This window comes from Lacunisphaera limnophila (genome assembly GCF_001746835.1).
GTDB classification, from domain to species: domain Bacteria; phylum Verrucomicrobiota; class Verrucomicrobiia; order Opitutales; family Opitutaceae; genus Lacunisphaera; species Lacunisphaera limnophila.
Genome location: NZ_CP016094.1, coordinates 1,775,374 through 1,890,080 on the forward strand (window position 1 = coordinate 1,775,374; position 114,707 = coordinate 1,890,080).

The window sequence follows — 114,707 nt, forward strand, 5'->3', positions numbered from 1 at the left end:
TCGAAACTCTTCATGGATTCCGCCGGGTTCGGTGGCACGGTGGAGCTGCATTACACTGGTCTGGCGATGCTGCCGGTGGCGTCCATCGACACGGGCTGGCTGCTGAGTCTGCTGATGGTGCCGCTGTCGGTGGCGGTTTTCGCCGTAGTGTGGCTGACCGCGCATGCGATCAACGTGTTGATCCTGCTCAGCCCCTGGGGCGCGATCGATGCGGCGCTCAAAGGCGTGCGCACGGGCGTGCTCGGGCTGGTGACCGCCACGGCTTGGATCGACCCGGTGGTCGGCGCGACGCTGTCGGTGGTGATCATCATATTCGCCTATTTCACGGCGGGCTGGGCGTTCCGGCTAATGACCTTCGGCTCGGTGTTCTGCTGGGATTTCTTCACGGTGCGGCGCAAGCGGTTCAAGCTGCTGGCGGACGGCAACAAACTGTTTACCGGCGCGGAATTTGAAGGCGTGCCCCCGCGCACCTACGGCCGGCTGCATCAGGCGGCGGATGGCGGCCTGACGCTGAAGTTCCGGCCGTGGCTCGTGTTCCCGGCGCGCGAGGTGCCGGTGCCGCGGGCGGGTCTCGTGGTTGGGCGCGGGGTGTTTTTTTCCGAGGTGCTCGGGCACGACGCGAAGCGGGACCAGAACCGCACGCTGCTGCTGCTGCCGCCGCGTTACCTGGGACACGAGGAACTCTTCGCCCGCACCTACCATATCTCCGGCACCTGCGAGGTCGGGTTGCGCAAGGCCTGGAGTTGGATCAAGGAAGCGGTGGGCTTGGGCACAAAAAAGACCGCCACCACGGCGGTCTGAGGGGCCGGCCGGGTGGCGTCAGTCGGCGGATTTCGAACCGCGCAGCAGGCCGCCGGCGCCGATGGCGGTGACGACGATGCCGCCGAGGAGCAGCCAGATGCTCTCGTCGGTGGGCTTGCCGGTGAAGAGGCGGGAGAACTCGGAGCCGAGGGACTCGGAGGCGCTGAGGCCGTAGATCAGGAGCAGGATGCCGATGACGAGCACGGCGAGGGAAAGGGTCTTATTCATGGGAATTGCGGTTGGAGGAGGAGGGGGGGAAGGGAGGCAGGAGTGAAGCGACCGGGTGCCGGGCGGGGCGCGCCGTCGTGCGGAGCACGGATTTTCCGGCAGCGACCAGGGCCTTGCGGCCGAGGGGACGGCCAGGTGTGACAGGCGGCTTTGATGGCGATTGGTCCGGAGGGGGCATCAGGAGGAGGCGGGCATGAAATGCGGCCAACCGGTAAGTTGGCCGCAGAGGGAGGCAGGAGGCGAAGCGGATCGATCAGGCCTTCGCGACCGTCATGTTGTTGGTCACGGAGAGGACGCCGCGGACATCCTGGGCAAGCTTGGTGACGAGGGACTTCTCGGCATCGGAGGCCGCTTCGCCGGAGATGACGGTGGCGCCATCGTTGGTGGTGACCTTGGTCTTCAGCATACTGGTGGACTTGTGGCTGAGGAGGGCGAACTTCACCTGACTGGTGATCGAGGCGTCATCCATCTTCTCGCCCATGGTCTGCTTGGCGCCGGGGGACGGGATGGACGGATCCTTGATGGTGATCTCGTTCTTCACGGACTTCACGCCGTCGATCTCCTGGGCGTAGATCCCGGTGAGTTCCTTCTGGGCCAGGTTGTCGGCCGTGCCGCCGAGGGTGGCGACGCCGTCCTTGACGTCGACCGTGGTGGTGGCGGCGCTGACGTTGCCCTTCACGAGCAGACGGCCGCGGATCTTGAGGGCCATCCAGCCGTCGGACTTCTCGGGGTAGGTGGACTTGACGGTGATCTCGTTGCGGACGCTGGTGACGCCGGGGAGGTTTTCCACGGTATCGACGGCGAGGGCGCGGTCGTCCTTGTCCTGGACGGTGCCGGTGAGGGTGACGATGCCGTCCTTGGCCTTCACCTTGACGTGGTCCTCAAGGACGGTGCGGTAGTTGTAGGAAGCCTCGGCGGCCTCCTCGATCTTGCGGTCGGTGGCGGCGGAAGCGAACATCACGGCGGGAGCGGTGACGAGGGCGAGGAGAACGGACAGATGTTTGTGTTTCATAAGCGAGCCGGGACAATACGCGTTCCACGACGGGGCGGGTATGGGGCGTTGCCCTACTCGCCAGCGGCCATAAAAACCCCCGGCCCGGGCGGGGCGGGTCGGGCCATGAGGCTCAGATGATGGTGAGCTGCACGCTGCTCTCGATGATGCCGTTGGCGATGGCGTAGCGGGTGAGGCCGGCGGTCTCGTGGATGTTGAGCTTGTCCATGAGGTGCTGGCGGTGCTTTTCGACGGTCTTGATGCTGATGCCGAGCGCGGCGGCGACCTGCTTGTTGGCCGAGCCCTCGGCCACGAGTTGCAGGACCTCGGTTTCACGGGAGGTGAGACGATTGCCGTGCGCCTTGGGGCGGCCTTCACGATCGCGGGGCCGGGCTTGGCTGTCGCGGAGCCGTTTCGCGATGGAAGGACTGAAAAAAGTGCGACCGAGGGCGACCTCGCGGATGCCCTTGGTGAGGATCTCGGCGGAGGTTTGCTTCTCGATGAAGCCGGCCACACCAGCTTCGGTCATGCGCTCGACGTAGACGTCGTCGCTGTGGGCCGAGAGGATGACGACCCGAGCGGTGGGGTTGGCGGCGAGGATCTGGCGGGTGGCCTCGAGGCCGTTAAGCACGGGCATGGCGATATCCATCAGGATGACGTCGGGTCGGAGGGTCCGCGCCAGCTCGACCGCTTCGCGGCCGGTGCGGGCCTCGCCGACGATGTGAAAGTGGCCGTCCATCTTGAGCAGGCCGCAGAGGCCCTGCCGGACGATGGCGTGGTCCTCGGCCAGGAGGATGGTAATTTTCTGATCGGTGATCATGGGGAGGGGATTTCCGCGGGGAAAGGGAGCTCGGCGCGCACAGTGGTGCCCTGGCCAAGGGCGGATTCGATCGTGAGGCTGCCGCCGACCATCTCGACGCGCTCACGCATGCCGACCAGGCCGAGGCGCTTGTGGCCCTTGGCGCCGAAGACCTGCTGAACCGGGAAGGATTTCCCGTTGTCCGCGATTTCCATCCGGATCGCGGCGGGCAGGCGGCTGATGGTCAGCCGGACGTGGGTGGCGCGGGCATGGCGGGCGACGTTGGTGAGCGCCTCCTGGGCCACGCGGAAGAGCACGGTGCGTTTGTCGCCGGCGAGGGTCTCGACGCCGCCGAAGGCGGTCAGGTGGATCCGGAATTTCTTCCGCTCCGCAAGGCTCTCGCAGTAGGTGCGCAGCGCCGGGATCAGACCGAGGTCGTCCAGCACGGCGGGGCGGAGCTCGCGGGCGAAGCGGTGTACCGCCTCGACCGAGTGCTCCACGAGCCGCTGGGTGCGGGTGATCTTGTCCTTGAGGTGGGGCAGGTCCGGGGAGTTGCCGTAAGTCAGGGTGGAGAGCTCGACATTGATGCCGACGAGAATCTGCACGACCTCGTCGTGCAGCTCGCGGCTGATTTTTTTGCGCTCCTCCTCCTGGGCGGTGAGAATCTGGCGGGTGAGCTGACGCAGGCGCTTCTGCATGATCTGGGACCCGAGGAAGAGGGTTTGGTAGTGGGCGCGACCCTGGCGCACGGCAGTCTCGCTGGTCTCGCGGCGCGCGACCTCGCGCTCGAGACGGCGGTTGGCCTGGGCGAGGGCGGTGGTGTGGGCGTGGAGGGTGGCGTTACGCTGCTGTAGCTGGGTGTTGATCTCGCGGCGGGAGCGTTGGGACACCTCGAGCGGGATGAGGGCCTCGGTGAAAAACGCGCCTGCCTGGAAAAGGGCGCCGTTGCGGATGCGGGCGAAATCAAAGGATGGGGCGAGGGCGACGACCGCCTGCTGGTGCATGATGGCCAGGTCGAGGGTGACCATGCCCTTGCCGAGGGCGGCGTGCCCGAGGTTCCGGGCCGCGGCAGCCGGTTCCGGGCCGGGATTGGCGAGGTGGGTACGGAGGGCGGTAAGGTAGCGTGCGGACAGGCGCGCGCGGCCCGCCTTCATGGCCCGGGCATCCCGTTCGAACTTCCTGAGTGGGGTGTTCACATTCCCTCCGTTGGCTTGAGGATGGCACGGGCAGGGAATCGCCGGGGTGGCGAGGCCTCCGTCAGTGACATTAAACGCGCGGGCCTGATGGATAGCGATAAGGGATTCGCCGGCCCGCCGGCGGGCCGGGGCGGGTCAGTTGGTTGTACTGGCCTTGACCTTGCCGCAGGCGTCTTGCGTCCGGACCCAGGCGAGGCCGACCTGGTCCTTCAGTTGGTCCCAGTTTTCGCGGTCGGCGTTGATGAGGTCGTCGCTGCTGGACATGAGGTGGATCCGCGACCGGGCCAGTTCCTGCATCGCGAAATCCCAGGCCTGGGTGCTGATGTTCTTGGCACCCATGGTTGTGCGTTTGGCATTCAGGGCGGCGATCTGGGCATCCACGTGGTCCGCGAGGCCGGGCAGGCCGGCGTAGAGCACGGCGCGGTTGTCGTAGGTGCAAACCTTGAGGGCGGTCCAGAGGTCGGCCGGAGCGGCGGCGGGTGCGGGAGGTTTATCCGCGCCGGGGACCAGGACCGGAGTGAGGAGGGAGAGAAGGCAGACGAGCAGGGCGGAAGGCGTCGGTTTCATGAAATCAGGCGGTTGGGGGTGGAGTGTGGCGAGGCGGGGGCGCGGGCTCAGTCCCCAACGCGCTGGAGCAAGCCGGCGGGGCGGGTGGATTCAAACCAGGACGGGGTCGGCGAGCTGCCGGTTCCGGCCTGGTTGGCGTAAAACGGGACCACGAGCAGGCGGAGATTTTCGCGGGCGCGGGCAACGCGGCTTTTGACGGTGCCGATGGTGATGCCGAGCAAGCCGGCGATTTCGCGGTAGGAGAGCTGGCGCACGTTGCGCAGCTGGAGGATTTCCCGCTGGGCGGGTTGCAGCCGGGCCATGCAGCCGGCCACGATCACGGCAAACTCGTTGGTCGCGGCCGCGTGGGCCGGGCCGGGCTCGTCGCAGGCGACGAGATCGGCGAAGCTGGCGCGACTGGTGTCGCTGAAGGAGGCGTCGAGCGGCAGGGTGGCGTGCCGCTGGCGGCGCGAGAAATACCAGTAGCGGTTGCGGGAGAGATTCAGCGCGATGCGGTGCAGCCAGGCGGCGAGGGAGGCGTCGCCGCGGAACTTCGCGAGGGCGCGGTGGGCGCGGATGAAGGTGTCCTGCGCGATCTCCTCCGCGTCGGCGTGGTTGCGCAGGACGAGCACGGCGACCCGATGCATCTTGGCGTGGTAGCGCCCGACGATCTCCACAAAGGCGGTCTCGTCGCCGGAGTTGAAGCGGTGCACGAGACCGGCGTCATGCTCCGCCTCCGTGCGGGCCCGGGCGGCGTCGGCGGCGCGTTGCAGGCTGGGGGCGGAGGGGACTAGAGTGGAATAGAGGGCAACCATGGGCGGAGACTACCGGCAAAGTCCGGCGGGCAAAATGGGGTCTAGTGCTACTCGCGCCGGGCGGCAGTGAGGCCGCGGACCGCGCCGAGAACGACGGGGGCCCAGCGCAGGAGCGTGCCCAGCAGGCGCGGGCGCGGGGCGGGGGAGCGCTTGAGCAGCAAGCCGAGCGGGATCGCGGCGAGACCGGCGAAGGGAGCCACGCCGCGCCACAGGTCCCGCAGCCGATCCAGCCAGGCCACGGGCCGGAGCGCGCGGGTGGCGAGCGCGGCCGCGAGGGTGCGCCGGCCAGCGATGCGCCCGCGCAGCGCGGCCTTGTGGGCCGACAGCCGGCTCAGTTCCCGGTGCGAATACATGCGCGATCCTCCTTCAGCTCCTGCAGGGTGGCGGCGAAGGGCTGCGGCTGGCGGGCCAGGAAGCGGCGGAATGCGATCACGATGACCGCGAGTGCGCCGGCGTAGAGCAGGGTCAAGCCGCCGAGGGCGGCGAGCCGGGCGCTCTCCCAGAAAAGATACACCACGGTGAGGCTGGCGAAGGCCAGCGTCATCATGGCGGTGAACACGGCCGCGCTGATCCAGAGGAAGATCAGGATCAGGCGGAATTTTTCCTCCTGCAACTCGACCGAGAGCAGCTCGAGCCGATCCTGGAGACCGGCGACGAGGGTGTCGCCGAGCAGGCGGAGCGAGTCGAGCAGGCCCGGCGGGGAGGGGGGAGGGGTCGGGTCCATGGGGACGGGGAAGGGCAACGGCAGGCGCCGTCGCCCGCGGGGGTTACTGGCTGCGGCGGCCGAGGAGGACGCCGACCAGAAGGCCCACGCCAGCTGCGACCGCGAGGGATTGGTAAGGATGGGCGCGGATCGTCTCGTCGGTGTATTTCGCCCCGGCGACGACGTTCTTCTTGGCGCCGGCGTAGAGGACGCCGAGTCGTTCCTGGGCGGCCTCGTAACGGGTACGGAGGGCTTGCAGGGCCTCGCCGGAGTGCTCGGTGACGGAGGACTCGAGCATCTGCTCGGCCTCGACGACGAGGGTGCGGAGATCGTTGAGCAAGTCGGTGGGGGTGGCGGATTCGGCGGTGTGGCGGTTTTTCATGGGAGGGGAGGTTGGATTAATAGTCGGACCTGGTTGCCGGCTGGCGAAGTTGCCGCGGCGTAGAGGTCCCACGCCCGCAGCATACCGGCGGGCCGGGGTGGCGGCTATGGGGTGTTCAGGGCACAGGCGACGGGCGCGGGCCGGATGCGGGCGAAAAAAAGGCCGTCCCATCGGACGGCCTCGTTGATCCGAGCGCAGGCAACCGGCTCAGGTCTTCATTATGTTGCGGCCGGCGGGGCGGTTTTTGACCGGGCCTTTGCCGCCTTTGGTTTTGGCGGCGCGATTCTTGGCGGCGGTCATGCGACCGCCTCGGGATTTTTTGGACATGGGATGGGGGTGGGTTGGTTGACGGCTGAGGGAATGCCGCAGCATGCCTGAAGCACCGGCCGCGGGACATACCGGGAAACCCTACCCGGACAAAGGCGCAGGGGCCGGTAGGCTTTGACCCCATGGTTCGGATGGCGGGGTTCGGGCACACTCATCGCTTCACCCCCTGCCAGTTCAACCCTCCGACATCCGGTCCTGCCTTATGAAATCCCTCCTGTCCTCCTCCCTCCCGACGTGGATCCGCTCCACGGCCGCACTGCTCGCGCTCTCCTTTGGTCTGCACGCCATCGCTCCGTCCGCGCTGGCCGGCCCGATCTCCTCTGTCGAAATGCTGGCCGGATCCACCCGCACGGCCGACCTCGCCAAAATACAGCAGGCCCTGGAGCACAAGGTGGTCAACCAGCGCCTGGGTGAGCTCGGCTTCACCTCGGCGGAAATCCAGCTGCGCCTGGCCCAGGCCAGCGACGCGGAGCTGCACCAGCTCGCCACCGAATCCGAAAAGGTGATGGCGGGTGGCGTGACCGGCCTGTTGATCTCGCTGCTCGTGATCATCCTGCTGGTGTTTTTGATCCTGCGGGTCAGCGAGAACGGGACCCTGCCCGCTGCGCACGGTCTGCGTGCGGACCAGATGATGGCCTGAGTCGTGCGATCGCGCCTCTGCATCACCGTCGGGTTTTTTCTCGGCGGCCTCGGGCCGGCCGGTTGGTCCGCGCCCGCGGAGCAGCCGGCCCACCTGCGGGTGGCGCCGCAATCCACCGCGTTGTACCAATGCGGGCCGACCACGCTGGCGGCCGTGCTGGCGTTTCACGGGACGGTCGTGCCGGAGGAGACGATCTCCACGGCGATCTACAGTCCCACCGCCCGGGGCGTGTTGTTGATGGACCTCGCCTGGTATGCTCGCAGCCGGGGATTCAAGACCGAGCTGCGCACCGGCACGCCCGCGGACCTGCAGCAAGCGGTCGCCGCCGGGCAGCCGCCCATCGTGTTGCTGGATTTGGGCCTCGCCTCGATCCGACAGCCGCATTTCACCGCCGTCACGGGGTGGGATGAGCGCGGGGTGCGGTATCAAGGCCGCAAACCGGCCGGTGTTCTGCTCACCCACAAAAAATTCATCCGCCAATGGCAACGCGCCGGAAACCAATTTCTCCTTATCACGCCGGGTTCCTGATCCTGCTGCTGGCGGGCGGCGGGCTGACCGGCTGCGCGCTGCTGCCGGGTGGGCGGCCGGCGGCCGATGCGCTGACCCCGGCGGAGCACCTGCAGCTGGGGATGACGTATGAGCAGGACGGCAAGCCCGACCTGGCTTTGCGCGAGTACGGCCGGGCGGCAGTCGGACCGGAGCGGAGCGTGGCGTTGACCTGTCAGGGCAACGTGCAGGCCGCGCAGGGGCGCCCGCTGGAGGCGGAGGCAAGTTACCGCGCCGCCCTCGGGGCGAAGCCCGACAATGCGATGGCCCTGAACAACCTGGCTTGGTTGCTGGCGCAGGAAAATCGGGACCTGGACGAGGCGGAGCGGTTGATCCGGCAGGCGCTGGCGCTCGGGGCGGAGCCGCGGGCGACCTACGAAGACACCCTCGCATTCATCCTTCGCCGGCGGTGAGCCACGGGTGGGACGGCCCGGTGCCGCCGCTGGTCCGGGGAATCCGGCTTTGACTGTCGGACGTAGCAGTCTAGGTGAATCGACCTTCCCCCATGCTTCCTGAAAACGTCCAAGACCGGGCCGCCCTGTATGTGGCTGGCGAGCTGACCCCGGCGGAGCGCGAGAGCCTGGAGGTGGTACTGGAATTTCATGAGGAACTGCGGGCCCTCGTGGCCGGGTTGCAGGAGACGGTGGCCGCGGTGGCTCTGGCCCCGATCCCCTCCGCCGCCCTGGCCCCGGCGGGGCTGAAGGCCCGGCTGTTGCAGGCGCTCGACGCCCTGCCGCCGGAGCCGGAACCGGAAGCCTTGGTGGTGACCGATCCCGCCGGCCGGATCGAATGGGTGAACCCGGTTTTCACGGCGATGTGCGGCTACTCGATCGAGGAGCTGCGCGGGCGCAAGCCAGGCGAGCTGTTGCAGGGACCAGACACCGAAGCGGCCGCCGTGGCCCGGATCCGGGCGGCCGTTGCCAGTCGGCGCAGCTGCCGGGAGACTCTGGTCAATTATCACAAGGACGGCTCACCCTACCGCGCGGATGTGCGGATTTCCCCGGTACTGGATGAGGGGGGCCACCCCCTCTGGTTTGTGGCGCGCGAGCGGAAGCTGGCGGCGGCTGGTTGCGCCGGGTAAAGCCGGTCTGCGGGACGGGAGATGCGGTCTGTTATGCCCCGGTGGGGTGTTTTTACGGCTGCGTAATTGGCAACTGGTCAACGGCTTCAACCGATCTGCGTCTGGGTGCAAGACCGGACCTCAGGTTTGTCCGCGGGGAGTCGATGCTCAGGGGTCGCATGAGCTCCATCCACGTCCAAACCCCGCGGGGGCAGACCGCCCTTGAGGCAGACACCAACCTCAGTTGGGTCCGGCAGGGCGTGATCCTCGCCGGCGCCGCCTATGGCCTGGTGGCGCTCTTCCTGATTTTCATGGGTTACGCCTACCGCGATGTGGTTGAACAGGTCTTGGTCGCCCTGGTCTGCCTGGTTTCGCTGCGGTGGGTCCGGGCCTGGCCCCGGCGGGTGGGCGTGGTGGTGATGGTGGTGATCTGGTGCGAGGTGATGTACATTCTCTTCAGTACCGCGGCGCTGGAACCCTCCTCGCTGCTGGTGCTGCCCGTGCTGGTGGTGGTGGGCGGGCTGCTGCTGGACAAGAACTGGTCGATTGCCTGGGCCGTGCTGACCGGCGTGGCCATTCCGGTCGCCCAGTACGCCGGTCGCCAGCTGGCGCCGGCGCTTCCGCCGACCCCGGCCAACCCCGTCGTCGCAACCATTGTCGTCGAGATCACGCTGGTGGCGTCCCTGGTTTTTGCGCGCACCCTCATCGGCCACTACCGGCAACGCCACGTGGAAACGGAACGACAGCGGCAGCGGTTCACGCAGCTTTTTGACCAGGTACCGGATTGTTTGGTGGAGCTCGACGAGCAGCAGGTCCTGCGTGAGATCAACGCCGCGGGCGAGCAGCTGCTCGGGGCCCCGCGGGCCGAGCTCATCGGGCGGTCCTTTCCGGCCTTGCTGCAGGCGCGCGGCTTTGTGGTGCCGGAGACGATCGGGGCGACCACGCCGGGACAGCCGCTGGCGTTGACCGCCGCCGCGGGGCCCGCGGGGGTGCGGCATCTGGAACTGGCCGGGCGCGCGGGCGCCGCGGGACCCGGATCGACTTTGCTGGTGGTGCGTGACGTGACCAGCCAGCGGCTGCTGGCGGAACGGCAGGCCGACATCCAGCGCCTGGAAACGGTCGGCCGCCTGGCCGCGGGCATCGCCCATGATTTCAACAACGTGTTCACGGCCATCCAGGGCCATGCCAGCCTGCTGCGCGACCACGCGGATCCGGAGGTGCGGGATTTCTCCGGGCACATCATCACGGCCCAGCAGCGGGGCGCCCGCCTCACGCGGCAGATGCTGTCGTTTGCCCGGCACGACTACCGGCAGCCCGAGGTGATCCTGCTTGCGCAGGAGATGCTGGACTGGTCGGAGATATTCCGCCGCATGCTGGGGACGGATTGCACGCTCGAGTTGAAAGGCGAGGGCGGTTGCCTGATCGAGGCGGACAAGGTGCAGATCGAACAGATCCTGCTGAACCTGTTGGCGAATGCCCGCGATGCGAGCCCGGCGGGCGGCACGGTGGTGTTGGAGGTCGTGCGCTTGCGGCAGGCCGAGGCCACGCGTCTGGGCTCCCAACTCGAAGCCGCGCGCCAGGTCATGTTTGTGGTGGCGGATCGCGGGTCGGGCATGGGCCCCGAGGTGAAGCGCCACCTCTTTGAACCGTTCTTCACCACCAAGCCTCCGGGCAAGGGCACGGGCATGGGTCTGGCCGCCACCTACGGCTTGGTCACCCAGAATCGCGGGTCGATCACGATCGAGAGCGAGCCGGGCCAGGGCACGACCGTGCGGGTTTTCTTCAGCGAGAGCCCGGCCCCGCCCCGGGACGGATCGCGGCACCCCGCCTCGACCCGCTCACGGGACCAGAATCCGGGTTGAACCGGGTGATGCGGCGGAGTCTGGCGCGTCGGGGCCCCGCACCGGTGGGCGCCCGGACGGTGTTTTCCTCGGTCCGGGATGATTTCCGGCGGAGATGACGACGCTTTTTGATTCCGCTCGCCCCTGAAATTGGTACGGTCTCGGGCATGAGCGACGATAACGCGCCCAAGCTCCGCCTGAAGCCCAAGCTGAACACGGATCCCGCCGTCGCTCCCCAAGCCCCGGCCGAGCCGGCCGCCGTCGCCCCGGAGGCCGCGGCCCCCGCCACTGCGGAGGCGCCGAAGCTGGTGCGTCTCAAGCCGAAGCTGACCCCCGCACCTGCGGCTGCGGCCGAAGCGGCCCAACCGGACGCGGCGGTGAGCATGCCCGAAGCGCCAGTCCCGCCGTCGGAGCCGGTGGTGGAGGCGCGGCCCAAGCCCCGTTTGTCCGCCCCGCCGATGGAAGTACCGGCCCCGGCCCCCGCTCCGGTTGAAGCGGGTCCGGTCATGCCCCCGCCGATGCCGGCGGCCCTGGCGCCCGAGGTGCCGCCCGCCGCCGTGACGGACGCGGCCAAGCCGACGGCGAAGTTCAGTTTGAAACCCAAGGCGGCTGGAGCGGCGATGCCCGCGCCGGCGGCCCCGGCGGTGGTGGCCGAACCGGCCCCGGCGGGAGCCGAGCCACCGGTGCTGGATGCACCCCCGCCGGTTCCCACGGAGACCGACCGCGGTGAGCAGGGTGAACCAGGGGAAATCACGGCGATGCGCAAGGCCTCGGCCGCCCCCTTCCCTCCGCCCGGGGGTAATTTCCCTCCGCCGCCCGGCCTGAAGCAGGCGCTGGCCGAGGCGAGCCAGGAAGTAGCGGCGAAGGGTAAATCCAAATCCAAACCCGCCACCAAAAAACAGAAACTGATGCTGCTGGGAGGCGGTTTGGCGGCCTTGTTGGTGCTGGGCGGAGGTGGGTTCGTCTACCTTTCCCTGTCCGAGGAACCGCCGCCGCCGCCGCCCGAGCGGCCGGCGCCGGCCGCCGTGGTCCCGGTGACGCCGGTGGTGACAGCCGAGGTCAAGCCCGAGGCCGAGCCTGCGGCGCCCGCGGCGGAGGCTGCGGTGGTTGAGACGGCCCCAGCCCCGGTTGTGCCCGAGGCCCCGCCGCCACCCCCGCCGCCCAGCGTGGCGTTCCGGGCGTGGGTGGAGAATCTCAAGATCAGCGGCCTGCGCGGCGGGGCCAACCCCCGCATCTTTGTTGGCGGCACGGCCTACCAGAAGGGCGACCTGGTCAACCCGCAGCTGGGCATCGTGCTCGAGGGCTACAACGACACCACGCGCACCCTGCTTTTCCGGGACAAGACGGGGGCAACGGTCGAGCGCCGCCAGTAAGGCGTCGGTGGTGTAATGCCTGGCGCCCCGGCGACTGCGCCGGGGTGCGGGGAACATTCACGGCGTGATTGCCGTGAATCCAAGGAGACCGTTCGCCGATTAGAGTCCGGCCAGGCCGTCCTTGATGCTGCGCAGCAGGACGGGATCGGTGGCGATGCCCACGATGCCGTTCACGACGAACTGCACGCCGATGCTCATGATCATGAAACCCATGATCTTCGTCATGGCATTGACGCCGACGGGACCGATGAACCGGACCAGGCTGCCGGACATCCGGAGCACGGAGTAGGTCAGCAGCGCGACCGTGATGATGCCGGCGATGATTGCGGCGTAGTCGATCCAGCTGGTGGCAAGGGAGGTGAAGCCGAGCGTCACGGCGATCGAGCCAGGGCCGCTGAGCATCGGCATGGCGAGGGGGGAAAAGGAGATGTCCACCTTGCGGCGCGCCGCTTCCTGCTGAGCAGCCTCGCTGGCGGCGTCGGCGCGGGGGGCGAGCAGCATGTTCATGCCGATGCCGGTGACGAGGATGCCGCCGGCGATACGCAGACCGGGGATCGAGATGCCGAAGAAAGTCATGATGAACGTGCCGCCGATGAGGAAGCTCACGAGGATCGCCACCATATAGACACAACCCTTCAAGGCCTGCTCGCGGCGGCGCTCGTCGCTGTCACCTTCCGTGATCGCGAGAAAAGTGGGTCCAGCGGACAGCGGATTGATGATCGGCAGGAGGCCGATCAACGTGCCGAGGTAGATGCCCCAAAGATGGAGGAGGTCTGACATCGGGCGTACGTTAGGGGTCGAGCCGGGTTTGGCGAGCCTCGCTTATGACACGGAGGCGGCGGCGCAACGGGACCGTTCGGTGACCGGTCCTACCACGTGTCCACTGGGCCCTTGGGCACGGGGATGGCGTCGCGGCGCAGGGCGGCGGGATCGTTGGGATCCAGCATGAAGGACGCCACCATGGGATCAGGCCGGTATTGGGCGCGGAGCTCGCCGTGTTCATCGAGGAACTGGGCGCGCCATTTTTCGTAGTGCGCGAGGAGCGTCTCGAACTCGGCGCGGGTGCGGAAGGCGGTGACGCCCTGTTTGAACTCACGGGCGGGGCCGAAGCGCTTCGCGTACCACGAGGCGGGCTTGCGGAAAAGGCGGCAGCCGTGGTCCTCGCCGAAGACCTCGATCATCAGGTCGAGGTGGCGGCGCATGACCTGGGCGCGCTCGGGGTAGCCGGCCTCGGGGCGCAGCTCGCCCGTCGCGAGGTAGTGCCGGGTGTCGCGGAAGATCCACGGGTTGTAGAAGGCGCCGCGGCCGATGCTCACACCGGCGCATCCGGTCTCGTCGAGCATCATCTTCGCGGCGGCGGACGTGGTGACGTCGCCGTTGCCGATGACGGGGATATTCTTGACCGCCTGCACGACGGCGCGGATCCCGGCGAGGTTGACGGTGCCACTGAAGCCCTGGGCGCGGGTGCGGCCGTGGACGAAGATGGCCGCGACGCCGGCGTCCTCGAGCACGCGGGCTAGGTCGGGGGCGGTGAGGTTGTTCTCGTCCCAGCCGAGGCGCATCTTCGCGGTGACGGGAATCTTCACGGCGGCGACCATGCCGCGGACGAGGGCGGCGGTCTTGGCGAGCTCGGTCATCATGGCCGAGCCGCCGCCGACGTTGACCACCTTCTTCACGGGGCAGCCCATGTTGATGTCGACGGAAGCGATGCCGAGGGACTCGACGACGAGGGCGGCGTCGCGCATTTCTTCCGGCACGGAACCAAAGAGCTGGACCGCGAGGAGTTTCTCCGCCGGGCAGGTGCGGATCAGGGAGAGGCCGCGCGGGTTCTTCTCGAGGAGCGAGCGGGCGTTGACGAGGTCGGTCGTGGTCCAGTCGAGGCCGCCGATCTCGCGCACGACGAGCCGGAAGGGCAGGTTGGTGTAGCCTGCCAGCGGGGAGAGGAAGAGATTGGACTGCAGCTCGTAGGGCCCGATGCGCACCCCGCCATGGTTCCGCCAGATGGGCGTGTGGCAACCGGTTTCAGCAGCGGGGGGCCGGGGCGGGGACGGACTGGGCGGTCGGGCCGGCGCCGACGTTCGTCAGCGGGCGGCCACGGCGCGTTGCATGCGTTGGAGCGCGGTGGTGAGCGTGGCGCGGGTGCAGCCGAAGTTGAGGCGGACGAAGTGGCCGGCGGGGGCACCGTACTGCGCGCCGTCGGCGAGGCCGACGCCGTGCTGCTCGAAGAATGCCCCGGCGTCCGTCAGCTTGAGCGCGGAGACGTCGAGCCAGGCGAGGTAGGTGGCCTGACACGGCGTCATGGTGATCATGGGCAGGTGCTCGCGGAGGAAGGCCGCGAGGAAGTCGCGGTTGCCCCGCAGGTAAGCCAGGAGGGCCTGGCGCCAGGGTTCGCCTTCGCGGAACGCGGCCTCGCAGGCGGCGTAACCGAGCGGGCTCATCTCCGGCACGATCCCGGCCATGGCCGACACGAACTGCTGGCGGCGGCGGCTGTCGGGAATGATGGCCAGCGAGCAGGCGAGGCCGGCGATGTTGTAGGTCTTGCTCGGGGCGAGGAGCGTGATGGAGCGGGCGGCGGTCTCCGCCGAGAGCGTGGCGATGGGGAGGTGCGGCAGATCGTCGAGGATGAGGTCGCAATGGATGTCATCGGAGACGAGCACGAGGTCGTGCTTGGCGCAGAAGGCGGCGACCTGTTCCAATTCGGGACGGGTGAAGACGCGGCCGACGGGGTTGTGCGGGCTGCAGAGGAAGAAAACTTTCGTGCGCGGGGTGACGGCGCGTTCCATGGCGGGCCAGTCGAACTCGTGGCGGCCGTCGGCACGCACGGCGAGGGGGACCATGATCGTCTCAAGGCCCTGATTCCGCGGCGCGCTCATGAAGGGCGGGTAGATCGGCGTAGCGGTGAGCACGGCATCACCCGCGGCGCCCATGGAGCGGGCGGCCAGGTTAAGGGCGGTGACGAGGCCCGGCAGCCACACGATCCAGGACGGCTCGATCTTCCAGCCGTAGCGGGCCGCACAGTAGGCGACGGTCGCCTCGGTGAGGGAAGGCAGGGGGCCGGCGTAGCCGAAGACCCCGTGGTCCACGCGACGGTGCAGGGCCGCGAGCACGGCCGGCGGGGCGGCGAAGTCCATGTCGGCCACCCAGAGGGGAAGGATGTCACGGCCGGCATATTTGCGCCACTTGCGGCTGTCGCTCGGGGCGCGGTCGATCACGGTGTCGAAGTCAAAAGTCATGGGCAGGGGCTGATTCAAACCACCCCGTCAGGGCTGGCCACGGTAAAAGTGTCAACCTGTCGGACTTTCCCGGCCGGTTTGGCGCACAGCGGGGCGAAATTTCCCACCCGGTTTGTGCGACGCCGTCGGCAAGTCGCGGACTTTTCGCGGGTTGCGCGCCAAAACCGGCCGGGCACGAGCTGTGCAGTGGGGTCGCGTACGTTTCATTTTAACCACCAACCCATCGAAATACCATGAACCGCATTATCCGTTACACCTATCCCCGCAGCGCGAACCTGTTCGCCAACCGCAATCCCTGGGCCGGCCTCGAGTCCGAGGTCGACCGTCTGTTCGAATCCGCCCTCGCGGACCTAGCCGCCCCGGCCCGGGCCCCGCGCTTCCCGGTCGATCTCTACGAGGACAAGGACAACACCTATGTCCGCGCCGAGCTCCCGGGCGTGAGTCGCGAGGCCATCGCCGTCGAGATGGTGGATGGTTACCTGACCATCGCCGCCACGCGCAAGCAGGGGGAGGAGACCTTCAGCCTCAACCGCTCCGTGGCGATTCCCGAGGCGGTGCAGGCCGACAAGGTCACCGCCGCCTACGAAAACGGCGTACTCACCGTCACCCTGCCCAAGCAGGAGCAGGTGAAGCCGCGCAAGATCAACGTCTCGGTCAACTGAACCGGCCGGACTCCATCCCACCCACCTACCTTCAACCACAGGAGAATATCACCATGAGCATCCTCAACCAGATCGTTCCCCGTCTGTCCCGCACGCTGTCCGGCCGTTCGGATAGCACCGCATCGGCGGCGGCCAGCCAGCCCGAGTTCACCCTCAAGCCCGCCTATGAGATCACCGAGAACACCGAAGCCTGGGGCCTGATCGCCCAGTTGCCGGGCGTGACGAAGGAAGGTCTCGAGCTGACGGCCGAGGAGGGCCGCGTCACGGTGCGCGGCCGCCGGGCCTGGCAGAAGCCGGAGGCGTGGACCGCGGTCTACCGCGAATCCGTCGACGCGCCTTACGAACTCACCCTGGAGCACGACAACACCGTGGATGCCGACAAGATCCATGCCGAGCTCAAGGACGGGGTTTTGCGGGTCTCCCTACCCAAGGCGGAGGCCCTGAAGCCCCGTAAGATCGCTGTAAATTGAGCTTTTTCGTGCCAAAGCACAAAACCGTCAGGTTTTCGGCACGGAACCAGCTTTTAGGGATCTCAATCAATCCGGTGGCTTAGGGGTAGGTCACCGGGTTAATGACCGCCTCGTGCGGCAAATCGCCGGGAGCTCGTTCACGGGCCCCGGCGATTTTATTTTTTGGGGTCGGGAGGGCGGTTGCCGGGCTCCCCCGGCCCGACCCAAACCAGCGGGGTTCAGCCGTCGCCAAGGCTATGGCTGAGGCAGTCGGCAACCCCGCCCTACAACGGGCTTACTTCTTCGCCTTCTCGGGGATGAGGATGGAGGCGAGGATGGAGGCGGTGAGGACGGTGCCGATGATGCTGAGCGACCAGCCGATCGGGACGTGGAAGTGGAAGTAGGTGGCGAGCATCTTGCTGCCGACAAAGATGAGGATGACCGACAGCCCGATGTTGATGAAGCGGAAGAGCTTCATCACGCCCGACACGGCGAAGTACAGCGACCGCAGGCCGAGGATCGCAAAGATGTTCGAGGTGAAGATGATGAATTCGTTGCGGGTGATCGCGATGACGGCGGGGATGGAGTCGAGGGCGAACATGACGTCGGTGGTCTCGACGATCAGCAGGACCAGGAACATCGGGGTGGCGTGGATCTTGCCGTGGATGCGGGTGAAGAAAGCGCCGCCGTGGAAGTGCGGGGAGACCGGCATGATGCGGCGGGCCAGTTTGACCGCGGGGTTCTTCTCGGGCTGGAAGCCGTCCTCCTTCTTCGGCTGGGCCAGCTTGATGCCCGTGTAGATGAGGAAGGCGCCGAAGATATAGATGATCCAGTGGAAGCGGTTGATCAGTGAGACGCCGGCAAAGATGAAGAGGGCGCGCATCACCACCGCACCGATGATGCCCCAGAAGAGCACGCGGTGCTGGTAGCGCGGCTCGACCCGGAAGTACTGGAAGATGACGATGAAGACGAAGACGTTGTCCACGCTCAGGCAGAGCTCGATCAGGTAGCCGGTGAAGAACTCGAGCGCCGGCCGGCTGGTCGCGGTGGCCGGCATCTGGAACGCGATGAGGAGGTTGAAGGCCATCGCCAGGCTGAACCAGACCGCGCACCAACCCAGGGCCTCCTTGAGGGAGACCTCGTGGGCCTTGCGGTTGAACACGCCGAGGTCGAGGGCCAGCATGGCGGCGACAAAGGCGATGAAACCGGCCCAGGCCCACCAGGGCATGGCACTGAACATGGCGGCAAGCGGGAGAAGCATGAGCGGCGGAGTGTGGGCGGGCCCTTCGCGGGGGCAAGGAGGGAGTGATTGGTGGGTGCCGGGTTCACCCCCATCGCCCGGGGAAGTGAAGGTTTTGACAAGCCGGGGTGGGGCGGTTGAGTGGCCGACGCATGAAGCTGATCGTTCACCTGCTTTTCCTCGCCAGTCTCGCCATCACGGCCGCCGCCCAGGCCCCCGCCCCCGCGGGCGCGCCCGAAGCCGCCGCCGGGCCGGACGTGACCACGCAGGCCGCCGCGGCCGTCGCCGCGGGCCAGTCGCCGGCGCCGCAGACCCCGGATTTTCTCGAGCACCTCGTCGACCTGATCCTCCAGGCCTTCGACATCCGCAGCAGCGAGAACACGGTGACGCACTACGCCATCGCGCTCCTGATCACCCTGATCGCCTACGTGCTCCGGAAGGTGGTCACGACCTTCATCTTCGGCTTCTTCAAGCGCCTGGCCTCGCGCACCACGACGACACTGGACGACAAGCTGTTCCCCGCCCTCGAGGGTCCGGTGAAGGCGAGTATCGTCGTGGTGGGCACGATGCTCTCGCTCAAGGTGCTGAAGCTGTCGCCCACGGCGGACCAGACGCTGGGTTACACCTACACCGCCGCGTTCTCCCTGGTGCTGTTCTGGGGATTCCTGCGCGCCTTCGATACGGTGCTCGACCACCTGCAGGAGGTCGCGCACGAGAAGCACCTCGGCCTGGCCCCGTTCATGCCGTGGATCAAGAAGTCGCTGCTCACGATCGTCTTTGTGTTCGGCGTGCTGATGATCGCGCAGAGCCTTGGCGCCGACGTGAAGGCCTTCCTCGCCGGCCTCGGCATCGGCGGCCTGGCCTTCGCCCTCGCGGCGCAGGACACGATCGCCAATCTCTTCGGCTCGGTGGTCGTGGCGATCGACCAGCCATTCAAGATCGGCGAGACGATCCGGATCGCCGGCAGCATCGGCACGGTGGAGGACATCGGCCTTCGCTCCACCAAGCTGCGGCTGGTGGACCGGTCGCTGATGATCATCCCGAACAAGACGGTCGCGGCCGAGGCCATCACCAATCTCTCGCGCTTCACCGCGCGGCGGGTCGAGCAGGTCTTCGGCCTGACCTATGACGCGACGCCCGCCCAGCTGGAGGCCATCACCGCGGAGATCCGCCGGATGATCGAGGCGGAGCCGGAGGTCAACGCCCCCGACACTCACGTCTATTTCCGCGATTTCAGCGCCTCGTCGCTCGACCTCTGGGTCGTGTACGTGACGAAGGATCCGGATTTCGCGAAGCACATGGCGCTGCGCCAGCGGCTCAATCTGGCGATCATGCGCGCCATCCAAGCCCGCGGGCTGGCCTTTGCGTACCCGACGCAGACGGTTTACTCGGTCGCGGCGCCGGAGAAGAAAGGGTAGGGCGGACTTCTGCAGGGCGGAGACCCCGCCCTGCATCCTCAGTCCAGCGTCTGCCGGTAGCGTTTCACGCCGATGGTCATGGCCACGGTGAGGAAGAGAAGCAGGGGCCAGAGGTGGGGCAGGATTTCGTCGACGCCATTGCCCTTGAGCAGAATGCCGCGGGCGATGCGGAGGAAGTGGGTGTTGGGCAAACAGGAGCCGATCCATTGGGCCCATTCCGGCATGCCGCGGAAGGGAAACATGAAGCCGGAGAGCAGGATCGAGGGCAGGAAGAAGAAGAACGCCATCTGCACGGCCTGGAGCTGGTTTTTGGCCAGCGTCGAGAAGGTGATGCCCATCGCCAGGTTGGCGGCGATGAAGAAGAACGCCACGAGGTAGAGCAGCGGCAGGCTGCCGGTCATCGGGACGTGGAAGACGAAGCGGGCGGCCAGAAGGATCAGCGTGACCTGGATGTAGCCGACCACGATGTAGGGCAGGATCTTGCCGAGCATGACCTCGAAGGGGCGCACGGGCGTGGCGAGGAGGTTCTCCATCGTGCCCCGCTCGCGTTCGCGCGTGATGGCGAGGGCGGTGATGACGACCATCGTCATGGTCAGTACTACGCCCATGAGGCCGGGGACGATGTTGTACTGCGTGATGTTCTCCGGGTTGTAGTGCGCGTGGACCTGGAAGGCGACGGGCCCGGGGGTGCCGCGTAGCCGCGCGAGCGGGCCGGTCAGGTCGCGGTTGAACACGCTGTCGGCCAGCGCGCGCGTGGCCGAGACGGCCGGACCCACGGCGGCGGGGTCGGTGGCGTCGGCCTCGATCAGCACGGTCGGCCGCTCGCCGCGGAGCAGGGTGCGGGTGAAATCCTCGGGGATGTTGATGACGAACTGCACCTCGCCGAGCTGGAGCATCTGGTGCGCTTCCGCCTCGGTGGCGGCCTCGCGCACGAGGGTGAAGTAGCCGCTGTTTTTCAGGGCGGCGACGAGGGTGCGCGCGTAGGGTCCCTGGTCGGCGGCGCGCAGGGCGGCGGGCAGGTGCTTCGGGTCGGAGTTGATGGCGAAGCCGAAGACGATGAGCTGCATCAGCGGGATGCCGACCATCATGCCGAAGGTCACGCGGTCGCGCTTCATCTGGATGAACTCCTTGAGCACGATGGCCCAGAGGCGGTGGAAGGTGAAGCGGCTCATGGGCGGGTGCCGCGCAGGGAGGGCCGGCGGATCGGGGGCTCGGGAAAGCGCGTTGGGGGCAACGCGCTCCACCGCGATGAGGGAGCGGCGGTCATTTGAAATTGTCCTCCGCGCGGTCCATCAGGCTGATGAAGACATCCTCGAGGCCGGCGTTGATCCGGCGCCATTCGTGCCGCGGGTCGTGCAGGCTGGTGATCGTGGCGTCGAGGGCGGTGGCGTCATGGCCGCTGACATGCAGCAGGCTGCCGAAGGGCACGACCTGCTCAATGCCGGGCCGGCCGCGCAGGGCGGCGGCCAGTTCGCGCAGATCCGGTCCGCGCACGCTCCAGGTGATGAGCTGCGCGGCGGCGACCACGTCGGCCACGGTGCCGCGCGCGAGCAGGTTACCGTAGGCGAGGTAGGCGAGGCGGTGGCAGCGTTCGGCCTCGTCCATGTAGTGGGTGGTGATGAGCACGGTCAGCCCGTCGGCGGCGAGTTGGTGGATCTCGTCCCAGAATTCACGCCGGGCCTTCGGGTCCACGCCGGCGGTGGGTTCGTCGAGGAGGAGCAACTGCGGCGAGTGGATGAGCGACGCCGCGAGGGCGAGGCGTTGCTTCCAGCCGCCGGAGAGCTGGCCGGCAAGCTGGTGGCTGCGGTTGGCCAGACCGAGGCGCTCGAGGCTACGTTGGACGGCGGCGGCGCGGTCGGGCACGTCGTAGACGCGGGCGATGAAATCCAGGTTTTCGCGGAGCGTGAGGTCCTCGTAATAGCTGAACTTCTGCGTCATGTAGCCGACGTGCCGCTTGATGTCGGGTTGTTGCGTGCGCAGGTCGTAGCCGAGGCAGGTGCCGGTCCCCGCGTCCGGCGTGAGCAGGCCGCAGAGCATGCGGATGAAGGTGGTTTTGCCGGAGCCATTGGGGCCGAGGAAGCCGTAGATCTCCCCGCGGGCGACCTGCAGGTCGATGGCGTTCACGACGGTCTTCGTGCCGAAGCGCTTGGTGACGCCGGTGACGTCGATCGCGAGGGGGGCGGGCGGGGCGGACATGGCGGGAGAGTGGGCGGTGAGCTACCTCACGCCACGGGGCGGCCGACGCCGGAGATGGAGGCGGCCGATTTCATGGCAGCGTCACATCCACGGGCTGGCCGGGGTGGAGGTCGCGGGCGACCTCGTCGGCCAGGGTGGCTTCGACCAGGAAGACGAGTTTACTGCGGTTCTCGCGGTTATAGAGTACGGGCGGCGTGTATTCCGGCTGCGGTGAAAGGTAGCTGACGCGGGCCTCGAGTGGGGTGGGGCGGCCGCTGAGGGTGACAAGGACGGTGGCGCCGGCCTTGATGGCGACGAACTCCGCCTCGGGCACGAAGAAGCGGACCTTGAGGTTCTCCGGGGGCAGGAGCAGCACGACCGGGGCGCCGGCGGCGACGAATTCGCCGGCACGGTAGAGGGTGTCGGCGATGAGGCCGGCGCGCGGGGCCGACTGGCTTTTCTGGGCCACGGCCCAGCCGGCGCGGTCGAGGGCGGCCTGGGCGGCGGCGGCCTCGGCCTCGGCGGCGGCGACGACATCCGGGCGGGCGCCGAGCTGCGCGGTGACGAGTTGCGCGGCAATTTCCGTGATCAGGGTGGTGTTGGTCACGTGGTTCAGGCGCACGCGGTCGTAGTCGTCGTCGGAGAGCACGGCGGTCTCGCGGAGCTTGGTGGCGCGGGCGAGTTCGAGGCCGGAGAGCTCGGCGGCGGTCCGGACCTGGGTCAGGCGGGCTTCGAGGGCTGCGAGTTCGGACGGGCGCTGGCCCTTGCGCAGGTCGGTGAGGCGGGCCTGGGCGGAGCGGAGGCGCTCGGCGGCCTCGCGGAGGGCGGCGAGCTCGGCGCCCTGTTCCAGCCGGAAGAGTTCCGTGCCGGCGGTGACGCGGGTGCCCTTCGGGGCGGCGAGTTGCTCAAGGCGCCCGGCGAGGGGGGCGGCGATGGCGACGAACTCGCCCTCGAGGTAGCCTTGGTACGCGGCGGTCCGGTGCGGTTGACAGCCGGCGAGGGCCAGGGCGGCGAGGAGGAGGGAGAGGGCGTTAGCGGGGAAAAAGCTTTTCATGTTCTTTGCGTCCGGCGGGGGTGAGGAGGCCGCCAAAGAAGAGTTCGATGGCGCGGGGCAGGAGTTCGGGCGGGGTCAGGTTCAGGCGGTCGAGGGTGGCGGGTTGCAGGAGGCCCTGCATGGCTTGGAGGAAGAATTCCGTGGCGAAGACGGGGCTCACGTCGGTGCGCACCTTGCCCGTCAGCTGGCCCTCCTCGATGAAACGACCGAAGATGTAAGGGATGTTTTTCTGCCGCATCTCGACGGTGAGCTGGTAGAGTTCGGGGGCGAAACGCTGGAGGTCGCGCAGCGTGCGGGGATTGAGGAGGGCGAGGCGCTGCACCATGCCCTCGGCGAAACCGCGGAGCTTTTCGGCGAAGCCGAGGTGGCGGTTGGCCAGCAGGGCCTCGGCGTCGGCGCGGACCTCGCGGCCGAGCTGGTCGAGGACGGCGCGCATGATCTCCTCCTTGCCGGAGAAATGCACATAGAGCGTCTTCTTGCTCATGCCGAGCTCGGCGGCGAGGTCGTCCATGGTGCAGGCGGAGTACCCGTGGGCGAAGAAGTGCTCGCGCGCGAGGCGCAGGATGCGTTCGACGGCGGGATCGCGGGTGACGGAGGAGGGGGCGGGGGCGGCAGACATGGAAGGCTTAGGAAACCCAAATGGTTTCTGCAGTTTCCAGCGTCAAGCCGGAAGTTTCCATGGGGGGGCGGCGAGGGGAAAGACCAGAGCGAACCGGCCCGGAGATCAGGTTCCACCTTGGTTGGCGGCGGGCGGGATTGCCAAGGGTGGGTTGGGTTCTAGGGTGGCGTGATGTCCTCCCGCGTACCCATGCCGGTCCTGTTGTTCGATGGCGAATGCGGGCTGTGCAACCACATCGTGCGGCTGATGCTGCGGGCGGATCGGGCCGGGCGGTTGCGGTATGCGCCGTTGCAGGGAGCGGAGGCACAGGCGTATTTGCGGGCGCAGGGGCTGCCGACGGCGGATTTCGACTCGCTGGTGTTTGTGGCGGATTGGACGGATCCGGTACCGGGCGGGTATGCGTTGCGCACCGACGGGGCCCTGGCGGCGGCCGCGGTGGTCGGTGGGGCCTGGCGACCGGTCACGTGGCTGCGGGTGTTGCCGCGGGGCCTGCGGGATTTCGGCTACAAGCTGGTGGCGCGTTCGCGGTATGCGCTGTTCGGCGAGTACCGGCCGACGCCGTTGCCGAAACCGGCGTGGGCGGAGCGGTTTCTCTAGGACCGATACGGCCTATTGGCCTTAGGGGATAAAATAAAAAAGGCCGGACGAATCGTCCGGCCTGGGAAATGACAACTGGGGCGAAGGCTTATTCGCGGCCGTAGCCGCCGCCGCCGTCGCCGCCGCGATCGCCACGGTAACCGCCGCCGCCACCGCGATCCCCGCGATAGCCGCCACCGCCGCCGCGACCACCGCGGAAGCCGCCGCGACCACCGCGACCGCCACCGCCGAAGCCGCCGCGACCGCCGCCGCCGCCATAACCACCGCCGCCGCCGGGAGGACGTTCCTCACGCGGACGGGCGATGTTCACCGCGAGGGCCCGGCCCTCGATCTGGTGGCCGTGGAACTTCTCCACGGCCTGTTGGGCCTCTTCGCCGCTGCCCATGGTGACGAAGGCAAAACCACGCGAACGGCCGGTGAACTTGTCGAAGATGATCTCGACGACGCTGACGGTGCCGACCTCGCCGAACAGGGCCTCGAGGTCCTGCGCGGTGCTGGCGAAGGGGAGGTTCCCCACGTAGAGCTTGGAGTTTTCTGACATGTAATGATGCGAGCGGATGCTGCTGCCTGGCCGCCCGTCCCCGGCTGTCGGATTTCAAATCATCACTGAACAGGGCGCTCACCTGACAATTTTCCGTGGCGGCAGGATACTGACAAACAACCAACCCAACGGCGCGAGGCTGGCCGCGCCGAGGTTGTTAGCAAGCGATTATTGACCGGCCCGCCGGGGTGGGCGGAGGCGCCGCCGGCCGGATTCTCCCTCTGAGAAAATGAATTCTCCCTCTAGAAAATCGTTGCATTGGGGTAAGCGGCATCTATGACGAATGCCACTATGGCTAAAAAAACCACCCGTAAACCCAACGCCGCTTTCATGAAGCCGGTCACTCCCGATGCCGCCCTCGCTCCGATCGTCGGCTCGAACCCACTGCCCCGCACTGAGCTCACCAAGAAGCTCTGGGCCTACATCAAGAAGCACGGCCTGCAGGACAAGAAGAACAAGCGCAACATCAACGCCGACGCCGCCCTCAAGGTTGTGTTCGGTGGCAAGGCGCAGGTCAGCATGTTCGACATGACCAAGCTGGTCAGCAAGCACGTCAAGTAAGCTTCGCTTCAGCGAATCCCTTTGAAACCGCCGTGGAGCAATCCACGGCGGTTTTTTTTGCGCACGGAGGGGCGCGAGCTTGCCCGCGCTCCGGCGGTTCGCTGGCATGACGGGCCATCCCACTCCGGCGCGAGCGAGTTCGCTGGCCCACCCTGACCCATGAAGCCCGACTCCTCCCTCCACCGCCGCGCCCTGCTCGGGCTGCTGCTGGCGAATCTCCTGTGGGGGCTGAGCTTTCCCGTGGTGAAGGCGATGGTGCACACGCAGGAGCAGTTGCTGCCGGGCAGCGGCAACTGGTTCATCACCGCGATGACGGTGGGGCCGCGCTTCCTGCTCGCCACCGTGGTGCTCGCGCTCGTGGCGGGCGCCAAGCTCCGCGGGCTCACGCGCGGGGAACTGCGCCAGGGCGCGTGGCTCGGCCTCGCCAATGCGCTGGGGTTGCTGCTGCAGGTGGACGGGTTGCAGTTCACCTCGGCCTCGGTGTCGTCATTCCTCACGCAGTTCTACGCGGTGTTGATCCCGGTGGTGGTGGCGCTGAAGGTGCGCCGCGCGCCGGCGCCGGTGGTGGGGGCGTGCGTGCTGCTGGTGCTGGCGGGAGTGGCGATCCTCGGGCGGTTTGATTTCCACGCGCTCAGTTTCGGGCGCGGCGAGCTCTCCACGCTGGCCGGATCGGTGTTTTTCATGGGGCAGATCTTCGTGCTCGCCGATCCGCGGTACGCGGGGAACCGCGCGCTGCCGGTGAGCGCGGTCATGTTCGCCACCGTCGGCCTGCTGTTCACGATACTGGCGCTGGCGACGGCGCCGGCGGCCGCGGACGTGCTCGTGCCCTGGACCTCGGGCCCGTGGCTGGTGTTCACCGGGCTGCTCACGGTGTTCTGCACGCTGGGGGCGTTCATGCTGATGATCCGGTGGCAGCCGGTGATCACGGCGACCGAGGCGGGCCTGATCTATTGCTTTGAGCCCCTCTTCGCGTCGGTCATGGCGCTCTTCCTGCCGGGGCTGTTCTCGCGCTGGGTGGGCTTCGACTATCCGAATGAGACGCTGACCTGGCAGCTGCTCGTGGGCGGGGGCTTGATCACCGTGGCAAACGGGCTGCTGCAGCTGAAGGGGTCCACGGGGTCGGAAAAGGAAGAATCAGGAATCAAGAATTAAGAAACGGGAAGCGACCAAGGCCGGGTTTATCCGTGGTTAAGGAGGTGTGGCTGGCTTTGGGTGGGTGAACCGGCCGTCGCGGAGGTAGGTCCTGGTCTGGTCGATGACCTCGGTGCGCCAGAGCATCAGGGTGTGGGAGTAGGGGACGACGAGGAAGTCATGCATGCCGTCGAGGCGGGCGGACTCGACGGTGACGGCGCCGTCGTTCCGGCCGCCGAGCACGCGGCCGAACACGGGGTTCACGGGCACCGTACCGGCGATGATACCGAGGTCGAAATCGGCGGGTCCGAGGGTGCGCGCGATGGCGTCGTCCCCGGTGCCGAGGCGCAGGAGGTTGCCGCCGAGGAAGTGGCGCAGCAGGGTGTTCTCCTTCGCCACGTCGGCGGCGGTGCTGCCGTGGTTGGGCGGCCCGATCATGACAACGCGGCCGAGGTTGGCCGGGCGGGCGTCCTGGAGGAACTTGCGGAGCACGAGGCTGCCAAGGGAGTGCGTCACGAAATGCAGCTGCGGGGCGCGGCCGGTGTCGTGCTTGGCCAGCTGGGCGGGCAGGTAGGCGCCGGCGAGTTCCTCAAAGGGCATCCGACGGGACGGGTAGGAGAGGTTGACCACACGGTAGCCATCGGCGCGCAGGGCGGTCTCGAGGCGCTTCATCACGTAGGCGCGCATGCCGATGCCGTGCAGGAGGACGACGCAGGCGGGCTCGGGAGCGGGTGCGGCGGTCATGAGGGGAATCATGAAGAGTGCGACCAGAAATTTGAACCACGGAGAAACAGAGGGCAGGGAGAAAGGCAGAGGGATTGGCTCGGTGTCCTCTGCGTCTCTGTGGTTCAAAGGTCTGAGCTGAATCAGGCGGCGGGTCGGGGCGCGCGGAGGCCGGAGACAGCGCGGAGGGTCACGGCGCCGAGCACGATGGCGCCGCCGAGGAGGGCGAACCGGCCGGGGCGCTCGTGGAAGGCGAGCAGCACCCAGAGCGGATTCAGGAGGGGTTCCATCACCGGGATCAGCACGGCCTCGAGGGCGGTCACGTGCTTGATGGCCTTCGCATAGAATAGGTAGGCGAGGCCGAGTTGCACGAGGCCGAGAAGGAGGAGTGCGATCCAGCCGGTGGCGGGCAGCGCGGGGGCGGTCCAGAGCGCGGGGAGGCCGATGACGAAGCCGAGGAGGTTGCCGAGGATGATGGACTCCAGGGCTGAGGTATCCTTCTGCTTGCGCATGAGGAGGGTCATGACGGCGAAGGCGACGCCGCTGGCGACGGCGACGAGGAGGCCGGCGACATTATTCAGCTGCAGGCCCTCGTAGAAAAAGAGCGCGAGGCCGCCGAAGACGGCGGCGATGGTGAGCCAGTCGGCGCGGGTGGCGCGTTCGCCGAGGAACCACGCGCCGAGCAGCGCGATCCAGACGGGGGCGGTGTACTGGAGGAGGATGGCGTTGGCCGCCGTGGTCATCTTGTTGGCGAGCGTGAACAGGACGGTGCACGCGGCGTAGGCGACGGCGGCGGCGAGCTGGAGGGGAGACCAGGTGAAGCGCAGGGAGCGGAAGGTCACGGCCAGGAGGAACAGGGCGGCGATGAGTCCGCGTCCGCCGGCGGCCGCGAGGCCGGGCCACTCCACGTATTTGAAGAGGACGCCTGCGAGGCTCCAGCAGACGGCGCCGGCGAGGAGCAGGCCGACGGACTTGGTGTGGGCGGGGTCGCGCATGAAGCCGCCATGCATGGCGGGTGAGGGCGGCGGGCGCAAGGCGGGGTTGGCCGTGGAAACGGCAGCATCATCAACCCCGCTGGCGGTGAAAACGCGTCGAGACAGCGCCTTGGCGACAAGGCGCTCCACCCCGGGGTCTAGGGGGCGTCGGCTTGGGCGAAGGCGACGGTGATGCGTTCGACGAGGGCGCCGAGGTCGAAGGGCTTGGGCATGAACTGGACGTGGCCGAGGCCGGACAGTTCCCGGGCGGAGACGTAGCGGGCGTTGCCAGACAGGATGATGATGGGCGTGTGGTTGCCGGATTCGCGCAGGCGGCGGATCAGCTCAAGGCCGGTCATGCCGGGCATGGTGTGGTCGGTGATGATGAGATCGAAGGACCGGGTGGAGTCGGCGAGGTGGTCGAGCAGGGCCTGGGCGCGGTCGAAGGTTTGCGGGGCGTAACCCTGGCGGGTCAGGCCGCGTTCGGCCATGAGGGTGATCGAGGGCTCGTCGTCAACGAAGGCGATGCACTGGCCGCGGCCCCGGGCGCTCAGGCCAAGCTCCTCCTCGCTCTCGTCGGGGTCCGGGGCGACGGCGGGCAGGAGGACCTCGAAGGTGGTGCCGCGGCCGACCTCGGTATGGACCTGGATGGCGCCGCCGTGGGCGAGGACGATGCCGAGGATGATGGACAGCCCCAGGCCGGTGCCCTCGCCGGTGGGCTTGGTCGTGAAGAAGGGTTCGAACATGCGCGCCAGCACATGCGGCGGGATGCCGGTGCCGGTATCGCTGACCTGGAGGCTGAGGTAGTCGCCGGGTTCCAGGGTGCCGGCGGTGGCGCGGAGGACCTGCCCGAGGGTGACGGGTTTGAGCGCGATGTGGAGGCTGCCGCCGCTCTCGCGCATGGCGTGCGCGGCGTTGCCGCCGAGGTTGAGCACGATCTGTTGCAGGTCGGTCGGGTTGGCGAGGACGGCCAGGTCGTTGCGGTCGATCGACAGCTCGAGCTTGATGGTGGAGGGGATGCTGGCGCGCAGCAGGGAGGTGACCTCGGCAATGAGGAAGGAGAGGACGACCTTCTCGCGGTGGGAAGGTTCGCGGCGGCTGAAGGAGAGGATGCGCTGGACGAGGTCGGCGGCGCGCTGGCTGGCCTGGCGGATCTGCTCGAGGCTTTCCGCGGCGGGGTGCGGGGCCGGGGCGAGGTCGGCGGCGAGGTCGGTGTGGCCGATGATGGCGGTGAGGATGTTGTTGAAATCGTGCGCGATGCCGCCGGCGAGGGTGCCGAGGGTCTCCATTTTCTGGATTTGCGAGAGATGTTCCTCCATGCGGCTCTGCTCGGCATCGGGCGTCTGGGCGGCGGTGATTTCCTCCTTCAGGGCGACGTAGTGGGTGACGCGGCCGTCGCCGTCCTTGACCGGGGCCATGGTGGCGCGCTCGCGGTAGCGGCGGCCGTCCTTGCGGCGGTTCTGGATCTCGCCCTGCCAGGGTTCGCCGCGCTTGAGGGTGGACCACATGTCGCGGAAGACGTCCTCGGCCTGGTCGGGCGACTTGAGGATGCGGGGGTTCTGGCCGATGACCTCGCTGGCGGTGTAGCCGGTGATGTCGGTGAAGTGCTGGTTGACGTACTCGATGTGGCCCTCGAGGTCGGTGATCATGACCATCACGGGGCTGCGTTCGAGCGCGAGGTTGAGCTTCTTGATTTCCTGCTCGGCGAGGCAGCGTTCGTGGACGTCCTGGGTGGTGCCGAGCATGCGCACGGGCCGGCCGGTGGCGTCGCGGGCGGCGACCTTGCCCTTGTTGACGACCCAGCGCCACTGGCCGTCGCGGGTGAGGAAACGGTGCTGGCATTCCCAGCGGGTGACGTCGCCGCGGAGGCAGTTCTCCAGGCTTTGTTTCACGCGGTCGAGGTCTTCGGCGTGGATGAGCTGGTGCCACTCGGTGGTGCTGGTGGTGGTAATGGCGCCGGCGAAGCCCAAAATGGACTGGCCGCCGGTATGGGTGCTGAGGACGTTTTCGTTGAGATCCCATTCCCACCAGACCATGCGGGAGAATTCCATGGCGAGGTTCAGCTTGTCCTGCATCGACTTGATGGCGGAGATGTCGGTGAAGGTCATGACGACGCCGTCGACCTTGTCCTCGGCGGTGCGGAAGGGGAGGACGCGCTGGAGGAGCCAGTTGCCCTCGCGGGTGTGGATCTCGCGGGCGGTGGGGACGCCGGTGGTGAGGACCTCGCGGAGGTGCTGCTGGAGGTTGGGTTCGCCCTCGATCTGGTAAGCGAGGTGGTCGATGGGGCGGCTGATGTCCTGGGGGAGGAGATGGAAAATGCGGGCGATGGCCGGGGTGAAGCGGCGGATGCGGAGGTGGCGGTCGAGGAAGAGGGTGCCGATTTCGGTGCTCGCGAGGAGGTTGTTGAGGTCCTCGCCGACGGTTTTCAGCTCGTGGTTCTTGCGCTCGAACTCGGCGTTGACGGTGTAGAGCTCCTCGTTGACGGAGTGGAGTTCCTCGTTGGTGCTCTGGAGTTCCTCGTTGGCGGCGAGGAGTTCCTCGTTGGTGGCCTGGAGTTCCTCGTTGCTGGTCTGGAGTTCCTCGACGGTGGCCTGGAGGTTCTCCTTGGTGGAGTGGAGCTCGATCTCGAGATCCTTCACGCGGCTGCCGAGGGCGTCCTGCGGGGCAAAGTCGTCGGCCTGGATGCCGGCGAGGGGTGGCGGGGCGGTGCGGGGGTTGCGGAAGATGACGTGGACGAGGCTGACGCCGTTGCGTTCGTCCGGGATCGGGCGGACGAGGACATCGAGGAGGTTTTCCTCGGTGCCCTGGCGTTGGCGCACGCCGAGGGCCTGGGCCTCGGCGCCGGACTTGATGGCCTTGGGGATGAGGGTGGAGAGGGCGAGGCGGAGGTCGCCGTCGGTGCGGTTGTAGAGGTTTTCGTGGGAGCGGCCCTCGGGGGGCAGGAGGTAGCGGCTGGATTCCTGAAAGTACTGGATGATCTCGCCGTTCTCGGCGGCGAGGAAGCCGGCGGGCATGGTCTCCTTGAGGAGGTGGTCATAGGCCTGCAGGAGGCTCCGGTTGACGGTGATGGTGGAGGGCAGGCTGCCGGGCAGGGGGCCCGTGGTCAGGCGGAGGGTGCGGCCGGAGGGCAGGCTGCGGATTTCCGGCGGGGCGATGAGGCTGTCGGTGGTCTTGCGGTAGAGCTTGAAGCGGGTCGCGATGGCGGTGAAGCCGCCCTCGACCCCGCCGAGGCCCTCGCTGGAGCCGAGGAAGAGGGCGCCGCCGCGGCGCAGGGCGAAGTGGAACAGGGCGAGGACGCGTTCCTGGGTGGCGGGCTGGAAGTAGATCAGCATGTTCCGGCATGTGATCAGATCGAGCTTGGTGAACGGCGGGTCGCTGATGACGTTGTGGGCGGAGAAGATGATGCGCTGGCGCAGTTCTGGGACGATCCGCCAGTAGCCGCTGGGTTCCTCCTTGAAGTAGCGGCTGATGCGGTCGGGTCCGAGGTTTTCCAGGCGCACGCGGTCGTAGATGCCGGCCGAGGCGCGGGCGAGCGATTCGCGGTGCATGTCGGTGGCGAAGATGGACACGCGGCCGCGGTAGCCGGAGGCGCGGACCTGTTCGTCGACCAGGATAGCGATGGAGTAGGCCTCCTCGCCCGAGGCGCAGCCGGCGACCCAAACACGGAATTCCTCGCGACCGGGTTCCGCGAGCAGGGCGGGGAGCACGTCGCGGCCGAGGGACTCGAAGGCCTCGGGGTCGCGGAAGAACTCGGTGACGCCGATGAGCAGGTCCTTGTAGAGCTCGTCGAGCTCGGCGGGTTGCTCGACCAGCTGGCGGGCGTAGGCGTTGACGTCGGCGAGATGGAGGAAGCTCATGCGGCGGTGGATGCGCCGCTGGACGGTGGGGATCTTGTATTCGCCGAAGTCGATGCCGCTGGTGTGCCGGAGCTGTTCCAGGACGGGCCCGAAAGTGCCGGCCGCCTCGTGGGCGGACATGGCGTGGGTGGTCTGCATCATGCGCAGCTGCGGGTATTTGGCGTAGGTGATGACGGCCTCGGGCATGCGCTCCGGGGGGAGGATGTAGTCCGCGAGTTGGCTGCTGATGACGCTGCGGGGCATGCCGTTGAAGTCGGCGGATTCGAGGGATTGGGCGATGACCAGGCCGCCGGCCTCATGGACGGCGCGGATGCCCTGGGTGCCGTCGGTGCCCGTGCCGGAGAGGATGATGGCGATGGCCTGCGGGCCGTAGTCGGTGGCGAGCGACTCGAGGAAGACGTTGATGGGGAACTCGAGCTGCCGGGCGGCCTCGCGCTCGGTCAGGGCCAGCCGGCCGCCCTTCACGGTCATCAGCTTGCGGGGCGGGATGAGGTAGATGCAGTCCGGCTCGAGCAGCATGCCATCCTCGACCCGATGGATGCGCATGCGGGTGTGCCGCGCGAGCAGGTCGTTCATCAGGCTCTTGAAATCGGGCGAGAGATGCTGGACGACGACGAAGGCGCAGCCCGTGTCGCAGGGCATGGCCTGGAAGAAGGTTTCGAGCGCGCGGAGGCCGCCGGCCGATGCGCCGAGTCCGACCACCAGTTCAGGAGAGGGAGAGGAAGAGCTCATGGGCAGGATCCGGTATCGGGCGCTGGTCGGCGGGCCCGGGGGCACAAGGGGTCAGAGGGGGGGGAGGGGCAGGGGTGGGGCCGAGTCGGGCATCCGGCAGCCGCGGAGCTGGCAGTCGATGCCGAGGATATGGCTTTCAATCCAGGTGGTGGCCTCGTGGTGAATGTCCCGCAGCAGGGAGACCGGCTCGGTGCCCGTGGTGAGGAGGTGGAGCCAGCTGTCGAGGCGGCGGGCGAAATCGCGGTGGGCGGCGCAGTTGGCCGTCAGGCCCGGGCAGTTGACGCGGTGCATGTAGGCCTCCTCCCGGCTGAAGTGGCCGATGGTGTACTTCTGGAGGATCACGATCAGGTCGATGATCTGCTCGCGGCCGCCGCTGGCGTTGATGGCATCGCGCAGGGCGTCGAGGCGGCGGAAAAATTCCTGGTGTTCCGCATCAATGTGCGGATGACCCGTTTCTAGGCGTGGATTCCAGCTGGGCATGGCGACGTGGGTTGAGGCGGTGGCACGACTCCAGCCGGTCTCTGCACCGTTGCGTCGTTTCGGGACCTATCCTAGCGACAAGCCGGCGGCTCGACTGCGCACATCTTGCTCATCACCGGGCTGGCCCCGACCGTAGGATATGCGCTGTTTCTGTCGCAGAATGGACGGAACCTTTGTGGCCACAGGTCATCACGCCGGGGCCGAGGCGAGAGAGGAACGGAAGCCTGAGAGCTCGCGCCGTGGCCCGCGGAGGCGGGCCCGGGGTTGGTCCTCAGTTCCCAGGGCGCGAAACGGAGGCGAGGGCGTCCCGCACGATGCCGGGGGTCAGGAGTTCCGGGAGGATGAGGGGCTCGGGACGGCCGGGAGCGTAGATCAGGTTGAAGGGGACGGCGGAGCGGTTCCAGCGGGCCAGCTCGGCGGTGATGGCGGGGTCCTTGCTGGTCCAATCGGCGCGGAGGAGGAGGACGTTGCGCTGGGCCAGGTCGGCGAGAACGTCGCCGGAGGAGAAGACGGTGGCCTTGTTGGTCTGGCAGGTGGCGCACCAGCGGGCGGTGAAATCCACGTAGACGGTGCGGCCGGCGGCGCGGGCGGCCTCCAGGGCCGCGGGGCTCCAGGGTTCCCATTTCACGACGTAGCCGCTGGCGCCGGCCGGGGCGGGCTCGGCGGCGACGGGCCAGCCGAGCCAGAGGCCGCCGACGAGCAAGGCGGCGGCGGCGACGCGGCCGGCGGGTTTCACGAAGCGGCCGTAGACCCACGCGGCCATGGCGATGAGGACGAAGCCGAGGACGATCAGGAGGAGGGCGTTGTCGTTGTCCTTGGTCTGCGCGGCCAGCACCCAGAGCAGCCAGCCGACAGTGGCGTAGAGCGGGAAGGCCATGAGCTGCTTGAAGGTTTCCATCCAGGCGCCGGGACGCGGGAGGAGTTTCACGGCGGCGGGGAAGATCGAGAGCAGGAGGTAGGGTGCGGCCAGGCCGATGGCGATGGCGGTGAAGACGAGGAGGGACGAGAACGCGGGCAGGGCGAGGGCCGCGCCGAGGGCGGGGGCGAGGAAGGGCGCGCTGCAGGGCGTGGCGACGAGGGTCGCGAGGACACCGGTGAAGAACGAGCCGCCGTAGCCCTGCTGCATCTGCAGCTTGCCGCCGACGGCGGTGGCGGAGAGGCCGACCTCGAAGAGGCCGCTGAGGTTCAGCGCGAAGATGAGGAGGAACGCGGCCATGCCGAAGACGAAGGCGGGGGACTGGAGCTGGAAACCCCAGCCGAGCTGGGAGCCCCCGGCGCGGAGGGCGAGGAGCAGACCGGCCAGCGCCCAGAAGGAGACGAGCACGCCGAGGGAGAACACGAGACCGTGGGTGATGACCTTGGTGCGATCGCTGCCCGATTGGTTGACGAAGCCGAGGACCTTGATGCCGAGGACCGGGAAGACGCAGGGCATGAGGTTGAGGACGAGGCCGCCGAGGAGGGCGAACGCCAGGGTGGCGAGGAGACCCGCGGGGGCGGGTGGAGCGGCGGAGGCGGGAAGTTGTTGGTTGTTAGTTGTTGGTTGTTGGGTGGAGGGTCCGGCGTCGGTCGTTGCTTCGGAGCCGGGAGTGAGGGCCTGGTCGTTGGGGGTGGTGGCGGCGCCGAGCGGGAGGTCGAAGGCGGCGCCGGGGGTGTCGGGGCGACCGGGCCAGCCGTTGGTGGAAGAGAGGACGCCCGCGAGGCGGGGGGCGGCGGGGTCGCCTTCCTTGGCGGCAGCGAGGGTGAGGACGAGGCTGCCCTGGTCCTCGGTGATCACCTGCGGGGCGGCATAGTCGATGAGGCCGGCGGTGTCGAAGAGGTGCAGGCCGGCCGGGCGGTGGGTGGTGCCGGCATCCGGCGTGAGGCGCACGGTGAAGGTGTCGCCGGTGCGTCGGGCGGTGGCGGTCCAGCCGGTGAGGGGTTGGGGCAGCGTGGGGGCGGCGCGGTCGAAGAGCATGGCGGCAGCGCTGTCGTCGCGCGGCGTCTCGGCGGTGACGGGCAGGGCAAGTTCGAGGGCGGCGTCACCGGGCATGCAGACCTCCTTGCACATGAGCCAGTCGGCGGTGGCGCGGAGGGTGACGGTTGAACCCGCGACGAGGGTTTTGTCCGTCGAGATCTCGACGAAGAGGAGGATCTCGTTCTCGTAGCCGTGGCCGGTGACGATGCCCTTGGCATCCTTCACGACGTGGGGGGTGGGCCAGACGATGGGGCCGGCGGTGAAGCCGGGAGGAAGTTTCCAGTGGAGGGAGGTGGGGTAGCCGGTGCCGGGATTGATCCAGTAGGTGTGCCAGTGCGGGTCGTGGGTGAGCTTGAGGGCGACGGTGAACGGCCGGCCGGGCTGGATGGAGGCCTCGCGGGCGACGAGTTCGGCGGTGACCGCGCCCTTCTTGACCGCGCCGGGCGCAGCCATGATCAGGCCGGGCAGGAACAGCAGCCCAATCGACAGGCTCAGGGCAGGCAGGCAAAGCAGGCGGCGCAGGATCATTGGAGGGTTAGAGTAGGTGGGCAGGGGTTTATTTCAAATGCCGTATTCGAGGGCCGAAACCTGAAACTTGAGACCTGAATAAGAAGGTGGCCCAAGGCGGGATTAACCACTGAGGCACAGAGCTAAGAAGGAAGGCATGGGAGGTGGATCATTGGATCCGCCCCTTTGTGGCTTAGTGCCTTTGGGGTGAAGTGCCGTCCCGCTCAGGTTTCAGGTCTCGTATTCTGCCGGCCCGTGATGTGGGCGAAGAGCATGGACCAGAAGCAGAGGACGACGTTGAAGAGGGGCATCTGGAGAGGGGCGGGGAGGGAGTAGATGCAGGCGGTGACGGGGATCCAGAGAAACCAAATGGCGAAGAGGACGGGCAGGACGCGGCGGGCGTACCAGCGGCCGGCGCGGAGGTCGGCGGCGACGGGGGCCCAGCGGAAACCGGCGTCCTTCCAGGCGAAGCAGAGGTTGCCGACGGGGGTGGCGTAGAGCGGGTTGTAGCCGAACTGGTCGGTGGCGATCTTGCGCGCGACGGTGGCGACGTCGTGGCCGTCGCCGTAGAGCCAGGTGAGGGTGCGGTAGACGAGGTCGACCTCGGCGCCCTTCCAAGCCCAGAAGAGGAGGAAGAAGACGAGGTGCGGCCCGGGGTGGGCGGCGCGGGTGTCGGGGTGGAGGCGGAGGAAGAGGAAGGGGAGGAGGCCGCCGCAGACGGCGGTGGTGGCGGCGGAGAAGGCGAAGCCGCCCGTGGCCTGCCAGCGGGCGAGTTGGGCGAAGAAGCCCGCGGTGGCCGGGATGAAATAGTAGGCGAGGACGACGGCGACCGCGACGGCCTGGAGGACGAGGCCGGGGAGGAGGAGAGCGCGGAGGCTGTGCAGCCCGGCGCGCCAGGGGGCTTCCTCAGCGGCGGGGGGTGATGGATCGGACAGGGGCATCAGGGACGCGAGGTGTAGGGAAGGAAGAAGGCGGAAGGAAGAATTAAGAAACAGGAGACGGAGGACGGACGACAGAGGGCAGACGGCGGACAGACTACGGACGGCGGATCAGGATCCGAGATCGGGACCGACAACCCTCAACAAACAATCCCTAACCGAGGCCGGGCCCTCGCGTCTCAGGGCATCGTGGCCCGCTCGGTGACGGGGAGCTCGCGCCACTGGGTGACCGTGTAAGGTTGGTCGACGCCGCCGAAGGTCGCGTAGCGCAGCGCGGTATCATAGTGTAGATTGGCCTCGCTGCTGAATGTGATTTTCCGCGCGGAAATCGCTCCGTAGATGGTGACGCCGGTGCGAATATCAACACCCAGTGTGGCGGTGGTGTTCGGTGCGTAGATCACCCCGTAAAAGGGGTTCGTAGTGTCCGCATAGTACTGGGTCGTGGTTCCGGAAGAATCACTGAGGAGAAAAACCTTTTGGGGATCGAGGGTTTGATTATCGATTCCGTTGGACGCCTCATCGATCCGGATGCCGCCACTGGCATGAACCTCCAGTGACCCAGTTTCACGGACGATCACGCTGCCGCCGGTGCGAAGGCGCAGGTTGCCGTTCAGATACAAAATCACCGGGCCATTGATGGCCAGAGTGGCCATCTCGTAGGAGCCTGAGCTAGCGACATCCAACGAGCCGTTGTAGTAATAAACAGAGGGGGTGACCGATCCGGCCGAACCAATGGTGACGGTGCCAGCGGGATTGGTGGGCAAGACGATGCCCGCTGGGAAGTTCGAGTTGGCGAACGCCGTGGCGATATCCGGGGCGGGCCAGGTGGAAAATTGCGGCACATACGGACTACGGCTCAGGCGAGTAAGATCAACGGTGGGTGACACAGGACTGGTGGCGCTTTTGACAGTCGCACTACTGCCCAACGAGGTGCGCGGGGCGAAGGGTGAGGTGGAGGAGGAAGGGGTGGAGACGTAGCCATTCACGGTCGTGCCATTGCCGATGGTCAGCAAAGTGGTGGTGCCGGCGGCCTCAGCCGAACCGGCCGCGACCACGGCGGAGTAGTTTGTGCTGGTCCCGATTTGGGAGGCATAGCTAGTGCCAAGCGCACTGTTGTAACTGTCAATCGTGCCGGTGCCGCCGGTGATGGTAAGCGTCGAGCTCGCGCCGATTGCGTTGGGAAAGAGGCTGGCCCGGGTGACCGGGGCGCGAAGCTGGATGCGACTGGTGGTTCTGTCGCCCAAGTTGACGGTGGCCTCGGCATAGAGCATGGGCGCGCCAGTCGAGATACCGGAGGATTGGGCCCAGGTGGCCGTCCAGTAGGTCGTGTTGCCGGGCAACTCGCCGGTGTTTCCAACGAGGCACTTATACCAGACGCCGTCGTAACTCCGGTACGCATTGGCAGAGTAGGCAGTGGTTGAGTTCCAGAGGTAGCTGGTGTTGCTGGTATTGGCCCCTATCCAGTAGGCGGTGGCAGAGGTCGGGTTCTGGTTGATATTGGTGTTCAGGAGGCTGAGATACCAAACGCCATTGTGAAAAACCAAATCGTTGCTGCTATACTGCCTGTACGGCTCCCAATCGGTGGTCAGCCGAGGGGAAACTGACCAGTAGGTAGGGTTGGTCGAAGGGGACTTGTTTATGTTCGCCACCAAGCAACGATACCAACGGCTACTGCTATAGACCACGTCACCTATGTTATAGTTGAAGGCGGAATTCCAGTTCCAATCCGCTGCAGCAGTTGCGGCCAACGACTGAGAAGTGCGCCAGTAACTGGTGTTGCTGACGGCGTTGCCGGCGGAGGAGCTGGCATTGATGTATCGATACCAGGTAGTGCTGCTACGGACGACGTCGCCCAAATAGTAAGTCGTGGCATTCGAGAAGAACCAGCGGGTGGTCCATCCCGATCCAGACGGTAGGTTTCCATCCCATCCACTGTTATAGCGATACCAATTGGCATTTAGATAATGCAGGACGGATTCGTTCGTATACTGGAGGTCGGAAGCCGAGGAGAAATACGGCACGAGTGCCCAGTAGGTGGTATTACCCGGGGCGTTGCTTAAACTCGCCACATGTGAGCCAGCGAACTTGCACCGATATAAGGCGCCACTTCGCAATACCATCTTGCCGTTGTAATAGGTTGAACCGGCAACCCAGGTCATATCAGCCGAAGCCGGGCTGGATTCCTGAATCCAATAACTGCTCGCAGAGCCGGGGACCTTGTTGAGCTGGGTGGTAGTGGCGCGGTACCAGATACCGTCCGTGTAGCTAACGATGTTTCCCGGAAGATAGTTTGTCGTCGTGGTCCAGGCCGAGGGCAGGACATTCACATCATAGTTATCCACACGCAATTTGACGGTGGCCGTAACACCTTGGCCGAACTTGGTCGTGGGATAGGTGATGGTGGCCGTGGCGCGTTTGTTGGTGGTGTCGAGGGTCCAGTCGATGTTCATGCCACCGCTGGCCCAGTCGCCCCAATCGTTCTTGTTGAAGGCACGGAGGGCTTCCTCAATGCCTGACTCGGCCAGCTGGCGGCTGAGGTCGGATTGGAAGGAGCGATTGCTGAGCTGCATGGCGCGGTTGCAGACGGCGATGTAGCTGCCGAGGATGATTGCCAGCACGGCGACAAAGCAGAGCGTGACAAGTAGCACCGCGCCGCGGGCGGACAAATGCCGGTTGGAACCACGGATGATCATTGCAGGAAGGCCCGGTTGCGGAGGGCGACGCGGCTGGAGGACTCACGCTGGACCGGGGTCTGGGTGTTGCTGGCGGCCACGCCGAGGCGCGCGGCGAATTCGAGGGACACCAGCTTGATGCCGGGGAGGTAACTGCCGGCGGTCAGCGTGGCGGTCTCGTATTCATTGCCACTGGCGTCGTAGTAACGAAAGCGCAGGTCGTTATCGGCCTCGTCGGCATCGCCGTCGGTGAGGCTCCGCAGCAGGATGAGGGTGGAGGTCAGCGTGTTGCTCGTGGGATTGTAGACGCAGCGTGTGAGCGAGGCGGCGGGCATGGTGACGTTGATGCCGTTGACGGCGACGACGACGCTGTCGGTGAGGTCGCTGTTGTAGTAATACGTGACGGTGTTCGCCGTGCCGGTCCCGGTTGGCATGGTGAGGACCAGGCGGTGGGCGGCGGGGAAGATGGGGGTGGTCGACTGCGTGACGAGAGCAGTGGCCTGCTGGACATCCTGGGTGAAGGTCCCGAGGGCGCGGCGCGCCTGGGTTTCGAGCGCCTGCTGGTTGGCGAGGCGGCCGAGGCTGCGGCCGAGGTAGATGTAGCTGGAGAGGACGGCGGCGAGGACGGCGGCGGAGAGCGAGGCGCCGATCAGCAGTTCGACCAGCGTGAATGCGCGGGAAGTAGTGGGTAGCGAGTAGCGGGTAGCGAGCAGGGCTGGCCCCTTCGACAGGCGCAGGGCGGTACCGGCGGAAGACTTATGGCCACGAAAAGTCACAAGGATGCACAAAAAGGAATCAGGGGGAGATTAACCATCAGCCTGCGCCAAGACTTCGGCCGACAGGCGAAGCCACATGGATGGGTCACTGATCCAAACCAAGGCAGGGGTTGGCCACATCCTGATGTGCCGTGCTCGGCACCCGGGACCAGTCGCCCAGCCTGCGCTGTGGCTGGAAAAACACGAGAAGCGCAAAAATATGATCCGAAGCCAACATGGCGGATGCGGGCAAATTCTCCTTTTGCGTGTTCTGTGCTTTTTGTGGCCATGACAGTTTGGGGATCGAACTCAGGAACGCTGGATGGCGTGGTTGAGGCCGTATTTGGTGAACCACGTGGTGCTGCGGCGGGTGTAGGTGCGGGCGATGGGAGCGCTGCCCTGGAAGGAGAGACGCTGAAGCCAGGTGCCGGTGGCCGTGGCGGCGGCGGTGGTCGTGCCGCCCTTGGTCCACTCGATCGTGAAGGAGATTTCCTTCATCTCGCTCGCGATCAGGTCGACGGTGGTGCGCTCGAGTGAAAGCACGACGCCCTCACGGTTTACGATATCGGTGGAAAGCGCGGTGGTGGTGGCGGTCCAGAAGCCAGTGTCGGTCGGCAAGGTGTTGGCGGGGGAGGCGACCGTGCAGCGGTACCAGGCGCCGTTGTAGGTGACGACTTCGTTGACGGCGTAGTTTCTGCCGCCCACCCAGGTCGGCCAGAAGGTGCAATCGATGCCTACCGTGACGTCGGTGGCCGTCGCCGGCATGCTGGTCCAGGAGATGAGCCGGAGTTTCTCCATCTCGTGGTTGAGAATCTGGGCGGCGAGGGTCTGGCGGCGGGCGGTGGCGAGCATCTCGGAGCCGATGGTGACGGCCTGGATCATGCCCATGAAGCCGACGACGAGGATGACGGAGGCCATCATCACCTCGACGATGGTAAACCCTGAAGAAGTAGCGCGTAGCGGGTAGCCCTTCGACAAGCTCAGGGCAGGCAGGGCTGAGGACGGCTGGCAGACGACAGACGGCGGACGACAGACGACGGAATCGGGCAACCGCGATGGAGCTCGCAGGAAGGGGGGAGATGGGCGGCAAAAACTCACAAGACTTTGTTAACCACGGGATACATGAATTACGCGAAGGAGTAGCCACAAAAAGCACACGAAGCGCAAAAAGAAACCAAGGCGGGGTTCGGCGACGCCGCCCTACAGCGAGGCAAGCGGGACGAGGGCGACTTGGCTCCGTTACGATCCCAAACACCCGCAACCAACAACCAACAGCTGCGCCCTGCTCAATAGGAGCGGGTTACGATCGCGCCGGTTTTGTCCTGGAAGACGAGGAGCCGGTGGGCGGAGTCGAGTTGGGACAAGGTGATGCCCTGGGGAATGGAGATTTCCTGTTTCTCGTGGACGAGTCGGCCATTGATCAGGACGCGCGGCGGGTTGACGGCGCCGATGGTGAGGTTGACGACCCAGTAGAAGAAGGTGCGCGTGGGCGGCGGGGTGCCGTCGGGGGAGGCGCCGCGGATGACGATGCCGCCGGGGAGGGTGACGGGGGCGAGGACCTCGACGGTCTGGGCAACGGCGGTGGCGCGCACGGCGTTGACGGGGGCGGCGGGGGGCAGGGTGCCGGCGGCGGCCGCGGCGGCCTGTCTTTCCTGGAGGGCGAGGAGGCGGGCGGCGTTGGCGGCGCGTTCGTCCTCGGGGGAGAGCGGCTCGCCGGGTTTGGCGGCCTTGCCGGGGGCGGCGGGGCCGGCCTTGGCGGCGTCGGAGGCAAAGGGGTTGTACGCGGGGCGCGAGCTGCTGCCGGGGGCGGTGCCCTTGGCCTGGTTTTCCTCTTGGGCGATCATGCCGTCGAGGAGGCCGGCGCGGGCGTTGTTGGCTTTCACGACGTCGTCGGTCTTGCCCAGCGCCTGGGCGGGGATGGCGAGGATCTGGTTGACGGCCTTGAAAGGGGTGGGGCCGCGGCCACCGCCGAGGCCACTGCCGGCGGCGCCACTGCCGAAGGTGTCGGCACCGGCTCCGGCGGAGCCGGGCTGGCTGCCCTGCAAGGCCCATTGCCGGGCCTTGGGGTTCAGGGCCATGAGCATGACGTAGCCGAGGATGAGCAGCACCGTGAAGCCGAAGAGCATCTTGAAGATGCAGCCGAGGTTCTTGATGAGGGCGGGCGAGGGAATGAACGACTTCGACTGCGGCATCGCGTAGTCGATCGGCGTGAGGACGGGCGCCGGGGGCTTGGGGGCGTCGGCGGCCGGGGCCGCGGGTGCCGCGGGATCGGCCGGGGTGGTGGGCGCGGCGGGGGTTGCTGGGGTCGCCTGAGGCTGACTATCAGCGGGCGTGACCGAAGCGTCGGGAAGGGGCGCGGGTTGGTCCGCGGCGGGATCTTTTTCAGATTCGCTCATCGCGAAAGGCGAGACCTGAGATCCGGGGCTTGAAACCTTCCTGTTGCTCCCTGCTGGGTGCCCGGGATGAGTCGCGCAGCTGGCGCTGCCACTCGGAAATCTGAAACCTGAGACCTGAAAGACTGATGCACAGAGAGGGAGATCATCGGGCGCCAGATCGGAACTCAGGTTTCGGCCTTCACAGTTTCAGTGGCAGCGTGAGCTCGGCGGCGTTGAGGCCGAGGGTGAAGGCGTCCGGGGAGATTTTGCGCACCTGGATGAAGATCGGGGTGTCGCGGCCGGGGGTGGGGATGGGGATCACGTCGCCGGCCTTGCAGACGATGGAGTTGACGATGAGGTGCGGGAGGCCGTCGCGGACGACGAGGCCGGAGATGCGCAGGGCGGGGCCGATTTTGGCGAGGGTGTCGGCGTCGCTGAGGTCGGGGGCGTCGGGCACGAGTTCAGTCTCGGGTGGCGGGGCGGCGAGTTCGGTGAGTTCGACGCCGCTGTAGAACGGGTTGGGCAGGGAGGCGGGCAGGGGCTGGGGGTTAAGGCGGCGGCCAACGGTCTCGGCGATGCGCTGCTCGGTGAGGGAGTAGCGGGCGGCGACCTTCTTGAGGGTTTCGGTGACGGCGGTCGGGGCCTGCGCGAAGGCGGGGCCGGCGGCGAGCGCGAGGAGGAGGGCGAAAGTCGGAAGAGACGGCTTCATGGGCGGGCGATGCGGGCTGTGCTTCAGGGGCGCGCGAGAAGCTCGACGTTGAGGTCGAGGGTAAGTTTCTCGGGATCGGCGCCGGCCTCGAGGTTGAAGCTGCGGATGCGGAGCAGGCGCGGGCCGTTCTCGAGTTCGCGGATGACGCGGAGAAGCTGGCGGTAGGAACCGCTGGTGCGGAGGCTGAAGGGCACGGCGTTGTAGGGTTTGCCGGCGGCCTGGGGTTGGGAGCTGAGCTGGCTGACCTGGGTGAACTTGATGCGGCTGACGGCCTCGATCTCGTAGAAGTACCCGAGGTTCTCGGCGAGGTCGGCCTCGTTGATGAGGTGGGCGTCGATGTAGTCGAGGGCCTCGGTGAGCTTGGTGATCTCGGCCGTGACGCGGGCGTGGCCGGTGAGGGACTGGAGCATGGCCTCGCCGTTGCGCTGGACCTGCGCGTGCACGCCGGTGAGGGACTCCTGGCGCTGCCACAGGAACCAGGAGGCGGTGCCGGAGAGGATGATCACGGCCACGCTGATCACGAGCACGGGGTTGCGCCGGGCGAGGATGAGGAAGCGTTGGAGCAAAGCCATCATGGCGCGGGCTCCTTGAGGCGGCAGGCGATCTCGAAAGTGATCTGGTTGGCCTCCTCGTTGCGTTCCAGGGAGACGAGGACGACGCTGCTGAAGAGCGGCCCGAGCTTGGGGTCACGGCGCAGGGTGTCGACGTAGGTGCGGAGGGTCTGGCTGGCGCGGGTGGAGGGCTCGCGGAGAATGCCGCGGAGGACGAGGCCCTCGCGGAAGCCGTCGATGCGCTCGAGGCTCATGCGCTCGAGGCGGGTGCGGCCGAACTCGAGGATGAGGTCGGAGGTGACGTAGGGGGCGTGGACGAGGGCGTGGGCGGCGTCGAGTTTCTTGACGAGGGCGTCGAGCTTGGCGGCGTCGGCGTTGAGGGACTTGAAGGCGCGGTCGTTCTCGGCGATCTGCTGCTGCCAGTAGCTGATCTCGGTGCTGAGGAGGCCGCTGGTGTAGAACTGCCAGAGGGTGAAGATCAGGACGGCGGAGGCGAGGGTGGCGGCGACGGCGTTGCCGATGAAGCGTCGGCGGATGAGGTCGCTGCTGGGGAGGGCGGCGGAGATGCGGCAGTCGATGCGCCAGGGGCCGCGGTAGGCCGCATCGCCCTTGGTGGGTTGCTCCGGTTTGCTGCCGGGCAGGTCGGCGACGAGGCTGAGGGCGCCGAGCCAGTGGTGGCCGGGGGCCGTGACGTCGCCACCGGTCTGGATGCCGACGGTGGTCTGCCACGCGGCGCAATCGAAGGTGAAGGGGGTGCGGCCGACGACCTGGGCGAGGGGCTCGGCGATCCAGGAGAGGGCGGGCGGGAGGTAGGCGCAGTAGATGCTGCCGACGGGCTGGCCGGTGGTCATCTCGTAGGAGTCGACGAGCGGCTTGAGGTCGCGGCCGATGGCGCGGACGAACTTGGAGGCGCGGAGGAGAAGCTCGTCGTCGGGCTGCTGGAGGCGCTGACGGACCTCGGCCGCGGTGGTGAGCTCGAATTCGCGGCGGGCGGCCTGGACGATGGAGGAGAAGCCGTTGCGGACGGTGGCGGGTGTGTGCACGCCCTCTTTGCCGAGGATGTAGGCGACGGTGTGTTCCTGCTCGATGACGACCACGACGATGGCGCGCTTGTCGTTGACGCGGGCCTGGTGCTCGGCGACGGCGCCGAGGAGCGGGAGGATGCTCATCTCGAGCCGGTAGGGCAGGAGCCGGTGGTCGAGCAGCTGTTGCTGCATCAGGTGGACGTCGGTGTGGGAGACGCCGCAGATCAGGCCGGGGCGCTGGGTGCCCTCGGCGGGGATGAGTTCGCCCTCGAGCGGGCTGAGGACCTGGAGCTTCCAGTTGGCGGGCTGCTCGATCTTGTACTGGTCCTTGACGAGTTCGGGCAGGTAGTCGGCGTCGGCGAGCTTGCGGGGCTGGAGGCTCTCGCGTTGGAAGAGGGCCTCGGGGGGGCTGAAGCTGGCGACGGCGGGCACCCAGGCGTTCTGTTTCTCGAAATTCTGGGCCAGCCAGTGGCGCAGCCCGGCATCGTCGTCGCGGTCGAATTCGGCGGCGCAATCGATGGTCACCGTGCCGTCACTGTCGGCGCGGGTGATGCCGGCAGCGAGGATCTGAAACGGGTTGTGCTCGATCAGGAGGCTGCGCCGGGAGTTGCGGTTGGAGAGGAGCACAGGTGTTTACGTCGGGAATGGACTATTGGGCCCGGTGGCCCGGCGTCAAGGTGGTCGAAGCCAAGGATGTGAGGGGGGAGGAGGGTGAGGGGGACCTGGGATCCGCAGGATAACGGACCACGCCAAAGCGTATGTTGGTTCGTGGCTTCCCTTGAGGCTTCAGGTCTCGGGCTTCAGCCGCGCCTTGATCGCGGCGACGAGGGTCTCGGGAGGCTGGCTGATGTCGAGGGTCAGGGCGCCGGGCGGGGCTTCCAGGGCGGCAAGCTGGCTGTCGAGCATCGCGGGTTTCATGTAGTGGCCCTGGCGGCCGCTGAGGCGGGCGAGGAGGAGGGTGCGGTCGCCGGTGAGGTGGACGAGGGTCACGCCGGGGAGGCCGGCGAGGAGCACCTCGCGGTAACGCGCCTTGAGGGCGGAGCAGGTGAAGACGGCGGGCTGGCCGGCGGCGCGGCTCGCGTCCATGGCGGCGCGGATGGCGGCGAGCCAGGGGGCGCGGTCGGTGTCGTCGAGGGGGAAGCCGCGCCCCATCTTGACCTTGTTGGCGGCCGAGTGGAAATCATCGGCCTCGTGGTAGGTCCAGCCGAGGTCGGCGGCGAGGGAGCGGCCGATGGTGCTCTTGCCGGAGCCGGCGACACCCATGATCAGGACGAGGGGGGAAGGCATGGGAACCGAAGTAACAAGGATCTGGTATCAAGTAACAACAGATCGACCGGGCCGTGAGCTGAAGCTGCGGTTCGTGGGACTTGTCACTTGATTCTTCTCACGAGCGCGTCGCGTTACGGCGAGACGCGTTTGTAGTTCTGGCCGAAGAGGAACACGCCGTCGGGATCGCGGACGAGGAGGATGTAGGGGTCGCTGGTGGCGAGCGCGGGCTGGCCTCCTTGGCGGGCGCCGCGGGCGGTGCGGATGATTTCCTCGGCGACAGATTGGGTCGCGCCGTATTTCGCGAGGCGCAGGGTGCCGTCGGCGGCGATGATCAGGCGGCGGTCGCCCTCGCCGGTGCCGGTCTGGTACTCGCCGGCCAGGCGGGTGAGGAGGGCGGAGGACTCGGAGCCGTTCATGTAGGTGAACTTGGGCGCGAGGGTGCGGGCGGGGCGCACGAGCAGCCAGACGCCGGTGCCGAGGCAGGCGACGATGAGCACCAGGAGCACGGTGATCTTCAGCCAGGGGCCCTGGGGGGCGGTGTGCTCCGTGGTCGGAGTGGCCGTGGGCGGGCGCTCGAAGACGCGGGGCGTATCGGCCGGGCGGACGGGTTCGGGCGCATTGCCGGTGATGGTGCCCAGGATGAAGGGGATGCTGTGCTGCTCACCGCGGAGCAGGGCCTCGCGGCCGACGAAGCAGAGCTGGCGGTAGCGGGTGCGCACGACGAACACCTCGCGATCGGTCTTGATGCGGATCTCGGGGGTCGAGGGTTCGTAGATGGTGAGCTTGGCGGCGAGCAGTTCCAGCTCGAGGAGCAAGCCCGCCAGCTGCGTGGGGGTGACCTCGGCGAGCGCGGTGTCCGGGTACTCCAGGCCGGCGGCGGTCGCGCCCGGGGCGAGGTGATGCAGGGTGACGCTGTAAGTGGACGCGGCCATCAGGGTTCGAGAATGAAGAGCGGGCAGTCCCCGAAGCCGCTGCGGAAGTTACCGGTGGTGAGATTGCCGTCGTCGAGGGTCTCATCGATCGTCTCCATGAGGTCGGCATCGATGAGCAGGGCGGAATCCGCGGTGGAATTGATGGCGATGGCGGAGCGCCAGCGTCCCCCGGGGCTGGTGCCGCCGGGGTGGGTTTGGTTGTATTCCCAATCGAACTTGCCGCCGATGGGCGTGCCGCGGGTCCAGTTTTCGAATTGGAGGTCGGAGGCGTCGATCCCGGTCGGCACGATGCCGGCGCCGGCTTCGGCGGGCCAGCTGCCGCGTTCGTGGGCGTAGGCCTGGAAGAAGGAACTGAAGACGCGGAAGTCGTTGGCGATGGCGGCGGCCCGGGCCTTGCGCTGGATCTGCTGATAGGTGGGGACCGCGGCGAGGAAGAGGATGCTGATGATGAGCACGACCACCATGAGCTCGACCAGGCTGATCACGCCCGCGACCGAGCGCGGCAGGCGCTGGCGGCCGATCAGGCGGGAGGGTCGGGGCAGGGCGGGCATCGGCCGTATTCCGGCGGAGCGCCGTGCAGGTGGCAAGCACCCAGTGGAAGACGTCGGGCGGAAGGGAGGAACGGGCCGAGGCAGGGGTGGCCGCGAAAAGCCGAAAGGGTGCGAAGCAAAACGGGATGAGATCATTCGCGCTGATCCGCGTCATCCGCGGGAGAATCGGGGATTTCGGACCTGAGCGGGGTTAACCACGGAGACACAGAGGCACGGAGAAAGCGAAGGGAGGGACCGCTCAAGTCCGGCCCTTAGTGCCTGGGTGACTTCGTCGTGGAAGCTCGGTCTCCCTGAGCTTCCGCGAGGGAGGACCCGCGGCCCGGGATCCGGGAATTAGTTATGTGTCCTAATTCACCCCTAACCCTGGATCCCGGACTGCGAGAATCATTCCGTCTGGTAGGCGCCGGGGACGTAGGTTTTCTGCACGGGCCAGCCGAGGAGTTGGGCGACGGCGGCGGGGAGCGGGGCCTGGACGGAGAGGGGGCGGGCCGGGGCGTAGCGGCGGAGCTCGGGGCTTTGCAGGACTGCGGTGGGCGCGAGCGGGAGCAGGACACTGTGGGCGTCGAACTGCGGGAACTTGGCCGTGAGCTCAGCGGGGGACTGGAGCATGAACTGGTTGGTGTCACCGGCGGCGGGGCTCCACGCGATGAGGGCGGGGCCGACATTCTGCACGAGGGCGGTGTTCGTATCCTCGGCCCCGGCGACCGCGCGGGCCGCGGCGGGGGCGGCGGGGCGGGCGTAGACGTTGTGGTCGACGGTGTCGAAGGCGGGGTCCTTCAGCCGGTCCTTGAGCGCGGGGTGCTGGTCGGCGCGGAGGAGGGGCTTGGTGAAGCGGGCGTCGGCGAGGACCAGGTTGCCGCTGAACACGTGGCCGTGGCGCTCGTGGACGTCGGGGCCGGTGGACGGGTGCCAGCCGAAGTGGTCGCCCTGGGCGCTGCGGGTGTCGCGCTGGAAGGCGGCGGGCGCGTTGAGGAAGGTGTTGTGGTAGATCTTGGCGCCGGAGCTGTTGAGGATGCGGACCCCGTTGTCGCAATTGATGAAGACGTTGCCGGCGACGGTGACGCCCTTGGAGATTTCCCAGAAGAAACCGTCGAGGCAGTTCTCGACCCAGTTGTTGATGAAGACGCCATCCACGTTGCCAACGTCGTACCAGAGGCCGTTGGAGTGGGGGTTGTCGATGATGAGGTTGTCGCGGCAGACGACGCGGTAGGACTGGTTGAAGATCTTCACGGCCGACGGGTAGTAGCCGGTGATCTGCTCGATGTTGTTTCGCGTGAAGATGTTTTTCTCGAGGAGGCAGTCGGCGGAATCGATGATGTAGATGCCCTCGGTGGAGGTGTCGCTGATGAGGCAGCGGCGGAACGTGGTGCGGTCGCCGCGGAAGTAGCCGGCGACGCGGGAGCAGTGGGTGATGGTGACATCCTCGAGGAGGGTGCCGACGACCTCCTGGCCGAAGGTGGAGGGATCGGCGAGTTTCTCGGGCTCGGTGCCCTCGACCTCGAGGGCGCGATAGGCGTACTGGGTGAGGGTGAGGCCGCGCATCTGGTAGCCCTTGCGGTCGGATTTCTTGCCGTGCACGTCGCGGGTCGTGCGGGTGAGGGCGCCGTCGAAGGCGGTGATCTCGATCTGTTTCCCGGCCGGGTCGACCTTGATGAAGACGTAGCCGGCCTCGTAATCGATGGCGTAGGTGTTTTCCGTGAGTTCGCCTTCCCAGAACGTGGACGCGAGGGGCTTGCCGTCGACGAAGACCATGTCGTTGTTAAATTTGTGGAGGGGGGTGCGCATGCCCTCGCGGTTGCGGCGCCACCAGTCGGCGGGTTTCTGCGGGAAGAGGGTGGTCCACTTGGTGCGCCAGATGCCGTCGCGCAGGGCTTCCCACTGGTCGGCGACGAGGGTGCCCTTGAGGACGGGTTTCTCGTCGCGGTAGGGCTGGAGCGTGATGCCCTGGTTGAGGAAGAGGCCGCCGGTGCGGTAGGTGCCGCCGCGGAGGATGATGGCATCGCCGGTCACGACGCGGGTGACGGCGGCGGCGAGGGTGGTGGGTTTTTCCAGGGTGCCGGGCGCGTCGGCGGCGCCGTCGGGGGCGACGTAGTAGACGTGGGCGGCCGTGGCGGGGACCTCGTAGGTCTGCGGCAGCGGGCCGTAGGGACCGCCCGAGGGCTGGGCGGACAGGGCCGGCGCGAGCCCGAGCGCGAGGAGGGCAGTCAGCAGGAGGGCGGGCAGGCGGAGGGGGCGTGGGGTGATCATGGGGGTACAGGTAAAGTGCTGTCGCGTTTGGCGCTAAGGGCAAACCGCGCCGCCGTGCTAACACTCGAACGGGGGGTGGGGAGCCCGCCCTCCCGTTCCCGTTCTCGACAGACGCGGGAGCTTGCGGCAGCTTTCCGCCCGATGAATCCGGAGGAAATCGCCCATTGTCAGGCCGTGCTGGGCGTGGCGCCGGGGGTGACGGCGGCGGAGCTGGAGCGGGCGTTCATGAAACGGAACTTTGCCCTGATCAAGGGGAAGAGCGGGGCGGCCGACGTGCCGCAGCCGGAACTGGAGGCCGAGCGCGCGCGGTTGCGGGCGGCGTTTGAGAAATTGGGGGCGCATCTGCGGGCGGTGGAGGCGGCGGGAGCCGCGGCAAGCAGGGACGGAACAGCGGGCACGGGTGTAGGGCGGGGTCTCCGAACCCCGCCTATGAACGAAAGTGTTGCCGCGTCCTCGGCGGGGTTCGGCGACCCCGCCCTACAGAAACCGCCGCGGACCTTGCTTACGCCGCCGGTGCTCACGGCGCGGGATCCGGCGGACGACGAATTTTTCCTGCTGCGTTTTGATGACTGGAAGGTGAACACGTTTGTGCCGCCGCTGCTGCTGGCGGTGACGTGGTTGATCACGATCAGCCCGCTGGGTTTTTTCCTGAAGGGCTTCCACGTGTGGATGCACGAGTTCGGGCATGCGGTGCCGGCGTGGCTGTGCGGGTTTCGCGCCACGCCGCTGCCGTTCGGGTGGACGCCGGTAGAGCCGGAGTACTCGCATTTTGTCTACTGGGGCCTGCTGCTGCTGTTCGGCCTGCTGTTTGGCGCGGGGCTGCTGGAGCGGAAAGTGTGGGCGATGATCGCGGCGGTGGGCCTGGCGGGGCTGCAGTATTACATGACCTGGCGGATGCCGGAGCACCGGCAGGAATTCTGGTGGAGCGCGTTTGGCGGGGTGGGCGGGGAGTTTGTGCTGAGCACGCTCTGCATGCTGTTTTTCTGGGTGCAGCTGCCGGAGAAATTCCGGTGGGGCGGGTGCCGTTATGTTTTCTTTTTCATCGGCGCGACCACGTTGATCGCGATCTGGGTGCGGTGGGGCGATGTGTACCGCGGGATCGAGGAGATTCCGTTCGGCTCGATGATCAACGGCGAGGACGACGAGGGCGGCGACATGAACAAGCTGATGGACGGCTACGGCTGGAAGAAGGCCGAGATCCGCCGGAACTATTATGTCCTCGGCAAGTGGTGTTGGGTGGCGCTGGGATTGATGTGGCTCGTGTTCGCGCTGCGGCTGAACCGGGTGGCCGACTGGGTGGTGGGCAAAGTGGGGAGCAAGGAAGAAGGATGAATTAAGAAGGAAGAATTAAGAAAGCGGGGCGCCGGAAATCCCGGAGCCAGCATTTCATAATTCTTCCTTCATCCTTTCTTCAGGGCAGGTCCATCATCCGGATGCGGCGGTATTCCATCTGGCCCATGTCGCCCTCGAGGCCGATCGGGCCGGTGGCGGGGAGGGGCATCGCCTCCTCGAGGACCTCGCCGTTGCAGGTGGCGCGGGCGATACCATCCTTCACCGTGACCTCGAGGTCGTTCCAATCGAGCGGGCGGTAGTGCCGCAGCTTGGTGTAGGGCCCGGCGAGCAGGTAGTCGCGGCACTGGAGCTGGGGGCCGCGCAGGTAGACGCCGCTATCGGCGTTGGGCGTGGCGCGGAACTGGAGCCGGAGCACGAAATTCTGCGGGAACTCGCGTGTCGTCCAGAGTTGCTGGACCATGCGGGGCACGGTGGGCGTGGTGACGATGAGGCGGCCGTTCTTCGCCACGAAGCGGCCGTCGGGGCTGGCCTTTAGGCCGTCGAAGGTCACGGCTTCCTTCACGACGGGCCAGGCGGCGGCATCGGCCGAGGAGGACTGCCAGCCCTGGGCGGACTTGAGATCCTCGGGCGTGGTCGCGCGGCAGCCCCAGCCGGTGAGATCGTGGCCGTTGAAGAGGCTGACGAAGTCGTTCTCGATGGTGAAGTTGTCGTTCTGGCGCTCGAGAAAGCCGAGGGTGGCGAAGATCGGGCGGAGGGCGGCGGCCCACTTGGCGTAGCCGTCGTTGTTGGGATGAAGGAGGTCGGGGAACTCCGCGAGGGTGGCATCGTTGCCGGGGCCGGCGAAAAGTTTCCACGTGTCGAGCATGGTGACCTGGGGCTGGTCGGCGACGGCTTCCTGGTAGAGGCGGTTGACGCGGCGGATGAGGTAGGCGGGCCGGTTCTTCTGGGGCGAGCTGGGCATGACGTGGCAGACGACGACCGGCATCGCGGGGTTGTGCTTTTTGAGGGCCGCGAGGATGAGGCGGAAATTGGCGGCGATGGTCCAGGGGGTGTTGCCCGGTTCGTCGAGGTCGTTGGTGCCGATCAGCAGGACGACGGCGGCGGGGTTGAGGGCGATCACGTCCTCCGGCAGACGGAGGAGGACGCCGCGGGTGGTGTCGCCGGCGATGCCCCGGTTGGCGGTGCGGAGCGTGGGGAAGGCGTCGTCGAAGTTGTCGTGCCAGCCCTGGGTGATGGAGTCGCCGAGGAAGACGATGGCGCCCTGGTCGTGTTGGACGCGGGCGGCGAAGGTCGTGCGGCGCTCGCGCCAGAGATTCTTGAACCAGTCGTAGCGGCGGATGGTGCCCTCGCCGGGCAGGCCGACGTCGGTGGCGGGGAGTTCAAACCGGGGATCGGCGGGCGCCGGGGCGGCCGGGACCGACTGGGCGGACACGCTGGCGGTGAGCAACAGCGAGGCGAGGACGAGCCCTTTCGACAGGCTCAGGACGGGTAGGGCAGGGGTACGCATGGGGTGGGGTAACGGGTCATCACCAAACACACGAAAGACCCGAAAGCCAGATTCGGCTCAGACTAACGTGAGACAGTCCCGGCCCCGCGAGCAGCCCGATGTTTTTCGGGGGTCACCCGTTGGTCGCTCGCCGGTTCGCCCCGGGATCACTTTTTCCGGAAGGCAAAGCGGTGATACAGGATCTGTCGCGTGCGGAAGCCGGTGTGCATCTGGCCGCCGACGAGGCCGGCGAACTCACCGAAGAGGTGGTGGAAGGCGGGTGGGATGAAGTCGTCGATAAGTTTCCGTTTGCGGGCATCGTCGGCCTCGAGGGCGGCGGTGACGGCGGCGGTGATGTCCTCGAGCGCCACTTGCTCCCAGTCGCTCTGGGCGGCGAGCGCGGCATGCCAGGCGGGGACGTCGGTGGCGGCCCGAAAATCCGTGTAGAGGAACCAGCCGCCGGGACGCAGCACGCGCGCGGCCTCGGCGAAGAATTTTTCGATGTGACCGTAGCAGTGGCTGCTCTCGACGTTGAGGACGGCGTCGAAGGAGGCGTCGGGGAAGGGCAGGTGCTCGGCGTCGCCGACGACGAAGGAAAGTTTGGCCACGGCGGCGTGGCGCTTTTGGCAGAGGGCGACGGCCTGCGCGGAGAAGTCGGCGCCGGTGATTTGGGCGGGCCGGTGATAGCGCGCGACGAAGCTGGCGCCACCGCCGCGGCCGGAGCCGACCTCGAGGAGGGTTTTCCCGGCGAGGTTCGTCGCTGAGGCGACGCGATGGTAGAGCTGGATGCAGAGCCGGTCGGTTTCGTCCGACGGGTCGAGCGCGAGCGCGGCTGCGCCCGCAGGCGGCACGAAGCCGTAGTTCATGAACGTCCAGTCGGCGCCCTGGCGGCGTTGGGCGAGGCGGCCATACCACCAGCGCCAGAGCAGGCGGCGCATGAGCGGGGAGGACTCGAGGAGAAACACCGCGAGGCGGATCAACATGGTGCCACCGTGCCAAGAAAAGCCCGGGCTGGCGAGCCCGGGCTGGGAGGGGGCATTCGACCGAGTGGCGGGTGCGGGGCGCCGGCCCCGGAAACCTGCCCGGAGTTCAGGTTCCACTTGGGCTCACGGCTGGTTCAGCGCACAACCCGCGCGCCGCCGCCACCGATGGTCTTCTCGACCTCCTTGCGGGTGGCCATCGAGGTGTCGCCGGGGGTGGTCGAGGCGAGCGCGCCGTGGGCGGCGCCGTACTCGACGGCCTTTTGCGCGTCGTTGAACTCGAGGAAACCGAACTGGAGGCCGGAGGCGAAGGAGTCGCCGCCGCCGACGCGGTCGAGGATCTCGAGCTTCGGGTATTTCTTGCTCTCGTGGAATTTCCCCGCGTGCCAGAGGATGGCGGACCAGTCGTTGCTCGTGGCGGTATGGACGTGGCGCAGCGTGGTGGCGGCGACCTTGAAGTTGGGGAAATCCTTCACGGCGGTCTCGATCATGGCCTTGAAGGCGTCGGTCTCGATGTGCTTGAGATCCTCGGCGCCCTTGACGGCGAAGCCGAGCGAGGCGGTGAAATCCTCCTCGTTGCCGATCATGACATCGACGTACTTGGCGATCTCGCGGTTGACCTCCTGGGCCTTCTTGAGGCCGCCGATGGTCTTCCAAAGCGAGGGGCGGTAGTTCAAATCGTAGGAGACGATCGTGCCGTGTTTGTTGGCGGCCTTGACGGCCTCGATGGTGACGGCGGCGGTGCTCTCCGAGAGGGCGGCGTAGATGCCGCCGGTGTGGAACCAGCGGACGCCGAGCTTCCCGAAGATGTGGTCCCAGTCGATGTCGCCGGGCTTGATCTGGGAAGCGGCGGTGTTGCCGCGGTCGGGGTTGCCGACGGCGCCGCGGATGCCGAAGCCGCGCTCAGTGAAGTTGAGGCCGTTGCGCACGGTGCGGCCGATGCCGTCGTCCTCGCGCCACTTGATGAACTGGGTGTCGACGCCGCCCTGCATGATGAAATCCTCGACGAGGTGGCCGACCTCGTTGTCGACGAAGGCGGTGACGACGGCGGTTTTGAGACCGAAGCATTTGCGGAGGCCGCGGGAGGTGTTGTATTCGCCGCCGCCCTCCCAAACTTGGAAGGAGCGCGCGGTGCGGATGCGGCCCTCGCCGGGGTCGAGGCGAAGCATGACTTCGCCGAGCGAGATCTGGTCGAAGGCGCAGGAGGAGGCGGGTTTGATGGGGAGGGACATGGGGAGAATGGCGGAAGGATGAAGTAAGAATTAAGAAGTATGAAAACAGGTGCTTTTCATTTTAACGCGTTGGCGGCGGCGACGAATTCCTGAGCGCGCTTGGTGATGGCGGCCCAGTCGCCGGTCTTCAGGGCGGCGGGGGCGACGAGGGCGGAGCCGGCTGCGGTGGCAAAGGCGCCGGCCTTGAGGAAGTCCCCGACGGTCTCGGGGGTGACACCGCCGGTGGGGAGGAATTCCAACTTCGGGAACGGCGCCTTGAGCGACTTGATGTAGGCGGGGCCGAAGAACTCGGCGGGGAAAATCTTGATGACGTCGGCGCCGCACTCGTGGGCGCTGTAGGCCTCGGTGGGCGTGAGCGCACCGGAGAGGACGGGGACGCCGGCGGCGTTGCAGACCTTGATGACCTCCGGACGCAGGGCGGGGGTGACGATGAACTTGGCGCCGGCAGCGATGCCTTGGCGGGCGGTTTCGGCATCGAGGACCGTGCCGAGGCCCAGCAGGACGTCGGGCAGTTCCGCCGAGACCTTCGCGCACATCGCGAGGGCGCCGGGGGTGGTCATGGTGAGCTCGATGGCGCCGAGGCCGCCGGCCTGGAGGGCGCGGGCGCAGCCGACGAGGTTGTCGGCATTGTCGGCACGGATGAGGGCGATGACCTTCTGGGCGCGGAGGCGGGAGAGGATGTCGGACTTGTTCATGGGGAGAGGACGCGGCAAAACACGGACAGGGGGGGGGGGCGGGCGGAACCGCTTACCTCAGGTGATATTGAGCTTGCGGCAAGCCTAGAATAATTCAGGCATGAACGAGTCGTTCATAGATGAACTGCCAGTAAGGATCCTAATACGGACCTCACCCCACTCCCCCATGCGTTTCGAACATTTTGCCCTGAACGTTCCGGATGTCCGCGCCGCCGCCGCTTGGTATGGGGCGCATCTGGGCCTGGTCGTCGTGCGAGCGCGGACCGAGGCGCCGTACACCCATTTTTTGGCGGACGATTCCGGCCGGGTGTTTTTGGAAATCTACAGCAACCCGGCGGATCCGTTGCCGGACTATACGCTGCAACATCCTTTGCGGGTGCATTTTGCGTTTGCCGTGACGGACGCGCAGGCAGAGCAGAGGCGGTTGGAGCAGGCGGGGGCGCGTCTTGTGGTGGCGGAGGAATCGGCGGATGGCTCCCGGTTGATCATGCTGCGTGATCCCTGGGGAGTGCCGGTGCAACTTTGTCAGCGGGCGGTGCCGTTTTAGGCGGCGGGAGCGGGCACTGGTCCCCGGCGACAGGAACCGACGTGGCGGTCTTCGCTCAAACCGAACGCTGATAGCCCATCAGGCGCGAAAGCTCGGCGGCGTGCTCGGTCACAATTGCGCCGATCTCAGGGATGCGTTCGGGGGTGAAACGGACGGTGGCCGCGGTGATGCCAATGGCGGCGACGACCTGACCTTGGGAAGAGTAGACCGGGGCGGCGAGGCAACGGACGCCAAGATTGAATTCCTCGTCATCGAGGCTGTAGCCGCGCTTGCGGGTGACGGCGGCCTCGCGCTTGACCTCGGCGAGGGTGTCCTGGGTGTGCGCGGTGCGCTTGGTCAGGCGGCCCTTGCCGAAGAGTTCCTCGAGCCGGTGGTAGTGCAGGAAGGCGATGAAGGACTTGCCGGTGGACGAGCAATGCAGCTCGGTGAGCGAGCCGGGGCGCGAGGCGGCACGGAGCGGGTGCGGGCTGTCTTGGACCGCGACAATCAGGGAGTGGTCATCACAGGGCACGGCGAGGTGCGAGGTCTCGTCGGTGCGGGCAGTCAGCTGTTGCAGGATGGGGAGGGCGGCGGAGCGGATCTCGGTGCCGGCGAGCGAGGCGTTGCCCAAGTGGATGAGCACCGGGCCGAGTTCGAAGCGACCGTCCACCTTCCGGGCATATCCCTCGAGCTGCAGGGTGGCCATGATCCGCAGGGTGGTGGTGACGGGAATCTTGAGGGTGCGGGCGATTTCCGCCGCCTTGAGGCCGTCGGGATGCTGGGCCAGCAGCTTCATGATCCAGCAGGCATTCCTCAGGTTGGGAATGACATACCGCTCAAGGGCGAGGGCGTCGTCGGAGAGGAACTTGGAACGCGTTTTCATGCGCAGGGAGAGGGAAGGGGGCGAAAATCACCGGGCGATGATTTTTGTGTTGCCGGGGAAGTTGTGGAGTTCATGCTTGAATATCAAGTTCATTAGTGAAATCGCCCCAAATTCACCCTAGGGGTGAAATTCACTGATCCTAACGCCCCAACCCCTGATAACCCCATGGAAGCTACCCTGACCTTGTGGCAGCGCTTTGCGCGCACGTCACCCTCCGCGGCAACACCCGTTGCGCGCCTTACTCCCCTGCGCACCCTGGCTTCGGCCGTGGTGGCGCTTTTCCTGGCCGGCACGGCCTTCGCCCAGGACACCGGCTCCATCAATGGCCGCGTCCTGAACGTCGGCAACAACCGCTACCTCAACAACGCCAAGGTAACCGTCGAGGGCACCAACCTCGAGGCCTACACCAACGAGTTTGGTGACTACCGCCTCGCTAACGTGCCCGCCGGCGAAGTGAAGCTCAAGGCCGCCTACACCGGCCTCGACGAGGAAACCGTCACGGTCAACGTCACCGCCGGTGGCGCCGCGACCTACAACTTCGAGCTGACCAGCCGCGCCCGTTACGGTGAGGACAAGACGCTCGTGCTCGACACCTTCGTGGTGGAGAGCCAGCGCGAATACGAGGGCGACGCCCTCGCCACCAACGAGCAGCGCCATGCGCCGAACGTCAAGGTGGTCATGTCCTCGGATTCCTTCGGCACCATCAACGAGGGCAATCCCGGCGAGTTCCTGAAGTACCTGCCCGGCATCACGGTCGACTACGTCGCCGCCGACGTCCGCACCGTCTCGGTCCGCGGTTTCGCCGCGCAGTTCACCAACGTCTACTGGGACGGCATGCGCCTGACCAGTTCGGCGTCCGGTTCCTCCAACCGCATCTTCGAGTTCGAGCAGGTCTCGATCAATAACACGTCCCGCACCGAGGTTTCCAAGGTCCCGACGCCGGACATGCCCTCCGACTCCCTCGGCGGCACGATCAACTTCGTCTCGAAGAACGCCTTCGAGCGCAAGGGCGCCCAGCTGAACTACCGCTTCTACATGAACGCGAACAGCGAGAACCTCGACCTCAAGAAGACCCCGGGCCCGGACAGCGACAAGAACTTCAAGATCCTGCCCAACTTCGATTTCGACTACACCCTCCCACTCAGCGACACCTTCGGCATCGTCGTGACCGGCCTCTCCTCGAACCAGTTCGTCGAGCAGCACCGCTGGCAGCCGACCTGGAACCACGCCCAGGCGGGCGCCACGGCTTCCAACCCGTACCTGCAGCAGTGGCAGATCCAGGACGGTCCCAAGACCACGAACCGCGCCTCCCTCGGCATCAAGGCCGACTGGAAGGTGACCGACACCCAGGTGCTCTCGGTCGCCCTGCAGAACAACTACTACAAGACGTACTTCGGCAACCGTAACCTGAACTTCAACATGGGCACGACGGCCACCTCCACGCCGGCGGGCCGCAACCCGCTGCTTTGGGGCTCGGACTTCGCGACCTCCGCCTTCGGCCGCGGCAGCGTGACCACCGGCAGCTCCCACCGCGACAAGCTCGGCAACACCTTCGCCGCCAAGGTCGGCCACCAGTGGAAGAGCGGCGACTGGACGGCGGACACCACCGCCATGTTCGCCAAGTCCCGCACCTGGTATCGCGCGGTGACCCGCGGCCACTTCTCCAACGTCGGCACCACGGTGCAGGGCGTCGGCACGGTCAGCTCCTTCGGCAGCACCGAGCCCGGTGAACTTGTCTGGGTCGCGCGCAATGCCGCCGGCGCCGAGATCGATGTGAACAACCTCGCCAACCACCGCATCGGCACGCTGCGTGACGATCCCATCGACGGCGAGGCCATCACGAAGCAGATTCGCGGCGACCTCGAGCGCCAGCTCGATCTCAGCTTCCCGCTGAGCGTGAAGGTCGGCTACGACATCCGCGAGGAGACCCGCGACAACCGCCGTTACCAGAACGACTACACGTTCATCGGCGCGGACGGCGTCGCCAACACGGCCGACGACAGCGCGGCCCCCTACCTCGACACCGTCTACGCCAATCAGGACGCCCACTTCGGCTATGGCCCGATCAACTGGGTCAATGCCTGGGCGCTGGCCGACGCCTACAAGAACAACCCGAACTACTTCCGCCTCGGCACCGGCACCGCCCAGACGGGCGTGCAGGCCGAGCTGTTCCGCCGCCAAAACTCCGAGCGTATCACCGAGCGCGTGACCTCTGGCTACATCCAGTTCGACGGCCGCCTGCTCAACAACAAGCTCGGCTTCGTGGCGGGCGCCCGCTACGAGAAGACGAACGACAAGGGCCTGGGCCTCCTCAACAACCCCGACGCGGTTTGGCAGCGCAACCCGGATGGCACCTACGTCGACGGCAACACCACGACCGCTGGCATCCAGCGCGTCCGCCGGGCCGACGCCGGCACCGCGGGCTCGCTGCAGGAACTCGACCTCACCAGCGTGGAACGCGGGTACAAGGCCGATCGGGACTACGACAGCATCAACCCGAGCCTGCATCTCACCTACAACATCAAGGACGACCTCCTGGTGCGCTTCGCCTATGCGAAGACCTTTGGTCGGCCGGATTATGCAAACATCATCCCAGCCACCACCGTCAATGAGGATGACACCGACCCGATCAACAACCCGGGCACACTGACCATCCGTAACACGGGTCTCCAGCCCTGGACCGCGGATAACTACGACCTCTCCTTGGAGTATTACTTCAAAGAAGGCGGTCTGGTTTCTGCCGGCGTCTTCGTGAAGGACCTGCAGGACTTCTGGGGCTCACGCACCGGCACCGTCGATGCGGCCTTGGCCGAGGAGCTGGGCATCGGCTCGGAATACATCGGCTGGGGCGTGTCAACGACGGTCAACACCGGTGATGCCAAGATCGAAGGCGTGGAGGTCAACTTCATCCGCCCGCTGACCTTCCTCCCCGGCTGGGGTAAGTTCTTCACGATCAAGGCCAACGGCACCCAGCTGCGCTTGTCGGGCCCCCGGGCCACCGACTTCCGCGGCTTCATCGAGGAGACGGGTAACTTCAACATCGGATTCAACAAGAAGCCCTTCTCCGCGAACCTGACCTTCAACTATCGCGGCCGCCAGAAGAACGCCCCGCAGACCGGCGCGCAGTACGGCGCCACCGCCGGCTTCTACGAATATTATGCCCCGCGCACCTTCGTGGACGTCAGCGGCGAGATGAAGATCACCAAGAACATCGCGCTCTTCGCCGGTGTCCGCAACCTGTTCAACAAGCAACAGGTCCTGCAGCGCTACAACGCCGTCACGCCGGACTACGCCAAGGGCTTCCGCTATGAGGAATTCGGCGTCGCCATGAGCATCGGCATCAAGGGCTCGTTCTAAAGCCAACCGCAGCCTTCATTCCAACCCCTGCCCGGAGGTCATCCCCCTCCGGGCAGTTTTTCGCCAAGTTGCCAAGTAATCGTCATTCCCTCCCGGTCCGCGGTTCCCCCGCATGTCGGTGAGGCCCCTTTCATGAAGCTCCAGCATAATCCCCTCGTCCGCCTCACCGCGACCATGACGCCCGCCGAGCTCCGGCGGTGCTACGTGCTGGAGAACCTGTTCCAATCCGGCCGCGTTGTGCTCAACTACTGGGAGACCGACCGCACCGTGGTCGGCAGCGCCGTGCCCACGGGCCGCGCCCTCCCGCTGCATGTGCCGGACGAGCTCCGGGCGCAGCACTTCAACGACCGCCGCGAGCTCGGCATCATCAACCTCGGCGGCCCCGGCCGCATCACGGTGGACGGCCGGCGCTTCACCATGGGGCACCTCGATTCCCTGTACGTCGGTCGCGGCGCGAAGCGCGTGAGTTTCGCCTCCCGCTCCGCCAAGGTGCCCGCGCGTTTCTACCTCCTCAGCTACCCGGCCCACACGGCCTACCCGACCCGCCAGATCAAGCGCACCGAACTCGCGCCGCGGGTCCTCGGCACCGACGAGCAGCAAAACCACCGCATCCTCCACCAGGTCATCCATGCCGGCCGTTTCCCGACCTGCCAGCTCGTCATGGGCTTCACCGTCGTCCAACCCGGCAGCAAATGGAACACCATGCCGCCCCACACCCACCTGCGTCGCTCCGAGGTGTACTGCTACTATGGGTTCCCGCGCGGCGGCGACGTGAAACACTTTCACGGGCATCCCTCCCGCATCCGCACCCTCCGCCTGAAGGAGGGCCAGGCCGTGCTCTCCCCGCCGTGGTCCGTCCACAGCGGCGAGGGCTCCACCCACTACAGCTTCGTCTGGGGCATGGGCGGTGAAAACCAGGACTACGCCGACATGGATCCGGTGGATCCCAAGCTGATTTACCGCGCCCGCTGAAGGGCCGCCCTTTCCCCATGAACAACATTCTCGAACAATTCCGCCTCACCGGCAAAACCGCCCTCGTCACCGGCGCCGCCCGCGGCCTGGGCCAGGGCATGGCCCTCGCGCTGGCCGAGGCCGGCGCTGACATCGTCGCGGTCGACATCCTCCCGGCCGACGACACCCGCCAGCAGGTCGAGGCCCTCGGCCGCCGCTGCCTGACGGTCACCGGCAATCTCGGTGACCGCGATTCCATCCCGACGGTGATTGCCGACGGGAAGAAACTCAACGGCCAGCTCGACATCCTCGTGAACTGCGCCGGCATCATCCGCCGCGAGGCCTTCGAGAACTTCACCGCGAAGGACTGGGACGATGTCATGGGCCTCAACATCGACGCCGTGTTCTTCCTCAGCCAGCAGTTCATCCGCGAGGCCCTCGCCCGCGCGGGCACGGCGAAGATCATCAACATCGCCTCGATGCTCTCTTTCCAGGGCGGCATTCGCGTGCCCTCCTACACCGCCTCGAAGAGCGCGGTGCAGGGCCTGACCCGCCTCATCGCCAGCGAACTCGGCGGCCGGGGCATCAATTGCAACGCCATCGCCCCGGGCTACATGGCGACCGACAACACCGCCCCGCTGCGCGCCGACGCCGACCGCAGCAGCTCCATCCTCGCGCGCATCCCCGCCGGCCGCTGGGGCACGCCCGAGGATCTCAAGGGTGCGGTCGTGTTTTTGGCTTCCCCCGCCTCCGACTACGTCAACGGCTACACCCTTGCCGTCGACGGCGGCTGGCTCGCCCGCTAATCGCCCCGCGGTCCCCCGCACACCACCCCGGCCAGGAACCTGCGCTGGCCCGCGGTAGTCCCTCCCCGCAGTTTCCCGCCCCCGCCCCATGAAACTTCGCTCCCTCCTTCCGTTGCTGTTGCCCCTGTGTGTCGGTGGATCCCTCGCCGCGGCCGAGCGGCTGACAGTCACCGTGGCGCACGACCTCGCCATCGCGCGTCCGTCCGAGACCATCACGATTCCCTGGTCCGCGGTGAACCGCGCCCTGCCCGGCGCCCTCCTGCAAAAGCTGGCGGTCAAGGATGCCGCCGGCCGGATCCTCGCTTACCAGGTCACCAACGTCGCCCCGCAGGCCAAGGACCCGAAGAACGAGGGCGTCGCCTACGGCGAGCTTATCTTCCAGCATGATTTCGCCGCCGGCGAAAAATCCGCCACCTTCACCGTGGAAAAAATCGAGGGCGTGACTCCGCCGTTTCCCGTGAAGGCGTTCGCCCGCCTCGTACCGGAGCGGCTGGATGATTTCGCCTGGGAAAACGACAAGGTCGCCCACCGGACCTACGGGCCCGCGCTCGCCGCCCCGGCCCCGGCGGGAGTGGTGAAGGAGGTGCTTGTCACCAGCGGCCTCGATATCTGGTCCAAGCGCGTGCCTTATCCCATCGTTGATCGCTGGTACAACAAGGGTCACGATCACTACCACGCCGATGAGGGCGAGGGCATGGACATGTACCAGGTCGGTCCCTCGCGCGGTTGCGGGGGCACCGGGATTTGGGATGGCGCGGCGCTGCACGTCGGTCGCAATTTCTCGTCCGCCCGCGTGATCGCCAACGGCCCGATTCGCGCGATTTTCGAGCTCACCTATGACACGTGGTCGGCCAACGGCTTTTATGTTTCCGAGGTGAAGCGTTTCATCGTGGACGCCGGGCACCAGCTTGACCGCATCGAGAGCACCTTCGCCGCCACCGGCAATCGCAAGGATATCGCCGTGGGCATCGGCCTGCACAAGAACCCCGCCGACCGCGGCCAGGACGCGGCGATCGAGGTCACCCGCACCGAGGCCGACGGCGTGCTCGCGCAGTGGGTGGCGCAAAAAACCAACGACCAGCTCGGCACCGCGGTCATCGTGCCCGCGGGCTTCACCGGCTTCGCTGAGGATGAGCGCAACCTCCTCGCCCTCGCGCAGGCCGAACCAGGCAAACCCCTCGTCTATTACGCCGGGGCCGCCTGGTCCCGCGCGGGCGAAATCACCAGCCCGCAGGCCTGGCGCGACTACCTCACCGCGATGGCCGCCCGCGTGCGGGCCCCGGTGCGCGTGACTCTCAACCCCTCCTCCTGATGCGCTCCCGCCTGACCCTGCTCCTTGCCTTGCTCCTGCCGGTCGCCTTGCCGGCCGCGCCCGACCGCGCGGGTGTCCTGACGGTGATGGAGCGCGCCGCCGACTGGCAACTGGCGAACCCCTCCGAAAAGTGGACGCCGTTGATCTGGCACAACGCCGCCTTCTACACCGGCGTCATGGCCCTGAACAAGGTCTCGACCAGCCCACGCTTTCATGACGCGATGATGGCCCTCGGCGAGAAGCACGGCTGGCAGCTCGCCCCGCGGCCCTATCACGCTGACGACCATGCGGTGGGCCAGACCTACGCGGAACTCTTTTTCAAGCATCGCGAGCCGCGCATGATCGCGCCAATGCGCGCCAGCTTCGATTACATCCTCGCGCACCAGCCGGACGACAACCTCGAGTTCGACCGCGAAAAGAACCCCACGCGTCTGGACCGCTGGTCCTGGTGTGACGCGCTGTTCATGGCGCCCCCCGCGTGGGTGCGGCTGTGGAAGGCCACGGGGGACGTCCGTTATCTCGACTTCGCCGTCACGAAGTGGTGGGTCACCTCGGACTTTCTCTATGACCGCGACGAACAGCTCTATTTCCGCGACAGCACCATCTTCGCGAAGCGCGAGCCCAACGGCAAAAAGGTCTTCTGGAGCCGCGGCAACGGCTGGGTGATGGCCGGACTCGTGCGCATGTTGGAGCTGCTGCCCGCCGACCATCCCTCGCGGCCGAAGTTTGTCGCCCAATTTCAGGAGATGGCCGCCGCCGTGCTCCGCTGCCAGCAACCCGACGGCCTCTGGCGGGCCAGCCTGCTCGACGCCTCCGCCTACCCGATGCAAGAGACCAGCGGCTCGGGCTTCTTCTGCTACGCCCTCGCGTGGGGCGTGAACGAGGGTTTGCTGCCCCGCGAACCCTACGCGGCCGCCGCGCTCAAGACCTGGGCGGCGCTCGAAACCTTCGTGCAGCCTGACGGCATGCTGACCCACGTGCAGCCCGTGGGTTTCACCCCCGTGACCTTTGACGCCAACCACACCGAGCCCTACGGCGTGGGCGCCCTTCTGCTCGCCGGCAGCGAAATCCACCGGCTGCTCACCCCCTGACGGCTGCCGGTCCGCCTGAACCCCCACCGCCATGAAAATCCTGCTTCGCCTCCTGGTGCCCGTCGCCGCGTTTGCCGCCGCGCTCCCCGCCGCGGATCTGCCGCGGCAGTTCGCCGGCGCCACGCCGCTCGAGTGGTCCGTCAAATTGGCGGATTCCGAGATCGCCCGTCTGGGCGACAAACACTTCTTCGGCGGGTCCAACCCCAAGGCCCGCATTGATTACACGACGGCCTTCTTCGGCACCGCGCTCGTCAAACTCGCCGACCGCACCGGCAAGAACGCCTACGCCGACTACGGCCTGAAGTTCGGCACCTCCTTCGTGGCCGCCGACGGCACCATCCACACCTACAAGCGGGAGGACTACAACATCGACATGATCCCGCCGGGCAAGGTGCTGCTGCTGGCCTGGGAACGCGGCGACCGCTCGCCCGCGCTCAAGTCGGCCCTCGACACCCTCTACGGGCAGATGCAAAAGCACCCGCGCACGAGCGATGGCGGCTACTGGCACAAGCTGCGTTATCCGAATCAAATGTGGCTCGACGGTCTGTTCATGGCCTCGCCTTTCCTCGCGCACTACGGCAAGGTCTTCGAGGATCCGGCCGCCTTCGACGAGGTCGCGAAGCAGATCCTCCTGATGGACAAACACGGGTACGACCCGAAGACCGGCCTCTACTACCACGCGTGGGATGAGACCCGCTCGCGCCCCTGGGCCAACAAGGAAACCGGGCAGTCGCCCAACTTCTGGGGCCGCGCCGTCGGCTGGTATGCCATGGCGCTCGTCGATTCCCTCGACTTCTTTTCCCCGACCCACCCCGAGGTCGAACACCTCAACGAGGTCCTCCGCAAGGTGGCCGACGGCATCGTTCGCTGGCAGGATCCGGCGACCGGCCTCTGGTGGCAGGTGCTCGACCAGGGTCCGCGCGAGGGCAACTACCTCGAGGCCACCGCCTCCACCATGTACGTCTACACGCTGGCGAAGGGCATCAACCGCGGCTACCTCCCGCGCGAAAAATATCTGCCCGCCCTGCTCAAGGGTTATGCCGGCATCATCCGCGACTTCATCCGGCAGAATCCCGACAACACGGTCGACCTCACCCGCTGCTGCGAGGTGGCCGGGCTCGACTACACGAACTCCAAGGGCCAGCCCCGCGACGGCTCCTTCGCCTACTACGTCGGCGAGCCGATCCGCGACAACGACCTGAAGGGCGTCCCCGCCTTCATTCTCGCCGGCATCGAACTGGAGCAATTGCTCGGCGCCAAGGAAACGGTCTTCCACGCGCGCGGCTGGGGTGACTACGCCACCGTGCTGGCCCGCATCCAGGCCCCGACCTTCCCGGACCGCGATTTCCCGATCACCGCCTATGGCGCCCAGGCCGGCGCCGACTGCACCGACGCCATCCACGCCGCCATCGCCGCCTGCACCACCGCCGGCGGCGGCCGCGTCGTCGTGCCCCCCGGGGAGTGGCTCACCGGCGCCATCCGCCTCAAGAGCAACGTCAACCTGCACGTCAGCGCGGGGGCCACGCTCCGCTGGACCTTCGACCTGGCCCGCTACCCCGTCGTCTTTACCCGCTGGGAGGGCGTGGAGTGCATGAATTACTCCCCGTTCATCTACGCGCATGGCGAGGAGAACATCGCCATCACCGGGACCGGCACGCTGGACGGCGGCGCCACCTGGGACACCTGGTGGGGCTGGAACAAGAAACCGCGCGCGAAGGCCTCTGCCGCCGACTTGGCGAGCCGGGGTCCGACGGCGTTCACCGACGTGGCCGCCGCGCAACAGCAGGCCGACCGCAACGCCCTGATCGAGATGGGCGAGACCAACGTGCCAGTCGAGCAGCGCGTCTTCGGTCCCGGCCATTACCTCCGCCCGAACTTCATCCAGCCCTACGCCTGCAAGAACATCCTGATCGAGGGGGTGACGATCCTGCGTTCGCCCATGTGGGAGATCCATCCGGTCCTGTCGTCGAACATCACCGTCCGCGGCGTGAAGATCAACTCGCACGGCCCGAACAACGACGGCTTCGACCCCGAGTCCTCGCGCGACATCCTCGTCGAGGACACCCTGTTCGACACCGGCGACGACTGCATCGCGATTAAGTCCGGCCGCAACGGGGACGGCCGTCGGGTCAACGTCCCCTCTGAGAACATCGTGGTCCGCCGCTGCATCATGAAGGATGGCCACGGCGGCGTGGTGCTCGGTTCCGAGTGCACGGGTGGCATCCGCAACGTCTTCATCGAGGACTGCGAGATGGACAGTCCCGAGCTCGACCGCGCGCTGCGGTTCAAGAACAACGCCGTTCGCGGCGGCATTCTGGAAAACGTCTTCATGCGCAACGTGAAGATCGGGCGGGTGGGGGAGGCGGTCCTGACCATCGACCTGCTGTACGAGGAAGGCGCCAATGGCACGTTCCCGCCCATCGTTCGCAACGTCCAGCTCGACAACATCACCAGCACGGCCAGCCCGCGCGTGCTGTTCATCCGCGGCTTCCCGGGCGCGGTCATCGACAACATCCGCATCAGCAACTCGACCTTCAGCGGCGTGACTGAGACGGAGGTTGTCACCCACACCGGATCCATCAGCTTCAAGAATGTCAGCATCCTGCCGGCCAAGCCGGTGCGCGGCCTCAACTCCGTCGGCTCGCCCGCCAGCGCGCGCGCCACGGAAACCAAGCAATAACCCCTTAGCCCCGACCCCTGCAACCCGATGAGCAAACTTAACGACATCAACGAACAGGTTGGCAAATACCGGTGGACGATCTGCTCCCTGGTCTTCTTCGCGACGACCGTCAATTACCTCGACCGCAACGTGCTCGGCCTGCTGAAGCCGGTCCTGTCGGCCGACGGGGTCTTTGGCCCGGACAAGGCGACCCAGGAGCTCAACTACTCCACCGTCGTCATCTGCTTCCAGCTGGCCTACGCCATCGGCATGGTCCTGGCCGGCCGCCTGATCGACTGGGTCGGCACCAAGGCCGGTTACGCCTACTCGCTCATCGGCTGGAGCATCGCGGCGATCGGCCACGCCTTCGGGCACCACACCTGGAGCTTCGGCTTCTGGCGCGCGGCCCTGGGGTTCACGGAATCCGGCAACTTCCCCGCCGCCAACAAGACGATCGCCGAGTGGTTCCCGAAGAAGGAACGCGCCCTCGCCACCGGCCTCTACAATTCCGGCGCCAACGTCGGCGCCATCGTGGCGCCGCTCAGCGTGCCTTACATCGCCGAGTGGTGGGGCTGGGAATGGGCCTTCATCCTGACGGGTGTTGTCGGCCTCATCTGGATCTATTTCTGGTACACGATGTATGATTCGCCCGCGGCCAAGCTGGCGAAGGGCCAGCTCTCGCAGGGCGAGTATGATTTCATCCACAGCGACAAGGACGAGCAGGCCGAGGAGGCCTCCGCCGTCAACCAGCCCAAGGTGAGCTGGGGCCGCCTGCTGACCTTCCGTCAAACCTGGGCCTTTGTGCTGGGCAAGTTCCTCACCGACCCGATCTGGTGGTTCTACATGTTCTGGCTGCCGGCGTTCCTGAACGAGGAGAACGGCCGCAAAATCGCCGCCTACCTCGCCGCCCACCCGGACTACACGGGCGACAAGTCCGCCATCCCCGGGATCATCAGCTGGACGCTGGCCGTCGCCGTCGTCTACACCATCGCCACCTTCGGCTCGATCTTCGGCGGCTGGCTGCCGAAGTACTTCGTCAACGGCGGCATGGATCCGAACAAGGCGCGCAAGCTCTCGATGTTCATCTTTTCGCTCTTCCCGCTCACGGTGCTCGCCGCCTCCCGGTTGGGCGAGATCAACACCTGGCTCGCGGTCGGCACCATCGCCATCGCCTGCGCCGCGCACCAGGCGTGGTCGGCCAACATCTTCACCACGGTCTCGGATATGTTCCCGAAGCGCACCGTGGCCTCCGTGACGGGCATCGGCGGCATGGCCGGCGGCCTTGGCGGCATCCTGATCGCCCGCGCGGCCGGCCTGCTGTTGGCCCACTACATCGCCCTCGACAAAGTCGAGGTCGGCTACGGCATCCTTTTTGTCATCTGCGGCTCCGCCTACATCGTGGCGTGGGTGCTCATGCACCTGCTCGTGCCGAAGTTTAAGCAGATCCAGCTCTGACCAGGAGTCGCGATGCGCCGCCACCTCCTGCTGCTCGCCGCGCTGGCGCCGGTTCTCCTCCCCGGCGCCGTGCGGTGGAATGACAGCCTGAGGCAGCCGGCGGAGTGGTATGCCGGCGAGGAGGCGCGCGCGATCGCGTCCACCGTGTTGCAGTACCAGTCACCCGAGGGCGGCTGGACGAAGAACACCGACCTGACCGTGCCGCCCACCGCGGAGTATCTGGCCCAGAAGCCCTCCGCTCGGGCCCCCACGATCGACAACGGCGGCACGACCACCCCGCTGCGGTACCTCGCGCGGGTGATCACAGCCACCGGCGATCCGACGCTGCGCGCGGCCTTCGAGCGCGGCTTCGACTATCTGCTCGCCGCCCAGTACGATCATGGCGGCTGGCCGCAGTTTTACCCCGTGCTCAAGGGTTACTACAGCCACATCACCTACAACGACAACGCCATGGTCAACGTGCTAACGCTGCTGCGGGAAACGGCGCAGGCTCAGGCACCGTTCGCGTTTGTCGATGAGGCGCGCCGCGCTCGCGCCGCCACCGCCGTGACCAAGGGCATCACCTGTATCCTGCGCACCCAGGTCCGGCAGGACGGTCGGCTCACCGCCTGGTGTGCCCAGCACGACGAGACCACCTTCGCCCCGGCCTGGGCCCGCAACTTCGAGCCACCCTCCCTCTCCGGCATGGAAAGCGTCGGCCTCGTCAAATTTCTGATGGAGGTGGAAGCGCCGTCGCCGGAGATCATCGCCGCGATCGAGGGCGCCGTGGCCTGGTTTGAGACGGTGCGGATCAATGGCCTGCGGGTCGAGGATACCATGGCCGCAGACGGGAAGAAGGAGCGCCTCGCCGTCGCCGATCCCGCCGCGTCGCCGCTCTGGGCCCGCTTCTACGAGCTGGGGACCAACCGGCCCCTCTTCTTGGGTCGCGATCGGGTGTTCCGCTATGACTACAACGAGATCGAGCGCGAGCGCCGCACCGGTTATGTTTACCTCGGCACCTGGCCGGCCAGCCTGCTGACGAAGGACTACCCCCGCTGGCGCGCCAAACACCCCCGGCCATGAATGTGGTGATCACTTGGTGGCGCGCGGCCTCCGGACGCGCTTCGAACGTCCCTCACGCGTCCGGAGGCCGCGTTCCACCCCTGATCCTGGTGCTGGCGTTGCTCGCCCATGCCTGCGCCCTGCACGCCGCCCCCGTGGCGGATGTCATCGTCGCCGCCGACGGCTCCGGGCAGTACACCTCGTTGCAGGAGGCCATCAGCGCCGCGCCGATGCGCACCGACCCCGCCACGCCGCGCTGGGTGATTTTCGTGAAGGCCGGCACCTACCGCGAACGCATCTACGTCCAGCGCGAGCGCGGCCACATCCACGTCATCGGCGAGGACCGCGAGAAGAGTGTGATCGTGTATAACCAACACGCCAATCTCCCCGGCCCCGACGGCAAACCCATCGGCACCTTCCGCACCCCCACGGTGCAGATCGACGGCGACGGCATGATCTGGGAGAATCTCACCCTGGCCAACGACGCCGGCCGGCCCGGCCCCCGTCCCGAGGGTCCGCCGGTGGCCCAGGCCCTTGCGCTGCGCGCCGACGGCGACCGCCTGGAGTTCCGCGGCGTGCGGTTTCTCGGCTGGCAGGACACCATTCTCGTGAACCGGGGCCGCCATTATTTCTCCGACTGCTACATCGAAGGGCACGTGGATTTCATCTTCGGCGCGGCCACGGCCTATTTCGACCGCTGTCACATCCACGTTCTGGCCGACGGTTACATCACTGCCGCCTCGACCCCCAAGGAACAGGACCACGGCTACGTGTTCGCCGATTGCCGGATCACCGGCGAGGCGGATGCCCGGACCTACCTCGGCCGCCCGTGGCGCGAGTTCGCCAAGACCCTTTTCCTTCGCACCGAGATGTCCTCCGCCGTGCGCCCCGAGGGTTGGCACAACTGGAACAAGCCCGCGGCCGAACAGACGACCTTTTACGCCGAGTCCGGCAGCACCGGTCCAGGAGCCAGCCCCGACACCCGCGTGGCCTGGGCCCGGCCGCTCACCGCGGAGCATGCCGCCGCGCTCACCCCGGCCGCCGTGCTCGGCGGCACCGATGGCTGGAACCCGGCCCGTTGACTTTCCCCCGCCACCCCATGCAGCCGAACCCCCGCTTTCTTTCTCCCGCCCGCTGGACGGCCATGTTCATGCTCGCCTGCGTCGCCTTCGCCCCGCTCGGGGCCGAGGGGCCCTACCGCAACCGCGACAATCCCGACCTCGGCGACGAGGCGGAGGGCACCTATCCGATCCCCTACCACCTGCCCCAGCCGGCCGAAATCACCGCCGTCCTCGAGCGCATCCATGCGAACCTCGACCGGGCGATGGAGACGAGAGTGATCAACGCCAAGACCCGCGCCGAGATCACGGACCTCACGGTTTTCAATCCCGACGCGGTGGCCTCGCAGGGCGACCGCGACGGATTCCATGTGATGACCTACGCCACCGGGGTCACGCACGCCGGCATGCTCGCCGCGGGCGAAGCGACGGGCGACCCGCGCTACCAAGCCTTCGTCCGGCGGCACCTTGAATTCCTCGGTCGCACGATTCCGTATTTCCAGGCGCAGGCGAAGCAGATTGGGGCCAAACAAAGCAGCTACCGCCGGCTCTTCGACACGAACGCGCTGGATGACAGCGGCGCCATGTGCGCGGCCCTGATCAAGGCGCGCCTGGCGGGCATCGGCCCGGACCTGCAGCCGGCGATCACGCATTGGGCTGAGTACATCCGGTTCAAGGAATTCCGCCTCGCCGACGGCACGCTCGCCCGCCGCCGGCCGCAGCCCGAGTCACTCTGGGCGGATGACGCCTACATGTGCATCCCGGCGCTCGCCCAAATGGGCCGGCTCACGGGGGATCCCGCGTGGTACGACGAGGCCGCGAAACAGGCCGTGCAGCTCGCCCGCCACCTGTTCAACCCGCAGGTCGGGCTTTATATGCACGGCCGGCATCTCAACCAGCCCCTCACCGCGGAGTTTCGCTGGGGCCGTGCCAATGGTTGGGTGATCATGGCCCAGGCTGAGTTGCTCGACGTGCTTCCGGCCGACCATCCGGCCCGGCCCGAGATCCTCGCGACCTACCGCCGCCACGTGCAGGCGCTGGCCGAGCTGCAATCCGGCGCCGGTCTCTGGCACCAGATGCTCGACAAGCCGGATTCCTACCTCGAGTCGTCCTGCACCGCGATGTTCGTGTACGCCATCGCCCACGGCATCAATCGCGGCTGGCTCAGCCCCGTCACCTACGGCTCCGTCGCCCAAGCCGGCTGGCTCGGGCTCGCCGCACAGGTCAATGACCAGGGGCAGGTGGAGAACTCCTGCGTCGGCACAACGCTCGCGAGCGATCACGTCTATTATTACAACCGACCGACCTCCGCCCACCACGGCCATGCCTACGGCCCGGTGCTCCTGGCCGGCGCCGAGATGCTGAAGCTGTATCAGAACCCGGCCTTCACGATTTCCCGCCAGTTCCGCACGTATCACTTTGTCCCCCGGTTGCCGTGAGCGTGAATCCCCGCCGCTTCCTTGGTCTGGCCCTGCTGCTCGGCGCCTACGTGGCGTCGGCCCCGGCCGCCGACCAGCCGAAGCATGTCGTTTTGGTGGGCGACTCGACGGTCACCGATCTTTCGGGCTGGGGCCTGGGTTTCCGGCAATTCGCCGGCGAGGGGCTGAAGGTCTCCAACGCCGCGCGCAACGGTACCAGCTCGAAGAGCTACCGGGATGAGGGACGATGGACGGAAGCCCTCGCGCTCAAGGGTGACTATTATCTGATCCAGTTCGGGCACAACGACCAGCCGGGCAAAGGCCCGGCCCGTGAGACCGACCCGACGACCACGTACACCGAGAATCTGGCGCGTTTCGTGGACGAAGTGCGGGCCCAAGGTGCGCAGCCGGTCTTGGTCACGTCGCTCGTACGCCGCACCTTTTCGAAAACCGACCCGACCCGGCTCGACTCGGCTCATGGGCCCTACGTCGAAGCCGTGAAACGCCTCGCGGCCGCGAAGCAGGTGCCGCTGGTTGATCTCCACGCGCGCAGCCTGGCGTTCTGTGAAGACCTCGGGCCGGAGCGAACCGCGACGTTCAATTTCCCGGACGCCGCCGGCAAGAATGACACCACCCACCTCGATGCCCGGGGCAGCGCGGTGTTTGCCCGGCTGGTCGCCGAGGAATTGCGCCAGGCGTTGCCGGAACTCGCTCCGGCCCTGCGCGAGGATCCGCACGCGGCGCTCTTGTCCGACCTGACCTACGGCACGGCCGCCGGTGAAAAACTCCTGCTCGACGTCAGCGTGCCGGCGGGGGAGGGGCCTTTCCCGGTCGCCATTCTTGTGCACGGCGGCGGCTGGAGCGGCGGGGACAAGGCCACGGCCGACGGTGGCGCCGGCATCGGGCCGTGGTTCGGCCCGCTCACCGCCGCGAAGTACACGTGGTTCTCGATCAACTACCGCCTCGCGCCGCAGCACCGCTGGCCCGCCTGTCTCGATGACGTGTTGACGGCCATCCGCTGGGTGAAGGCCAACGCCGCGAAATTCAACGGTGATCCCGCGCGCATCGCCCTCTTCGGCCACTCGGCCGGCGGGCATCTGGTCTGCCTTGCGGCGACGGTGCCGGATGACAGCGTGCGCGTGGAGGCCGTGGTAGGCTTCGCGCCCGTGACCAATCACGAGCAGGAGCTGCCCCGACGGGGCGGACTCAGTCCCTCGCTGCAAAAGCTCCTGGATCGTCCGAAGGAGATCACGCCCGAGTCCCTCGGGCTGTTGCGGGCGATCTCACCTCTCAACCACGTGCGTCCCGGTCTGCCGCCGTTCCTGTTGATACACGGCGACGCCGACCAGACCGTCCCGATCCAGCAATCCCACGATTTCCAAGCCGCGCTGCAGGCCCACGGGGTCGAATGTGACCTCATGGTCCTGCCCGGCGCCGCTCATGGCCTGGCCCCTTGGGCGCAGGGGGATCCCGGTTACATCGATCGCTACTTGGGCTGGCTCGCGGGCCACCTGCAACCGGCGGCATCAGCTCCACCCGTCACGCCATGAAATCTTCGACCCTGCTCCTCGGTTTTCTCGCCCTCACCGCCATCCTTCCGGCCGCCCCGCGCCGGCCCGAGGCCGTGGCGCCGGTGCGTCGCCCGGTGGCGTTTCGTGATCGCGTGCTGCCCGCGCCGCTCGACGGCGGGTTCCGGCAGCCGGACTACTGGGTGTGGTGCGGCACGGTGGTGAAGGGTGACGACGGCAAGTTTCACCACTACGCGTCGCGCTGGTCCCGCGGCCTGCCCTTCGGCCCGCACTGGCTCACGAACTCCGAGGTCGTCCACTCCGTCGCCGACCGTGCCGAGGGTCCCTACGTCTTTTCCGACCTCGCCCTGCCGCCGCGCGGCGAGGAGTTTTGGGACGGGCGCATGACCCACAACCCGGTGGTACGGAAGATCGGGGCGAAATATTATCTCTACTACACCGGCACCACTTACGCCGGTCCGACCCCCGAACCGGGCAAGCCGGTCACCGAGACCTCGGCGCTCAAGCTCGACGCGCACGACGGCGAGCGCGTGGGCCTCGCCACCGCCGACTCGCCCTACGGCCCGTGGCAGCGGCGCGACCAGCCCATCCTCGAGGTGCGGCCGAATTCCTGGGAACAGTATCTCATCAGCAACGCGTCCCCCCTGGTCCTGCCCGACGCCTCCGTCCTGCTCTATTACAAGGGGGTTGAGAAACTCCGCCACCATGCGATCGGCGTCGCCCGGGCGGCCACGGTCGACGGTCCGTACGAGCGGCTCTCGGAGAAGCCCTTCGAGGTGGGCGTCGGCGCCGAGGACCCGACGATGTGGTTTGAGAACGGCCGCTACCACGCCCTGATGCTCGACCACGACTACAAGTACTCGAACAAGGAGATCTACCACGCCACCTCGCCCGACGGTCTGAAATGGAGCGTCGACCCCAACCCCGTCGCCCTGAGTAAGGACTACCTCTGGGCGGATGGCTCGCGCCGGAAGATGAACAGCACCGAGCGCCCGCAAATCCTCGTGCAGGACGGCGTTGCCACCCACCTCTTCTTTGCCACCGGCGAGACCATCGACGGCAAGCGCCAGACCTGGAACCAGGTCGTGCCGCTGCGGCCCGAGTCGGCCGTGCCCGACCGCGTGGCCTGGTGGCGCGAGGCCCGTTTCGGCCTGTTCATCCACTGGGGCCTTTACGCGATCCCCGGCGGCGTGTGGCGGGACCAGCCCATCCGGCACGAGCAGTACGCCAACCCCTACTGCGAACAGATCATGTGGCTGGCTCGGATCCCGCGCGCCGAGTACGCGCAGCTCGCGACCCGTTTCAATCCCGTCCAATGGGACGCGAAGGCCGTGGTCGCCGCCGCCCAGGCCGCGGGCATGAAGTACATCGTCATCACGGCGAAACACCACGACGGCTTCGCGATGTACCACTCGCAGGCGAGCCCCTACAACATTGTCAACGCCACGCCCTTCGGTCGCGATCCGCTGCGCGAACTCGCCGAGGCCACCCGTGCGGCGGGCCTGCAGCTGGGTTTCTATTATTCGCTGGGCCGGGATTGGGACACGCCGCAGACGGCCGGCGCCAGCAAGAGCAACACCTGGGATTTCCCTGATGCGAAGCCCGATCCCAAGGCGTACCAACGCTACCTCGACGAGAAGGTGAAGCCGCAGGTCACGGAGCTGCTGACCCAATACGGCCCGGTCGGCATCCTTTGGTTCGACACGCCGGAACAGACCACGGTCCGACAGAGTGCCGAGCTCGAGCTGCTGGTGCGCCGCCTGTCCCCCGCGACGGTCGTGAACACCCGCGTCGGCAACGAGGTCGGCGATTATGAGGAGATGGGCGACAACGAGATCCCCGCGAAGGCTACCGGCCGGGACTTCGAGGTACCGGCCACCATGGCGGAGAGCTGGGGTTACTCGACCCTCGACACGCCTCCCTTCTGGCGCTCCTCCACCCAGCTCATCCGCCACCTCGTCGACATCGCCAGCAAGGGCGGCAATTACCTGCTCAACATCGGGCCCGATGCCGCGGGGGCTATCCCCGCCCCGGCCGCCGCCCGGCTCGCGGATCTGGCGGCCTGGATGCAGGCCAACGCGGAGGCGATTCACGGCACCAGCGCGTCCACGGCGCACCGCCCGGACTGGGGTCGCTTCACCCAGCGCGGCGACACCCTTTATGCCCATGTCTTTGAGTGGCCCGCGGCGGAGCTGGTGCTCTCGGTCGACACCTCCCTGATCGCGCGGATCGAGCTCCTGGCCTCCGGCGGCCCGGTGACCCTCACCCACACGCCAGCCCAAGGGGCCGCCGTGTTGGTGCCCCGTCCCGCCGCGCTCGACCCGCATGCCACCGTCCTGCGCATCACCCTGCGATGAGCTCGCCCCGCCGTCCCGCCCAGCCCCCCTTATGACCACCGGGTCCCGGTCTCGGCACTTGCTGCGACCGGCCCGGCTGGAGTAAAATCCTAACCTATCCCGCAACCCATACCCTGATGAAAACTGAAGACTACCTGAAATCCTATTTTGGCCTCGAAGGCAAAGTGGCCGTCGTGATCGGCGGCACCGGCGAACTCTGCGGGGCGATGGCGGAAGGTCTCGCCGGCGCCGGCGCCGAGGTCGTAATCGTCGGCCGCAACGTCGAGAAGGCGCAGGCGCGCCTCGACAAGATCGCCGCCGCCGGCGGCCGGGCCTGGTTCCACAGCGCCGAGGCCACCAGCAAGGCCGAGCTTGAGGGTCTGCGTGATGCTGTCCTGCAAAAGTCCGGCCGCATCGACATTGTGATCAACGGCGCGGGCATTAACTCCGCGACGCCCTTCTTCGCCATCACGGAGGAGGAATTCGACCGCATCCTGCGCGTCAACGTGAAGAGCGTCTTCCTCGGCTGCCAGATTTTCGGCCAGTACCTGGTCGAGCGCGGGCAGGGTGGGTCCATCATCAATCTCGGCTCGATGTCCGGCGTCGTCCCGCTCTCCCGCGTCTTCACCTACTCGGCCTCGAAGGGCGCCGTGCACAACCTCTCGCTGAACCTCGCCCGCGAGTGGGCCACGGCCAAGGTGCGCGTGAACGTGATCGTCCCGGGCTTCTTCCCCGCCGAGCAGAACAAGAAGGTCCTCACCCCCGACCGGGTCGCCAGCATCATGGGGCACACGCCGATGAAGCGCTTCGGCGAGGCCCGCGAGCTCATCGGCGCCACCCTCCTGCTGGCCTCCGACGCCGCCGGCTCCTTCATCACCGGCGAAGAGCTGATCGTCGACGGCGGCTATCACGCGATGACGATTTAAACCTGTAGCGAGTAGCGGGTAGTGAGTAGCGAGCATCCCCTCGAAACTTTCGATCCCCACCTACCCGCTGCTCACTACTCACTGCTCGCTACCTCCGTCCCCATGTCCGCCATCAACCAGTTCCTCCTCTCGAACAATCTCCGCATCGCGTCGAACCCGTGCGTCTCGCCCGACTTCTGCCTCGACTGGCCGGCCCTCCAGGCCGACATCCGGACCGGCCGGGTTTGCGAGTACGCCAAGAGCCGCTTCGCCACGAAGGCGGGCGAGTTCACCCTCGTCGAGAACGCACTCGGGGACTGCGCCTGGAAGCTGCATGCGGCCGGAACCGTGCTTCCGGACGGGCTGACACACGGCGGCGCGACTTTCTTTCCGGCCTCCTGGGCCAACCTGCTCAAGCTGAAGAACCTCATCCAGGAGCACGACCCGGAGTCGACCATCTTCCCGACCGGCACCGCCCGACTCGGACGGAGCACGCTCGGCGTGGGCGCCCGCTTCACGACCCTGCACTGGCCCGCGGTGGAATGGGCCATGAGCGCCCTCGAGATCGGCCTGACCGCGAACCAGAACTCCATCCCGCGCGAGCTGGTCTACGACGTCGACGCCATGCTGGCCAACCGGCTCGACACCGTGCCGTTCCCCTTCATCGGCACCAATGTGCCCGAGGGCCACCAGGGCCAGAGCGTCGAGGGCATGAGCCACGGCTGCGTGCTGTCGAAGCTCAAGACCGGTTTCCACCGCCGCCGGATCGCCTGGTCCTTCAACGCGGACCACCAGCCCATCGGCGGCAAGTTCGACGTCCGCGAGGACGCCCTGGTCACGGGCTGCCTGCTCGCGAGCTACATCACCTTCGACCTGTCACCCGAACTCGCGCTCAACCAGCCCGCCGACCTCGCGACCATCCCGGCCGACGTCGTGGCCCGGACCCGCGCCCGGGTTGCCGCCGCGGGTCTCACGCTCGACGATGCCGCGTTCAACCAGCTGATCGCCACGGTTTGGACCCCGATGCTCAAGATGAAGCGGCGCGACGTGAAATACACCGCCGCCCGCGTCGTGGCGTTCTCCACCCCCGTCGGGCGCGGTTACCTGCGCGAGCTGTCCATCGACGAGTTGCCCGGCCTCACGACCCCCGAGACCACCGCCATCATGCTCGCGCTCTGCGAGGTGATGGGCATGCCGGTCAACTTCGTGGCCCCGGCCTTCGGCTTCCAGAAGAACACCCCGTACCCGGACAACACCGGCCTGCGCGCCCTCATCCAGAAGCAGTGGGATGTCTGCGCGAAATTCGGCGTCAGCATCGGCTTCCATTCGGGCTCCGGCAAATCCGCCGAGAACTACCAGGTCATGGGCTCGGTCACGGGCAGCGCGCTCGAGATCAAGACCAGCGGCCGGTACACCTACGAGATGGGCGTGGCGATTTCCCAGTCGACCAACGCCGCCGACGCCGCCCTCTGGCGCGACTGGTACCACTTCACGGTCGACATGGCGGTCGCCGGCGCCTTCAGCGCGGATGCCACGGAGCAGAAAATGGCGCGGATTTTCGTCACGACCTCCCTGGCCGCCGTGGGCCGGTCGGTCGACGTCTTCGCTTCGCCCGCCGCCTGCCGGTCCGCACTCGAGGCGCTCCCGCCCTCGGCCGAGCACATGATCTTCTTCGAGTACAACTTCCTTTACGTGCTCGCCGCCGGCGGCCGGCCGGACAAGTCCGCCCTCGGGGACCACACGCCCGCCGGTTACCAACAACGCGCCCGCTTCTACGCGGTGAGTGCGGAAACCCGCCTGCTCTTCTCCAAGCGCATCGCCGCCTACCTGATCTTCCTCGCCGAGAACACCGGCCTGGCGAGCAAGGAGCGCTGCGCCGGCGCGAGCAAGCTGCTGGCGAGCTACACGACCCTAGAAGCGATGCTCGGCGATATTAGCCGCTAACCCATAGGCCTTATACGCTATAGGTCCCATCCCCCATGAAACCCTTCATTCACGACGACTTCCTGCTGCAAACCGACGCGGCCCGCGACCTCTACCACAGCTTCGCGAAGAACGAGCCGATCTACGACTACCACTGCCACCTGCCGCAGGCGCTGATCCTGGAGAATCACGCCTTCGCGGACCTGTCCGAGCTCTGGCTCGGCGGCGACCACTACAAATGGCGGGCGATGCGCTCCAACGGCGTGAACGAGCGTTTCTGCACCGGCACCGCCAGCCCGCGCGAGAAATTCGACGCCTGGTGCGCGACCGTCCCGCACACCCTGCGCAACCCGCTCTACCACTGGTCCCACCTCGAGCTGGCCCGTACTTTCGGCATCACCGACATCATCAACCCGGACACGGCCGACCGGATCTGGCGCGAGGCCAATGGGAAGCTGGCCGGCCGGCGCGTGCACGACATCCTGGCCGCGAACAAGGTCGCGGTCATCTGCACGACGGACGATCCCGCTGATCCGCTCGACCAGCACGAGAAGATCAACCGCTCCGGTATCAAAACTCGCGTCTATCCCACCTTCCGGCCCGACAAGGCCCTGATCGTGCACACGCCGGCGGCCTTCAACGCCTGGCTGGAGAAACTCGGTGGGGCCGCGGGGATGCCCGTGAAGACCTTCGATGATTTCCTCACCGCCCTGGAGAAACGCCACGCCGCCTTCCACGCGATCGGCGGACGCCTTTCCGACCATGGCATGGAGAGCTGCTATGCCGAGCCCTGCACCGCCGCGGAGGCGAAGGCGATCTTCGACGCCGCGCGCGTCGGCACGGCCGCGACGGGCGCCGACGCGGCGAAGTTCATCTCGCACCTGATGCTGGAGTTCGGCCGCTGGGACGCCAAGCGCGGCTGGACCAAGCAGCTGCACCTCGGTGCGCTGCGCAACAATAACACCCGCCTGCTGGGCAAGCTCGGGCCCGACACCGGCTTCGACTCCATCGGCGATTTTCCCCAGGCCCGCGCCCTCAGCCGCTACCTCGACACGCTCGATGCGACCGACGAGCTGCCCCGTACCGTGCTCTACAACCTCAACCCGGCCGACAACTACGTCCTCGGCACGATGATCGGCAATTTCCAGGACGGCACCGTTCCCGGCAAGATGCAGTTCGGCTCCGGCTGGTGGTTCCTCGACCAGAAGGAAGCGATGGAGTGGCAGATTAACGCGCTCTCGAGCCTCGGCCTGCTCAGCCGCTTCGTGGGCATGCTCACGGACTCGCGCAGCTTCCTGAGTTACCCGCGGCATGAGTATTTCCGCCGCACGCTGTGCAACCTGCTCGGCGCCGACATGGAGCGCGGCGAGATTCCGAATGATCGCGCGCTCGTCGGCGGCATGGTGAAAAACATCTGCTTCGCCAACGCCCGCGACTATTTCCGCCTGGAACTGGACGTCGCTTACGCGCAGTAGTCCGCTCCTTTTTGAGGGGAAAACAGCCCAACGGTGTCCGCTCGGGCGCCGCATGATCGTTGCATCATAGGTCCCTCCCTACCATGGCTGAACCAACCGGGTCTTCCGCTGCCAACCGGCGGGCGATTCGTGCCCCCATCAACCCCTGATCCCATCAAACCATGACCTCCACGCCCGTCTCCAAACCCGTTCGCTGGACCAGCTACGTCTTCAGCACCCTGCCGGTCTTGATGCTGCTGATGAGCGGCACCACGAAGATTATGCAGATTGAAGCGGTGGTCCAGGGGTTCGCCAAATGGCCCGCCGGCAGCGCGGTCGCCATCGGCCTCCTCCAGATCACGTGCACGATCATCTACCTGATCCCCCGCACCGCCGTCCTCGGGGCGATCTTGCTCACCGGTTACCTGGGGGGCGCCGTGGCGGTGACCGTGGAAATGGGCCAGGGCTTCGCCGGGTGGTGGCTGCCGCTGACCCTCGGCATCCTGCTCTGGGGCGGCCTCTGGCTGCGTGATTCGCGCATTCGGGCGCTTATGCCCCTGCGGAGCTAACCGATTTTCGCCGGGGTGGTCCGGCGCGCGGCTCTGGACGCGGGACAGATCCGCAACCCTTGCGCCTATTATTAGATTTCGTGCCGTTGCTTTTGCGCGGACGGTGGGCAAGGGTGTTCGCTTTCAACCCCCAACCCCCGCCCATGAAATCCCTCCGGATCCTCGCCCTTGCCGCCGTCACCCTGGCCGGCGCCCTTGCCGCCCACGCCGAGCAGTTCAAAGCCCTGCTCTTCACGAAGACGGCGGGGTGGCACCACGACTCCATCAACGCCGGCGTGGACGCCATCCAAGCCCTCGGCAAGCTCCACGACTTTGAGGTCTTCTGGACGGCCGACGCCAACCGCGTGATGAACGACCGCGAGCTCGCGAAATACAAGGTCGTCATCTTCCTCTGCACCACGGGCGACGCGCTCAACGACGAGCAGCAGGCCGCCTTCGAGCGCTACATCAAGGCCGGCGGCGGCTTCGTCGGCATCCACAGCGCCTCCGACACCGAGTATGACTGGCCGTGGTTCCGCAAGATGGTCGGTTACATGTTCCACATCCATCCGGCCGTCCAGACCGCCACGCTGAAGAAGCTCGATCCCAACTTCCCCGGCATGGACCGCTTTGCGAAGCGCTTCCTCTTCACCGAGGAATGGTATGAATTCGGCGCCCCCGAATCCACGCCCAACCCGCTGAAGTTCCTCCTCGCGGTGGACGAGAAGACCTACCAGCCCGCGGCCAAGTGGGGCCCGAAGGAAGGCAAGGGCATGGGCGATTTCCACCCGGTCAGCTGGTACCAGAACTACGACGGCGGCCGCGCTTTCTATACCGCGCTCGGTCACCTGCCGGGGACCTACAGCGACGCCGCCTTCATGCACCACGTCTACGGCGGCATCTACTGGGCCGCCACGGGCAACACCTTCTCGGCGGAGTGATTCCGCGCTGCGTCCGGGAGGATCGTCGCAAGCCACGATCCTCCCCGACCGCAGGGCCGACCCGCCTTTTTACCTTGGGTCACAAAGGCGTGACGGCCGGCAAATCCCTTGCGCGGGTAAGCGGGTGACCTAACTTCGCTGACTGATGAGAAACTCGTTTTTTTTCCTGCTGCTCGCCTGGGGCGTGGCGCCGCTGGTGGCGCAGGATAAGCCGGTGCCCCGGCTCGCGGTCGTGATCACCGTGGACCAGATGCGGGCCGACTACCTCGCCCGTTTCGGGCCTTATTTCGGCGAGGGTGGTTTCAAGCGTCTGCTGGCGGGCGGAGCCGATTACCGGGACTGCCATTATCAGCACGCCATCACCACCACCGCTCCGGGGCATGCGACCATCCTCAGCGGGGTGAACGCCAACATCCACGGCATCATCGGCAACGAGTGGCTCGATCCGCAGACCTACATCCAGGGCAATGCCGTCGAGGATGCGGGGTCCCCCCTGGTCGGCCTGCCGCCGCGTCCCGGCCGCCACCCGAACGCGATCCTGGCGGCCAAGGCCGGCCGTTCGCCGAAAAATTTCCTCGGCACCACCGTCGGCGACCGGTTGAAGGCCCGCTATGGCGCCACGGCGAAGGTCTACGGGGTGGCAGACAAGGATCGCTCGGCGATCCTGCCCACCGGTTCGAAGGCCGACGGTGCGTACTGGACGGAGGAAGGCCTCTTCATCACCTCGACCTACTATCGTGCGGAACTGCCCGCCTGGGTCCGGGAGTTCAACGAGCGGCGCAACGCCACGCAGTACTTCGGGCAGGTGTGGGACCGGTTGTTGCCCCGGGCGGTCTACGATGCCGTGCAGGGCCCGGACGATGCCCCCGGTGAACAGGCGGAGGACAGTCTGCCGGTCACATTGCCCATGCGGATTGACGGCGGCCAGGCGACGCTCACCAGCACCTTTTTCAACGCGTTTGATCACGTGCCCTGGAATAACGAGCTCGTGGCGGAGATGGCCATGCACACCGTGGTCACGCAACAGCTCGGACAGGACGATGTGCCCGACCTGCTGGCCGTGGGTTTTTCCCAGCCGGACAAGGCCGGTCACGCTTATGGCCCCGACAGCCATGAGGTCATGGATTCCTACCTCCGGCTGGATCGCACGTTGGCCGCCTTCTTGGATCAACTCGAGGCCACGGTGGGATTGGCGCACTGCGTGATCGTGCTGACCGCCGACCATGGCGTCTGCCCGCTGCCGGAAAAAATCGCGGCGGAGCAGGGGCCGGATGCCGCCGGGCGGATCGAGATGGGGCCGGTGCGCCAGCAACTGGCGGCCGCGCTCGATGCGGCCTTCGGGGCCCTGCCGGCGGACCTCTACTGGATCGTGGGTGACGGCTATGGCCTGCGGGTGAGTCCGGCGGCCCTCGCGGCGCGCCAGGTCACGGCGGCGCGCGTGGCCACCGAGCTGAAGGCGGCACTCCTCCGGGACCGGCGGTTTGTCGCGGCCTACACGCGCGCGGAGCTGACCGGCACCGGCCCGCTCGACGCCTGGGGCGAGATGATGCGGCGCAGTTATCACCCGGACCGCAGCCCGGATCTGATGTTTGTGCTGCACCCTTACTTTCTCACGCGGCAACTGGGCACGAACCACGGCATGCCCCACGCCTACGACACACATGTGCCGCAGGTGTGGTTCGGCGCCGGCGTGAAGGCCGGCGTGCATGACGAGCGCGTCGGGGTCGAGGACATCGCGCCCACGCTGGCCGGCCTGCTCGGCGTGGACCTGCCTGACGCGAAGGGTCGGAAGCTATTTTGAATTCATGGCCTGATTGCTCGCCGCCCACCCGGGGTGACGCATCGGAGGCTTTGCATTCCTTACGGCGATCCCTTTGATCGGCGCATGACCCTCGACTTTGAAGCCCTCTCGCAGCGCGATGCCTACGCCTGGATGATCCACACGATCACCCCGCGACCCATTGCCTGGATCTCGACGATCTCCGCGGCCGGCCAGACCAACCTGGCGCCCTTTTCCTTTTTCCAGGGGGTCTGCTCCAAGCCGCCGACGCTGATGTTCAGCGGTGCGGTCAACCGCCACGGCGTGAAGAAAGACAGCGTGATCAACGTCGGCCAGGTGCCGGAGTTCGTGGTCAACATCGTGCCCTTCGCCCTGGCCGAGCCGATGAACCTCACCGCCACGCCCCTCCCGCATGGCGAGAGCGAGTTCGAGAAATTCGGCATCGCCAGCGCGCCGTCCCTCAAGGTGCGGCCGCCCCGCGTGGCGGCGGCCCCGGTGGCCTTCGAGTGCCGCCTCGACCGCATCATCGACTTTGGGGACGGTCCCTCGGGCTCGAACGTCGTCTTCGGCCGGATCCTGTGTGCGCACGTGGACGACGCCGTGCTCGGGGCCGACGGTCAGATCGACCCGGCCAAGCTCGACACGATCGGTCGCATGGGCGGGGACAACTATGTCCGCACTCGCGAGCTGTTCACGGTGGTTCGTCCGCGGTGACGCGTGGCCGGTAGGTCGGAGCGGGGCCTCAGCCCGGCAGCCGCCGGAGCAACTCGCTGGCCTGGGCGGCCGCGCCGACACGGTTCTCCACGCCGAGGCGCTCGAGCAGCTGTTCGACGTGTTTCTCCACGGTGCGCGGGCTGGTGCCGAGGATGATGGCGATCTCGGCGTTGGTCTTGCCCTGGGCGATCCAGTAGAGGACCTCGGCCTGGCGCGGGGTGATGCCCAGCTTCGTGAGCTCGGCCGGGCCCGGCGGGGCGTGTTCCTCGATCAGATAGAGCACCGTCAGCGCGTCGTTGCCCTGCTCCATGAAGCGGTGGAGTAGGAGCGTGCCGGCTGGGCTTTGGTAGCGCTCGACCCGGACCAGCTCGGGCGGCAGCCGGCCGGGCTGGTGATGAGCCAGGTGCTTGAAAAGGAGGTGAGTCGCCCGGTGCGTCTGGAAGACCAGCCGCCCCTCGCGGTCGGCGATCAGCAGCGCGCGGTCGAGCGACTGGGCGAGCTGGGATTCGGCATCGAGGCGCAGCGCGATCTCGGCCTCGAGCTGCGTGTTCTTGCGTTGCAGCGCCAGCCGCGCGGCCTGCAGGTCGAGGTGGGTGCGCACCCGGGCCAGCACCTCGGGGGGATGCACCGGCTTGTTGAGGTAATCCACCGCCCCGGCCTCGAGGGCCCGCACTTTCTGGGCAGGGTCATCCACCGCGGTCAGGAAAATGAGCGGCAGGTCGCGCCAGACCGGATGCTGTTTCATGCGCTGGCAGACGGCCAGGCCGTCCAGGCCGGGCATGATCATGTCGAGCAGCACGAGGTCCACCGGCTGCTGCGCGAGCAGCTCCAGCGCCCGGGCGCCGCTCTCGGCGACGAGCACGCGCAGGCCGGCCGCGCCGAGCGATTCCAGCACCAGGCCGAGATTGGCCGGGGTGTCGTCGACGACAAGGACCGTGGAAGGCTGGCTCATGATTGATCGTGGCGAAGCAGGTCGCGCGCCCGTTCAAGCTGATAGGCGCCGACGAGGGTTTCAAGCTGCACGAGTACGGATGACACGCCGGGCAGGGCGGCGCGGGCCGCGGCCAGTTCGGTCCGCAGGGTCGCCACGTCACCGGCATCGGCGGCCGCGCGGAGCCGGGCCCGGATTTCGGGGGGGAGCGGGCTTTCCCCACCGGCCGGCGCCGGGGCGGAGGGCTGCCAGGTGAGGCCGAGCAGGCGGGTGAGTTGGTCGAGCAGCTGGGACTCGGCGAAGGGCTTGGGCAAAAAGTCGTTGGCGCCCGCCGCGGCGGCGGCCGCGGCGTCATAGGTCAGCACCGAGGCGGAAGTCAGCACGATGGGCAGATCGGCGGTGGCGGCGCGGGCCCGCAGACGGCGGGTGAGCTCGAGACCGTCCAGGCCGGGGAGTTTCACATCGAGGAAGGCGAGGTCCGGCGGCGGGAGTCCGTCCAGCGCGGCCAGGGCATCCTCGGCGCTGACAAAACGCGTGCAGTCAAACCCCAGCGGGGTGAGCAGGTCGGTCAGGACCGCGCGGTTGATCTCGTTGTCGTCCACGATCAGCACGCGCCGACGCGGGCCCTCATAACGGCCGGTGGGACCGAAGGGGGAACGGCTGGGGGTCGAGGGTGCGGTGGTGGCGGGCAGCAGGAGGGAAAAGTGAAAGCGGCTGCCGCGGCCGGGCTCGCTGTCGACCTGCAGCCGGCCGCCGAGCAGTTCGACCAGGCGTTGGGTGATGACGAGGCCGAGGCCCGTGCCGGCTTCGCCCGCCGGCCGGCTGGCGGCCTGCTCGAAGGGTTGGAAAAGGCGGGCCAGTTCCGCGGCGGTGAGGCCCACGCCGGTGTCGGCGACGGCGAAGTCCCAGCGGTCGCCGGTGACCCCGACCCGCAGGCTCACCGTGCCCGTGCGGGTGAATTTCACGGCGTTGGAGAGCAGGTTGTCCAGCACCTGCCGGAGCTTCTGGGGATCACCCCGCACATAGCCTGACGCCTGGTCGGAGGTGCCGAGGGAAAACCCCAGTCCCTTCAGGTGAGCCGCGGCCTCGTGCGCGGTGGCGAGCTCGCGTAGCAGCTGGCCGGGGTGGAACGGGGTGTCGTGGCGTTCGATCTTCCCCGCTTCGATCTTGGAGAAATCGAGCACCTCATTGATCAGGCGCAGCAGGTGCTGGCCGCTGGTCTGCACGATGCCGACGCGTTCGCGCTGTGGGCCGGTGACCGCCGGATCGCGCAGGAGGACCTGCGAGTAGCCGATGATGCCGTTGAGCGGCGTGCGCAGCTCATGGCTCATGTGGGCGAGGAAGACGCTCTTGGCGCGGTTGGCCGTCTCCGCCTGATCGCGGGCGACGGCGAGCTCGGCCGTGCGGGCCTCGACGAGTTTCTCCAGCCGGCGTTGCTCGCGGCGCACCGCCCCCAGCCGCCAGCGGATGTACCCGACCACGAGGGCGAGGGCCAGCGCGACGTACCCGGCCAATGCGGCCGGCGAGCGGTGCCACGGCGGCGCCACGGTGAACGCATAGCGGGCGACCTCGCTCACGGTCCCCGTCGAGTCGATGGCCCGCGCCTCGAAGGTGAACGGGCCGCCCTCGAGGTTGGTGAAGTTCGTGCTCGGGGTGGCGGTCGGCTCCGACCAATGGTCGGAGTAGCCCATCAGGCGGGTCTGGTACCGCAGGCCGTCGAGCGCCCCGAAATGCGGGGCGGCGAGGTCGAAGTGGATGGGCTCGCGGGAAAACGCGAAGCGGGCCGGCGGACCCGCGGCGGCCAGCGGCTGGCTGCGGCCCTCGGCCGTGACGGAGCGCACCAGGGTTCGCCATGCCCGGACCGGGGTCGCGGGCAGGCCGAGATCGACGCGCACGGTGTTGTGGTAGCCTCGGGCCCAGAGCACGTCGCCCGCGGGCTGTTGTTCCACCCACATGACCGCCGCGCCACCGAAGCCAACCTCCTGTTGGGCCTCCGCGGACGCATCCCGCCACGCGAGGCGGCCATCGGGTTCACGGGTGAAGCGGCCGAGCGGGGGCGTGGCGACCAGCGTGTTGTCGGTGAAGGCCGAGGCCCAGGTGTCGCCGCCGCTGACGACGGTGGGCGTAAGCAGGGCCGGGGGCCGGCCCGGGACGACATAACGATCCTCAGGCACGAAGGTCCGCTGGGCCGCGTCAAAACGTCGGGCGCCCTTGTCGGTGAAGAACACTGTGCCGGCGTGACCGGGGCTCACCGTGGTCCAGACGATATTCTCCGGCAGGCCGTGGCCCCGGTGGTATTGCTCGTAGGTGGCCGTGCTCCAGTCGGTGATGTCTTCGGCGCCGGGCACGCGCCAGAAGCCGCGGCTGTAGGTGGCGAGCCACAGCGTGCCATCCTCCTCCAGCACGGCCGTGTGCGCGTCGCCCAGGTCGTAGCGCTCGGTCAGCATGCGCCAGCCGGATGAGTCATGCTGCACCACGATCAGTCCCGATCCCCCGGGCAGGTAGAAGCGGCCCGGATGCCGGCGGGAGGCGATGAGGCCGTAGCAGTTGTTGCGGGGGGTACGGACCACCAGTTCCCCCCGGCCGTCCTCGTCCGTGAGATACAGGCCATCCGTGCAGGCAATGAGCAGCTTTCCCTGGTAGGACTCGAAGCCGAATATGTTGGTGATGTCGGCATTCAGGCGCTGGAGCTTGCCCCCGTGACCGAGCTGGTCGGGTGGCTCCAGGCGGTAGAGGCCGTCGTAGGTGCCGGCGTAAAGCCGGCCGGCGTGGCGGCCCCAGCTGTCGATGGTGCCCGGGGTGGGGCCGTTGGCGGCGTCGAAGACCGAGACATTGCCGGCGAGGGCGAAGCGCGCGGCGCCGGAATTGTAGCCGACCCAGAGGCCACCTTCGTCGTCCTCCGCCAAGCTGATGATCGAGTTGTCGGCCAGGCCGGAGGAGCGGTCGAGCAGCCGATGCGCGGAGAAGTCCGGCCGGAAAAGGCCGAGGCCCAGGCTGCTGGACCCCAGGGCGATGGTGCCGTCCCGCAGGGTTCGGATCGTATTCAGGCGGCCGCACTGGCGGATGAAGTTATTGAGGCGCTCGTTGGCGGGCGTGATCCCGCCGTCGGCCGGGTCGTAGATCCAGGCCCCGATGGTGCTGAAGCAAAGCAGGCTGCGGCCGTCCGCGAGCCGCGTCGCCTCCGTGCGCACGTTGTGCAGCAGGGCCGGGTCCTCGCTCAGGTTGACCAGGTGGTCGCCGTCGATCCGGTACAGGCCTTGGCGCAGCACCTGGAAGAGGGGCGTGCCGCCCGTGGGCACCGGGACCAGCCGGGATCCGGTGCGGGGGTGGGCAAAAAACCGGACCTCGCCCTCGCGCACCCGCACCAGGCCACGGGCGCTGGTGAAATAGACCCCATCCGGGGCCCGGTGGACAAACGTGGTGCGCCCCCAAGGCTTGGCCGCCTCGGGCAACTGCGGCAGCAACGACGCGTAATGCCAGCGGCCGTCAGCGGACTGGGTGAAATACCCGATCTCATCCATACCTCCGGACCACAGCCGGCCGTTGGCATCAGCCTCCAGTTGGAAGATATGCGCCGAGGGCGCGCGGTGGTGGGTCCAGCGGGCGCCGTCGAATTCGATGATGCCCTCCTGGTTGCCGAAGTAGATCAGGCCGTTCGGGCCATGCACGATGTCGTATACCTGGGGGTGGCCGCGGTATTCCGTCGGTCGGAAATCGCGGATCGAGGGCCGTCCAGCTTCCGGGTGGAAGATGCCCAGGTCGGCGACCCCGCGTGCCGGAAAGAGGGACAGTCCCGCTAAACAGGTCAGGAGAAGTACCCGGGGTGGCGACATGCGCCGGTTTTGTAGGTGGGGGTTTCCCGCCGGTCAAATCGCATCGCGGTCCCGACCCCCGCTTGGACCGCTCATCCTGACGGGATTGCTTCGCGTGTCATAATTTCTTGGTTGCTCACTTATGAATCCCCTCCTGCGCAGCCTTTTCGCCGGGGCGGCCCTCAGCGCCGCCGTCTGTCTTTGCTCCACCGCCGCCGAACCCGCGCCGCCGCTGGCGGATCCGGGCTTCAGCGTCGACAAGATGGACCTGACGGCCGATCCCCGGGTTGATTTTGCCCGCTATGCCGCCGGTGGTTGGTACGCGCGCAACGAGATCCCCGCCGACAAGTCGCGGTGGGGCGGCTTCAACGAGCTGGCCGAGCAAAACTGGGCCAAGGTGCACGCGATCCTCGACGAGGTGGCCGCCGCGCCGGCCGAGCCGGGCACCAACCGGCAAAAAGTCGGGGACTTTTACCGCTCGGCCACCGATACCGCCACGATCAACGCCCGGGGTCTGAAACCGATCGAGGCCGATCTCGCCGCGATCGCCGCCAGCGCCTCGCTCGACGAACTCATGGCCGTCGCGGTCCGCATGCACCGCGGCCTCGGTGCGCCCTTTTGCGGCTTCGCCTATTACGCCGATTTCAAGCAGAGCGACACCTACGGCTTCTATCTCTACCAGGGCGGCCTGAGCCTGCCGTCCAAGGAGTATTATTTCTCGGACAAGTTCGCGCGGGAGCGCTGGGAGTTCATCGGCCACGTGGCCAAGATGCTCGAGGTGGCCGGCACCCCCCGGGCCACCGCATACAAGGAGGCTGAGACCGTGTTTGCCCTCGAGAAGGCCATGGCCGAGAACGCCAAGCTTCCCGTCGAGCTGCGGGACCGCGTGGCCAACTATAACAAGATGCCCATCGCGGAGGCCGTCGCCGCCTATCCGGGCTTCCCGTTGCCGGCGCTCGTCGCCGGACTCGGGGTGCCCGCCACCGTGACCGATATCATCGTCGGCCAGCCGAAGTTTATCGAGGCCCTGGGCCGGCTCCTGACCGAGCGTCCGCTGGATGACTGGAAGCTCTACGTCCGCTGGCAGCTCCTCAATGCGTCCGCCCCCTACCTGGCCGAGGATTTCGAAAAGGAAAACTTCCGCTTCTTCAGCACCGTGCTCAACGGCACGCCCGCGCAGGAACCGCGCTGGCAGCGGGCCGCCCGGCAGGTGGACACCTCGATCGGCGAGGCGGTCGGCCAGCTGTATGTGGAGAAACATTTCCCGCCCGCCGCGAAGGCCCGGATGATGGAGATGATCGACAACATCAAGGCGGTCTTCCGCGACCGGCTCGCCACCCTCGACTGGATGTCCGACGAGACGCGCCAGAAGGCACTCGCCAAGTTCGCCCGGTTCGAACCCATGATCGGCTACCCGGAGAAGTGGCGCGACTACTCCGCCGTGGAGGTGCGCGCCGACGACTACCTCGGCAACGTGCAGCGCGCCGCCTTCGCCCAGTCGGACCGCGTGATCGGCCGCATCGGCCAGAAGGTGGACCGCGCCGAATGGAGCCTGACCCCGCAGACGGTGAACGCCTACTACTCCCCGGTCACCAACCAGATCGTCTTCCCCGCGGGCATCCTCCAACCGCCGTTCTTCGACTTCGCCCTGGACGACGCGGTGAACTACGGCGCCATCGGCGGCGTCATCGGCCACGAGATCACGCACGGCTTCGACGACCAGGGCCGGCGGTTCGATGCCGACGGCAATATGACCGACTGGTGGACGCCGGAGGACGCCAACCGCTTCCGCGAGCGCGCGCAGAAGCTGGTGGATCAGTACAACAGCTACCAGGCGCTCCCCGGCCTCGCCATCAACGGCCAGCTCTCGCTCGGTGAAAACATCGGGGACTTTGCCGGCACCACCATCGCCTACGAGGCGCTGCAGCGCTCGCTCCTGGGCAAGGAGAAGAAGCTGATCGACGGGTTTACCCCCGAGCAACGGTTCTATCTCTCCTGGACGCAGCAGTGGCGCACGAAGTTCCGCGACGACGCCATGCGCCTGCAGGTCGCGCGCGGCCCGCACGCGCCGGGCAACTTCCGCGCCTTCGGCCCGCTGGTGAACCAGCAGACCTTCTTCGACGCCTTCGGCATCAAGGAAGGCGACCCGATGTGGCGGAAGCCCGAGGATCGCGCCAAGATCTGGTAAGTCGGCCTCGGCGTTAGATCCGAGCCCGCGCCAACCGGCGCGGGCTTTTTTATTTCCTTGGTATTGGAGTAGGGTCGTTACTTGCGACGACCTAACCCCTTCACTTCGGCTCCGCCGGTTTCGGCAACAGCCGGGCGACGGTCACCAGGAGCACGACCACGACAAGGGCGAGCGCGCCCCAAAATGCGACGCCGCCCTGGAGCTGGCGCAGGACGCCGCGCCCGAAGCCTTCCGCGGCGACCTCCTCCGCGCCGAGGCGGGCCGGGCTGCGCGTGGCGGTGAGCAGCGCGCGCGCGACGAGGCTGAGATCGTAGCGTGGCGCGGCGCTCCGCGGGTTGCCGTAGGCCAGGGAAAAACCGTCGGTTGCGTCTGTCCGGAAAACCAACCGGACGACCGGATGATCGGCTTTCACGCCCGCGAGGACGAGGGCGGGGTTGTCGCCGTTGTCGGTCTCCAACCACAGCGTGGCGTTGCGCGGCCGGCCCGTGAGCTCGAACACACGCGTGGGTCGCGAGCCCGGTTCGGGCGTGCGGTGCCACGGGCCGGAGGCGAGGGTGATCTCTTGGGTGCGGCCGTCATCGCGGGTGACTTTTTCGTAGAGGCGGAACTCCCGCTGGAAGAGCGTGGTTTCGGTCGCCAGCGTGAGGCGCCGGAGGGGCAGGCCCGCGTGCGGAAGTTCCAGCCGCCAGATGCTGACGGTGGGGCGCTGCGGGTCGGGTGCCGGCGCGACGGTCAATGCCAGCGAGCGGGCGAGGGCGGGGCGTTCGAGCAGGTAGGGAATCTGTTGGCCGGCGCGGAGCAGGCGCAGGTCGGCGAGATCGCTGCGGGTGCCCGCGAGGGCCGCCGCATCGAGTTCGAGCTCCTGCACCCCGGGGCTGGCGAACTGCACCGGCTTGCGGCGCGTCCAGCCGGACGGATCGAGGGGCGCACCGGTGAGCGGCACGTCGGGCAACGGCGTCTCGGCGCGCGGTTGGTAACCCGGCATGGGCTCCAGCGGTCCCGGCGAGACGAGGGCACCGCCGGCCGAACGCAGGTCCCCGGCGAAGGCAGCGAGATCGTAGCGCGGGGCCTCGGCCTGCGGATTGCCGGTGAGGAGGCGGTGGGAACCGGCGCTGGCCGCCGGGAACAGCACGCGCACGGGATGGCGCCGCACTCGCAGTCCGGTCACGGACAGCGGGGGCGAATCGCCATTATGGATTTGCACCAGCAGCTCGTGCGTCTCCGGGGTGTGATTCAGCCGCACGTCGAGACGGGCGCGGGGCGGTGCCCCGTCCACGGCCACGCGGTAGATCATGCCCCCACCGACCAGGCGCTCGCCGGACTCGCCGTCGCGCACCTCGCGGACCGCCACGGTCACGCGGCGCATGAAGACGGGTTCGGGCGTGTCGAACTCAAGTGTGGCCAGCGGCGCATGGCGGCCGGCGAGATCGACCGTCAGGAGCGTGGTGTCGGCGAATTCCTCGCGGGCGGTGATGCGGGCGCCGACGGGGAGGTTTTCCACGGCGGGGCCGGCCGACTGCAGCAACGAGGCGCCGGTGAAGGGCACGGTGGTGCCGCGGACGGTGAGCCGGATCCAGCGCGCGGTGCGGTGACCGAGCGGGATGTCCAGTTTCTCCCCGCCCCACTGACGAAAGAGGGGCACGCCGTCCTCCACGACGGTCCACTCCTGCCGGTCGGAGGAAATCTCCACCTTGGCCGCCCTTAGAAAATAGGGATGCGGGGTGGCGAGCGTGACGGCGGCGAGGTGGCCCGCCAGGCCCGTGGCCAGGGTGATGACCGTGTCCCCGTCAAGCAGGCGTGTCTCGAACGCGGTGGCCGGGTAAAGGACCGCCGATGGCGCCGTCGGACGGTCCAGCAACAGGGCGGTCTCGCGTCCGTCCGGCCCCAGCACGCGGAGGTCGGCGAGGTCGGGCCGGGCGGCGTCGAAGGTCGCATCGGGCAGCGCCAGGCGCACGACGCCGGGCTCCTCGACAGTGAAGGACTGCTGGTACCGCCACTCGGTAGGCACGAGGGCTGCCGTGGCGGTGGCCACGGCGAGCGCGGCCGGCAAGGCGGCGTTACGAAGTGGGCGGAGGAGTCTTTTCATGGACGGGGAGGAACCGCTGGTAGGCGAAGGAGGCGAGGATCGCGATGACGGCCACGGCCATGAGCGCTCCGACGCGGTACAGGGCCTGCAGGCGCGCGAGGTCGTGGAAGAAGAGCTTGAAGAGCGCGACGCTGAGCAGGGCAATGGCGGCATAACGCGGGGCCCGCTGGCCTTTCCAGATGCCGGCGCCGAGGAGACCGAGGGCGAACAGCGCCCAGGCGATGGTATAGGTCATGTCGCGCGCGAAGCTGCCGCTGAACTTGAAGGTCAGGGTGGCGGCCCCCGGGGTCGTGAAGAAGTCGGCGATCTGGATGTTGAGCAGCAGGAAGGCGAGGATCACGGCCAGGGTATTCAGCAACGGCGGGGCGGTGATCCCCAGCACGCGCTCCCGCGGCGGCGCCAGCAGCCGGGCGCCGAGGAAGAGCGCGGCGATCACCAGGCTATAGGCGTAGAGGTACCAGTTGAGGATCGGGGTGTCCCCGCGCACGTGGTAGGAGAAGACCGCGCCGTTCAGGGTGAGGCGCACGAAGGCCACGCCGAGCAGCACAACGCCGGTGGCCCGCAGGCCCGGATGCGGGAGGCGGTGAAATAGCCAGAGCAGTGCCACGCCTTCCAGCGCCCAGCCGATCGTGATCCACTGGCGCTCGAACTGCAGCGGAAAGATGAGCGTGATGAAGAACAGCGTCGCGCCGCCGAACCAGGCGAGCTGGTTGAGGCGCTTGGGGTTGTCAGCCGCACCGCCCTTCAGGATGGCCCCGAGGCTCAGGAGTGGCGGGACGGCGAATAGGGCTGGCAGCAAGCCCATGAATTCATTGGGGGAGGCGGTCGCGATCACGCGGTGCACGAGCGGAAAGTGCGCGATGCCGGCGAGCGCGGCCACGGCCCAGGGGCCGGTGCGGTCGGCGAAGGTGCTTTTGAACAGGAAAGGATAAACCGCGAAGACCGCGTAGAAGCCGAGATACCAAAAGAGGGGCAGGGCCGGGGCGGCGGCGCTGAAGTGGCGCGAATGCCACGCGAACTCGAGCGCCGCGACGCCCGCCAAGGCGCAAAGCGGCAACCAATCGATCCGCAGCAACCGGGCGAGACCGAGCGTCAGCGCCACGAGCAGCAGCGCCAGGCCGAAGATCATCGACGGGTCCGGCACGGCCAGCCGGGCGCTGGCCATGATCAGGAGCAGGAAGGGCAGGAGGGAGGAGAAAGCTGGCAACTGGGCCTGCACGTTGCCGAAGACTTGGTCCGTGGCAGCACCCGCGCCCGCCGGCAGGCGGTCGCCGAGGCGGCGGGCGAGCCAGAAGCTGGCGGCGAAGAAGAACACGGCAAAACCGCCGATGGCCAGCAGCAGCGTGAACGGCAGGTCGAGTCCGGCGGGGACGCGGAAGAGGCACAGGCCGGTGGCGATCAGGGTGAGCACCAACACGGCGGCGACGGAGGCGAGGGAGGCCGTGGCCACGGCGAGGCCGATGGCCAGCACGTCGATCAGCAGGATGGCCGGCCAGATCACGAAGGGCACGGCATCCAGCTGCCAGATGGGCAGCAGCAACAGGAGCAGCGTCAGCGGGGCGAACAGCTGGCTCCAGCCCGTGCCGCCTGCCTCGGGCCGCACCCGCTCCAGCCAGAGCGGGAACACGGTGTGCAGGCCGGCAAAGCCGAGATAGAACGCCAGCGCCCAGGGCAACCGGGCATCGGTCAGGTGGCCACCGGTCCAGAGGCCGAGCAGGGCGAAGGCCGCCAGGCCGGCGAGGACGTGGATCCGGGGCAGAAAGTCATCGCGCCAGGCCAGGCTGAGCAGCGCCGCGTCCAGCAACAGCACGAAGCCGAGGTAGAGCGGGACCTGGCCGGCCACGGACGGGAAGCTGAGAAAGTACAGGGCGTAGGCGAAGCCGACGAGGGGCAGCGCGGCGGCGGTGAGTGAGAACGCGCGGGAGCGCAGGTCGCGGCGGCGCGCCAGCTCGGCGGCGGCGAGATAAAGCGCCGTGGAGCCGAGGCAGACGATCATGGCGACGGGGCTCTTCTCCGCGTTGAAGAACCGCCCGGTCCAGCCGAACAGCATCAACACGGTGCCCGCCGCGCCCATCGGCACCAGGTGGCGCCAGCCGGTGCGCAGGGCCACGGCAATCAGGCCGGCGTCCAGCAGGGCGAGATAACCAAACAGGCCGACCGGGTTGTCCCGGCCGGTGGAAAGCAGCACCGGGGTCAGGAACCCGCCGAGCATGCCGAGGATGGCGACGACCTGGGCCGGCAGCCGCACAGCGAGGATGAAGGCCGTCGCGGTGATCAGTACCATGAGCAGGAAAGTCGGCACCGGCCCGAAGAATGCGAAGTGGTAGACCGAGTTGCAGGCGAAGGTCACCGCGTAGAGCGAGACCACGCCCGCCGCGATGAGCGTCTGCGCCGTGATGCGGTAGCGCTCGCGATCAAGCTTCAGGCCGCCGATGATCAGGCCCGCGCCGGTGAGGAAGCCGAGGGCCACGCGCACCTCGGGCGGGATGAGGTCATGCTCGAAGGAATATTTGACGAAGAACGCGACGCCCAGGAAGAGAGCGAGACCGCCGAGCCAGGCGAAGAGCTTTGCGCCCATGAACTGTTCCCAGTTGATCGCCGGCCGGTCGGGGGTGGCGGGCGGTACATACACCGGCACCGTGGGCCGGGTAGGTGCGGGGATGACCGGTGGCAGGAGAGGCGGCTCGATGACCGAGGGCGTAACGATGGGAGTGGAGGTCGCCGCCGCCGGCATGACGGGCACCGGCGCCACGACCAGCGGAGGTGGGGGCACGACGACCGCGGCCACGGCGGGGGCGGGCGCAACCGGTGGGGTGGGTTGGGGCGGGACCGCGGCCGGGGCCGGCGGGCGGGCGCGGAGATCCCGCAGTTCGTTTTCGGCGTACCCGAGGCGCTGCCGGAGCGAATCCACCTCCGCGTCATGGCCGCGGATCTTCAGGATCGTCCAGAGCGGGAGGATGATCAGGGTGGCGACAAGATAGATCAGCAGGAGGATCAGCAGCGTTTCCATGGGAGCGGGAGGTCGGCGCTCAGCATACCCGAAGCCGGGCGGGGACCGTTAATCGAATAAACTGATGCGGCCCATCGACCGGAAGGGTGGACCGGGGCGGCACGCGGAACGGGCGGTGAGGGAGTGGGTCCGTGACGGGGACACCAAACCGCCGGCCCCACCGGCTGGCAAGCGCAGGCTCGGGACGCAAAAAAGGCGGGACCAGCGGCCCCGCCTTGTTCCGTGGGTCGGTGCGCTTACCGGCCGCGCAAGGCGCGCAGCGTGGCCTGGCCGCGGGGCTTGGCCGGCTCGGTCAGGGAGGCGAGGCCCGCCACGAGGTCGCGGATTTCGGCCTTGGTCAGGACCAGGGCGGCGATCTCGGGCATCGCGGACGGGGCGGATTCAACCGACTTCACCTCGGCCGCGGGGATTTCCAGGGAATCCTGCTCCGCGGTCTTGAGCCGCACGCCGCGCGCGTCGCGCTGGAGGAGGGTGCCGACGATGCTCTCGCCGTTCTGGCGGGTGACCGAGACGATTTCAAAGCCCGCGGCAATCTTGGCACTGGGCTTGATGATCGACTCGAGCAGGTATTCGCGCGACTCGCGGGCACCGATCCCGGCCAGGTCCGGGCCGGCGTCGCCGCCACCGTATTCACCGATCCGGTGGCAGCGCATGCATTGCATGACCGGGTGGCTGGCGAAGATGGGGCGGCTTTTTACGGCATCGCCGCCCTCGAGAGCGACGCGGAACGGGGCGAGCGGATCGGGATCCGCCGCCAACGCGGCCTCGCGGGTCGCGAGCACCTGCTTGATGCGCGGGTCGGCGCGGAGCGCGGCGGCGTCGAGCAGGTCCAGCTGGGCGGCGGCGGGAATCCGGCCGGCCGCCAGCAGTGTGAGCTGGGCGAGGAGGAGTTCGTCGGCGGCCGGATCCTTGGCGTCGCCCAGGGCGCGGAAGGCGGTCTGTTGTTCGCGCGTGGTGCCGCGTTCGACCAGGGCGGCGAGCACGGCCACGGCTTGGGCGGGTTGCAGGCGGCTGATCACGGGCAGGGCGGCGAGCCGGAGATCGGGCAGGTCGCTGGCAGCGGCCAACTGGGCGCTGGCCATCAGGCCGGGGGCGTCAAATCCGTCGAGTGCCTTGAGGGCGGCACTGCGCACGCTGGCGGACTGAGCGGGGTCGGCCACGACGGCGGTGAGGGCGGGGACCGCGTCCTTCAGGCCCAGCGAGCTGATCGCCTTGAGCGCGGCGAGTTGCACGCTGTCCGGTACGCTGGCACCGAAGAGGCCGTCGAGGACGGGGAGGAGGGCGGCGGTGGCGACTTCGGCCGGCCGGGTCTTCTCGGCGAGCGGCCGGTAGATGCCGACGAGCCGGTCGCGGGCGGGCGGGGCCGGCCAGAGGGAAAGCAGGACGAGCGCCTCCTCGCGGATCGCCGGCGAGCCGCCGCGGGCGGCGAAGGTCGCGAGGGCGGCGGCGTTCTCGGCGGTGCCGAGGCGGAAGTGGGCGTTGAGCGCGCGGAGCAGCACGGCTTCGTCGTTGATCCGCTGGCCGGTGAGACCGGCGAGCGCCGCGTACGCGGCGGGGACGGGGGCGTCGTTGATGGCGAGGGCCGCCTCGCGGACGACCGCCGGTTCCCGGTCGGCGAGGAAGAGGGCGAGATGCGCGCTTTGCAGGCGGCGCAGGGCCAGCACGGCGGCCAGGCGAACCGGGGCGGAATCGTCTGAGGCGAGCGCCGCGAGCGCTTCGGTCGTCGCGCAGCGGGCGAGGCTGAGCGTGAGCGCGTGGCGCAGGGTGGCGTCGGTGTCGGCATTGGCGCGCACGGCGGCGATCAGAGCGGGCGTGGCGGCGGCCACCTGGATTTTGCCGAGCGCTTCGGCGGCGAAGAATTGCACGCGGAGCGACTCGTCCGCGAGCGCGGCGACAAGCGCATTGGCGGCCGCGGCGTCGCGGAGGTCACCGAGGGTCTTGGCGGCCTGGGCACGGATCTCGGGGTCGGCGTGCTGCAGCAGGGGACGCAGGACCGGCAACACGGCCGCATCCTGGCGGGCCAGCTGGCCGAGGCCCCACACGGCGTGGCGACGGGCGAGTTCGGAGGCGCCGCTCAGGGCGGTGGCGAACCGGGTCACGCCCGTGGTGCCGCGCTCGGCGAGGGTGTACTGGGCCTCGAGGCGCACGCGCCAGTCGGCGTGGGCGAGGAGAGCGGCCAGCTCATCGTCGGATTTCTTGGTGAAGTCCGAGCCGATGAGCGCCTGGATGGCCTTGAGCGCGGGATCGTTGGCGCGGGTCGGATCGGCGATCGTGTAGATGCGGCCTTTCTTGGATTTCGGCCAGCCCTCGGCCCAGTCGGAGTAGTAGAGTTTGCCGTCGGGACCGAAGCGGACGTCCGTCGGCAGCGCGCCGGTGAGGAAGGGCGCGGCGGTCTCGACCGCGTAGGAGGCACCGGCGGGTTTCAGTTTGTAGCTGAAGATGCCGGAGTTGGAGATCGCACCCTTGAAGTGCGTGATGAAAAGGTGGCCGGCGTACGCGGGGGTCAGGCCGGTGCCGGGGTAGTACGCGATGCCGGAGGGGCCGTCCTCGATGTTGCAGATCGGCGGGACCAGGTAAGCAGGCTGGCCGGCGTGGCGCGGGTGCCAGAGCTTCTCGGTGTTCCATGGGCCGGCGTTGCCGCGCGGGGCGAACTGGTAGCCGACGCGCCAGCCGCTGTCGCCGCCCTCGACGACGTGCACAAGGCGTTCCTCGTCGCCCTGGTCGGAGTCGTTGTCCCCGGTGAAGAGGTCGCCGAATTCGTTGAACGCGAGGGACTGCGGGTTGCGCAGGCCGTTGGCGAAGAGCTCGAGGCCGGAGCCGTCGGGCCAGCAGCGGAAGACTGCGCCGGTGTCGGGGGTTTCGACGCGGCCGCCTTCCTTGGTCGGCACGCTGGCGCCGCGGTCACCAATGGAGAAATAGATCCGGCCGTCGGGCCCGAGGGTGAGGCCGTGCAGGTCATGGCCGGTGAAATTAAAGCGCACGCCGAAGCCGCGGAAGACCTCGGTGCGGGTCTCGGCCTTATCCTTGCCCGTGAATTTCCAGAGGGCGGGGATGTTGGTGAACCAGACGTCGCCACGGTGGGCGAGGACGCCGGAAGCGACGCCGTCGAGCGGGCTGCGGAAGTTGTCGGCGTAGACGGAAGATTTGTCGGCGGTGCCGTCGCCGTCGCTGTCCTCGAGGAGGACGAGGCGCTCGGACTCGATCGAAAGTTGCTTCACGCCCTCCGGCCCGAAGTGCCGGGTGACGCTGGCCAGCCAGTCGTCCTGGTTGCGGTTGGCGAGGTCGTCCTCGAGGGTCCACATGTAGCCGCGGATATCGAGGGTGCTGGAGCCGTAGCGGTGGGTCTCGGAGACGAAGACCCGGCCCAGGGCGTCGAGGTTGAAAGCGACGGGGTTGCCGAACATCGGCTCGGCGGCCCAAAGGTGGGCGGTGAGGCCGGGGGGCAGCTGCATGCGCCCGAGGGCGAGGCGGGCCTCGTCGGAGGCGGCTTCGATCACCGGCTCGGGGCGGCGGTCCTCCGCGGCGAGTTGACCGCGGGCGGCGGTGGCGCCGCTGGTTTCAGCGGCGGCGAGCGTGGGGGCAAGGTTGAGGAGAGCCAGGACCAGGATGACGGGCATCAACCGGCTGGCAGCGGGGCGGGGTAGGCGTGGCAGCATGCAGTCGCGAAAGCTAGGGCTCCGGCCTCGAATAGCAAGGGGCGGCGCGCGGGTTTTTCCGTCCTAAGAACGCGTGTTTCCGGGTGGAGATGGCTTGCCGCAGGTGGCCGGTTCCGGCGGGATGGCGCCATGAGTTTCATCGTGTGGACGAACCATGTTTTCCGGCCCGAGGCCCTGGTGCTTTTCCGCGAGGCGCTGGCGGCGGGCGGGCACCGGTTGGTGGTTTCCCCAAGGCCAGCCCGATGGTGCTGGCGGCCGGCGGGGCTGACCCGACTCTTGAGGAGGCGGAGGTGGCGTTCGGCCAACCCGACATCGCACAGGCGATGGCCTGCCCGCGGCTCAAGTTCATCGAGCTGAGCTCGGCCGGCTACACCCGCTATGACCGGGGTGATTTTCGCACCAACATGCAGGGGCGCGGCGTGGCCGTCACCAACGCCTCGCAGGTCTTCGCCGACCCGTGCGCCCAGCACGTGTTGGCGCAGATGCTGGCGCTGGAGCGCAACCTGCCGGTGCAACTGCGCAACCAGGATGGCCCGCGCGAATGGCGGTACCTCGAGGACCGCTTCACGAACGGCACCCTCACCCGCCGCCGCGTGCTCCTGCTGGGTTACGGTGCCATCGGGCGCCGGCTCGCCGCGCTGCTGCAGCCCTTCGGGACCCAGGTCTCCGCGTACCGGCGCACGCCGGGGGCGGAGGCGGGGGTGACGATGGTGGACGCAGCCGGCCTGCCCGCGGCCCTGGCGGCGGCGGACCATGTCGTGAACATCCTGCCCGATTCCCCGGCGACCACCGGCTGGATGTCGGCCGCGCGGTTTGCGCAGATGAAGCCCGGCGCGCGTTTCTACAACATTGGCCGGGGCACGACGGTGGACCAGCCGGCGCTGATCGCCGCGTTAATTTCAGGCCAGGTGGGGGCGGCCTACCTCGATGTGATGGATCCGGAGCCGCTGCCACCGACTCATCCGTTATGGTCCGCCCCAAACTGCTTCATCACCTGTCACATCGGCGGCGGCACCCGGGACCAGGATGAAAACCTGGCGGCCCATTTCCTCGCCAACCTGGCGGCCTTCGGGCGTGGCGGGACGCTGACCGACCGGATCATGTGAGCCGGGCGCCGGCGGGTCGACCGGGCTGGTCCACCCCGGCGCCGGGAACCTTGACGGGGTAAAAACGGTCTGGTTTCCCTTCACGCACGGGGTCACCCGTCGGCTGCGCCCACCCCTGCTTTCCCCTCCACGCCAAATTCCGGGAATACTTTCACGGCCCCTGTCCTCCTATTGGTCCAATCCTTTCCTGCTGCCCGTGGCATGGTGCCGTCGTGGCGGTTTCGAAACCCAAAATCCAAAAATCCAAAATCCTGCTCCCATGAACAAATCGAAGCGTCTCATCATCACCGCGGCCGCCCTGGCCGGTCTCTATGCTGGCGGTCTCGCGGTCAAGGCCACCGCCGCCGAATCCGGCGCCACCACCCCGTCCGGCGAAAAGGCCAAGGACGCTTGCAAGGGCAAGGACGGCTGTAAGGCCAAGGAAGGCAAGGATGGCTGCAAGGGTAAGGACGGTTGCAAGGCGAAAGAGGGCAAGGACGCCTGCAAGAGCAAGGATGGCTGCAAGGGCAAGGACACCTGCAAGAGCGCCGACGGCAAGGACACCTGCAAGGCCAAGGAAGGCTGCAAGGCGAAGGAAGGCTGCAAGAGCAAGGACGGCTGCAAGGCCGCCGAAGAGAAGAAGTGATTTCCGTCCGGCGATCCGCGATTTCCGCGGGCCGCCGTTGATTTTCCGGAGACCGGGCCCCGCGGCCCGGTCTCCGCTGGTTTGAGATGGAGCCCGCTCCGTGAGCGGGCTTAACCTGCCCGGAGGTCAGGTTCCACCTCCCCGAATTTCGTTTCCCCTGTCATGCCCGCCAATCCTTACAACGGCTTCACCGACTACGGCATCGGCCTGGGGCTGCGCGTGCCGCACTACGACCACATCCTCGCGGAAAAACCGACGGTGGACTGGTTCGAGATCATCTCCGAGACCTTCATGGTGGAGGGCGGCCGGCCGCTGGAAGTGCTCGACCGCATCCTCGCCCAGTACCGGGTCGTCCAGCACGGCGTGTCGCTGTACTTCGGCTCGGCGGACAAGCCGGACCGCGCGCACCTGAAGAAGCTCAAGGCTCTCACGCAGCGCACGAAGACGCCCTGGCTTTCCGACCACCTCTGCTGGGGCAGCGTGGATGGCACGTACTCGCACGACCTGCTGCCGATGCCGTACACCCTGGCCGCCGCGCGGCACACGGCCGAGAAGATCCGCATGGTGCGCGATTACCTGGAGCTGCCGATTGCGGTCGAAAACGTCAGTTCCTACACCGAATTTCATGTCTCCGAGATGACCGAGTGGGAATTCCTCACCGAGGTTGTCGAGCGGGCCGACTGCGGAATCCTGCTCGACGTGAACAATATCTACGTCTCGTCCAAGAACCACGGCTTCGATCCCTATGAGTACGTGAACCACGTGCCGCACCACCGCGTCGCGCAGATGCACATCGCCGGGCACACGAAATTCGAGAAGTACATCCTCGATACGCACGACCATCCCGTCCTCGACCCCGTGTGGCAGCTCTACGCCCACGCCATCCGGAAGTGCGGCGTGACCGCCACGCTCCTCGAGTGGGACGACAAGATCCCCTCTTTCCAAGAAGTCCACGACGAGGCCCTCAAGGCCAATCAGTTCATCGCCCAAGCCCGTGAAGCAAAAATCCCCCTCCCGCCGAAAACCCGCCGCACCCGCCCGCGTTGATTCCTCGCGCGACCTGGCCGGCCTGCAGCGGGCCGTCTGGGGGCTCGTGTCCCAGCCGCTCACGGCGCGCAACCGCATGCGGCCGCGCACGCCCGGGGGCCGGTCCACCGCGGCGGTGGCGGGGGAGATCGCGAAGCCCAACGACCGGCTGACCGCCTTCGAGCGCCTCGAGATCTACAACCGCATGTATTGGTTCCGCGTGCTCGACAGCCTGGCTGAGGACTGCCCGGGCCTGCGCGCCGTGCTTGGCGAGCGGAAATTCCTGCGCCTGGCCGAGGCTTACCTACAGCGATATCCCTCGCGTTCGTACACGCTCCGGAACCTGCCGGCCCGCCTGGAGCGGTTCATCCGCGAGGAGCCGCAATGGACCAAGCCGCACACCGCGCTCTGCCGCGATCTCGCCCGCTTCGAGTGGGCGCAGGTGGAGGTGTACGACGGGGCCACGTTGCCGCGCTTCACGGTGGAGGATCTCCGCGGGGCCAACCCCGCGAGACTCCGCCTGGCGCTCCAGCCCTATCTCCAGCTGCTGCTGCTCGACTATCCGGTGGATGACTTCCTGATCGCCATCAAGAAACGCGAGGCGCTCCTCCGCGGGGACGCGAGCAATGCCCCGACGGGGGTGCGGACGACGAAGAAGGTCCGGATTCCGCGGCCGAAGCGCCAGCGCTGTGCCGTGGCGGTGCACCGGCTGGATGGACGGATTTATTTCAAGCGGCTCGAGCCCGCCGCCTGCCAGGTGCTGCTCGCCCTCCGCGCCGGCCGGCCGCTCGCCGCCGCGCTGGCAGCGGGCCTGCCGGCCCGGTCCCGGCAATCCGGCGAAGCGCTCGCCGCGCAGGTGCAGGGCTGGTTCACCACGTGGATGCAGCTCGGGTGGTTCTGCCGGCGGACCTAGGGAGTAGGCGGCGGGCTGGCTCACGCCACGGTCGTGGCGCCAGTGAGCTGGCCGCCCACGGGTGAGGGAATAATGGCGCGGATCAACGCTCTCATTCACACTCATCACACCCATGCACCTTCGTCCCTTGCTCGCCAAGTTTGATACCGCCGCCGCTTATCTCCAATCGCCGCTGCTGCTCGCCCTCCGCCTCTACTGGGGCTGGCAGTTCGCGCAGACCGGTTGGGGCAAGCTCATGAACCTCGACCGCACGGCGGGGTTCTTTGCCTCGCTCGACATCCCCCTGCCCAAGCTCAACGCCGTGATGGCCGGCGGCACCGAGTGCCTGGGCGGCGTTTTGCTTTTGCTCGGGCTCTTCGCCCGCCCGGCCGCAGTTCCGTTGATCTTCACCATGCTCGTGGCTTACGGGACGGCCGATCGTGACGCCTTGAACGCCATCGTCAGCAATCCCGACGAATTCGTCACCGCCGCCCCGTTCCTGTTCCTGCTGGCCTCGCTCATCGTACTGGCGTTCGGGCCCGGCAAGCTCTCGCTCGACGCGATGCTAGGCAAGGGCGGCGGGGCCTCGAAATAAACCAAGGCATCGCGGGCGGGGTCGCCCGCGCTCTGCGATTGCGGGAATGGAGCCACGGCGACCTCGCCGTGGTCCGGCGTCACGCCTGCGGCCGGAAGAGGTCCTCGTAGGCGTACAGCAGCGCGCCGAAGAACAGCGGGATGGTGAACACCACGCCGATACCGAGGCCGATAAGGCCCAGCATGCCCAGGATGCCCGCGCAGATGAGCAGGAAAAACATGCTGAACCAGCGCCGGGTGATGACGCGGCGGCTGACCTCCAGGGCGGTCCACGGCGAGAGTCCCTGATCGATCACCAGCGCGTAGGCCAGGATCCACGAGACGCTCAGGTACACCATCGGGATGACACCGACGGCCATCCAGCCCAGGGCGAGCCCGCTCATGACCGGCATTTCAAAATTCTCGGGGGTCGCGCTGAGCCCGGCCTGGAACAGGGCGATAAACAGCGGGCCGAAGAAGACGGCCATCACGACAAACGAAACGACGTTCAGGATGAGCCCGGTGAGCATCAGCGGCACGAAGGCCTTGGAGAAGCCGGCGAAGACATCGCCGACATCGCGCGGCTCGCCGCGGATCTTGCCGATATAGAAATAATAGATGCCGCCGGTGAAGACGCCGGTGAGCAGCAGGCTGCAGATGAAGCCCACGAGCGGGATCATGTTGGCCACGAATTGGACGATGAGCGCCAGCAGCGTGATGCCGACCAGCGGCAGGAAATTGCTTTTCCACAGTTCGAAGCTGCGGGAAAGGCAGCTGAACAGGTCGAAGGCCGCGGCCTGACCGGCCAGCCGCGCGGAGATCTCCGCCGGCGTGCCCGCCAGGGGGGCCGGGCCAGCCGCGGGCGCGAAGGCCGGGGCGGTGACGGGAGGTTCGCCGGGCCCCGCCGGGGTGGGGGTGGGGGCGCCGCCGAACTCGGGGAAGTCGCCCAGGGTCTGCCAGACCGTGCCGTCAGCGCGGCGGGCCTTCGTGGCGAGGTTGGCGCGACCGCCGAGGATCCATTCCTTGACCTTGGCTTCCGCCACCGGGCCGTATTCCTTCCCGTCTGCTCCGAGGATGGTGAACATAGTGGTCGCAGTCTGCGGGGACGGGGCGGAAGGTCAACGTTGGCGTGGCGACCCGCGCTCCGGTGCGCCGTGGGTAAACTCTCACTCGTCGCCGGACTTCTCCCGCACCCGCTGCCGCAGCGCCTTGGTGAGCTTTTTGAAGTCGGTCTTCTGTCGGCGCGACGCATCGGGGTTTACCCGACGGATCTCGTGGGCCGTGGTGCGCTGCATGCGCAGGTAGGTCTGCCAGCGCACCGGCTCGAGCGAGCCGTCGGCCAGCGCGGCGCGCACGGCGCAGCCGGGCTCGACGGTGTGCGCGCAGTCGCGGAATTTGCAGCGGGCGGCGACGGCGGCCACGTCGCCGAAGGCGGCGTCGATCCCGGCGGCGGCGTCCCACGGCGAGAGTTCGCGCATGCCGGGGGTGTCGATCACGATCACGCCGGAGGGGGCGACGATCAGCTCGCGCTGGGTGGTCGTGTGCCGGCCCTTGTTGTCCGGCCCGCGCACCTCCTGGGTGTCCTGCAGGTATTCGCCGACGAGCCGGTTGATGAGGGTGGATTTGCCGACGCCGGAAGAGCCGAGCAGGGCGACGGTGCGGCCGGGCTGCAGGTAGGGCTGCAGGGCCTTGAGGCCGCGGCGGGTCTGCGCACTGATGACATGGATGGGCACGTCGCGGCAGACCGCGGCCAACTCGGCGAGGATGCCGGCCGTGTCCTCGTTGAGGTCGACCTTGTTGAGCAGCACAACCGGCTCGGCGCCGCTGGCCCACGCGGCGGCCAGGTAACGCTCGAGGCGGTGCAGGTTGTAATTTCCATCCAGCGCGCTCACAAGGAACACGATGTCGATGTTGGCCGCGACCACCTGCTCGTGGTCCTGGTCACCGGCGGCCTTGCGCGAGAAGCAGGTGCGGCGCGGCAGCACGGCGTGGATGCCGGCCCGGGTGTCGTCGCCGGACTGCGGGATGATCGCCACCCAGTCGCCGATGGCGGGGTAGTCGGCGGCGGTGCGGGCGTCGTGGATGAACTTGCCCGTGCATTCGCCCAGCCGGGCGCCCTCCGCGCCGGTGACCTCAAAGAAGCCCTTCAGCTCCAGGGTGACGCGCGCGGGCACGGCGCCGGCGGCGGCATGAGGGGCGAAGGCGGCGGCGCAGGCGTCGTTCCAGCCAAGTTGGGCGAGGGTCACGGCGCGAGGTTGCCAGCGTCGGCCGGGCGGGGGCAACGCTACGTTTGCCCGCGCCGCGACGGGGGGGTGGGGGTCAAGGCGCGGTGAGCTTACCGCAAGGGATGCGAAGGCAAATGCCCCAAACGGCCGCACTATAGGGTATGCCCCAATTGTCCCACGCCATTGAGGGTCGGACACACCCCTCGTCCACCCCTCGCCCCACCCCGCTTCCCCCACGCGCCTCCCCGCGGTCCGGTCCGCCGGATGAGCCCGGCTTGTGGAAATACCCCGGTGTTGCCCGCTCGGGCAGCCTCGTCCTCATGTCGGTCCTGGTCTCGGCCGGCCTGCATGCCCTCGTGCTGCTGGGCTTCAACCACCGCGCGCCGCCGCCTCCCCCCGTGATCGTCGATGACGGCCCGCTGATCCAGATGGTCATGCCGGACATCGAGGAGGAGGAGGAAAAGCCCGTCGAGACCCTCGACGACATGGTGGAGGCCGACGCCCCCGCGATTTCCGTCCCCATGCTGGTCGACGTCCCGACAATCGTCCCGGTGGACGCCTTCGTGCAGCCGCTCGACTTTACCCCGGTGGTGACGGTGGACCCCAATTCCGTGCGCATGTCCGCGATCCCGGTCAACATCGCACGCGGCAGCGGCACGGGCGAGAAGCTGGGCAAGATCTTCGACATTTCGCAGCTCGACCGCCAGCCGCAGGCTGTCTTCCAGCCGGCCCCGGTGTTCCCGGTGGACCTGAAGAGCACCTACTCCGAATCGGCGGTCACGATGGAATTCATCATCAACACCAAGGGTGAGGTCCTCATGCCCCGCGCCGTGGCCAGCCAGCACCGGCGCTTTGAGGAGGCCGCCATCGCCGGCCTCCTGAAGTGGAAGTTCAAACCCGGCGCCAAGGGCGGCAGGCCGGTCAACACGCGCACGCAGATCACGATCAAGTTCCGGGTGCTGAAAGACTGAGCACCACTTGGCGGCAGCCAGCCGGCTCAGGCCGGGGCGGCGACCGGCAGGGGGCGCCAGAGCAACGCGGTGTGCCCGACGGCGCCGACGCACAGGCACGGCGCCGCTTGCTCCACGGTGGTGGTGAGCGCCGCGCGTTCATGGCGGTCCTGCCCCCCGGTGAAACGCAGTTTCACGAGCTCATGCGTGGCGAACTGCCGGTTCAACTCGGTCAGGAACGCCGGGCTGACGCCGTCTTTGCCCAGCCACGCGCCGTCGGCCATAGTCTGGCCGAGGCCGCGCAGCTTGGTCTTTTCAGCACCGGTGAGGGAGGGAAGGGTCATGGGGGGCAACTTGGCCACGGATTGCGCGGATGGTCACGGTTAAAACCGCCGTGCGCGGGATTTACTCGCGGGCGAACTCTCCCAGCGGGAGTTCGCGCCAGTGACCCGCGGGCAGGTCGCCCAGGTCCAGATGACCGAAACGCGTGCGGTGCAGCGTGAGCACCTCGGCCCCCTGGCTGCCGAACATCCGGCGCACCTGATGATACCGGCCCTCGGTGAGCGTCAGCGCGGCGGCGCGGGGACCGAGGACGTCCAGCTGCGCCGGGGCGCAGGGCGTCGACTCGTCTGGCAACACGAGGGTGCCCGCGGCAAAGAGTTCCCTGAGGCCGGCCGGCAGGTCGGTGGCGAGGGTGGCGTGATAGACCTTGGGGACCTTGTGCTTGGGTGAGGTCAACCGGTGGACGAGGTCGCTTTGGTCGGTGAGGAGCAGGAGGCCGCTGGTGTCCTTGTCGAGCCGACCGATCGAGGTGACCAGCGGGTTGCGCGCACGCCAGCGCGGCGGGAGCAGGGAGTAGACGTTCGGGCCCTCCCGCTCGTCGTGCGAGCAGACGAGGCCCACGGGTTTGTGCAGCAGGAGCAGCAGACCGTCGGGGTGGTCAAGCGGTTCCCCGTCCACGCGAACCGCGGTTGCGTCCGCCTTGGCGCCAAAGTCCTTTTCGATTTTGCCCGCGACCGTCACCCGACCCGCCCGGATCCACTCGCGGGCTTCCCGGCGGGAGCAGTAGCCGAGGTTGGCAAGGAGCTGGTCGAGACGGCGCATGGGGGTGCATTAGCCATGAAACGCGGGGAAAAGCCATGCAAAGAATATCGCCCCATTTTTGTGCCTTTCCGCGACGCTTTGTGGTTTTTCATCCGTAGTTTTAGAACCCATGCGCTGGATACTCCTTTCCCTGACGGCGGTCGTGACCCTGGCCTCGACCCTGAACGTCGTGCGCGCCCCCGACTCGACCCTGGGGTGGAAGCTGGCGCTGGTCGTCGGTGAGTTCGGACACTGGTTGGTGCTGGTGCCCCTGGCCCTGGCCGGGGTGGCCGGTTGGACCACCACCGGTTCCTGGCGGCTGGCGATCCTGGGCGCTTGCGCGCTGGCCGTTGCCGCCCTGGTGCGGCCGGCGGTCAGTGCCGCCCGGCTTACGGACCGCTTTGACTGGGTGCGGCTCTACCGGCTGGGTGCGGACCCGCGCGGATCGGTGCGCCCGGAGGTTTATGCGCGGCCGGGCGGACAGGCGATGAAACTGGATTTTTATGCGCCGACGCTGCGCAAGGATACCACGCGCCGTCCGCCGTGCCTCGTCGTGATCCATGGCGGGGGGTGGGATAGTGGCGACAATACGCAGCTCACGGCCTGGAACCACCGGTGGGCGGCCCGCGGCTGGGCGGTGGCGGCCCTGAATTACCGGCTGGCACCGGTGCATCCTTGGCCGGCGGCCCGTGACGATGTGCGTGCGGCTATTGCCTGGTTGAAAGCGAACGCAGACCGCCTCGGGCTCGACCCGGACCGAGTGGTGATTCTCGGCCGGTCGGCCGGCGGACAGATCGCGACGGCGGTCGCCTACTGCGAAACCGACCCGGCGGTGCGCGGGGTGATCGCGTTGTACGCTCCCCATGACATGACTTTCGCCTGGGGCGTGTCACGGGAGGACGATGCCTTGAATTCGGTCAAATTGATGCGCCAGTATTTGGGCGGCCCGCCCGATACCCCCGAGCGGATTGCGCTTTATGAATCCGCCAGCGGACAGCAGCTGGCGGGGAGGCATTCACCGCCGACGTTGCTCGTACACGGCTACCCCGACCGGCTCGTCTGGTATCGGCACAGCCGGCGGCTGGCGGCACGGCTGGAGGAACTCGGGGTGCCGCACACGCACGTCGAGCTGCCGTGGGCGACGCATGCCTTCGACTACAATCCCGATGGGCCGGGTGGCCAGGTGGCGGATGCGGCGATCACGGAATTTCTCGATCGGGTCGGCCGGTAGACGGATGACGGCGCGGCGGTCGCGGTGCCACGGCGGGGTCCATCCTTCGCCAGGCCTACGGACGGCAGGCTGCCGTGGCTCCAGAAAGAAAAAGGCTACCGGCCCGCACCCTTGACCTTGGTGCGCACGCGCAGGAGGGCCTCGTCGGCGGTCATGTAGAACGTCATGTGGTCGGCGTCGCCGAAGGCGCAGTTGGCCGTGGCGCGACCGGTGAGGATCGAGCCGAGGTGTTTGCCCTCGGGGCTGAGGATGAGCACGCCGCCGGGTCCGGTGGTCCACACGTTGCCGTGCTCGTCCACCTTCAGCCCATCAAAGGCGCCGCGGCGACCCTGCTTCATCAGGGCGCTGCCATCGAAGAAAATCCGGCTGGAGGCGACGGTGCCGTCGGCGTTGAGCGCGTAGGCCTTGATCCAGGGTTCCTGGCCCTCGCTGCTGGCGACGTAGACGGTTTTCTCATCGACGGATAGCGCGACCCCGTTGGGGCGGTGCAACTCGCGGGCGATGACGGTGAGCTGGCCATCGGTGCCGAGGCGGAAAACACCTTGGAAAGGAATCTCCTGCTTGAGGTCACCCGGCAGGCCGTAGGGCGGGTCGGTGAAGAACAGGTTGCCCGCGCGGTCGAAGCAGAGGTCGTTCGGGCTGCTGAAGCGGCTGCCCTCGAAGCGATCCACCACGGTCTCAAAGCTCTTACCGTCGGCGGCGAGACGGGCAACGCGGCGGTCGCCGTGCTGGCAGAGCGTCAGCCGGCCTGCTGGGTCGAGCGTGAGGCCGTTGGAGCCGCGCTCGCGGCCATTGTATTGGGTGCCGGTGAAGCCGCTCGGTTCGAGGAAAACGGAGATACCTTCGCCGTCCTTCCAGCGGTAGACGCGGTTCTCGGGCACGTCGCTGAAAAGCAGGGCGCCCTGGGCCGGCACCCAGATGGGGCCCTCCGACCAGTTGAAGCCGGAGGCGAGGTGCTCGATGACGACATCGGCGGCAAGGAGCGCGTCGAGGGCCGGGTCCAGCCGCTCGATGGTGGCCTTGGCATCCTTGGGGTAAGGTGCGGCGGACGAGGTGATCGGGGCGGGGGCGGCGGTGAGCATGACGGCGGCGGTGGTGAACGAGGCCAGGACAACGGGGGGTAGTTTCATGGGGTGGGGATGCGCCGATGATGCATCATTCGGCGGGCCGCGCAAGCGGGAGGCGCGTCACGCGCGCGGCCCGCTTGCCTTGGACATTCTAAGGAAGAGGCTTGCTTCCTGCCTTAGAATGTCTAGGTATAGGGCATGGCCGCCAAATCCGACCTCCTCCAGGGCACCCTCGACATGCTGGTGCTCCGCGTCCTCAGCCGCGGCGAACTGCACGGTTGGGGTATCACCCAGAAGCTCGAGCAGCTCTCCCGGAGCGCGCTCCAGGTGGACGAGGGCTCGCTCTATCCTTCGCTTTACCGGATGGAGGAGAAGGGCTGGATCGAGGCCGAGTGGAAGCTGACCGAGAAGAACCGGCGGGCGAAATACTACACGCTGACCCGCGCCGGCCGCAAACAGCTGGAGGTGGAGCAGGCCGGCTGGGACCGCATGACGGCGATCATCGCCCAGGTGATGCAGGGGGCCTGAGGTTAAGGGAAGGAGATCCAAACATGAAATTCTTCCGCAAACTCCGCGCGCTCTTGCGCAAAAGCCAGCTCGAGGCCGACATGGCCGAGGAGATGCGGTTTCACCTCGAACAACGCGCGGCGGACCATGCGGCCGACGGCCTGCCGCCCGAAGAGGCGCGTTACGCGGCGCAGCGCCGCTTCGGCAACGTGGCGAGCCTGCAGGAGCAGGCGCGGGAGGGGCGGGGGTGGCGTGGGCTGGAAAATTTCCTGATGGATCTGCGGCTGGGCGGGCGGTCACTGCTGAAATCCCCCGGCTTCACCCTCGCCGCCGGCCTCACGCTGGCGCTGGGCATCGGGGCCAACACCGCCATGTTCAGTGTGCTGAACGGCATCATGCTGAAGCCGCTGCCGTATGCGGAGAACGCGCGGTTGGAGAGCATCCATCGCGTCACGGCCCATGATCCCGAGGGCGAGTTCTCGGTCGCCGACTTCCTCGATTTGCAGCGCGCGGCGGGCGGCTACGGCGAGGTCGCCGCCTTTGCCGGGGGCGATGTCAGCCTCGCGGAATCCGGCCAACCGGCCGAGCTGGCCGACGCCATCCGGATCACGCCGAATTTCTTTTCGCTGCTCGGGTTCCGCCCGCAGGCCGGCCGCGATTTCCGGACGGATGAAGCCGTGCCCGGACAGGATCGCATTCTCATCATCAGCGAGCGGTGCTGGCAAAAACGCTTCGGTGGCCGGGCCGACATCATCGGCCGCACCGTCCGCGTGGACGGGGAACCGCACGAGATCGTCGGCGTGCTGCCGGCCACGTTCAACGACTGGCGTCATCTCGGCTGGGTTGACCTGTTCCGGCCGCTCGCTTTCGCCGGGGACAAGCCGGCCGACCGGCGGAGCGAGGAACTGACCCTCATCGGCCGGCGGGCGGCCGGGGTGTCCGCCGAGGACGCCGCGGCCTTCATCGCCGCCTTCGGGGCTCGGCTCGCGGCGGATTTACCGGCGATCCACGCCGGGACTTCGTGGCGCTCCACTTCTCTTCACGCCACGGCCGTGGGCCGGAGCGGACCCTCGTCGCTGGCGATGCTGATCGGTTTGTCCGGCTTTGTGCTGCTGATCGCCTGTTCCAATCTGGCGAATCTCCTCCTCGCGCGCACGATGGCCCGCGCGCGGGAGTTCGCGGTGCGCGCGGCCATGGGGGCTTCCCGGGTCCAACTGCTGCGCCCGCTGATTGCCGAGTCGCTACTACTGGCGGCGGCAGGCGGCAGCGGCGCGCTGCTCGTCGCCGTGTGGGTGCGCGACTGGCTCGCCCTCCGCTCCACGGGCGACAACGGCGAGCAGGTTTTCTTCGCCCTGGACGGCCGCGTGCTCGGCTGGGCGCTGGCGGCCTCCCTCGCCACGGTGCTCGCCTTCGGGCTGGCGCCCGCGCTGTTCGCCCTGCGGCTCGATCTGAACGGCACGCTGAAAAGCGCGGCGCGCGGCGCGACGGGCGGTCGCGGGCATCAGCGTTTCCGCAGTTTTCTCATCGTCGGCCAGTTTGCCCTCGCGATGGTGCTGTTGGCGGGCGCCGCCCTTTTTATCCGCGGGCTCGACGACCTGAACCACCGGCGCGCCGGCTGGAGTTCCGAGCAACTCGTCACCGGGAACTTCGTGCTCCCGGCGGCTGGTTACGGCGACGCGGCCAAAATCACCGCCTTCCACCGGCTCGCGGTGGAACGCCTCGAGGGGTTGCCCGGGGTCGCCTCGGCCAGCCTCTCGACCGTTGCGCCGTTCTTCCGCTGGTCGGACTCGCGCCGCTTTGTGGTCGCCGGGCGCGACCTGCCACCCCGCGGCCAGGAACCGGCCGCCGTGGTCAATTGCATTACGCCCCGCTATTTTGAAACCGTCGGCACCCGCCTGCTCGCGGGCCGGGCCTTTGGCGGGCAGGACACCGCCGCCGCCCCGATCGTTTTCATCATCAACCAGGCCATGGCGACGGGCTTGTTCGGAGCCGAGGATCCGATCGGTCGCCGGCTCGCGCAAGCCGGGGGCGACACGCTGGTGTGGGGCGAGATCGTCGGTGTCGTGGCCGACGTGAAATCCATCTCCCCCGACCCGGGCCCGGTGGACTACCAGGTGTACCAGCCCATGGCGCAGGAGCCGGGCCTGGCCTGCGAGCTCACGGTGCGCGTGGCCGAGGGGGCGCCCGCGGTGCTCCTCGATGCCATCCGTACCACGGTCACCGGGCTCGATCCCGACCTGCCGCTGCGCAAGCTCCAGACCGCGGACGCCCGGATCAATCGGGCCAATTACCAGCTCGGGGTCCTGCGCGACATGCTCACCGGTTTCGCCCTGCTGGGCCTGGGTCTGGCCTGTCTCGGGGTTTACGGCGTCATCGCGCGCACCATGGCGCAGCGCACGGGCGAGTTCGCCATCCGGCTCGCCCTGGGCGCGAGCGTGCGGGACATCACGCGCATCGTGCTGGGCAACGGCATCAAGCTGGCGCTGCTGGGCTCGGCCGTCGGGCTGCTGGGCGCCTTCGGGGTCGCGCGGCTCATCGCCACCGGGTTTCCGGGTATGCAGCTGAACAGCCTGCCGGTGCTCGTCGGTGCCACCCTCTTGTTGACGGCGGTCGCGCTGCTCGCCTGCTGGCTGCCGGCGCGGCGAGCGGGCCGGATTGATCCCATGCTCGCGCTACGGGCGGAGTGAAGCCGTGCCGGTCCCCCGCCGGCCGGGCTCTCACCACGCGCAGCGCACGCCGCCGAGCACGAGGCGCGGGGTGCCGGTGTTCACCAGGCCGTCGGCGCTGCGGCCGGTCTCGATGCGTTCGTCGGTGAGGTTCTCGGCATTGAGGAATAACTCCACCTTTTCGGTGAGCTGATAACTCGCGCCGAGATCGACGATCAGCGCGGCTCCGAGGCGCAGCAGGTTTTCGTCGTCCTCGAACTGCCGGCCCAGGAAACGCACGCGCGGGGTGAGGGTGACAGCCCGGGCCGGGGACCAGGACGCCCCGAAGGCGGCGACGTGCTGCGGTACCTGGGCGAGGCGCCGGCCGGCGAGGGCCGGGGCGGCGCGGGCCACGCGTACGGTGGCATCGTTGTACAGGTAGTCGGCGGTGAGCGAGAGGGCGGCGGCCGGCGTCCATCGGGCCCAAAGCTCGAGGCCCTGCACGCGCGTGCGGTCGAGGTTCAGCCGCTGGCGGCCGAGCCCGCCGGCCGGCACGAAGCCAACGATAGGGAAGGAGCCGGGGCCGCGGTGGAGCGTGACGTTGCCGACGGCGTCACGCAGGTCATTCCAGAATACGGCCGCGCCGAGGGCGAGGGTGGGGCTGGCGTAGTCGACGCCGAGCTCGGCGCTGGTGGCGCGCTCGGTGGCCAGAGCGGCGTTGGCCTCAGTGATCACATTGCCGACGCGGAACGGGCGGTAGAGTTCGTTGAGCGTGGGGCGGCGGAAGGCATGCTGCGCGGCAGCGCGCACGCGCCAACCGGGGGCGGCGGCCCACACCAGGCCGGCGCTGGGGGAGAATTCCACGCCGTCGCGGTCGGCGTAGGTGTCGTGGCGCAGGACGTTGCCGGTGGCGCGCTCGGTCTCGCGGCGGTGGCCGGCGAGTTCGCGCCAGGCATCGAGCCGGCCGCCGAGGGTTGCGCGAAGACCGGGGGCAAGCGCACGTTCGTGCAGGGCGAAGAGTCCGGCGATTTCCTGCGTGCCGCCCGCGACACGCTCGCGGGTAAAAGCGCCGGCGCTGTAGGTATAATGTTCGCGGGTCTCACCGCGCACGCGGCGCCAGTCGAGGCCGGCGCTGGTGCGGGCGTCGGGCGTGCTCTTCCAGACGCCCGTCCACGCCGCCCCGTATGCGGTGGCGGGCACGGCAAACTGGTTGCTGGCGGGGGTCTCGGCGGTGCGGGTGGGGTTGACCGAGCTGAAGGTGCTGGCGAACGACTGGTCCTGCGCGTAGGCGAGGGCCTCCCACGCGAAATCGGCGCCCGGTTGCCGGGCGAGGCTCACCGAGGCAAAATCCTCGCGGGATGAGTTTTGTTGGTAGGGCGTGCCGTTGTTCCGGTCCTCGTCGTAGGTGCGGGCGGTCACGCTGAGCTGGGTGCCCGGCGAAATTTCCTGCCGCCAGCGGCCGGCGAACCAGCGGTGCTCGCTGGCGGCGGGCCGGTCAATCGCCCCGCGATCCTCGGGGGTGACGAGATGGAATCCATCCGT

95 protein-coding genes (2 of these 95 only partly in view) are annotated in these 114,707 nt (G+C 67.6%); 44 read left to right on the forward strand and 51 right to left on the reverse strand.

What is annotated here, in order from left to right:
- Window positions 1–801 carry the 3' portion of a hypothetical protein gene (locus Verru16B_RS07360; RefSeq protein WP_069961672.1) on the forward strand. It extends 429 nt beyond the left edge of the window, so only the last 801 of its 1,230 coding nucleotides appear in the window; the start codon falls outside the window, past its left edge; it ends in the stop codon at window positions 799–801.
- Between the two features lie 18 nt (window positions 802–819).
- Here Verru16B_RS07360 and Verru16B_RS07365 read toward each other — a convergent pair whose 3' ends face one another.
- The 9 genes from Verru16B_RS07365 to Verru16B_RS07405 form a co-directional block, all read right to left on the reverse strand.
- Window positions 820–1,029 (reverse strand): DUF3185 family protein, encoded by a 210-nt coding sequence (locus Verru16B_RS07365; RefSeq protein WP_069961673.1) that lies wholly within the window; start codon window positions 1,027–1,029, stop codon window positions 820–822.
- A gap of 253 nt (window positions 1,030–1,282) precedes the next feature.
- Entirely contained in the window at window positions 1,283–2,041 is a 759-nt protein-coding gene (locus Verru16B_RS07370) for a BON domain-containing protein (protein WP_069961674.1), read from the reverse strand.
- A gap of 112 nt (window positions 2,042–2,153) precedes the next feature.
- Window positions 2,154–2,840: a response regulator gene (locus tag Verru16B_RS07375; protein WP_069961675.1), complete on the reverse strand. Its 687-nt coding sequence runs from the start codon at window positions 2,838–2,840 to the stop codon at window positions 2,154–2,156.
- Window positions 2,837–4,015 (reverse strand): sensor histidine kinase, encoded by a 1,179-nt coding sequence (locus Verru16B_RS07380; RefSeq protein WP_157772324.1) that lies wholly within the window; start codon window positions 4,013–4,015, stop codon window positions 2,837–2,839. Before Verru16B_RS07380 ends, Verru16B_RS07375 begins: the two co-directional genes overlap by 4 nt.
- A gap of 135 nt (window positions 4,016–4,150) precedes the next feature.
- Window positions 4,151–4,582, reverse strand: coding sequence for a hypothetical protein (locus tag Verru16B_RS07385; RefSeq protein ID WP_069961677.1), 432 nt, complete (start codon window positions 4,580–4,582; stop codon window positions 4,151–4,153).
- Window positions 4,583–4,629: 47 nt separating this feature from the next.
- Window positions 4,630–5,376 (reverse strand): RNA polymerase sigma factor, encoded by a 747-nt coding sequence (locus Verru16B_RS07390; protein WP_069961678.1) that lies wholly within the window; start codon window positions 5,374–5,376, stop codon window positions 4,630–4,632.
- Window positions 5,377–5,423: 47 nt separating this feature from the next.
- A complete protein-coding gene (locus Verru16B_RS07395; RefSeq protein WP_069961679.1) occupies window positions 5,424–5,729 on the reverse strand; it encodes a hypothetical protein in 306 nt (101 codons plus the stop codon).
- Window positions 5,708–6,100 carry a phage holin family protein gene (locus tag Verru16B_RS07400; protein WP_069961680.1) on the reverse strand — a complete coding sequence of 131 codons (393 nt, stop codon included), beginning with the start codon at window positions 6,098–6,100 and terminating at the stop codon, window positions 5,708–5,710. Before Verru16B_RS07400 ends, Verru16B_RS07395 begins: the two co-directional genes overlap by 22 nt.
- 43 nt (window positions 6,101–6,143) lie before the next feature.
- Window positions 6,144–6,461 (reverse strand): glycine zipper domain-containing protein, encoded by a 318-nt coding sequence (locus Verru16B_RS07405; protein ID WP_069961681.1) that lies wholly within the window; start codon window positions 6,459–6,461, stop codon window positions 6,144–6,146.
- 529 nt (window positions 6,462–6,990) lie between these two features.
- On the opposite strand from Verru16B_RS07405, the gene Verru16B_RS07410 reads away from it, so the two are divergent.
- The 6 genes from Verru16B_RS07410 (at window position 6,991) to Verru16B_RS18115 (ending at window position 12,248) form a co-directional block, all read left to right on the forward strand.
- Window positions 6,991–7,428: a PA2779 family protein gene (locus Verru16B_RS07410; RefSeq protein ID WP_069961682.1), complete on the forward strand. Its 438-nt coding sequence runs from the start codon at window positions 6,991–6,993 to the stop codon at window positions 7,426–7,428.
- A gap of 3 nt (window positions 7,429–7,431) precedes the next feature.
- Window positions 7,432–7,956, forward strand: a complete 525-nt coding sequence (locus Verru16B_RS07415) for a cysteine peptidase family C39 domain-containing protein (RefSeq protein WP_069961683.1) — start codon at window positions 7,432–7,434, stop codon at window positions 7,954–7,956.
- Complete coding sequence (locus tag Verru16B_RS07420; protein WP_069961684.1) at window positions 7,908–8,387, forward strand: tetratricopeptide repeat protein; 480 nt, start codon at window positions 7,908–7,910, stop codon at window positions 8,385–8,387. Before Verru16B_RS07415 ends, Verru16B_RS07420 begins: the two co-directional genes overlap by 49 nt.
- A gap of 92 nt (window positions 8,388–8,479) precedes the next feature.
- Complete coding sequence (locus tag Verru16B_RS07425) at window positions 8,480–9,055, forward strand: PAS domain-containing protein (RefSeq protein ID WP_069961685.1); 576 nt, start codon at window positions 8,480–8,482, stop codon at window positions 9,053–9,055.
- Window positions 9,056–9,213: 158 nt separating this feature from the next.
- On the forward strand, window positions 9,214–10,896 hold the full coding sequence (locus Verru16B_RS07430) for a two-component system sensor histidine kinase NtrB (protein ID WP_069961686.1): 1,683 nt from the start codon (window positions 9,214–9,216) through the stop codon (window positions 10,894–10,896).
- Window positions 10,897–11,042: 146 nt separating this feature from the next.
- The gene (locus Verru16B_RS18115; RefSeq protein ID WP_069961687.1) at window positions 11,043–12,248 is read left to right on the forward strand and encodes a hypothetical protein; all 1,206 of its coding nucleotides are present in this window, start codon (window positions 11,043–11,045) and stop codon (window positions 12,246–12,248) included.
- 99 nt (window positions 12,249–12,347) lie between these two features.
- On the opposite strand, the gene Verru16B_RS07440 is transcribed toward Verru16B_RS18115, so the two are convergent.
- The 3 genes from Verru16B_RS07440 to Verru16B_RS07450 form a co-directional block, all read right to left on the reverse strand.
- The gene (locus tag Verru16B_RS07440) at window positions 12,348–13,028 is read right to left on the reverse strand and encodes a MarC family NAAT transporter (RefSeq protein WP_069961688.1); all 681 of its coding nucleotides are present in this window, start codon (window positions 13,026–13,028) and stop codon (window positions 12,348–12,350) included.
- 89 nt (window positions 13,029–13,117) lie between these two features.
- Window positions 13,118–14,230, reverse strand: coding sequence for a tRNA dihydrouridine synthase DusB (gene dusB / locus Verru16B_RS07445; protein ID WP_069961689.1), 1,113 nt, complete (start codon window positions 14,228–14,230; stop codon window positions 13,118–13,120).
- Window positions 14,231–14,329: 99 nt separating this feature from the next.
- Window positions 14,330–15,481: a MalY/PatB family protein gene (locus tag Verru16B_RS07450; protein WP_069961690.1), complete on the reverse strand. Its 1,152-nt coding sequence runs from the start codon at window positions 15,479–15,481 to the stop codon at window positions 14,330–14,332.
- Window positions 15,482–15,714: 233 nt separating this feature from the next.
- Here Verru16B_RS07450 and Verru16B_RS07455 point away from each other — a divergent pair, with 233 nt between their 5' ends.
- On the forward strand, window positions 15,715–16,143 hold the full coding sequence (locus tag Verru16B_RS07455; RefSeq protein WP_069961691.1) for an Hsp20/alpha crystallin family protein: 429 nt from the start codon (window positions 15,715–15,717) through the stop codon (window positions 16,141–16,143).
- Between the two features lie 53 nt (window positions 16,144–16,196).
- Window positions 16,197–16,613 carry an Hsp20/alpha crystallin family protein gene (locus Verru16B_RS07460; protein WP_069961692.1) on the forward strand — a complete coding sequence of 139 codons (417 nt, stop codon included), beginning with the start codon at window positions 16,197–16,199 and terminating at the stop codon, window positions 16,611–16,613.
- Window positions 16,614–16,887: 274 nt separating this feature from the next.
- On the opposite strand, the gene Verru16B_RS07465 is transcribed toward Verru16B_RS07460, so the two are convergent.
- Window positions 16,888–17,853: a TerC family protein gene (locus Verru16B_RS07465; protein WP_237023486.1), complete on the reverse strand. Its 966-nt coding sequence runs from the start codon at window positions 17,851–17,853 to the stop codon at window positions 16,888–16,890.
- Between the two features lie 131 nt (window positions 17,854–17,984).
- Between Verru16B_RS07465 and Verru16B_RS07470 the strand changes: the two genes are divergently transcribed.
- On the forward strand, window positions 17,985–19,250 hold the full coding sequence (locus tag Verru16B_RS07470) for a mechanosensitive ion channel family protein (protein ID WP_069961694.1): 1,266 nt from the start codon (window positions 17,985–17,987) through the stop codon (window positions 19,248–19,250).
- Between the two features lie 38 nt (window positions 19,251–19,288).
- Here the strand turns inward: Verru16B_RS07470 and Verru16B_RS07475 are convergent, their stop codons facing one another.
- From Verru16B_RS07475 to Verru16B_RS07490, 4 genes are all read right to left on the reverse strand, one after another.
- Window positions 19,289–20,422: an ABC transporter permease gene (locus tag Verru16B_RS07475; RefSeq protein ID WP_069961695.1), complete on the reverse strand. Its 1,134-nt coding sequence runs from the start codon at window positions 20,420–20,422 to the stop codon at window positions 19,289–19,291.
- A 91-nt stretch (window positions 20,423–20,513) separates the two neighbouring features.
- Window positions 20,514–21,446 carry an ABC transporter ATP-binding protein gene (locus Verru16B_RS07480; RefSeq protein ID WP_069961696.1) on the reverse strand — a complete coding sequence of 311 codons (933 nt, stop codon included), beginning with the start codon at window positions 21,444–21,446 and terminating at the stop codon, window positions 20,514–20,516.
- 70 nt (window positions 21,447–21,516) lie between these two features.
- Entirely contained in the window at window positions 21,517–22,479 is a 963-nt protein-coding gene (locus Verru16B_RS07485) for an HlyD family secretion protein (RefSeq protein ID WP_069961697.1), read from the reverse strand.
- The gene (locus Verru16B_RS07490; protein ID WP_069961698.1) at window positions 22,457–23,098 is read right to left on the reverse strand and encodes a TetR/AcrR family transcriptional regulator; all 642 of its coding nucleotides are present in this window, start codon (window positions 23,096–23,098) and stop codon (window positions 22,457–22,459) included. The genes Verru16B_RS07485 and Verru16B_RS07490 overlap by 23 nt, the downstream gene beginning before the upstream one ends.
- 171 nt (window positions 23,099–23,269) lie before the next feature.
- Here Verru16B_RS07490 and Verru16B_RS07495 point away from each other — a divergent pair, with 171 nt between their 5' ends.
- A complete protein-coding gene (locus tag Verru16B_RS07495) occupies window positions 23,270–23,695 on the forward strand; it encodes a thiol-disulfide oxidoreductase DCC family protein (protein WP_069961699.1) in 426 nt (141 codons plus the stop codon).
- A gap of 88 nt (window positions 23,696–23,783) precedes the next feature.
- On the opposite strand, the gene Verru16B_RS19105 is transcribed toward Verru16B_RS07495, so the two are convergent.
- Complete coding sequence (locus Verru16B_RS19105; protein WP_069961700.1) at window positions 23,784–24,236, reverse strand: RNA recognition motif domain-containing protein; 453 nt, start codon at window positions 24,234–24,236, stop codon at window positions 23,784–23,786.
- A 330-nt stretch (window positions 24,237–24,566) separates the two neighbouring features.
- Between Verru16B_RS19105 and Verru16B_RS07505 the strand changes: the two genes are divergently transcribed.
- Together Verru16B_RS07505 and Verru16B_RS07510 are read left to right on the forward strand one after the other, a co-directional pair.
- The gene (locus Verru16B_RS07505) at window positions 24,567–24,797 is read left to right on the forward strand and encodes an SWIB/MDM2 domain-containing protein (protein ID WP_218918822.1); all 231 of its coding nucleotides are present in this window, start codon (window positions 24,567–24,569) and stop codon (window positions 24,795–24,797) included.
- 159 nt (window positions 24,798–24,956) lie between these two features.
- Entirely contained in the window at window positions 24,957–25,949 is a 993-nt protein-coding gene (locus tag Verru16B_RS07510; protein ID WP_069961702.1) for a DMT family transporter, read from the forward strand.
- A 36-nt stretch (window positions 25,950–25,985) separates the two neighbouring features.
- On the opposite strand, the gene Verru16B_RS07515 is transcribed toward Verru16B_RS07510, so the two are convergent.
- The 17 genes from Verru16B_RS07515 to Verru16B_RS07595 all read right to left on the reverse strand — a co-directional run bounded on the left by Verru16B_RS07515 (window position 25,986) and on the right by Verru16B_RS07595 (window position 49,179).
- Window positions 25,986–26,684 carry an esterase/lipase family protein gene (locus Verru16B_RS07515; RefSeq protein ID WP_069961703.1) on the reverse strand — a complete coding sequence of 233 codons (699 nt, stop codon included), beginning with the start codon at window positions 26,682–26,684 and terminating at the stop codon, window positions 25,986–25,988.
- A gap of 110 nt (window positions 26,685–26,794) precedes the next feature.
- Window positions 26,795–27,775: a DMT family transporter gene (locus tag Verru16B_RS07520; protein ID WP_237023487.1), complete on the reverse strand. Its 981-nt coding sequence runs from the start codon at window positions 27,773–27,775 to the stop codon at window positions 26,795–26,797.
- Window positions 27,776–27,783: 8 nt separating this feature from the next.
- On the reverse strand, window positions 27,784–32,214 hold the full coding sequence (locus Verru16B_RS07525; protein WP_083270185.1) for a chemotaxis protein CheB: 4,431 nt from the start codon (window positions 32,212–32,214) through the stop codon (window positions 27,784–27,786).
- A 51-nt stretch (window positions 32,215–32,265) separates the two neighbouring features.
- Complete coding sequence (locus tag Verru16B_RS07530; protein WP_069961705.1) at window positions 32,266–32,694, reverse strand: bacteriohemerythrin; 429 nt, start codon at window positions 32,692–32,694, stop codon at window positions 32,266–32,268.
- A 271-nt stretch (window positions 32,695–32,965) separates the two neighbouring features.
- Window positions 32,966–35,176 (reverse strand): protein-disulfide reductase DsbD family protein, encoded by a 2,211-nt coding sequence (locus Verru16B_RS07535; protein WP_069961706.1) that lies wholly within the window; start codon window positions 35,174–35,176, stop codon window positions 32,966–32,968.
- Between the two features lie 203 nt (window positions 35,177–35,379).
- On the reverse strand, window positions 35,380–36,096 hold the full coding sequence (locus tag Verru16B_RS07540; protein WP_069961707.1) for a hypothetical protein: 717 nt from the start codon (window positions 36,094–36,096) through the stop codon (window positions 35,380–35,382).
- A 176-nt stretch (window positions 36,097–36,272) separates the two neighbouring features.
- On the reverse strand, window positions 36,273–38,786 hold the full coding sequence (locus Verru16B_RS07545) for a DUF7305 domain-containing protein (RefSeq protein WP_069961708.1): 2,514 nt from the start codon (window positions 38,784–38,786) through the stop codon (window positions 36,273–36,275).
- Entirely contained in the window at window positions 38,783–39,541 is a 759-nt protein-coding gene (locus tag Verru16B_RS07550) for a PulJ/GspJ family protein (protein ID WP_157772326.1), read from the reverse strand. The genes Verru16B_RS07545 and Verru16B_RS07550 overlap by 4 nt, the downstream gene beginning before the upstream one ends.
- 288 nt (window positions 39,542–39,829) lie before the next feature.
- Window positions 39,830–40,441, reverse strand: a complete 612-nt coding sequence (locus Verru16B_RS07555; protein ID WP_069961710.1) for a hypothetical protein — start codon at window positions 40,439–40,441, stop codon at window positions 39,830–39,832.
- A 365-nt stretch (window positions 40,442–40,806) separates the two neighbouring features.
- Window positions 40,807–41,916 (reverse strand): hypothetical protein, encoded by a 1,110-nt coding sequence (locus Verru16B_RS07560; RefSeq protein WP_069961711.1) that lies wholly within the window; start codon window positions 41,914–41,916, stop codon window positions 40,807–40,809.
- A 178-nt stretch (window positions 41,917–42,094) separates the two neighbouring features.
- A complete protein-coding gene (locus Verru16B_RS07565) occupies window positions 42,095–42,604 on the reverse strand; it encodes a hypothetical protein (protein WP_069961712.1) in 510 nt (169 codons plus the stop codon).
- Between the two features lie 23 nt (window positions 42,605–42,627).
- Window positions 42,628–43,179 (reverse strand): type 4a pilus biogenesis protein PilO, encoded by a 552-nt coding sequence (pilO, locus tag Verru16B_RS07570; protein ID WP_069961713.1) that lies wholly within the window; start codon window positions 43,177–43,179, stop codon window positions 42,628–42,630.
- The gene (locus tag Verru16B_RS07575) at window positions 43,176–44,807 is read right to left on the reverse strand and encodes a hypothetical protein (RefSeq protein ID WP_069961714.1); all 1,632 of its coding nucleotides are present in this window, start codon (window positions 44,805–44,807) and stop codon (window positions 43,176–43,178) included. Before Verru16B_RS07575 ends, pilO begins: the two co-directional genes overlap by 4 nt.
- A gap of 159 nt (window positions 44,808–44,966) precedes the next feature.
- Window positions 44,967–45,467 (reverse strand): gluconokinase, encoded by a 501-nt coding sequence (locus Verru16B_RS07580; protein WP_069961715.1) that lies wholly within the window; start codon window positions 45,465–45,467, stop codon window positions 44,967–44,969.
- Between the two features lie 113 nt (window positions 45,468–45,580).
- The gene (locus tag Verru16B_RS07585; protein ID WP_069961716.1) at window positions 45,581–46,381 is read right to left on the reverse strand and encodes a hypothetical protein; all 801 of its coding nucleotides are present in this window, start codon (window positions 46,379–46,381) and stop codon (window positions 45,581–45,583) included.
- Window positions 46,381–46,932 carry a type II secretion system protein gene (locus tag Verru16B_RS07590; protein WP_069961717.1) on the reverse strand — a complete coding sequence of 184 codons (552 nt, stop codon included), beginning with the start codon at window positions 46,930–46,932 and terminating at the stop codon, window positions 46,381–46,383. The genes Verru16B_RS07585 and Verru16B_RS07590 overlap by 1 nt, the downstream gene beginning before the upstream one ends.
- A 384-nt stretch (window positions 46,933–47,316) precedes the next feature.
- Entirely contained in the window at window positions 47,317–49,179 is a 1,863-nt protein-coding gene (locus tag Verru16B_RS07595) for a right-handed parallel beta-helix repeat-containing protein (RefSeq protein WP_083270186.1), read from the reverse strand.
- A 174-nt stretch (window positions 49,180–49,353) separates the two neighbouring features.
- Here Verru16B_RS07595 and Verru16B_RS07605 point away from each other — a divergent pair, with 174 nt between their 5' ends.
- Window positions 49,354–50,511, forward strand: a complete 1,158-nt coding sequence (locus Verru16B_RS07605) for a hypothetical protein (protein WP_157772328.1) — start codon at window positions 49,354–49,356, stop codon at window positions 50,509–50,511.
- Between the two features lie 79 nt (window positions 50,512–50,590).
- On the opposite strand, the gene Verru16B_RS07610 is transcribed toward Verru16B_RS07605, so the two are convergent.
- The 4 genes from Verru16B_RS07610 to Verru16B_RS07625 form a co-directional block, all read right to left on the reverse strand.
- Complete coding sequence (locus Verru16B_RS07610; RefSeq protein ID WP_099093270.1) at window positions 50,591–51,979, reverse strand: GDSL-type esterase/lipase family protein; 1,389 nt, start codon at window positions 51,977–51,979, stop codon at window positions 50,591–50,593.
- A 146-nt stretch (window positions 51,980–52,125) separates the two neighbouring features.
- Window positions 52,126–52,941 carry a class I SAM-dependent methyltransferase gene (locus tag Verru16B_RS07615; RefSeq protein ID WP_069961720.1) on the reverse strand — a complete coding sequence of 272 codons (816 nt, stop codon included), beginning with the start codon at window positions 52,939–52,941 and terminating at the stop codon, window positions 52,126–52,128.
- A gap of 134 nt (window positions 52,942–53,075) precedes the next feature.
- A complete protein-coding gene (locus Verru16B_RS07620; RefSeq protein ID WP_069961721.1) occupies window positions 53,076–54,170 on the reverse strand; it encodes a sugar kinase in 1,095 nt (364 codons plus the stop codon).
- A gap of 56 nt (window positions 54,171–54,226) precedes the next feature.
- Complete coding sequence (locus Verru16B_RS07625) at window positions 54,227–54,865, reverse strand: bifunctional 4-hydroxy-2-oxoglutarate aldolase/2-dehydro-3-deoxy-phosphogluconate aldolase (RefSeq protein ID WP_069961722.1); 639 nt, start codon at window positions 54,863–54,865, stop codon at window positions 54,227–54,229.
- 166 nt (window positions 54,866–55,031) lie between these two features.
- On the opposite strand from Verru16B_RS07625, the gene Verru16B_RS07630 reads away from it, so the two are divergent.
- On the forward strand, window positions 55,032–55,412 hold the full coding sequence (locus tag Verru16B_RS07630) for a VOC family protein (protein WP_069963661.1): 381 nt from the start codon (window positions 55,032–55,034) through the stop codon (window positions 55,410–55,412).
- Window positions 55,413–55,467: 55 nt separating this feature from the next.
- Here the strand turns inward: Verru16B_RS07630 and Verru16B_RS07635 are convergent, their stop codons facing one another.
- Window positions 55,468–56,274: an IclR family transcriptional regulator gene (locus Verru16B_RS07635; RefSeq protein WP_069961723.1), complete on the reverse strand. Its 807-nt coding sequence runs from the start codon at window positions 56,272–56,274 to the stop codon at window positions 55,468–55,470.
- A gap of 165 nt (window positions 56,275–56,439) precedes the next feature.
- Here Verru16B_RS07635 and Verru16B_RS07640 point away from each other — a divergent pair, with 165 nt between their 5' ends.
- The 19 genes from Verru16B_RS07640 to Verru16B_RS07730 all read left to right on the forward strand — a co-directional run bounded on the left by Verru16B_RS07640 (window position 56,440) and on the right by Verru16B_RS07730 (window position 83,552).
- Window positions 56,440–59,631, forward strand: coding sequence for a TonB-dependent receptor (locus Verru16B_RS07640; protein WP_083270187.1), 3,192 nt, complete (start codon window positions 56,440–56,442; stop codon window positions 59,629–59,631).
- A 132-nt stretch (window positions 59,632–59,763) separates the two neighbouring features.
- Complete coding sequence (gene kduI / locus Verru16B_RS07645) at window positions 59,764–60,603, forward strand: 5-dehydro-4-deoxy-D-glucuronate isomerase (RefSeq protein ID WP_069961725.1); 840 nt, start codon at window positions 59,764–59,766, stop codon at window positions 60,601–60,603.
- 17 nt (window positions 60,604–60,620) lie between these two features.
- The gene (gene kduD, locus Verru16B_RS07650) at window positions 60,621–61,388 is read left to right on the forward strand and encodes a 2-dehydro-3-deoxy-D-gluconate 5-dehydrogenase KduD (protein ID WP_069961726.1); all 768 of its coding nucleotides are present in this window, start codon (window positions 60,621–60,623) and stop codon (window positions 61,386–61,388) included.
- Window positions 61,389–61,476: 88 nt separating this feature from the next.
- A complete protein-coding gene (locus tag Verru16B_RS07655) occupies window positions 61,477–62,700 on the forward strand; it encodes a DUF4861 domain-containing protein (protein ID WP_069961727.1) in 1,224 nt (407 codons plus the stop codon).
- Window positions 62,700–63,791, forward strand: coding sequence for a glycoside hydrolase family 88/105 protein (locus Verru16B_RS07660; RefSeq protein WP_069961728.1), 1,092 nt, complete (start codon window positions 62,700–62,702; stop codon window positions 63,789–63,791). The genes Verru16B_RS07655 and Verru16B_RS07660 overlap by 1 nt, the downstream gene beginning before the upstream one ends.
- Window positions 63,792–63,822: 31 nt before the next feature.
- Complete coding sequence (locus Verru16B_RS18665) at window positions 63,823–66,471, forward strand: glycoside hydrolase family 88 protein (RefSeq protein WP_069961729.1); 2,649 nt, start codon at window positions 63,823–63,825, stop codon at window positions 66,469–66,471.
- Between the two features lie 27 nt (window positions 66,472–66,498).
- Complete coding sequence (locus tag Verru16B_RS07670; RefSeq protein WP_083270188.1) at window positions 66,499–67,905, forward strand: MFS transporter; 1,407 nt, start codon at window positions 66,499–66,501, stop codon at window positions 67,903–67,905.
- Window positions 67,906–67,917: 12 nt separating this feature from the next.
- Entirely contained in the window at window positions 67,918–68,967 is a 1,050-nt protein-coding gene (gene pelA / locus Verru16B_RS07675) for a pectate lyase (protein ID WP_069961730.1), read from the forward strand.
- Complete coding sequence (locus tag Verru16B_RS07680; protein WP_083270189.1) at window positions 68,964–70,028, forward strand: pectinesterase family protein; 1,065 nt, start codon at window positions 68,964–68,966, stop codon at window positions 70,026–70,028. Before pelA ends, Verru16B_RS07680 begins: the two co-directional genes overlap by 4 nt.
- A 17-nt stretch (window positions 70,029–70,045) precedes the next feature.
- Complete coding sequence (locus tag Verru16B_RS07685) at window positions 70,046–71,443, forward strand: glycoside hydrolase family 88/105 protein (RefSeq protein WP_069961731.1); 1,398 nt, start codon at window positions 70,046–70,048, stop codon at window positions 71,441–71,443.
- 2 nt (window positions 71,444–71,445) lie between these two features.
- Entirely contained in the window at window positions 71,446–72,972 is a 1,527-nt protein-coding gene (locus Verru16B_RS07690) for an alpha/beta hydrolase fold domain-containing protein (protein ID WP_069961732.1), read from the forward strand.
- Window positions 72,969–75,308, forward strand: coding sequence for an alpha-L-fucosidase (locus Verru16B_RS07695; protein ID WP_069961733.1), 2,340 nt, complete (start codon window positions 72,969–72,971; stop codon window positions 75,306–75,308). Before Verru16B_RS07690 ends, Verru16B_RS07695 begins: the two co-directional genes overlap by 4 nt.
- Window positions 75,309–75,424: 116 nt before the next feature.
- Complete coding sequence (locus tag Verru16B_RS07700; RefSeq protein ID WP_069961734.1) at window positions 75,425–76,213, forward strand: SDR family oxidoreductase; 789 nt, start codon at window positions 75,425–75,427, stop codon at window positions 76,211–76,213.
- 102 nt (window positions 76,214–76,315) lie between these two features.
- Complete coding sequence (locus Verru16B_RS07705) at window positions 76,316–78,136, forward strand: hypothetical protein (protein WP_069961735.1); 1,821 nt, start codon at window positions 76,316–76,318, stop codon at window positions 78,134–78,136.
- A gap of 35 nt (window positions 78,137–78,171) precedes the next feature.
- Window positions 78,172–79,590 carry a glucuronate isomerase gene (gene uxaC / locus Verru16B_RS07710; RefSeq protein WP_069961736.1) on the forward strand — a complete coding sequence of 473 codons (1,419 nt, stop codon included), beginning with the start codon at window positions 78,172–78,174 and terminating at the stop codon, window positions 79,588–79,590.
- 161 nt (window positions 79,591–79,751) lie between these two features.
- Complete coding sequence (locus Verru16B_RS07715) at window positions 79,752–80,138, forward strand: DoxX family protein (protein WP_069961737.1); 387 nt, start codon at window positions 79,752–79,754, stop codon at window positions 80,136–80,138.
- Between the two features lie 143 nt (window positions 80,139–80,281).
- On the forward strand, window positions 80,282–81,058 hold the full coding sequence (locus tag Verru16B_RS07720) for a ThuA domain-containing protein (RefSeq protein WP_069961738.1): 777 nt from the start codon (window positions 80,282–80,284) through the stop codon (window positions 81,056–81,058).
- A gap of 145 nt (window positions 81,059–81,203) precedes the next feature.
- Window positions 81,204–82,859 carry an alkaline phosphatase family protein gene (locus Verru16B_RS07725; RefSeq protein WP_069961739.1) on the forward strand — a complete coding sequence of 552 codons (1,656 nt, stop codon included), beginning with the start codon at window positions 81,204–81,206 and terminating at the stop codon, window positions 82,857–82,859.
- Window positions 82,860–82,943: 84 nt separating this feature from the next.
- Window positions 82,944–83,552, forward strand: a complete 609-nt coding sequence (locus Verru16B_RS07730) for a flavin reductase family protein (protein WP_069961740.1) — start codon at window positions 82,944–82,946, stop codon at window positions 83,550–83,552.
- A 28-nt stretch (window positions 83,553–83,580) separates the two neighbouring features.
- On the opposite strand, the gene Verru16B_RS07735 is transcribed toward Verru16B_RS07730, so the two are convergent.
- Both Verru16B_RS07735 and Verru16B_RS07740 read right to left on the reverse strand, forming a co-directional pair.
- Window positions 83,581–84,504 (reverse strand): response regulator transcription factor, encoded by a 924-nt coding sequence (locus Verru16B_RS07735; RefSeq protein ID WP_069961741.1) that lies wholly within the window; start codon window positions 84,502–84,504, stop codon window positions 83,581–83,583.
- Window positions 84,501–88,316, reverse strand: coding sequence for a hybrid sensor histidine kinase/response regulator (locus Verru16B_RS07740; protein WP_069961742.1), 3,816 nt, complete (start codon window positions 88,314–88,316; stop codon window positions 84,501–84,503). Before Verru16B_RS07740 ends, Verru16B_RS07735 begins: the two co-directional genes overlap by 4 nt.
- Window positions 88,317–88,437: 121 nt before the next feature.
- On the opposite strand from Verru16B_RS07740, the gene Verru16B_RS07745 reads away from it, so the two are divergent.
- Window positions 88,438–90,483: a M13 family metallopeptidase gene (locus Verru16B_RS07745; protein WP_069961743.1), complete on the forward strand. Its 2,046-nt coding sequence runs from the start codon at window positions 88,438–88,440 to the stop codon at window positions 90,481–90,483.
- A 100-nt stretch (window positions 90,484–90,583) separates the two neighbouring features.
- Here Verru16B_RS07745 and Verru16B_RS07750 read toward each other — a convergent pair whose 3' ends face one another.
- The 3 genes from Verru16B_RS07750 to Verru16B_RS07760 form a co-directional block, all read right to left on the reverse strand.
- Entirely contained in the window at window positions 90,584–92,569 is a 1,986-nt protein-coding gene (locus Verru16B_RS07750; protein WP_157772330.1) for a DUF3999 family protein, read from the reverse strand.
- Window positions 92,541–95,579 carry a DUF2339 domain-containing protein gene (locus tag Verru16B_RS07755; protein WP_069961745.1) on the reverse strand — a complete coding sequence of 1,013 codons (3,039 nt, stop codon included), beginning with the start codon at window positions 95,577–95,579 and terminating at the stop codon, window positions 92,541–92,543. Before Verru16B_RS07755 ends, Verru16B_RS07750 begins: the two co-directional genes overlap by 29 nt.
- Window positions 95,580–95,815: 236 nt before the next feature.
- Window positions 95,816–99,235 (reverse strand): PVC-type heme-binding CxxCH protein, encoded by a 3,420-nt coding sequence (locus tag Verru16B_RS07760; protein WP_157772332.1) that lies wholly within the window; start codon window positions 99,233–99,235, stop codon window positions 95,816–95,818.
- A 242-nt stretch (window positions 99,236–99,477) separates the two neighbouring features.
- On the opposite strand from Verru16B_RS07760, the gene Verru16B_RS07765 reads away from it, so the two are divergent.
- The 5 genes from Verru16B_RS07765 (at window position 99,478) to Verru16B_RS07785 (ending at window position 103,479) form a co-directional block, all read left to right on the forward strand.
- Window positions 99,478–100,341, forward strand: a complete 864-nt coding sequence (locus Verru16B_RS07765; protein ID WP_157772334.1) for a D-2-hydroxyacid dehydrogenase — start codon at window positions 99,478–99,480, stop codon at window positions 100,339–100,341.
- A 259-nt stretch (window positions 100,342–100,600) separates the two neighbouring features.
- Complete coding sequence (locus Verru16B_RS07770) at window positions 100,601–100,966, forward strand: hypothetical protein (RefSeq protein ID WP_069961747.1); 366 nt, start codon at window positions 100,601–100,603, stop codon at window positions 100,964–100,966.
- A 162-nt stretch (window positions 100,967–101,128) separates the two neighbouring features.
- Window positions 101,129–102,013 (forward strand): MNIO family bufferin maturase, encoded by an 885-nt coding sequence (gene bufB, locus Verru16B_RS07775; protein ID WP_069961748.1) that lies wholly within the window; start codon window positions 101,129–101,131, stop codon window positions 102,011–102,013.
- Entirely contained in the window at window positions 101,961–102,905 is a 945-nt protein-coding gene (locus tag Verru16B_RS07780) for an HvfC/BufC N-terminal domain-containing protein (RefSeq protein ID WP_083270191.1), read from the forward strand. Before bufB ends, Verru16B_RS07780 begins: the two co-directional genes overlap by 53 nt.
- A gap of 112 nt (window positions 102,906–103,017) precedes the next feature.
- The gene (locus tag Verru16B_RS07785; protein WP_069961749.1) at window positions 103,018–103,479 is read left to right on the forward strand and encodes a DoxX family protein; all 462 of its coding nucleotides are present in this window, start codon (window positions 103,018–103,020) and stop codon (window positions 103,477–103,479) included.
- 79 nt (window positions 103,480–103,558) lie between these two features.
- Here Verru16B_RS07785 and Verru16B_RS07790 read toward each other — a convergent pair whose 3' ends face one another.
- Both Verru16B_RS07790 and rsgA read right to left on the reverse strand, forming a co-directional pair.
- Window positions 103,559–104,542, reverse strand: a complete 984-nt coding sequence (locus Verru16B_RS07790) for a hypothetical protein (RefSeq protein WP_069961750.1) — start codon at window positions 104,540–104,542, stop codon at window positions 103,559–103,561.
- Between the two features lie 81 nt (window positions 104,543–104,623).
- Complete coding sequence (gene rsgA, locus Verru16B_RS07795; RefSeq protein WP_069961751.1) at window positions 104,624–105,703, reverse strand: ribosome small subunit-dependent GTPase A; 1,080 nt, start codon at window positions 105,701–105,703, stop codon at window positions 104,624–104,626.
- A 299-nt stretch (window positions 105,704–106,002) separates the two neighbouring features.
- Here rsgA and Verru16B_RS07800 point away from each other — a divergent pair, with 299 nt between their 5' ends.
- Entirely contained in the window at window positions 106,003–106,653 is a 651-nt protein-coding gene (locus tag Verru16B_RS07800) for a TonB family protein (protein WP_069961752.1), read from the forward strand.
- Between the two features lie 26 nt (window positions 106,654–106,679).
- Here Verru16B_RS07800 and Verru16B_RS07805 read toward each other — a convergent pair whose 3' ends face one another.
- Complete coding sequence (locus Verru16B_RS07805; protein ID WP_069961753.1) at window positions 106,680–106,976, reverse strand: YhbY family RNA-binding protein; 297 nt, start codon at window positions 106,974–106,976, stop codon at window positions 106,680–106,682.
- 61 nt (window positions 106,977–107,037) lie between these two features.
- Window positions 107,038–107,736, reverse strand: coding sequence for a pseudouridine synthase (locus Verru16B_RS07810; RefSeq protein WP_069961754.1), 699 nt, complete (start codon window positions 107,734–107,736; stop codon window positions 107,038–107,040).
- 109 nt (window positions 107,737–107,845) lie between these two features.
- On the opposite strand from Verru16B_RS07810, the gene Verru16B_RS07815 reads away from it, so the two are divergent.
- Window positions 107,846–108,946 (forward strand): alpha/beta hydrolase, encoded by a 1,101-nt coding sequence (locus tag Verru16B_RS07815; protein WP_069961755.1) that lies wholly within the window; start codon window positions 107,846–107,848, stop codon window positions 108,944–108,946.
- A gap of 95 nt (window positions 108,947–109,041) precedes the next feature.
- Here Verru16B_RS07815 and Verru16B_RS07820 read toward each other — a convergent pair whose 3' ends face one another.
- Entirely contained in the window at window positions 109,042–110,076 is a 1,035-nt protein-coding gene (locus Verru16B_RS07820) for an SMP-30/gluconolactonase/LRE family protein (RefSeq protein ID WP_083270193.1), read from the reverse strand.
- Window positions 110,077–110,211: 135 nt separating this feature from the next.
- Here Verru16B_RS07820 and Verru16B_RS07825 point away from each other — a divergent pair, with 135 nt between their 5' ends.
- Window positions 110,212–110,541, forward strand: a complete 330-nt coding sequence (locus Verru16B_RS07825; RefSeq protein WP_069961756.1) for a PadR family transcriptional regulator — start codon at window positions 110,212–110,214, stop codon at window positions 110,539–110,541.
- Between the two features lie 23 nt (window positions 110,542–110,564).
- Entirely contained in the window at window positions 110,565–113,207 is a 2,643-nt protein-coding gene (locus Verru16B_RS07830) for an ABC transporter permease (RefSeq protein WP_069961757.1), read from the forward strand.
- A 30-nt stretch (window positions 113,208–113,237) separates the two neighbouring features.
- Here the strand turns inward: Verru16B_RS07830 and Verru16B_RS07835 are convergent, their stop codons facing one another.
- Window positions 113,238–114,707 carry the 3' portion of a TonB-dependent receptor gene (locus tag Verru16B_RS07835; RefSeq protein WP_069961758.1) on the reverse strand. It continues 630 nt past the right edge of the window, so the window shows 1,470 of its 2,100 coding nt (coding positions 631–2,100); its start codon lies off the right edge, out of view; its stop codon occupies window positions 113,238–113,240.

Bases quoted from the DNA above. Each gene is read 5' to 3' on its own strand.
- Verru16B_RS07525 (WP_083270185.1), bottom strand. From the start codon at position 32,214: ATGAGCTCTTCCTCTCCCTCTCCTGAACTGGTGGTCGGACTCGGCGCA.
- Verru16B_RS07750 (WP_157772330.1), bottom strand. From the start codon at position 92,569: ATGAAAAGACTCCTCCGCCCACTTCGTAACGCCGCCTTGCCGGCCGCG.
- Verru16B_RS07630 (WP_069963661.1), top strand. From the start codon at position 55,032: ATGCGTTTCGAACATTTTGCCCTGAACGTTCCGGATGTCCGCGCCGCC.
- Verru16B_RS07510 (WP_069961702.1), top strand. From the start codon at position 24,957: ATGAAGCCCGACTCCTCCCTCCACCGCCGCGCCCTGCTCGGGCTGCTG.
- Verru16B_RS07465 (WP_237023486.1), bottom strand. From the start codon at position 17,853: ATGCTTCTCCCGCTTGCCGCCATGTTCAGTGCCATGCCCTGGTGGGCC.
- Verru16B_RS07530 (WP_069961705.1), bottom strand. From the start codon at position 32,694: ATGCCCAGCTGGAATCCACGCCTAGAAACGGGTCATCCGCACATTGAT.
- Verru16B_RS07490 (WP_069961698.1), bottom strand. From the start codon at position 23,098: ATGTCTGCCGCCCCCGCCCCCTCCTCCGTCACCCGCGATCCCGCCGTC.
- Verru16B_RS07730 (WP_069961740.1), top strand. From the start codon at position 82,944: ATGACCCTCGACTTTGAAGCCCTCTCGCAGCGCGATGCCTACGCCTGG.
- Verru16B_RS07825 (WP_069961756.1), top strand. From the start codon at position 110,212: ATGGCCGCCAAATCCGACCTCCTCCAGGGCACCCTCGACATGCTGGTG.
- Verru16B_RS07485 (WP_069961697.1), bottom strand. From the start codon at position 22,479: ATGAAAAGCTTTTTCCCCGCTAACGCCCTCTCCCTCCTCCTCGCCGCC.
- Verru16B_RS07440 (WP_069961688.1), bottom strand. From the start codon at position 13,028: ATGTCAGACCTCCTCCATCTTTGGGGCATCTACCTCGGCACGTTGATC.
- Verru16B_RS07390 (WP_069961678.1), bottom strand. From the start codon at position 5,376: ATGGTTGCCCTCTATTCCACTCTAGTCCCCTCCGCCCCCAGCCTGCAA.
- Verru16B_RS07560 (WP_069961711.1), bottom strand. From the start codon at position 41,916: ATGAGCGAATCTGAAAAAGATCCCGCCGCGGACCAACCCGCGCCCCTT.
- Verru16B_RS07720 (WP_069961738.1), top strand. From the start codon at position 80,282: ATGAAATCCCTCCGGATCCTCGCCCTTGCCGCCGTCACCCTGGCCGGC.
- Verru16B_RS07585 (WP_069961716.1), bottom strand. From the start codon at position 46,381: ATGGCCGCGTCCACTTACAGCGTCACCCTGCATCACCTCGCCCCGGGC.
- Verru16B_RS18115 (WP_069961687.1), top strand. From the start codon at position 11,043: ATGAGCGACGATAACGCGCCCAAGCTCCGCCTGAAGCCCAAGCTGAAC.
- uxaC (WP_069961736.1), top strand. From the start codon at position 78,172: ATGAAACCCTTCATTCACGACGACTTCCTGCTGCAAACCGACGCGGCC.
- Verru16B_RS07470 (WP_069961694.1), top strand. From the start codon at position 17,985: ATGAAGCTGATCGTTCACCTGCTTTTCCTCGCCAGTCTCGCCATCACG.
- Verru16B_RS07695 (WP_069961733.1), top strand. From the start codon at position 72,969: ATGAAATCTTCGACCCTGCTCCTCGGTTTTCTCGCCCTCACCGCCATC.
- Verru16B_RS07820 (WP_083270193.1), bottom strand. From the start codon at position 110,076: ATGAAACTACCCCCCGTTGTCCTGGCCTCGTTCACCACCGCCGCCGTC.
- Verru16B_RS07785 (WP_069961749.1), top strand. From the start codon at position 103,018: ATGCACCTTCGTCCCTTGCTCGCCAAGTTTGATACCGCCGCCGCTTAT.
- Verru16B_RS07595 (WP_083270186.1), bottom strand. From the start codon at position 49,179: ATGATCACCCCACGCCCCCTCCGCCTGCCCGCCCTCCTGCTGACTGCC.
- Verru16B_RS07770 (WP_069961747.1), top strand. From the start codon at position 100,601: ATGAACAAATCGAAGCGTCTCATCATCACCGCGGCCGCCCTGGCCGGT.
- Verru16B_RS07565 (WP_069961712.1), bottom strand. From the start codon at position 42,604: ATGAAGCCGTCTCTTCCGACTTTCGCCCTCCTCCTCGCGCTCGCCGCC.
- Verru16B_RS07420 (WP_069961684.1), top strand. From the start codon at position 7,908: ATGGCAACGCGCCGGAAACCAATTTCTCCTTATCACGCCGGGTTCCTG.
- Verru16B_RS07405 (WP_069961681.1), bottom strand. From the start codon at position 6,461: ATGAAAAACCGCCACACCGCCGAATCCGCCACCCCCACCGACTTGCTC.
- Verru16B_RS07615 (WP_069961720.1), bottom strand. From the start codon at position 52,941: ATGTTGATCCGCCTCGCGGTGTTTCTCCTCGAGTCCTCCCCGCTCATG.
- Verru16B_RS07590 (WP_069961717.1), bottom strand. From the start codon at position 46,932: ATGCCCGCCCTGCCCCGACCCTCCCGCCTGATCGGCCGCCAGCGCCTG.
- Verru16B_RS07725 (WP_069961739.1), top strand. From the start codon at position 81,204: ATGAGAAACTCGTTTTTTTTCCTGCTGCTCGCCTGGGGCGTGGCGCCG.
- Verru16B_RS07830 (WP_069961757.1), top strand. From the start codon at position 110,565: ATGAAATTCTTCCGCAAACTCCGCGCGCTCTTGCGCAAAAGCCAGCTC.
- pilO (WP_069961713.1), bottom strand. From the start codon at position 43,179: ATGATGGCTTTGCTCCAACGCTTCCTCATCCTCGCCCGGCGCAACCCC.
- Verru16B_RS07815 (WP_069961755.1), top strand. From the start codon at position 107,846: ATGCGCTGGATACTCCTTTCCCTGACGGCGGTCGTGACCCTGGCCTCG.
- Verru16B_RS07370 (WP_069961674.1), bottom strand. From the start codon at position 2,041: ATGAAACACAAACATCTGTCCGTTCTCCTCGCCCTCGTCACCGCTCCC.
- pelA (WP_069961730.1), top strand. From the start codon at position 67,918: ATGCGCCGCCACCTCCTGCTGCTCGCCGCGCTGGCGCCGGTTCTCCTC.
- Verru16B_RS07620 (WP_069961721.1), bottom strand. From the start codon at position 54,170: ATGTCCCTCCCCATCAAACCCGCCTCCTCCTGCGCCTTCGACCAGATC.
- Verru16B_RS07455 (WP_069961691.1), top strand. From the start codon at position 15,715: ATGAACCGCATTATCCGTTACACCTATCCCCGCAGCGCGAACCTGTTC.
- Verru16B_RS07715 (WP_069961737.1), top strand. From the start codon at position 79,752: ATGACCTCCACGCCCGTCTCCAAACCCGTTCGCTGGACCAGCTACGTC.
- Verru16B_RS07505 (WP_218918822.1), top strand. From the start codon at position 24,567: ATGAAGCCGGTCACTCCCGATGCCGCCCTCGCTCCGATCGTCGGCTCG.
- Verru16B_RS07555 (WP_069961710.1), bottom strand. From the start codon at position 40,441: ATGATGGCCTCCGTCATCCTCGTCGTCGGCTTCATGGGCATGATCCAG.
- Verru16B_RS07430 (WP_069961686.1), top strand. From the start codon at position 9,214: ATGAGCTCCATCCACGTCCAAACCCCGCGGGGGCAGACCGCCCTTGAG.
- Verru16B_RS07790 (WP_069961750.1), bottom strand. From the start codon at position 104,542: ATGTTCACCATCCTCGGAGCAGACGGGAAGGAATACGGCCCGGTGGCG.
- Verru16B_RS07515 (WP_069961703.1), bottom strand. From the start codon at position 26,684: ATGATTCCCCTCATGACCGCCGCACCCGCTCCCGAGCCCGCCTGCGTC.
- Verru16B_RS07800 (WP_069961752.1), top strand. From the start codon at position 106,003: ATGTCGGTCCTGGTCTCGGCCGGCCTGCATGCCCTCGTGCTGCTGGGC.
- Verru16B_RS07810 (WP_069961754.1), bottom strand. From the start codon at position 107,736: ATGCGCCGTCTCGACCAGCTCCTTGCCAACCTCGGCTACTGCTCCCGC.
- Verru16B_RS07655 (WP_069961727.1), top strand. From the start codon at position 61,477: ATGAAACTTCGCTCCCTCCTTCCGTTGCTGTTGCCCCTGTGTGTCGGT.
- Verru16B_RS07410 (WP_069961682.1), top strand. From the start codon at position 6,991: ATGAAATCCCTCCTGTCCTCCTCCCTCCCGACGTGGATCCGCTCCACG.
- Verru16B_RS07760 (WP_157772332.1), bottom strand. From the start codon at position 99,235: ATGCTGCCACGCCTACCCCGCCCCGCTGCCAGCCGGTTGATGCCCGTC.
- kduI (WP_069961725.1), top strand. From the start codon at position 59,764: ATGAAGCTCCAGCATAATCCCCTCGTCCGCCTCACCGCGACCATGACG.
- Verru16B_RS07535 (WP_069961706.1), bottom strand. From the start codon at position 35,176: ATGATCCTGCGCCGCCTGCTTTGCCTGCCTGCCCTGAGCCTGTCGATT.
- Verru16B_RS07425 (WP_069961685.1), top strand. From the start codon at position 8,480: ATGCTTCCTGAAAACGTCCAAGACCGGGCCGCCCTGTATGTGGCTGGC.
- Verru16B_RS07475 (WP_069961695.1), bottom strand. From the start codon at position 20,422: ATGAGCCGCTTCACCTTCCACCGCCTCTGGGCCATCGTGCTCAAGGAG.
- Verru16B_RS07735 (WP_069961741.1), bottom strand. From the start codon at position 84,504: ATGAGCCAGCCTTCCACGGTCCTTGTCGTCGACGACACCCCGGCCAAT.
- Verru16B_RS07765 (WP_157772334.1), top strand. From the start codon at position 99,478: ATGGTGCTGGCGGCCGGCGGGGCTGACCCGACTCTTGAGGAGGCGGAG.
- Verru16B_RS07545 (WP_069961708.1), bottom strand. From the start codon at position 38,786: ATGATCATCCGTGGTTCCAACCGGCATTTGTCCGCCCGCGGCGCGGTG.
- bufB (WP_069961748.1), top strand. From the start codon at position 101,129: ATGCCCGCCAATCCTTACAACGGCTTCACCGACTACGGCATCGGCCTG.
- Verru16B_RS07680 (WP_083270189.1), top strand. From the start codon at position 68,964: ATGAATGTGGTGATCACTTGGTGGCGCGCGGCCTCCGGACGCGCTTCG.
- Verru16B_RS07395 (WP_069961679.1), bottom strand. From the start codon at position 5,729: ATGTATTCGCACCGGGAACTGAGCCGGCTGTCGGCCCACAAGGCCGCG.
- Verru16B_RS07740 (WP_069961742.1), bottom strand. From the start codon at position 88,316: ATGTCGCCACCCCGGGTACTTCTCCTGACCTGTTTAGCGGGACTGTCC.
- Verru16B_RS07375 (WP_069961675.1), bottom strand. From the start codon at position 2,840: ATGATCACCGATCAGAAAATTACCATCCTCCTGGCCGAGGACCACGCC.
- Verru16B_RS07540 (WP_069961707.1), bottom strand. From the start codon at position 36,096: ATGCCCCTGTCCGATCCATCACCCCCCGCCGCTGAGGAAGCCCCCTGG.
- Verru16B_RS07805 (WP_069961753.1), bottom strand. From the start codon at position 106,976: ATGACCCTTCCCTCCCTCACCGGTGCTGAAAAGACCAAGCTGCGCGGC.
- Verru16B_RS07450 (WP_069961690.1), bottom strand. From the start codon at position 15,481: ATGACTTTTGACTTCGACACCGTGATCGACCGCGCCCCGAGCGACAGC.
- kduD (WP_069961726.1), top strand. From the start codon at position 60,621: ATGAACAACATTCTCGAACAATTCCGCCTCACCGGCAAAACCGCCCTC.
- Verru16B_RS07755 (WP_069961745.1), bottom strand. From the start codon at position 95,579: ATGGAAACGCTGCTGATCCTCCTGCTGATCTATCTTGTCGCCACCCTG.
- Verru16B_RS07700 (WP_069961734.1), top strand. From the start codon at position 75,425: ATGAAAACTGAAGACTACCTGAAATCCTATTTTGGCCTCGAAGGCAAA.
- Verru16B_RS07385 (WP_069961677.1), bottom strand. From the start codon at position 4,582: ATGAAACCGACGCCTTCCGCCCTGCTCGTCTGCCTTCTCTCCCTCCTC.
- Verru16B_RS07580 (WP_069961715.1), bottom strand. From the start codon at position 45,467: ATGCCTTCCCCCCTCGTCCTGATCATGGGTGTCGCCGGCTCCGGCAAG.
- Verru16B_RS07460 (WP_069961692.1), top strand. From the start codon at position 16,197: ATGAGCATCCTCAACCAGATCGTTCCCCGTCTGTCCCGCACGCTGTCC.
- Verru16B_RS07365 (WP_069961673.1), bottom strand. From the start codon at position 1,029: ATGAATAAGACCCTTTCCCTCGCCGTGCTCGTCATCGGCATCCTGCTC.
- Verru16B_RS07495 (WP_069961699.1), top strand. From the start codon at position 23,270: ATGTCCTCCCGCGTACCCATGCCGGTCCTGTTGTTCGATGGCGAATGC.
- Verru16B_RS07670 (WP_083270188.1), top strand. From the start codon at position 66,499: ATGAGCAAACTTAACGACATCAACGAACAGGTTGGCAAATACCGGTGG.
- Verru16B_RS07640 (WP_083270187.1), top strand. From the start codon at position 56,440: ATGGAAGCTACCCTGACCTTGTGGCAGCGCTTTGCGCGCACGTCACCC.
- Verru16B_RS19105 (WP_069961700.1), bottom strand. From the start codon at position 24,236: ATGTCAGAAAACTCCAAGCTCTACGTGGGGAACCTCCCCTTCGCCAGC.
- Verru16B_RS07685 (WP_069961731.1), top strand. From the start codon at position 70,046: ATGCAGCCGAACCCCCGCTTTCTTTCTCCCGCCCGCTGGACGGCCATG.
- Verru16B_RS07705 (WP_069961735.1), top strand. From the start codon at position 76,316: ATGTCCGCCATCAACCAGTTCCTCCTCTCGAACAATCTCCGCATCGCG.
- Verru16B_RS07400 (WP_069961680.1), bottom strand. From the start codon at position 6,100: ATGGACCCGACCCCTCCCCCCTCCCCGCCGGGCCTGCTCGACTCGCTC.
- Verru16B_RS07625 (WP_069961722.1), bottom strand. From the start codon at position 54,865: ATGAACAAGTCCGACATCCTCTCCCGCCTCCGCGCCCAGAAGGTCATC.
- Verru16B_RS18665 (WP_069961729.1), top strand. From the start codon at position 63,823: ATGAAAATCCTGCTTCGCCTCCTGGTGCCCGTCGCCGCGTTTGCCGCC.
- Verru16B_RS07745 (WP_069961743.1), top strand. From the start codon at position 88,438: ATGAATCCCCTCCTGCGCAGCCTTTTCGCCGGGGCGGCCCTCAGCGCC.
- Verru16B_RS07660 (WP_069961728.1), top strand. From the start codon at position 62,700: ATGCGCTCCCGCCTGACCCTGCTCCTTGCCTTGCTCCTGCCGGTCGCC.
- Verru16B_RS07610 (WP_099093270.1), bottom strand. From the start codon at position 51,979: ATGCGTACCCCTGCCCTACCCGTCCTGAGCCTGTCGAAAGGGCTCGTC.
- Verru16B_RS07635 (WP_069961723.1), bottom strand. From the start codon at position 56,274: ATGAAAACGCGTTCCAAGTTCCTCTCCGACGACGCCCTCGCCCTTGAG.
- Verru16B_RS07480 (WP_069961696.1), bottom strand. From the start codon at position 21,446: ATGTCCGCCCCGCCCGCCCCCCTCGCGATCGACGTCACCGGCGTCACC.